Origin of the sequence: Methylobacterium sp. WL1 (genome assembly GCF_008000895.1) — a bacterium.
GTDB lineage: Bacteria > Pseudomonadota > Alphaproteobacteria > Rhizobiales > Beijerinckiaceae > Methylobacterium.
In genome coordinates this window covers 2,962,258-3,075,010 of the sequence record NZ_CP042823.1, presented here as the reverse complement: position 1 = coordinate 3,075,010, position 112,753 = coordinate 2,962,258, and the positions used below count along the sequence as shown (strand labels likewise).

The following is a 112,753-nucleotide window of genomic DNA, read 5'->3' as shown; positions in this document are numbered from 1 at the left end:
ACGGCGGCGATCATCGCCGGTGCGTCCGGGACCGTGGGGTTCCACGGGATCCGGGCGGCCGGCATGATCGAGCCGACCCAGGCCGACACGCCCATGGCCCGGGCCTCGTCGAGCATGCCGGCCAGCGTCCGGGCGATCTCGTCGGCGGGAACGAAGAACCCCTCGTTGCGCCCGATATCGTTGACGCCGCAGAGGAGGTGGACGCCCCGGGCGCCGGTCTCCTCCAGGTCGCGGCGGAACCGCATGGTGATCCAGCGCGCCGTCTGGCCGGACCCGCCCCGGGGAACCAGGTCGTGGGCCGCGAAGGTCTCGGCCCGGTGGAAGCCCCAGGCTTCGGTGATCGAGTCCCCGATGAATACGATCGGCGCGACCAACGCCTACGCCTCCACGGGGAGGCCGAGCACCTCCGCGACCTCGGCGGCCAGGCGGTCGGCGATCGCCTGCCGGCCCTCCGAGCCGACATGGACGATGTCGGTGAACAGGGCGCGCGTATCGGACTCGAAGATCCGGCTGAGGTCTCGGGTCGTGAACGGCCCTTGCGTGAGGCCATCGGCGTCGAGCCGGCCCAGAACCTGCTCGATCCGGGTGTATTGACGGTCGAGATATCCCAAGAACTCAGCCGACGCGGTGTTCTGCTCGTCGCCGACTCGCTCGGTCTTGCGCACGATCGCCGGCTGCAGGAGGAACCGCAACGGCGCGCCGATGCCCCCGGACAGCCGGGCGAGGCGCTTTAGCGCCAACTCGAACTGACGGACGACCTCCCATTCCCAAATGTCGGATTGCCAGTTGGTCAGCGCGCGAAGGTTGTCGAGCCGGCCGAAGATCAACGCCTGCAGGCTGTCGTAGCTCAGGTCCTCGGCGTCCGCGCCGGACTTCGTCGTGTTGAAGAAGTAGTCGTACAGGCACTCGTTGGCGAAGTGATTGTACGGGTAGCCGGCGCGCGGATCGAAGCTCCAGGGTTGGAAGACGTCGGTGGCGCCGCCGATCACGAAGATTACATCGGGCTGAAGGTCCATCAGCCGCGTCGTGATCAGTGCGATCATCTGATTCAGGCAGGCGGACGTCGCGCCGAAATTGTAGACCCGGGCCCCGTCGCCGTGCAGGCGCTTCAGCCCGGTCTCCAATCGGCCCGGGATGGTGTCGGCGAAGACCTGGCCGTCGATCAGGGTGCTGTCGCCGACCACGAACACGCGCAGCGTCTCCGTGGGCGAGCGTGGCTCCGCGTGCATGTCGTTCCGGTAGCCCAGCGCGTCGTAGCGCCAGTTCTGCCCCGCCGCGGCCGACAGTGGCTTGCCGGCGAACTGGGTATAGGGTGCCGGGAAACGGATATTCGAATCGAAGTTGTGGAAGTCACGGAGGAACGTGCGGCGCCGAGCCTGCTCGATGTCGTCGGGGGCCCGTTGGGCCATGCTGGTTCTCCCACCCGGTCGGATGCGGTTTCGTGATGCGTCCGCGCGTCAGCCGCGCAGCGTGGCGTGATTCTCCAGGAACCACCCGTAGGTCTGCTGGAGACCGCGTTCGAGATCGATCTCCGGCCGCCAGCCCATGGCGCGCAGGCGCGAGACATCCATGAGCTTGCGCGGCGTCCCGTCGGGCTTCGTCGCGTCGAATTCCAGGCGGCCCGCGTAGCCGATCACCCGGGCCAGCGCCTCGGCCAGTTCACGGATGGTGCAATCCGCGCCGGTGCCGACGTTGATGTGCGACAGGTCCGGCCGGGTGTTGGCGGCGTAGACCGCATCGTCCAGCTCCATCACGAACACGCTGGCGCGTGCCATGTCGTCCACGTGCAGGAACTCGCGCATCGCCCGGCCGGTGCCCCAGACGGTGACGGAGGCGCTGCCCGCCTGCTTGGCCTCGTGCAGGCGCCGCATCAGCGCCGGCAGCACGTGGGCGTTCTGCGGATGGAAGTTGTCGTTCGGCCCATACAGGTTGGTCGGCATCACGCTGCGGTAGCGGCGCCCGTACTGGCGGTTGTAGCTCTCGCACATCTTGATCCCGGCGATCTTGGCGATCGCGTAGGGCTCGTTGGTCGGCTCGAGGATCCCGGTCAGCAGCGCGTCCTCGCGCATCGGCTGCTCGGCGTGCTTCGGGTAGATGCAGGACGAGCCCAGGAACAGCAGCCGGTCGACGTCGGCCACGTGCGCGGCGTGGATCAGGTTCGCCTGGATCAGCAGGTTCTCGTGGATGAACTCGGCCGGGTAGGTGTTGTTGGCGTGGATGCCGCCGACCTTGGCGGCGGCGAGGTAGACCATGTCGATCCGGTTCTGGGCGAAGAAGGCCCGGACCGCGGCCTGGTCGAGCAGGTCGAGGGCCTGCCGGTCCGCCGTGAGGATGCGCCCGTAGCCCAGCTCCCGCAGCCGGCGCACGATCGCTGATCCCACCATCCCGCGGTGCCCCGCCACGAAGATGGTCCTGTCCCGCCCGTCCATCACGCGTCCAATCCCTGCGGCCAGCGCTCGCTTGGCCAGCATACCCCCGTCTGGGGCGGATATCGTCGCGGAAAGGCGGATTTTCTGAGGCGCGCGGCGTCTCAGCCGCCTCGAGACGGCGGATACCGCGTCAAACGCGAAGTGGCGAATACAAATACAACCGAAAGTTGGTGTTAAGCATTCTACCAGAAGGTGTGCCGGTACCAGCCTAGCGCCCACCGGACTTCAGGATCGGGGTGGAAGCGACCGGGCCGCGCAGCAATGGAGTCTGAGATGCGTAACTCGACCGACGTCCCGGCTGGGCCGCGGACATCGAATGCCGCCCTGCGCCGGACGTCCGGGCGCATCGCCCCCCTTCTGGCCGGCACCCTGCTCGCCCTCCCGGTCGTCGCCCCGGCGCAGGCGCAACTTCTCCGTGGGACCCTTGATACAACCGGAGGCGGTATCCTGGGAACCGGAATAACGGTCGGCACCACGAATCCCGGCACCGGCATCCTCGGCACCGGCCTGAATGTCGGCACCGCCGGCGGCGGTGTTCTCGGGACCGGCGTGACCGTCGGCACCACCAATCCGGGCACCGGCGTCCTCGGCACAGGCCTGAATGTCGGCAGCACCGGCGGCGGTGTTCTCGGGACCGGCGTGACCGTCGGCACAACCAACCCCGGAACCGGCGTCCTCGGCACGGGCCTGAATGTCGGCAGCACCAGCGGCGGCGTCCTCGGGACCGGCCTGCTGGTCGGGACCACCGGCCCCGGTCAGGGCCTGCTCGGGACCGGACTGTACCTCGGCACCGTCGGCGGAATCGCCGGCGGCGGCGGTACCGGCGGTGGCGGGACCGGTGGCGGTACCGGCGGAGCAGGCGGTGCTGGGGGTGCGGGCGGCGCCGGGGGCCGGTGGCGCGGGCGGGACCGCTGGCGGTGGCGGCGGCGGCAGCGGACAGGGCATCTACATCGTGACCGGCAACGTCACGCAGTCCCAGGGCCAGACCTTCATCGCCGACCTGCGGCTCTCGCAGCTGTCGAGCGCCACGGGGATCGCGGCCAACAACACCAGCGCCCTCGCGGCCCCCGTCGCCGTGGGCGGCGATGCCATCGCGGTGGGCTTCGGATCGAGCGCGGCCGGGACGGCGTCGACCGCGGTCGGAACCGGGGCATCCGCAGTCAACACCGGCAGCGTCGCCGTCGGCTACGCGGCGAGCGCACAGGGGTTGGGCGGCACGGCGGTCGGCACCGCATCCGCGGCGTCCGGAGCGGGCAGCACGGCGCTCGGCTTCGTCGCCGGCGCGACCGGCACGGGATCCACCGCGATCGGCGCGGCGGCCTCGGCTGCGGGCAACAACAGCGTCGCGTTGGGCAACGGCGCGGCCGCCAACCAGGCGAACACCATCGCCATCGGGGCCAACGTCAAGACCACCCAGGCCAACCAGGTGGCGATCGGCAACGCGGCCAACACCTACACCCTGGCGGGCGTCGCCTCGCAGGCGAGTGCGGCGGCGCAGAGCGGGGCGACGGCCTTCGTGACCACGGACGCCAGCGGCAACCTCGCGGCCTCGGCCTACGGCCCCTCGACCATCGCCGGGCTGGGCAACCGGATCGATTCGGTTCAGTCCCAGGTCAACAACTTGGAGGCCAAGACCGACACGATGCAGCGCTACGCGGTCCAGACCCGCAAGGAGTCGCGGCAGGGCGTGGCCATGGCGATCGCGATGGCGACCGCACCCATGCCCTCGGCTCCCGGCAAGACCACCTGGGCCACCAACGGCGCGACCTATCGCGGCGAATGGGCAGGCGGCGTCGCCGTGGCGCACCGGCTGCCGACCTGCTGCGTGCCGATCGCGGTCACGGCCGGCGTCGCCTACGCGGGCGAGAGCAACGTCGGTGTCCGCGCCGGTCTGGCCGGCGAGTTCTGACGGCGATACGACGCCGCGGGGCCGGAACGACGTTTCGGCCTTGCGCCCGGGAAATTCCCCGGCATAGTGTCAAGTTATGTTGACACTCGCGGTCGAGCAGTCGGGGCGGCACGAGACGGATCGGCGACCGCACGCGGTCGTCGTCGGCTCAGGCTTCGGCGGTCTCGCCGCGGCCGTCCGGCTCGGCGCGCGGGGCTACCGGGTCACCGTGCTGGAACGCCTGGAGCAGCCGGGCGGCCGCGCCCGGGTCCACCGGCAGGACGGCTTCACCTTCGATGCCGGGCCGACCATCGTCACCGCGCCGCAGCTGTTCGAGGAGCTGTGGCAGCTCGCCGGCCGGCGCCTCTCCGACGATGTCGCCCTGGTGCCGATCGACCCGTTCTACCGGATCCGCTTCGCCGACGGTGAAACCTTCGAATACAGCGGCGATCCCGAGCGAATGCGGGCCGAGGTGGCGCGCTTCGCCCCGGACGACGTCGCCGGCTACGAACGCTTCATGGCGCACAGCCGCTCGGTCTGCCGCATCGGCTTCGAGCAGCTCGGGCACGTCCCGTTCGGCAGCATCGGGTCGATGCTCAAGATCGCCCCGGACCTTCTGCGCCTGTCGGGCCACCGCTCGGTCCACGACGTGGTGGCGCGCTTCGTCCGCGACGAGCGGCTGCGCACCGTGTTCAGCTTCCACCCGCTGCTGATCGGCGGCAATCCGTTCCGGGCCAGCGCGATCTACTGCCTGATCGCCGACCTCGAGCGGCGCTGGGGCGTGCACTTCGCCATGGGCGGCACCGGCAAGCTGGTCGATGGGCTCGTCCGGTTGATTCGCGGCCAGAACGGGCGGGTCCGGCTCGGCGTCGACGTCGCCCGCATCCGCGTGGAGAACGGGACCGCCACCGGGGTCGAGCTTGCGGGCGGCGAGACGATCGCGGCCGACCTCGTGGTCTCGAACGCCGATTCGGCGGTGACGCATGCGCGGCTGCTGCCGAAGCCCCGGCGCTGGAGCCCCGGGCGGCTGCAGCGGGCGCGTTCCTCCATGGGCCTGTTCGTCTGGTATTTCGGCACCAAGCGTCGCTATCCGGACGTCGCCCACCACACGATCCTGCTCGGTCCGCGCTATCGCGGGCTGCTCTCCGACATCTTCGACCGCAAGGTGCTGGCCGACGATGCGAGCCTCTACTTGCACCGGCCCACCGCCACGGATCCGAGCCTCGCGCCGCCCGGCTGCGACGCCTTCTACGTGCTGGCCCCCGTGCCGAACCTGGCCGGCGGCCAGGATTGGCGTGCGTTGGCCGAGCCGTACCGGCGCCGGATCGCCGAGATGCTCGAATCCAGCGTGATGCCGGGCCTTTCGGAGGCCATCGTCACCTCGAAGGTGACGACGCCGATGGAATTCCAGGACGACTTCCAGAGCTATCGGGGATCCGGCTTCGGCCTGGAGCCGGTGCTGACGCAATCCGCGTGGTTCCGCCCGCACAACCGGTCGAGCGACGTGCGCAACCTCTACCTGGTCGGCGCCGGTACCCATCCGGGCGCCGGCCTGCCCGGCGTGCTCTCCTCTGCCCGAATCCTCGATCTTGTGGTCCCGGATGCCCGCGTTTCCGCCTGAATTCGCCGCGGCCGCCGACCGCACAGCCTGTCGGCAGGCGATCCGCGCCGGCTCGAAGAGCTTCTTCGCGGCCGGCCGGCTGCTGCCCGGCGAGGTCCGCGAGGCGGCCAACGGGCTCTACGCCTTCTGCCGGCTGTCGGACGACCTCGTCGACGAGGCCGCCGACCCGTCCGCTCGCCGCGACGCCGTGGTGCGCCTCGGCGACCGGGTCGCACGGGCCTACGCCGGCAACCCCGCCGACGCGCCCGCCGACCGGGCGTTTTCGGAGATCGTCGGCGCCTACGCGATCCCCGAGGCGCTGCCCTACGCGCTGATCGAGGGCTTCGCCTGGGACGCCGAGGGCCGGCGCTACGCCGACATCGCGGCGCTCCATGCCTACGCGGCCCGGGTCGCGGGCTCGGTCGGGGCCATGATGGCGCTGATCATGGGCGCGCGCTCCCCCGACGCGCTCGCCCGCGCCTGCGATCTCGGCGCCGCCATGCAACTCACCAACATCGCCCGCGATGTCGGCGAGGATGCCCGGATGGGCCGGCTCTACCTGCCGCTCGACTGGATGAACGAGGCGGGGCTCGACCCGGACGCCTTCCTGGCCGATCCGCAGCCCAGCCCGGCGCTCGCCGGCATCGTGGCCCGATTGCTCACCGAGGCCGATGGCCTGTACCGGCGAGCCGGGGCCGGCATCGCGGCGCTGCCATCCCCCTGCCGCCCCGCGATCCGCTCCGCTGCCCTGATCTATGCCGAGATCGGCCGGGTCGTGGCGCTGCAAGGCTACGATTCCGTCCGCACCCGGGCCCGGGTCGGGACGCCCCGCAAGCTCGCCCTGATCGCCCGCGCCCTGCGCTCCGGTCCGGCGACACCCAGCCTCGCGGCGCCACCATTGCCGCAGGTGGCGTTCCTGATCGACGCCGTGCTGAATCAGCCCCCGATGCCGGATCGCAGGCACTCCGTGCTGCGGCCCTGGTGGGATGTCGGCGGCCGGGTCGCGCACGTGCTGGAACTGATCGAGCGGATGCGCGAGCGCGAGGCCTTCGGCCGCTCCGCGCCGTCGTGAGGCGTGCCGATGAGCGACGGCCTGTTCGCGGCCTTCGATATCGGGCTGGTCTTCGCGCTCGCCTTCGGGATCGGCCTCTGGCAGCTCATCGCCGTCCGCCGCAGCATCCGCAGGGATCGCGAGCGGGGTGACGAGCCAGAGTAATCCTGCTCCTCTCGCGTGGCTTGTCCCGCGCCCCTGCAGATCCGCGATGTGGCTCCCTGCCTATTGCAGGTGGTGCGTGTAGGTGTCCCCGGCGGCCTCCTTCAGCACGGCGCCGGCCTCGCGGCCGATCCGCTCGGCCTCCGTGGCCGGGCCCTGCCGGGAGACCGACCAGTGCCGGCTGCCGTCGGGCAGGAACAGCAGACCGTCGAGCGTGAGGGTATCGCCTTCGATCTGCGCCAGTGCGGCGATCGGCGTCCGGCATGAGCCGTCGAGTTCGGCGAGCAGCGCCCGCTCGGCCGCGATCACGGTGGTGGTGCGGGCGCAGGCGATCGGCGCCAGCAGGGCGCGAACCGCCGCGTCGTCGGCCCGGCACTCGATCCCGAGGGCGCCCTGCGCCACCGCGGGCAGCATCTCCTCGACCGAGAGGACGCTGCGCGCCATGTCCTGAAGGCCGAGGCGCTGCAGCCCGGCGAGCGCCAGCAGCGTCGCGTCGCATTCGCCGGATTCCAGCTTGCGCATCCGGGTGTTGGCGTTGCCGCGCAGCGGCACGACCTTCAGGTCCGGCCGGTGTATCAGCACCTGCGCGCCCCGCCGCAGCGACGAGGTGCCGACCCGTGCGCCGTGCGGAAGGCCCGCGAGCCCGTCCGCATGCGGTGACAGGAACGCGTCGCGCGGGTCGTCGCGCTCCAGGATGCAGGCGATCACCAGCCCGTCCGGCAGCCAGGTCTCCACGTCCTTCATGGAGTGGACCGCGACATCGACCTCATCGGCGAACAGGGCCTGCTCGAGTTCCTTGGTGAACAACCCCTTGCCGCCGATCTCGGAGAGCGGGCGATCCAGGATCTTGTCGGCCACCGTGGTGACCACCACGAGTTCGGTCTCCAGCCCGGGATTGGCCGCCACGATCTTGTCGCGCACCATCCCGGTCTGTGCGAGCGCCATCGGGCTGCCGCGGGTGCCGATGCGCAGGGGACGGTTCAACATTGGGATCCGGACGTTTCTTGGGGCGTATGCCAGATCTTATAGCCTGCCTGCGGCCGCAGGCCATTGCTCCGGGACAGGTTTTAGACTTGCTGAACCGGCTTCGTGCGAGGGTCCGCCCGGCGCGATACCGCCCCGGTTTCGCCGGACTGGACGCCTAGACGCGCTCCCGGTCCGGCGCGGGTGCCGGACCCTTCCACACCGACGGACATCTCCATGCTGATCGTGCCGAGCCGCCGGCAGTTCCTGACCGGGCTGGGCGCCGGCGCCGGCCTGCTCGCCGGGACGGGCGTCTACGCCTTCGACGTCGAGCCGCTGCACAGGCTGGTGGTGACGACCTACGCACCGGTCCTGCCGCGCTGGGACCCCGCCCTGCACCTGCGCGTGGCGGTGCTGGCGGATTTCCACATCTGCGAGCCGTACATGCCGTTCGATCGGGTGGCGGAGATCATCGATGCCACCAATGCCCTGAAGCCCGACCTCGTGCTGATGCTCGGCGACTACCCGGCCGGCAAGATCGCGTGGCGCAAGCTCCCACTCGCGCAATTCGCCCGGATGGTCGAGGGATTGAAGGCGCCGCTCGGCACCCACGCCATCCTGGGCAACCACGATTGGTGGGACGATCACGCCGTCCAGCGCTCCCGCCGCGGCTCGCCCGCGGTGAAGCATCTGCTGGAGGCCCGCGGCATCCCGGTGATGGAGAACGAGACGCTGCGGCTGGTGAAGGACGGGCGTCCGTTCTGGCTCGCCGGCCTCGCCGACCAGCAGCCGTTCTACAACAGCCAGGACGAGGGACTCGACGACCTGCCCGCCACCCTCGGGACGATCACCGACGACGCGCCGGTGATCCTCATGGCCCACGAGCCCAACATCTTCGCCGCCGTCCCCGACCGGGTCTCGCTGACGCTCTCCGGCCACACCCACGGCGGCCAGGTCCGGCTGTTCGGCCATTCCCCGGCGATCCGGCGGGTCCGGGGCCACGATTACGCCTATGGCCACGTCATCCAGGACGGGCGCCACCTGATCGTGTCCGGCGGCTTCGGCATGAGCCGGATCCCGGTGCGCTTCGGCGTGCCGCCGGAGATCGTTCTTCTCGAACTTGGCGGCGCCGCCGAGCCACCCCGCGCCTGAACGCCGCGCCACGCGTCTTTCGTGTTCGCGCTGCGCTAGCTATCGGCCATGCGCACGCTCCTTCCCGTCCTCGCCCTCACGATCCTCGCAGCCGGCTCCGGCACGGCTCGGGCCCAATCCTGCGACACCCTGATCGACAAGGTGACGGCGGCGACCGCCGCGAAGGTGACGGAGCGGCGCAGCGACTACGCCAGCTTCGCGGACGGCCCCGACATGACCCTGTCGCTCGCCTGCAGCAGCCCGGACCTGTCCTCGGTCGGCGCGCAGTATCGCGGGGCCAGTCCCCCGGAGGTGTATTTCGAGACCTTCGGACGGGCCGGCCACGCCGTGACCGGCATTGATGCCGCGACCATCACCGAGGCGGCGCACAAGGCCCAGGCCGCGTCCGTCCGCCTGCGCCACAGCAACGTCGACCTGGGCGGCGCCCGGATCACCTGCTCGGCCATGGTCTCGCCCGACAAGGGTTCGCTGACGCTGTGCGCGGTGATCGAGCACAGCGACCGGAGCTGAGGCGCGACACGTCTTCCACATCGGCTGGATCAGCCGCATCCGGTAAGGTGTCGGCCTGCACGACGTCAGGTCGGCGACCGGAGCCGCCGACCCGCTTCTCCGCCTCAGAGCGGGATGTTGTCGTGCTTCTTCCAGGGCTGCTCCATCTCCTTGGTGCGGAGCATTCCCAGCGCCCGGGCGATCCGCTTGCGGGTCGAGTGGGGCATGATCACCTCGTCGATGTAGCCGCGCTCTGCCGCCACGAACGGCGACAGGAAGCGGTCCTCGTATTCGCCGGTGCGGGCGGCGATCTTGTCCGGGTCGCCGAGCTCGCTGCGGAAGATGATCTCCACCGCGCCCTTGGCGCCCATCACGGCGATCTGCGCGGTGGGCCAGGCATAGTTCAGGTCGGCGCCGACGTGCTTGGAGGCCATCACGTCGTAGGCGCCGCCGAAGGCCTTGCGGGTGATGATCGTCACCAGCGGCACCGTCGCCTGGGAATAGGCGAACAGCAGCTTGGCGCCGTGCTTGATCAGCCCGCCATATTCCTGCGCGGTGCCCGGCAGGAAGCCCGGCACGTCCACGAAGGTGACGATCGGGATCGCGAAGGCGTCGCAGAAGCGCACGAACCGCGCGGCCTTGCGGGACGCATCCGAATCCAGAACCCCGGCCAGCACCATCGGCTGGTTGGCGACGAACCCGACGGTGCGGCCCTCGATCCGGCCGAACCCGGTCATGATGTTGCGGGCGTAGGCCGCCTGGATCTCGAAGAAGTCGCCCTCGTCGACGACCCGGCGGATCAGCTCGCCCATGTCGTAGGGCTTGTTCGGGTTGTCGGGGATCAGAGTGTCGAGCGACATGTCGAGCCGGTCGACGTCGTCGAAGCTCTCGAGTTCCGGCACGCCCTCGATGTTGTTGGCCGGCAGGAAGTCGAGCAGGCGGCGGATCTGCAGGATCGCCTCGACGTCGTTCTCGAAGGCGCCGTCCGCGATGGAGGACTTGCTGGTGTGGACCTTGGCGCCGCCGAGTTCCTCCGCGGTCACGACCTCGTTGGTGACGGTCTTTACCACGTCGGGGCCGGTCACGAACATGTAGCTCGTGTCGCGGACCATGAAGATGAAGTCGGTCATGGCCGGCGAGTAGACGTCGCCGCCCGCGCACGGGCCCATGATCACCGAGATCTGCGGGATCACGCCCGAGGCCATGACGTTCCGGCGGAACACCTCGCCGTAGCCGCCGAGCGCCGCGACGCCCTCCTGGATGCGGGCGCCGCCGGCGTCGAAGATGCCGATGATCGGGGCGCGCATCTTTAGCGCCATGTCCTGCACCTTCACGATCTTCTGCGCGTGCGCTTCCGACAGGGAGCCGCCGAACACCGTGAAGTCCTTCGAGAACAGGAAGACCGTGCGGCCGTTGATCGTGCCCCAGCCGGTGACCACGCCGTCGCCGGGCACCTTCTGCTTCTCCATGCCGAAATCGGTGGAGCGGTGCTGCACGAACATATCGAACTCCTCGAACGACCCGTGGTCGAGGAGGAGTTCGATCCGCTCGCGCGCCGTGAGCTTGCCGCGGTTGTGCTGGGCCTCGACGCGCTTCTCGCCGCCGCCCAGACGCGCCTGGGCCCGCCGCTCAGCGAGCTTGTCGAGGATGTCCTTCATGGCTGTTCCCGCCCTTACCCTGCTCGTGCCGCCTTGCCCGGTTGAGGCCGGGTCGAAGCTTGTGCGTTCACCGATCCAGCGGCCTTAGCACGGGCGTTTCAGGTGGCAAACCGACGCCCGCGTCCGGCGGGTCGGACCTTCGGGGAGGTGGGCAGCGGGGAGGGAAGAATGGTGGACGGTGCAGGGATCGAACCTGCGACCTTTCCCGTGTGAAGGGAACGCACTACCGCTGTGCTAACCGTCCGTGCCGGTGTGCCGCCCGGGGGCGGAACCACCGCGGTCGTACGTGCCTGAAGCAGGCCGCGACCGGATGCCGGGCCTTCTAGGGCGCGCCGACCCGAAACGTCAAGCGCCGCGCGCGCCGTTCCGGTGGGCGAGGTTGACAAGGACGGCGCCGCAATGCGCTGTGGCCGCATGCACGAGAAGCAAGCGGGCGATCCGTCCGACAGCGACGTGACCAGGGAGGACGGCCTGCGCCCGGCCGGGCCGCGCGTCGCGATCACCTATTGCACGCAGTGCAACTGGCTGCTGCGCTCCGCCTGGATGGCGCAGGAGCTGCTCTCGACATTCCGCGACGATCTCGGCGAGGTCGCCCTCGTGCCCGCCACGGGCGGTGCGTTCCGGATCGAGATCGCCGGGATCCTCCTATGGGAGCGGGTCCGCGACGGCGGGTTTCCGGACGTCAAAGCCCTCAAGCAACGGGTGCGCGACCACCTCGACCCGGGGCGCGATCTCGGCCATATCGACCGGTCATGAAGCGAGGGAACGGCGAGGAGCCCGCGGGGCACCGCGTGCCGGGGACGGGCGCCGCTTGAGCCCGGAACAGGACGCCGAGGGCGCGAACCTCCCGGCGGTCCTTCCCGCGCGCCGGTCGTGGCTGTCGCGCCGGATGCACCGGTTCGGGCGCAACGGGTTCTCCACGCAGGTCTACCTGATCGCACTGGTTGTGGCGCTGATCGGCCCCGGGCTGCTGTTCACCAGCATCCTGCTGATGCGCTACGCCTCGGCCGAGCGGGCGCGGTTCGAGCAGGACGCACGCGAGAACGTGCGCGGCATCGGCCTGTCGCTCGACCGCGACACCGCCGGCCTCGTCTCGGTGCTCCAGACGCTGGCGACCTCGCCGCGGATCCGGCAGGGCGACTTCGAGGCGTTCGACGCGCAGGCGCGCCTGGTGCGCGAGTCGATCGACCTCGACGTTCTGCTGCGGCGCCCGAACGGCCAGGAGGTCGTGAACACCGGCGTGCCGCGGGGCGCGCCGATGCCGATGATGCCGCTCCCGTTCGATCCGGAACTGGCGCAGGGCGCCCAGCGCGCCATGGTCAGCGGCTACGTCCCGGGCCCGACCCCGAACGAGGCCACCTACGCGGTCGGCGTGCCCGTCATGGTCGAGGGCGAGGTCGCCTACCTCCTGAGCTTCACGGTGCCGCTGTCGCGCCTCCAGGGCATTCTGTCCCGCGAGGTCGTACCCGGCTGGACCACCGGTATCTCGGACCGGGCCGGGACGGTCCTGGCCCGGTTGCCGGACCCGGATGCGGTTGTCGGCAAGCCCCGGCTCGCGAGCCTGCGCCAGGTCCAGACCGCGACGCCGGGGGTGTGGGAGGGCCAGGACCGCCAGCATAAGCCCGTTGTGGTGATCGAGGCGCGCTCGCGCCTGACCGGCTGGATGGTCGCCACCAGCATCCCGCAGGCGCTCGTCGACGCCCGGGTGCGCCGGTGGATCTGGGCGTTCGCGGGGTTCGGCCTCCTGGTGCTCGCCACGTCGTCGGTCCTGGCGGTCAACCTCTGGTCCCGGGTGTCGCGACCGCTGCGGCTGCTGGCGGCCTCGGGCCCGGCGCTCTCGCGGGGCGAGGCGATCCCCCGGGTGCCGTCGCCGGTCCACGAGATCCAGCGGCTCGGGGCGGTGCTGTCGGACGCGTCCCTGCGCCTGCGCACTCGCGAGGCGGAGCGCGACCGGGCGCTGGCCGATACCCGCCGCGGCCTCACCGCGCTGAGCGAGAGCGAGGCGCGGTTCCGCCACATGGCCGATTCAGCACCGGCGCTGATCTGGATGACCGACGAATCCGGCGGGGTCAGCTTCGCCAACCTGCATTTCGAGCACATGTTCGGGATCCCGGCGGCCGAGCTCACCAACGAGGGCTGGGAGCGGATCGTCTACGCGGACGACCTCGAGCATTTCCGCGCGGCGTTCGCAGAGGCCTTCGAGGCCCGCGCGCCGTTCCGCACCGAGGTGCGGGTCATCGACCGGGGCGGGGCCGTGCGTTGGCTCCGGTGCGAGGGCGTGCCGCGCCTCGACGACGACCAGAACTTCCTCGGCTACACCGGCTGCAACATCGACATCACCGACGCGAAGTTCGCCGAGGAGCACCTGCTGCTCCTGATCCACGAGCTGAACCACCGGGTGAAGAATACCCTGGCCACCGTCCAGTCCATCGCCGGCCAATCCTTACGCGGTCTGGAAGGCCCGGAGGCCGACGCCGCCCGGGCGGCATTCGAGGCGCGGCTTCTGGCGCTCGCCCGGGTCCACGACGTGCTCACCCGCGAGAGCTGGGAGGGCGCGGAGATGTCGGCCGTCGTGGCGGACGCGATCCGGCCGCTCGAATCCGGGGACGGACACGCGTCGCGCTTCGCCGTGATCGGCCCAGCCCTGCGCCTGCCGCCGCGGCTCGCGCTATCGATCGCCATGGCGCTGCACGAACTCGGCACCAACGCGGTCAAGTACGGCGCCCTCTCGGTCGAGGGGGGCACGGTCGAGATCTCCTGGACGGTGCGGCGCGAAGCGGAGATCCGCCTGTACCTGCGCTGGGCCGAGCGCGGCGGCCCGCCGGTGAAGAAGCCGACGCGCACCGGCTTCGGCTCCCGCCTGATCGAGCGCAGCCTAGCCCGCGAGCTGGCCGGCGAGGTGGCATTGACCTACGAGGAGACCGGCGTGATCTGCACGATCGACGCGCCGGTCCCACCGCCCGGGCTGCTGGAGCGCAAGAGCGCCGCGGCGCCGGCCCGGATCGCGCCGCTGCCGTTGGCGGGGTAGGGCGGTATCGGGATGGACCGGCCGGTCGATCAGTGCCGGTCAAACCGGCGGGCGCTCCGCGCGTCCCGCTGCGCGTTGACGAACACATTCTCCTCGCGCCGAGCGCGGTCCTTGTCCCGCCGGGCCTGCGCGCGGGCAAGCTCAAGCTGCTTCCGCTGGCTCGACTCGATGTCCTTCAGGATGTTGAGCTCGCGCTGCCTGTGGAAGTCCTGGGCCAGGGCTGGAAAAGCCGTTGAAACGACCAGGGCGGCGATACAGGCGACGGTTCGCATGGATGGTCCTTCCGAATATCAATGGTTCACGTCGCACTTCTGGTGATAACGAAGCATTCCTGCCGCGAAGCGACGAAGATTAGAGCATCCGCCGAGATTATGCTCGGCGAATTGGTCTCATCTAAGATTGTTTCGTACTGAGCACATGCTGAGAAATTTTTGGCAAACTTGCTCAACCAGCGACCCGATGGCGGTTCGATCCTCGGTATTGCTTCGCGAGGTCGACCGGTGGGACTCGACCGGTCACGCCATTCTTCCAAACGACAGGTTGGAAGAGTCACCTTCCTGTATGCCTGCGCTTCGTCGGGCCCATCGGCTTATTCCGGATGGCGCAGCGCGAAGACCGGTCCTCGAGAGGTCCCAGATTCCGGTACATTTTCGGCCGAGGGGATCATCCATGCCCCGGAACACCTCGGTCCGCGGCCCCGACCCACCCTCAATGATACGGATCGGCCGCATCCCGCAGCCCGTCGCCCATGAAGTTGAAGGCCAGCACCGTCACCAGCACCGGCAGGACCGGCAGCAGCAGCCAGGGATAGAGCTGCACCGCCGCCAGATTCTGCGCCTCGTTGAGCAGCACGCCCCAGCTCGTCACCGGCGGGCGCAGGCCCAGGCCCAGGAAGGAGAGGGCGGTCTCACCCAGGATCATGGTCGGGATCGACAGGGTCGCCGAGGCGATCAGGTGGCTCATGAAGTTCGGGATCAGGTGGCGGCCGATCACCCGGGCCGGCGAGGCGCCCATCAGCTCCGCGGCCTGGACGAAATCCTCCTCGCGCAGGGCCAGCAGCTTGCCGCGCACCGCCCGGGCGAGGCCCGGCCAGTCGAGCAAGCCGAGGATTACGGTGATGCCGAAGAAGACGAGCAGCGGGCTCCAGTTGGGCGGCAGCGCCGCCGACAGGGCGAGCCAGAGCGGCAGCTCGGGCAGCGAGCGCACCACCTCGATCAGGCGCTGCACCCCGGCATCGACCACCCCGCCGAAATAGCCCGCGATCCCGCCGAACAGCATGCCGAGCGTGAAGGAGATCGCAACGCCCACAAGCCCGATCGTGAGCGAGATCCGCGCCCCGTAGATCATGCGGGAGAACAGGTCGCGCCCGAGCCGGTCGGTGCCGAGCAGGAACAGGGTACCGGCCTCCGGCGGGCAGACGACGTGGATGTCGGTGGCGATCAGCCCGAGCCAGGCATAGCCATCGCCCCGGCAGAGGACGCGCAGGGGCTGCGGCTGGGACGCATCCACCACGTAGTCCCGCCGGAACGTGTCGAGGTCCAGATGCGCCCGGTAGGGATAGACGAACGGCCCGACGTATCGGCCGTCGTGGAACAGGTGCACGCCCTGCGGCGGTGCGTGCAGGAAGTCGCCGTTGCGCCGGGCCTGGCCGTAGGGCGCCAGCATCTCCACGAACGGCACCGTCGCGTAGAGCGCCAGCAGGATCAGCGCCGAGGCCACGGCGATCCGGTGGCGCAGGAACTTCCGGACGATCAGCCGCCAGGCCGAAGCGCCGCCGGCGGGGTTCTCGCCCACCGCCTGTGGCTCGAAAGGCGCCGGATCGACGAAGTGGCCTCGGGCCGTCTCTGGCATCACCGGTTCCGTCACCGCGCGCCCATCACCGCGCGCCCATGCGGATGCGCGGATCGAGCCAGACCAGGATCAGGTCGGAAATCAGCATGCCGACCAGCGTGAGTCCGGCGACGAACATCAGGATGAACCCGGCCATGAACTGGTCCTGGCTGCGGAGCGCGTCGAGGAGGAGCGGCCCGACCGTCGGCAGGCTCAGCACCAGCGAGACCAGCACCGAGCCCGAGACGAGGTGCGGCAGCAGGTTGCCGATATCGGCCACGAACGGGTTGAGCGACATCCGGAACGGATATTTCAGCAGCGCCCGCATCGGCGGCAGGCCCTTGGCCCGGGCGGTAACCGTGTAGGGCTTGGCCAGCTCGTCCAGCAGGTTCGCCCGCATCCGGCGGATCATCGCGGCGGTGCCGCCCAGCCCGATCACCAGGGTCGGCACCACCAGATGCGCCAGCAGCGAGCGGATCTTGGGCCAGTCCCAGGGCTGGTTGGTCAGCGCCGAATCGTAAAGGCCGCCGATCGACAGGCCGAACCAGCGGTTGGCGTAGAACAGCAGGATCAGCGCCAGCAGGAACCCCGGCACGGCGAGCCCGACATAGCCGAGCAGCGTCACCACCGCGTCCCCGACTGTGTGCCGGTGGGTGGCGGAATAGATCGCCGCCGGGATCGCGACCACGTGAACGAAGACCACCGCGGTCAGGTTGATCAGCAGGGTCAGCCACAGAGCGTCGCCGACCACGTCCGCCACCGGCTTGTCGTACTCGAACGACCAGCCCCAATCACCCTGGAGCAGCCCCGAGAACCCGACCGGTCCCGGCATCAGGCCGATCCACATCAGGTATTGCTCCCAGACCGGCCGATCGAGCCCGTATTGGCGGATCAGCAACTCGGCCTTGGCCACGGAGCCCGCTTCGCCGGTGGCGCGCAGCTCCATGATCCGGTTGGTCAGGTAGTCGCCCGGCGGCAGCTTGATGATGAGGAACACCAAGGCGGAGATGACGAGCAGCGTCACCGCCATGGTGACGATGCGGCGGAGGATCTGGATGATCACCGGACCTCCGCGCGCGTGTCGGCGCCCTTGTCCCAGAACACCTCGTCGAGGCGCTGCACGCCGATCAGGGCCGTGGGATCCCAGGCGTACAGGGCGCGCCCGGGCAGGTTGGCGAGGCGGTCGGCCGCGACCACGGGCTGGAGCGCGCCCGCCACCGTGCCGATCACCCAGGTGTTCTGCGCGTGGTTCATCAGCATCTCGCGCCAAATCGCGGCCTGCCGCTCGGCGTCGTCCGTGTGGCGCCATTCCCGGTCGAGGTCGAGCAGGTGCTGGACCTCGGGGACGTCGCAGGCCTCGCCGGACTTGCCCCGGCTCTCGACGTTGGCGCTCCAGAGCGGCCAGGCATAGTGCTCGGGCTGGGCCGGGCTCAGCTCGGTCGGCGGCATGATCGCGGTCGGCACCGCGAGGTCGAGGCCTTGAGCTGCGACCATCACGGTCATGCCGCCGATCGAGCGGCGGTGCAGGTTGGTCCGCTCCTGCGGCTTGGTCACGAGGCGGATGCCGACCTCGCGCCAGAACTCGGTGATGAGCAGGAGCGCGTCCAGCACCATCTCGGCCTCGCCGTCGCTGTCGACCACGACCTCCATGGCGCGCCCGTCCGGCATCAGGCGGATACCGGAGCCGTCGCGGCCGGTGAGCCCGATCGCGTCGAGCAGGCGTGCGGCCCCGGCCGGGTCGTAGCCGGCGTGGAGCGTGCGCAGCTCCGGCGTGTAGAGCGGGCTGTCGGCCACGATCGTGTCGTTGCCCTCGGTGCCCAGCCCGAACAGCAGCGTGTTGTTGAGCGTCCGCCGGTCGATGGCGAGCGACAGGGCCTGCCGGTAGCGCACGTCCCGGTTCAGCGCCCGCCAGCCGGGATCCCGGGTGGTGAGGTTCGGGTAGAGCGCGATCTCGGAGCCGCGGGCCACCGGCCACAGGTTGGTGCGGTAGCCGTGGGCCTTCTCACCCTCCTTGAGGCTCGGGATATCCGGCATCGACAGGCCGCGGAACATCAGGTCGGCCTCGCCGGCATTGGTCTTGGCGACCAGCAGTCCCTGCGAGGCGACGTCCATCACGATCGCGTCGACGTACGGAAGCTGGGTCCCCGCGGTGTCGACCCGGTGGTAGCTGCGGTTGCGCTCGAACCGGAAGCGCGTGGCCGGCGAGCGGGTCCGCGGCACCCAGCCCTGGAGGGTCGGGCAATCCGGGTTGTTCAGCTCGTAATTGTCGTCGAGGCGGTTGTGCAGGGCCGCCCAGCCGCGCAGCTTCAGCGCCTTGGCCTTCGCGTCGGCCGCCTCCTTGCCGAGGTAGCGGGCGTGGACGGTCTTGAGGTAGTGCGCCGGCCGGTAGATCAGCGGATCGCGCGGCGCCGCGAGCGCCGGCAGGAACATCGGGTTCGGCCGGTCCCAGCTGAAGCGGATCGTCACCGAGTCGAGGAATTCGACCTTCGGGAGCTTGCCGTCCACGAGGAAGAACACCGGCGGCCCCTCGGGGCTCAGGGCCTTCTCGTTGGCGACGTCCTCCCAGTAGTAGCGGAAATCCTCACTGGTGAACGGATGCCCGTCCGACCAGCGGTGGCCCTGGCGCAGCGTGAAGGTGAACACCCCGCCCTCCACGTCGATCCGCTCCAGCAGGTCGGGCCGCAGCTGCAGGGCGGCATCGTAGCCGACGAGCCGCGTGTAGCCGTAGACCGAGAGGTAGCGGACGTCCCGGGCCTTCGCGATCAGCGTCCGGATCGTCCCGCCGGCGGTGCCGGTGCGGCGGCCCCGGGCGGCGAGGTCGATCACGAAGGGTTTTTCGGGCGGGGCTGGGGCGTCGGCTGGCGGGCTTTCGGCGAATGCCTTGCCCGGGCGGTAGAGCAGGGCCGCGGCACCGAGACCGGCGATCAGCGCGCGGCGGGAGACGCCGGTTCCCCCCGCAAAGCCGCGATCGGTTTCGCGTGCCGGTTGGAGAAGGCCGCGACCGCCCTCCTCTCCCGTGCCGGAGAAGGGGCCCGCGCTCCGTTCGGACACGCCAGAGTTCAGTCGGCCAGGGAGGCCCCCGCGGGTCTCGAAAGCGCTCACAACCCGCCCCCCGCCACCGGATGCAGCGCCACGTAGGTCAGCCGCGCCGGCGAGTACCCCGTGGCCCGGTGCAGGTCGTCGAAGGCATGCGCGCGGGCGATCAGCCGGCCGGCCTTGCGCACCAGCGGATCGTTGGCCGGCTGCTCGAACGGGCGGCCGTTGCGGGTCCAGCGGATCGGCTCGGAGCCGGGGTCCGGGCTGGTGATCATCGCGATGGTCGGGTGCGCGGGGCCGCCATGAGCGTGGATCCGGTGGCCGGCGGCGTCGTCGTCGAACAACAGCCGGGTCAGGCCGCGGGATTGCGCCTCCACGACCCGGCGTCCCTGGGCGACGTGGTCGTCGAAGAACGCCACCGTGACGGCGGGATCGATGCCGGACCAGTCCACCGTGGACCAGTCGGCGGTGCTGTAGCGTGCCTGCGGATCGCGGTACTGCAGCCCGGACAGGTTCGGGTCGTGACAGAAGATCCGGGCACCGGGCCGCGCCATGCGGATGACCCAGGTGGTGAGCCCGCGGAACACCCCGGATTCGATGACGACATCCGGCTTCAGCGCCCGCATCGCCACGTAGAGCTGGAGCGCGCCGTTGAAGCCGCTGCCGCCCCGGCGCTGCCGGACGGGGGCGGTGGGGATCAGGCACCAGAACTCCCGGACCCAGTCCAGGAGATCGCCGTCCGACGCGAGGCCGGCGGCGGAAAAATCCCGCTCCAGGATCGCGGCGGCCGATTCGAGCAGGATCGTCACCTCGCGCGGCGAGGTCGGGCGGTGGCTCCAGTCGGGAGCGGCCGGGACGAGGTCGTAGCCGAGGCGGTCGAACAGGGGCGACAGCACCTTGCGGCGCAGCCGTTCGAGCATCACGGGCGGGCGGCCCTGCATCACGCGGCCTCCGCGTCCTGGGCGGCGCCGAACCGGACCCGGTGGCCTGCCTCGATCACCCGCATCGCGCCGGCCTCGTCGGGGCCGAGCCGGTAGGGTTCCGCCCAGCGGGTCGGGTCGTTCTGGTCGCCGGTGATCGCGGCGAAGTCGAGCGGGCGGTCGAGGCTCGGGTCGGGCACGGCGGCGAGCAGCGCCCGGGTGTAGGGATGGACCGGGCGGCGGAACAGGGCGGCGCGGGGCGCCTCCTCGACGATCCGGCCCCGGCACATCACGCTGATCGTATCCGCCATGTAGTCGATCACTGCCAGGTTGTGGGAGACGATCAGGTAGGACAGCCCGAGGGCCGCTTGCAAATCCTTGAGCAGGTTCAGGATCTGCGCCTGCACCGAGACGTCCAGCGCCGAGACCGGCTCGTCCAGCACCAGAAGGCTCGGCCGCGGCGCCAGGGCGCGGGCGATGCCGATCCGCTGGCGCTGCCCGCCCGAGAAGGCGTGCGGGTAGCGGCCCAGGCCGCTGGCCTCCAGGCCGACCATCGCCATCAGCTCCCGGCAGCGCGCGCGCCGCTCGGCGGCGGGCACGCCGTGGATCTCCATGGGCTCGGACAGGATCTGCCGCACGGTCATCCGCGGATCGAGCGACGCGTAGGGATCCTGGAACACGAACTGGACCGTGCGCCGGTAGGCGAACAGCGCGTCGCCGGACAGGGCATGGACGTCCCGCGGACCACCCCCGTCATCGAACAGGATCTTGCCGGAATCGGGCGGCAGCGCCCGCATGATCATCTTCGAGACCGTGGTCTTGCCGGACCCGGATTCACCGACCAGCCCCAGGGTCTCGCCGGCCGCGAGACACAGCGACACGTCGGAGACGGCGCGGACGATCCGGGGCTTCTGCCACAGGCGTCCGGCCCGCAGGGTGAAGCTCTTGCTGACGCCCTCGACCCGCAGTAGCGGCCCGGCGGGCTTCACCGGCGTCCGCACCGGCGGGATCTCGGCGCGTGCCGGGCGGATCGGGGTCAGGCGCTCGCCCGGCGCCATGTCGAACCGCGGCACGGCTTGGAGCAGCGCGCGAAGGTAGGCGTGACCGGGGTTGCGCATCACGGTCTCGCGCGGGCCGGCCTCGACCAGGCGGCCGCGGTACAGCACGGCGACGTCGTGGGCGATGTTGGCGACCACCCCGAGATCGTGGGTGATCAGCAGGATCGCCATGCCGGTCTCGTCCTGGAGCCGGGCGAGCAGGGCGAGGATCTGCGCCTGAGTGGTGACGTCGAGCGCCGTGGTCGGCTCGTCGGCGACCAGGAGGGCGGGCTTGAGGATCAGCGCCATGGCGATCATGGCGCGCTGGCGGAGGCCGCCGGACAGCTCGAACGGGTAGGTCCTCAAGGCGCGCTTCGGGTCCGGAAAGCCGACCCGGGCCAGGGCTTCCTGCGTGCGCGCATCGGCCTCCCGGCGGTCCGCACCGGTGTGGATGCGCAGGGCCTCGCCGATCTGGTCGCCGATCGTGTGGAGCGGCGACAGGCAGGTCATCGGCTCCTGGAAGATCATGGCGATCCGCTGCCCGCGGATCGCCCGCATCGCCGAGCCCTCGGTGTCCAGCCGGGCGATGTCGATCTCCGCCGGCCCGTCGCGGAACAGGATCTGTCCGCCGGTGATCGCCGCCGATCTCGGCAGGATGCCCATGATCGCCTGGGCGGTCACCGACTTGCCCGAGCCGGATTCGCCGACCAGCGCGAGGGTGCGCCCCCGCATCACGTCGAGCGACAGGCCGTGCAGCGCCGCGAACGGTCCCGTCTCCGTGCGGAAGGTGACCGCGAGGTCGCGGATGGACAACAGCGGGCTCAACCTGTCCTCGCAGCGGGTGAGACCGGAAGATTAGATGCCGCAGCGCCGGTTTCCACCATGGCACCGGAAAATAGGCTTTCGGGATCGAGACATGTCACGGCCGGATGGTCGCGGAGGACCGCGAGCAGGTCGGCCACGAAGGCCCAGATCGCCGCGTCGTGGACGCGGTGGTGGGTGAGCAGGCCGACCGGGCGGGACGGATCGCGGGTGATGCCGGCGGCGAGGTCGTGCAGCAGCGTGTCGGGGTCGCGCACCGAGCGGGTGCCGCGCCAATCGATGGGGTCGAGGGTGGCGTCGGCCCGGACGAGCCCCGGGATCGCCGGTCCGGGCACCGCCGATAGCCCGCGATAGCCGAGTCCCGGCAGGGCGGCGGCCAGGTCCGGGGCGAACCGGTTCCAGGGCGGCACGAAGACCGGCAGCAGCTGCGCCTCGGCCAGGCGCGCGCGGGCTATCCGCAACCCGGCCGCGGCATCCGCCACGAGCGCGTCGAGCGGACGGTGCGGGCCGAACTCGGCGGCCTTCTCACCCGGCGGGGCGTGATCGTGGTGGGCCAGTCCGTGCACGGCGACGCTCACGGACTTTGCCACGGCGAGCCGTTCTCCGAGGGACGGCTCGATGCCACTCGGGATCGCGGCGAGCAGGAGCGGCACGCCGTGCGCTTCGGCGAGGGCGATCAGCCGGTCCAGGGCAGGGGACGCCGCCACGGCATCGTCGTCCCGCCACCAGAACCGCACACCCCGGCCGCCTGCCGCGGCTTCGTCGAGGGCGTTTCGGAGGGCGACGAAGCCCAACCGGGCGCTCTCCCTCCCCCCATTGCGGGCTACGACGTTCAAACCTCGGCTCTCAAAGGGCGCGACGAAACCCTCCTCCCGTGCGGGAGGGGGGACCGGCGCCTGACCGAGCACCTCCGGCCGCCCGTGGAGCCTGAACAAATCTTCGACGATCGCGACCGTCCGCGCCGCCCCGCCGAGATCGATCCCGTGCGGCCCCGGCGGCGTGGCTCGGAGCTTTGCGTCCACCGCGTGCAGGAGCGATTCCGCGGTCAACTCGGACTCCGGCAGGACCCGGCCCAGCCCGCGCCCTGCCAGGCATTCCGCGCGCAGCCGCTGCTCGGTCTCGCCGCCGGCCTCGAACGGCACCAGCACCGCCGGGGTCGCGGTCGCCAGGAGGTCGAGGGCGGTGTTGTAGCCGCACTGGCTCACCGACAGGGCCGACCCGGCGAGCAGGCTCCGGTAATCGGGCCGGGCGCGCCCGATCGTGCCCTCGGGCAAGCCATGGGCGATCGCGGCGAGTTCGGGGTCCGGCACGCCGTTGCCCGCCAGGATCCGCCAGCCGAGCGACGGGCGCATCGGGCCGCGGCAACCGCGGCGCTCAACAGCCCGAAGACCCAGCCGGCCCGGACCCGGCCGCCACCAGCACGCCGGTGCGCGTCGCCGCCGGGACGGTTCGGGAGCCGTCATCGACGTAGCCCGTGTAGCGGATCTTGCCCGCGGTTCCGGCATCGAGCGGCCAGGAGGCGTCGAGCGGCACGATCGCCGGGTCGCCGTGGACCAGCACGGCATCGTAGAGCCGCGCGACCCTTTCATGCGCCTCGGCGATCCGTTCCGGCTTGGCGGAGGCGACCAGGATGTCGCGCAGGGAGGCCAGCACCCGTGGGCGCGGCCGAGGCGCCTGCGCCGCCTCGACCAGAGCCAGGAACTCGGCGGCGAGCGCCCGGCGGCCGAACGGGAACAGCTCGGTGATGACCGCGTCGGGGGCGAAATCCGCCAGCGCGTCCAGCATCAGGGCGCGGCGGCGCGCGAACAGGGCTGGATCGGCCGGGCTGCCGTCCGGTCCCAGGGGCCGGGCGAAGTCGGTGCCGGCGACGCGGAGCGGCGGCAGCTGCACCAGGCGGACATCGCTGAGCCGCACCATCGGGGCCGGGACGCCGCCCGAGACCAGCAGCGCGTCGTGGCCGGAGGCCACGAAGGCGCGCCCCAGCGCGGCGGCGCGGGTGAGATGCCCGGCGCCGAGGAGATGCGTGACCGCGATCAGGACCCGCACGCGGCCATATCCGGTTCGCGGACCTTCACCGGCGCGGCGAGGCCCGCGGAGGTGCACAGGGCCTCCGCGATCAGGTCGATGGCGGCGTCTTCGGAGAGTCCTGAACCAGCCCGGGCGGCGACGCCGAGCCAGAGCCGCAGGGCCGGGTCGGCGGAAAGCCGCGCCAGGGCCGCCGACAGCGCCGCCGGGTCGCCCGGGGACCAGGACGGCGTGGCTGCCGTCGGTCAGAAATTCCGCGCGTGCCCGCGAAGGCGGTGGCCAGGATCGGCAGCGCCTGGCTCGCGGCCTCCACCAGCACGTTCGGCAGCCCGTCCCGGTGCCGCCGGGGGCGAGCGGTCTGGCACGAACAGGTCGGCCGCGCATCGCCGCGATCACGGCGGGCTGCGCCTGGGCGCCCCGGAAGGTGACTCTGTCCGGGAGCCCGAGCGCGCGGATCCGGGCTTCGAGCGCGCCACGCAGGTCGCCGCCGCCGATCAGGTCGAGGTGCCAGTGCAGGCCCGGGGGCAGGGCCGCCAGCGCGTCGATCAGGTCGTCGTGGCCCTTCTTGGCGACCAGCCGGCCGACGCTGAGCAGCCCCAGGGTGCCGCCAGGTCGGTCCCGTCGCGGGGCTCCCCGCGCCGGCGGCGGGGCGGAAAGCGCGGCGAGGCCGTGATAGGCCAGCCGCGTCCGGCCCGGCGCCAGCGCGTCGAGGCGGCGAGCCCGTCGCGGGTGCAGGTCACCCCAGGCCGCGTCGGAGGTTTTCGGTGAGGTCCCAGGCCGGCGTGGTCCAGATGTCCTTGGCGTGGGCGGAGAAGCTCCAGCGCCGCCCGGTCAGCAGCGCGGCGTAGCGGGCGACGCTCGCCGGCGTGTGCAGGAAGTGCACGTGGATGTGGCCGACCTCGGCCGGCAGCTCCCGCGCGAGAACCAGCGCCTGCCCGAGCCGGCGCAGGCGCGAGGCCGATGGGTCGCGGACAAGGTCCCGGGCGAACAGGGCGAGCAGGGCCGGGAGGCGCCGCCGCGTCAGGGCCGAGCCGAGACCGCGCAACACCCGCAGGGGCGCGTCGCGCAGATATTCGGGCAGGTAGGTGGCCGGCGCCCGGATTGCCGCGTGCATCGGGTGGCGGGCCCGGTCGGTGGGCCGGCGCAGGGACCAGATCTCCAGGGACAGGCCACGCCGCTCCAGTGCCAGCAGCTCCTGGGCGATAAAGGTCTCGGAGAGCCGCGGGTAGCCCTTGAGCACCACCGCGATGCGCGTCTCGGTCACGAATAGGCCCGCGCGCGGGTCGCAGCGCCTGGCGCGGCCAGGGCCCGGACCCGGCGCGCGACCGCGTCGAGCCCGTCGAGCAGGCCCGGACCCAGCCCCGCGACGGCTCGCTCTGGTCCCGGCAGAGCGCGAACGCGGCGGCCATCCGCTCAGGGGCGCGGCCGTGGCCTCCAGCAGGACCCGGGCGGAGCCGAGCTGCTCGGCCGCCAGCGCGCGGATCGCCTGCTCCCGGCGAGGCTCGGTCCGGGGCACCAGGATCGCCCGCAGGTCGAAGGACAGGATCTCGCAGAAGGTGTTGTAGCCGCCCATCGCGACGACCCCGGCGGCCTTGCGCATCAGGAACTCGATCTGGCTGTCGAAGGTGATCGCCGCGATCCGGCCCCCGAGCCGGTCGATACGGGCCGTGAAGCCGTCCCGGGTGGAATCGTCGAGGAACGGACCGAACGCGATCAGCGAGGGCAGGGGGATGCCGGGATCGGCCTCGTAGGCCGCGATCACCCAGTCGATCAGCGCCGCGCCGTCGCCGCCGCCGCCGGGCGTGACCAGCACGAACGGCGCGCGGGCGACGGCCGGCTCCTCGCGGCCGGCCTGCATCGCAGGGACCTCCCGGCGGAGATAGCCGGTATAGATCAGCCGTTCGGCGATCCGCGCGGCCATCTCGGGGTCCATCGGCAGGGCCGCCAAGGGCTCGTGGATCCGGCTGAGGCCGTAGACCCAGATCTCGTCGTAGAACCGGGCCATGATCTCGGCGGCGCCCTTGCGCTCCCATTCGGGCACGAGGCGGTCGGCGTCGTCGAGCACGTCGCGCAGGCCGAGCACCAGGCGCGTGCCCCGGCCCGCGGCGCGCTCCAGCACCGGCATCAGTTCGCCGTGGAAGCCCGCGGGTTCCTTGTCCACCAGGATCAGGTCCGGCTCGAAGCTCGCGTCGGTCCGGCCGATGATCGCGGTGCGCTGCGCCACGGTGCTGGCGAGCGGCGTGGTGCCGTCGAGGCTCGCGTATCCGCCGTCGGAGAACTTCGTCACCGGGGGCAGCCGCACGGTGTAGACGCCGGGCGCGAACGCGTAGCAATCCACCACCGGGGAGCCTGAGATGATCATGGCCCGCGCACCGGGGCTGCTGGCCACGATGGCGTTGGCGATCGCCCGCGAGCGCCGCAGGTGGCCGAGCCCGAACGTGTCGTGGCTGTAGATCAGGATCCGGGGGGCGGGGGAGGCCTCGTCCGCTCGCATCGTCATCGCCGCCCCCGTTGACGGCGCGAATGTCGCAGCCGCGCTCGTCTCGCACAAGCCGCCGCGTTCGGCAAACCCCGCCGTTAACGGCGCCGGAACCGCCGTCGCCTAGAAGTGGCGGCCAGCACTCTGCCGAAGGTCGCCATGTCCGCGCCCATCCCGATCGAGGCGCCGGCGTCACGGTTCGCGGCGCTCCGGGCCGATCTCAAGGACCTCGTCGGCAGCGACGCGCGGCTCCTCGCCTTCGCCCAGCGGGCCGCCTGGGTGCTGGTGCCGCTGACGCTCCTCATCGTCGCGGTCGTGTTCGGCACCGGCCCGGAGCCGCGCCGCAACTGGTACGGCGACATGCTGGGCAACGATTTCAGCCAGATCTGGGTGGCCGGCCGGTCGGCGCTCGAGGGGCGGGGCGGCGAGCCCTACGATCTCCCGGTCCATCTTGAGAACCTCAAGGCCGCGTTCGGGCCGGATTGCCGGTACGCGTGGCACTACCCGCCGGTGTTCCTGATTCCCGCCGCCGCCTTCGCGACGCTGGAGCCGCAGCCGGCGTTCTGGCTCTGGACCGCCCTGTCGCTGGCGGTCTTCGCCGGGGCGATGCGGTTCGCCGCCGGCCGGCGCGACGCCGCCTGGATCGCGCTCGCCCATCCGCTGGTGTTCTGCAACCTCACCTACGGACAGAACGGCCTGTTCACGGCCTCGCTCATGACCGTCGGGGCCGTGCTGGTCGACCGCCGCCCCTGGCTCGCGGGCCTGTGCTTCGGCCTGCTGGCCTACAAGCCGCACTTCGCCGCCCTGGCGCCGCTGCTGCTGCTGATCACCGGCCGCGGCACCTGCCTGGCCGCCTGCCTGGGCACGGTACTGGCCCTGTGCCTGACCGCTTTGGCCCTGTTCGGCGCCGCGCCCTGGATCGGTTTCCTGGGGACCCTGTCGGAAACCAACCGCATCATCCTCCAGCAGGCGGCGGCCGGGCTCGAACTCAACGCCAGCGCGTTCGGGGCCGTCCGGCTGCTGGGCGGCCCGATCGCCGCCGCCTGGGCCCTGCAGGCGCTCGTCGCCACCCTGGCGCTCGCCCTCGCGATCCGCGCCTGGACGCTGCCGGCCACGCCCCGACCTCCGGGCCGCCGCCCTGCTCGCCGCCGCGCCGCTGCTCGCCCTACCTGCCGGTCTACGACCTCGTCCCGCTGGTCCCGGCGACGCTGCTGCTGGTGCTGGCCGCGCACCGCGCCGGCGGCCTGCGCCGCCACGAGCGCGCGCTCCTGCTGGCGACACCGCTGTTCGCGCTCCTGCGCGAATGCGCCGGGCTGACGGGATTCCCGCTCGGGCTCGCGCTGGGCCTTGCGACCCTGGCCTGCATCGCCGAACGGATCCGCCCGTGGGGATACCCGGGCGGACGGGGACGTGCCCTGGCCTGAGCGGACCGCCGTCAGCACCCGCGCCGTGACCCCGCGCTTGACAGCGACGCGACGTCGTGGCCGGATGTCTTGCGTTACAGAAACAAAGTCGAACGAAGTCCAAAATTTATCGAAGTCAAAGTTTCGACGGATTCGAGTTTATTTCAGCTCATCGATTTTCGGATCGGACTATTGATCTTGCGCTGAGCTCATAGGGCGAATCGCTATGTTCTCAGCCTTCTTTCGATCCGTAGCCAGTTCTTACCACTCCCACGCGGGGGCGGCGAAATCCGCCACGCCGACCAGCTCGGATCGATACGCCAGGGCGACAGCCACGCGTGCGTCCACCGCGGGGAACGCGGGCCAGACATCCGCCTCACAGGTCGCCGTCGACGCCCGGAAATTCCTGGATGCCGGCTATCTGAAACTTGGCAAGGTCGCCGATGCCGGCACCTCGGACCAGGATTGGCACGGCGCGATCCGCATCCAGGTTCTCGACCGCCGGGCCCTCTACGCCATCGCCACCGATCACGGCGGCCTATTCTCCGCCACGGAGGCGAAGGCGGCCAAAGACGAGGTAACGTCGATCGAGGCGCGTGCGTCCAAGGCTGCCAATCCCCGCGGTACCGATCAAATGGCTGCCGCCAGGGCGACGGTCACCGTCCTGGACGGAGCCGGCCCGGAGGAGATGGCCTCCCTCGACTGGGCGCAGAAGCGCGCTGCGGCGCATGTCCGGTATCAGGGCCTCGCGACGGCGCTGCACACGGGCCGCGCGGCGTCAGGCGTCGAGACCGGCAATCCCGTGGTCGATCACTTCGTCAAAGCCTGGGGCGAGTTCGAGAAGGCGAAGGCCTACGCACACGACGGCGCATCGGTCCATGTCGAGGACATGCCGTCCTGGTCGAAGGGCATCTCGCTCTGGACAAGCCTCCACGCGCCGCAGGCGAAGGCTTTGGGTCGGTTGTAGCGGGGGAACAACCGGCGAGACGGGTCGACCGTGCGGTTCTCATCGATGGGCCGGTCCAACGGAGAGAGATTCCGACCCTCTCCCGCAACCCTATAGGTTCGAGATTCTTACGGACGACGCGGCGCTCCCCGCAAGGTCCGTCCGGGGGCGAGCCGGGAGGGCACGTCCCCCGACGGTTCAGGGTCGATGCCGGAACGCGACGTAGCCGCTCTCCCATACGGGCTCCGGGACATACAGGTCGGACGACGCATCTCCCGAGGATCGATACCTGATACGGAATAACCCAGACCGTCATTCCACCTCGCCGCAGGCGAGCCCGGAATCCAGAATCACCTTTTGTGTAAGGGCTTGGCGCGTCGACGGTTCTGAGTCCCGGGCTTCGTTTGGCGGCTTCGGGATGACGTGCCCGTCGAGCCGGCGCCGATCCAGATCCGACGCCGTCCGATCCGGAAAACGTCACCCCTCATGCGGACGGGGCATCCGGAACGGCAGCATCAGCCGCACCAGCGGGTTGCGGAAGCGGTCGAGGGAGAGGCTCTCGTGCACCGCCCGCACGGGCTCGCCGCCGAGCGTGGAGGCCAGCAGGGAGCGGGAATAGAACGGCGTGTCCTCGAAGGTGGTGAGCACCCGGGACCGGCCGTCGTCGCTGCGGGTGTCCCGGGGCATCCGCCAGAACCCGGTAGCCGGAAGCGCCGCGGCGAGCGGCGGGCGGATCTCGCGGCGGCTGCCGTCATGGTCGAAGCGCAGCGACAGGTTCTGGCCGCCGCCGCCGCGGTGGCGCACGTCGTACAGGATCGCCGCCCCGTCCGGCAGGTCGGCCCGGCACCAGGTCCAGCGGGTGAAGGCCGATTCCAGGGGCTCGTCGCCATCGTTGGTGTCGAAATAGCCGCTGCCGGTCCAGCGCAGGCCCGGCCGGTCGAAGGCGACCTCGACCCGCGAGGACGGTGCCATCGGCCACCAGCGGTGGCGCCCGCCCGGATCGAGGTGGAACGGCCCGGGGGTGAAGCCCCGCGGCTCCAGGCGCACCGTGCCGCGGATGCGATGGGGCAGGGGAGCGCCGCGTTCGTCGATCCGGACCGTCAGGGCCGTGCCGTCCCATTCCATCGCGCTGGGGCCGATGGCGATGTGGTGGCGGCTGCGCGACAGGCTCCCGGCGCCGCGCTCGGTCATGGCGAAGCGGCTGCGGTCGCCGTACAGCACCACGTTCATGGCGCAATGCGCGAACGGGTTCTTGTCGGCACTCCAGGCGTAGTAGGGCGAGAACACGCTGCCGATGAACGCGATGATCGTCAGCCCCTGGCGGCCGTCGTCGCTCACCGCATCGACGTACCACCACGCGTAGCCGTTTTGCGTGACCGGGCCGTCGAATCGCGGTCCTGCAGGATCGCCGCCGCCGCCAGCCGGCCCGATTGCGCCGCCATCGGCACGCCCGGGCCGGGATGGATCGTGCCCCCCGCGAGGTACAGGCCCGGCAACGCCGTCCGGGCGCCCGCCCGCTTGAAGGTCGAGGCCCAGCCCTGCGGCGCCCGGCCGTAGAGCGCCCCCGCGCTCCCGGGAAACCGGCTCTCGAACCCGGCCGGGCTCGTCACCACCGGGGGCAGGGTGTCCGCGAAGGTCAGCCCGCAGGCCTCCAGCCGGCGGTTCAGATTCGTCTCGCATCGGGCGATCTCCGAGGGCGTCAGCGGGCGCTCGCGGCCGTCCGCCGGAGCGTTGACGAGCATCAGCAGGCGTTCCGGCCCGGCGGGCGCGGCGCCCGCCTCGGTCCGGTCCTGCGCGCAGATGTAGATGGTCGGGTCGTCGGGCAGGCGGCGCTGCCGCAGGATCGTGTCGAACTCGGCCCGGTAGTCGTCCGAGAAGAACACGTTGTGGTGGGCCAGCGGAAATCCCCGCGGGACCGCGGCCCGGCACAGGGTGACGGCGGAGAGCGAGCGCTCGGCCGGCGCCAGCCGCTCGCCCATCGGCGCGGCTTCCGGGCCGAACAGCCCGGCGCCGAGCGCCGCCGCGTCGGCGTTGCAGACGATGGTGTCCGCCGGGATCCGCTCGCCGTCGGACAGGACCACGCCGGAGACCCGGCCCCCCTCGGTGAGGATCCGGTCCACATGCGCGCCGAATCGGAACGAGGCGCCGCGCTGCGCGGCGAGGTCCGCCACCGCCCCGGCGAGCGCGCTCATGCCGCCGGCCACGGTCCAGACCCCCGCCTGCTCGACATGCGCCACCAGCATCAGGGTCGCGGGCGCGGTGAACGGCGAGGCACCGCAATAGGTGGCGTAGCGCCCGAACAGCTGCAGCATCCGCGGATCGCGGAAGAACGTCCCCAGCGCCGACCACAGCGTCGCGAACGGCTGGATCCGCCAGAGGTCGCCGAGACCCGAGATCCCGACCCTCTGCGCCAGGCCGGTCGGGCTGGTCCGGCCCTCGCGGATGAACGGCCCCTCCAGGGTCCGGTAGACCTCGGCCGAGCGGGCACAGAACCGGCGGTAGCCGTCGGCCTCCCGGGGGCCGGCGAACTCGGCGATCGCCGCCGCCGAGGCGTCCGGATCGGCGAACAGGTCTAGACGCGCGGTTCGCGACCAGGCGTGCCGAGCGAGGAGATGCGCGGGCGTTAACTGCGCGTAGTCCGCGAAGTCTGCGCCGGCTTCGGCGAACAGTTCTTCGAAGATCCACCGCATCGTGAACACGGTCGGACCGGTTTCCACGAAGAGTGGGCCCACTGGAACGTTGGCCATCTTGCCGCCGGGCCGTGCGGCGCGCTCAACCACCGTTACCGATAGGCCGGCATGCGCCAACCGTAAGGCGGCGGCCAGACCGCCGATCCCGGCCCCGATCACGACGACGCGTTCCTGCGCCACGTTCACCCTCGCGCTTACGCCACCGATTGGGATTGATCTCGGGTCATCGCAGTGTCAATAAGAAATGACACTTGTCGCTGACAACCGATCATAACACGGGAGGCGCGCCATGGAGTCGGGTCGGCGGATCGAACAGGCGCTGGATCGCGCCGTGGCTTATGCCGAGGCGCCGGGTGCGCCGCCCCTGTTGGCCGAGGCGTTGCGCTACGCCGTCTTTCCCGGTGGACACCGCATCCGGCCCCGCCTGTGCCTGTCGGTGGCCCGTGCCTGCGGCGACGACGATCCGTCCGCCTCGGAGGCCGCCGCCGCGGCGATCGAGCTGCTGCACTGCGCCTCGCTGGTCCACGACGACCTGCCCTGCTTCGACGACGCCCCCCTGCGCCGGCAGAAAGCCACCGTCCACATCGCCTTCGGCGAGCCGGTCGCGGTGCTGGCCGGCGATGCCCTGATCGTGCTCGCCTTCGAGACCCTGGCCCGGGCCGCCGGCCCCTATCCGGTGCGGCTCGCCCGCCTCGTCGGCCTCCTGGGGCGCGCCGCCGGCTCTCCCAGCGGCATCGCGGCCGGTCAGGCCTGGGAATCCGAAGCGCATATCAGCCTGAGCGACTACCAGCAGGCCAAGACCGGTGCCCTGTTCGCCGCCGCCACCGTGCTGGGCGCCGCCGCCGCGGGGGCCGATCCGGAACCCTGGCGGCGCCTCGGCGAATGCCTGGGCGAGGCCTACCAGGTCGCCGACGACCTGCGCGACGTCGCCTGCCGCCAGGAGGAGATCGGCAAGCCCGCCGGCCGCGACGCCACCCTCGGCCGTCCCAACGCCGCCGCCCTGCTGGGGACCGACGGCGCCTTGGACCGCCTGTCCCGGCTCACCCGGGAAGCGGTGGCGGCGATCCCGGCCTGCCCGGGCGTGGCCCAACTCACCGCCGAGATCGAGGCGCAGGCGCGGCTGTTCTTGCCCGCGAGCCTGCGCGCGGTGGCGGCCTGACCGCCGGCTCGGTCCCGCGCCCCGGCGCAGCCTTGGCGGCTGCGCCCACGCTCCGAGACCGCTGGCTCGGCATGCGCAACCGCTTGGTGGCGAGCCCACGCTTCCAACGCTGGGCAGCGGGCTTCCCGCTGACCCGGGGCATCGCCCGGAAGAACACACGGGCGCTGTTCGATCTCTGCGCCGGCTTCGTCTACGCCCAGGTGCTGACGGCCTGCGTCCGCCTCGACCTGTTCCGGATCCTGGCCGAGGGACCGCTGGCCCTCGACGTGCTGGCGCTCCGCCTCGATCTCCCGGTCGAGAACGCGCGTCGCCTGCTGCGCGCCGCCGTCTCCCTCGACCTCGTCCGGGCGCTCCCCGACGGGCGCTTCGGCCTCGCCGATCTCGGCGCCGCCCTGACCGGTAATCCCGGTATCGCCGCGATGATCGAGCACCACGCGCTGCTCTACGCCGACCTCGCGGATCCGGTAGCGCTCCTGCGTGGGACGGCGGAGCCGACGAAGCTTGCGCGCTATTGGCCCTACGCCGCCGGCAAGGCCGCCGACGCCGACGCGGTGGCGCCCTATGGCGGTCTGATGGGCTCCTCGCAGGCGCTGATCGCCGACGACGTGCTCGATGCCTGCGATCTGTCCGGGAGCCGGCACCTGATGGATGTCGGCGGCGGCGAGGGCGCTTTCCTGCAGGCCGTCGCGACCCGGCACCCCGGCCTGGCCCTGACCCTGTTCGACCTTCCGGCGGTGTCCAGCCGCGCCTACGATCGGCTCGCGCAGGCGGGCCTGGCCGAGCGGATCGCCTGCCGCGGCGGTAGCTTCCACGACGGCCTACCGTTGGGTGCCGACACGATCTCCCTGGTGCGGATCGTCCACGATCACGACGATGGCCCGGCCCTGGCGCTCCTCGCCGCGGCGCATGCGGCGCTTCCCCCCGGCGGGACCCTGATCCTGGCCGAGCCCATGGCCGGCACGCCCGGCGCCGAACCGGTAGGCGACGCGTATTTCGGCTTCTACCTCCTCGCCATGGGCTCGGGGCGGCCGCGCCGGGCCGAGGAACTCCGGGCGATGCTACGCACGGCTGGTTTCACGAGCTCACGGGAACTTCGGACGCGCCGTCCGCTGCTCACCCGCTTGATCGTCGGGCAGAAAGACGCGCGTTAAAGTAAGAATGACTTGACGCAGCAATGTGTCTATCTAGGATGACACATCGCGGTTCCGCATAAGCGAGAGTCGCACAAACAGCGGGCGGAATATTCCAGTTATGGACGCTCTCGCCGTGATCCTCGAACGTCCGGAGCGCTTGGCGGTCTCTCGCCTGCCCTTGACACCCGCCGGAGCGGCGGACGCGATCATCGCGGTTAGCTGGAGCGGCATCAGCACCGGTACCGAGCGCCTCCTGTGGTCGGGCCGCATGCCGCCGTTCCCCGGCATGGGCTACCCGCTGGTTCCGGGCTACGAGTCTGTCGGTACGGTGGTCGAAGCCGCCGCCGACGCGCCAGTCCGGGTCGGCCAAACCGTCTTCGTTCCGGGTGCCCGCTGCTTCGGCGCCGTCCGCGGCCTGTTCGGTGGCGCCGCCTCCCATCTCGTGGCCCCCGCCTCTCGTCTCGTGACGGTGGATCCGGCTTTGGGTGACCGGGCCTGCCTGATCGCGCTCGCCGCTACGGCCTACCGGGCGCTCGGCGGCCTCGTCGCCGGAGCCACACCGCTGATCGTCGGGCACGGCGTGCTCGGGCGGCTGCTGGCTCGCCTCACCGTCGCCGCCGGCGCGGAGCCGACCGTCTGGGAGATGGACCCGACGCGGCGGGACGGTGCCGCCGGCTACGCGGTTCTGGCGCCGGACGAGGATGCCCGGCGCGACTACGCTGTGATCACCGATGTCAGCGGTGACGCATCCGGCCTCGACGGGCTGATCGCCCGCCTCGCCCCCGGCGGCGAGATCGTGCTTGCCGGATTCTACGAGGCGCCGCTGTCCTTCGCGTTCCCGCCCGCTTTCATGCGGGAAGCACGGATCCGGATCTCGGCGGAGTTCCGCCCCGACGATCTCGCCTCGGTGACGGCGCTGATCGAGAGCGGCCGACTGTCCCTCGATGGGCTGATCACCCACCGCGCCCCGGCGGCCAAAGCCCAGGACGCCTACCGCACCGCCTTCGCCGATCCCGCCTGCCTCAAGATGATTCTCGACTGGAGGGACGCCGCGTGAACGTTCAGCTCAACAAGGCCGCCCTCGACCAGGCCACCCAACTCCGCGCCGAGGCGGCGATCGAGCCGGATGCGGTCTCCACCGCGCCGGTGAAGAAAGAGACGCAGATCATCGCGATCTACGGCAAGGGCGGGATTGGCAAGTCGTTCACCCTGGCCAACCTCAGCTACATGATGGCCAAGCAGGGCAAGAAGGTCCTGCTGATCGGCTGCGACCCGAAGAGCGACACCACCTCCCTGCTGTTCGGCGGCAAGGCCTGCCCGACCATCATCGAGACCTCGACGCGTAAGAAGCTGGCCGGCGAGCCGGTCGCTATCGGCGATGTCTGCTTCAAGCGCGACGGCGTCTACGCCATGGAACTCGGCGGCCCCGAGGTCGGGCGCGGCTGCGGTGGCCGGGGCATCATCCACGGCTTCGAACTGCTGGAGAAGCTCGGGTTCCACGAATGGGGCTTCGACTTCGTCCTGCTCGACTTCCTGGGCGACGTCGTCTGTGGCGGCTTCGGCCTGCCGATCGCCCGGGACATGTGCCAGAAGGTGATCGTCGTCGGCTCGAACGATCTGCAATCGCTCTACGTCGCCAACAACGTCTGCTCGGCCGTCGAGTATTTCCGCAAGCTCGGCGGCAATGTCGGCGTCGGCGGTCTGGTGATCAACAAGGACGACGGCACCGGCGAGGCCCAAGCCTTCGCGGACGCCGCCGGCATCCCGGTCCTGGCCTCGATCCCGGCCGACGACGACATCCGCCGCAAGAGCGCGAATTACGAGATCATCGGCCGGCCGGAAAGCCGCTGGGGCAACCTGTTCTCGGACCTGGCCGCCAACGTCGCGACGGCGGCGCCGCACCGGCCGACTCCGCTCACGCAGGATGGGCTGCTTGGCCTGTTCTCGAGCGACGTGACCGGCCGCGACGTGGTCCTGGTCCCGGCGACCCATGAGGACATGTGCGGCGTCGCCCACGTGACCAAGCCGTCCCTCGAAGTCGTCTACGACGAGGTCTAGGGCATGGCCGTCTCCCTCGACATCGCCGATCTGCGCGCCCGCAAGGCCTCCGCGCCCGTCGACCTCGCCGCCACCCAGGGCGATGGGCTCGGCTGCCACGCCGGCAAGGACGCGATGCGGGCGGCCGCCGAGGCGGCCGGCATGTCGGAGACGCTCGCGAAGCTGCGGGAGGATTATCCGCAGGGTCCGCACGACCAGCCGCAGAGTATGTGTCCCGCCTTCGGCTCGCTCCGGGTCGGCCTGCGCATGCGCCGCACCGCCACGATCCTGTCCGGGTCGGCCTGCTGCGTCTACGGATTGACCTTCACGTCGCACTTCTACGGTGCCCGGCGCAGCGTCGGCTACGTGCCGTTCAACTCGGAGACGCTGGTCACCGGCAAGCTGTTCGAGGACATCCGCGATGCGGTGTTCGCCACGGCCAAGCCCGCGGATTACGACGCCGTGGTCGTCATCAACCTCTGCGTGCCCACCGCCTCCGGCGTCCCCCTCCGCCTGTTGCCGAAGGAGATCGACGGCGTCCGGGTGATCGGCATCGACGTCCCGGGCTTCGGGGTTCCGACCCATGCCGAGGCCAAGGATGTGCTCGCGGGCGCGATGCTGAAGGTCGCCCGCACCGAGGCTGAGCAGGGTCCGGTCGCGACCCCGCGCGGCGGCCGGTCGGAGCGCCCGAGCGTGGCGCTGCTCGGCGAGATCTTCCCGGCCGACCCGGTGGTGATCGCCGGGCTATTGGAGCCTCTTGGCCTCGCGGCCGGGCCGGTGGTCCCCACCCGCGAATGGCGCGAACTCTACGCCGCCTTGGATTGCGCCGCGGTCGCCGCGATCCACCCGTTCTACACCGCCTCGATCCGGGAGTTCGAAGCGGCGGGCCGGCCGGTCATCGGCTCCGCGCCGGTCGGTGTCGACGGCACCGCCGACTGGCTCGACAGGATCGGCGAGGCCTGCGGCGTGGCCCGAGCCACCGTCGAGGCGGCCAAGAACCAGCTCCTGCCCGGCATCCGCGGCGCGCTTGCCGCCATGCCGATCAAGGGCCGGATCACGCTCTCGGGCTACGAGGGTTCGGAACTGCTGGTGGCACGGCTCCTCGTCGAGAGCGGGGCCGAGGTGCCGTATGTCGGCACCGCCTGTCCGCGCACGCCGTGGTCCGAGGCCGATCGCGACTGGCTGGAGGCCCGCGGCACCGAAATCCGCTATCGGGCCTCACTCGAGGACGACCTCTACGCCCTCGACGCGCTGAAGCCGGATCTGGCCATCGGCACGACGCCGGTGGTGCAGAAGGCCAAGGAGCGCGGCACGCCCGCCCTCTACTTCACCAACCTGATCTCGGCGCGCCCGCTCATGGGCGCGGCAGGAGCCGGCTCCCTGGCGCGGGTGATCAACGCCGCGCTGGCTAACAAGCCCCGCTTCGATGCCATGCGCGACTTCTTCGAGGGCGTCGGCACCGGCTTTTCCGCCGGCGTCTGGCAAGACACGCCGCAGCGGCGGCAGGGGCCGAAGATCGAAGGCCCGTTGAAGCCGATCGGGGAGATGGCGTGATGCTGATCCTCGATCACGACAGGGCCGGGGGCTACTGGGGCGCCGTCTATGTCTTCACGGCGATCAAGGGGCTGCAGGTCGTCATCGACGGCCCGGTCGGCTGCGAGAACCTGCCGGTGACCTCGGTGCTGCATTACACCGACGCGCTGCCGCCGCACGAGCTGCCGATCGTCGTCACGGGCCTCGCCGAGGAAGAGCTCGGGCGCCACGGCACGGAGGGCGCGATGAAGCGCGCCCACGCCACCCTCGATCCGGGCCAGCCCAGCGTGGTGGTCACCGGCTCGATCGCCGAGATGATCGGCGGCGGCGTGACTCCCGAGGGCACCGGCCTCCAGCGCTTCCTGCCGCGCACCATCGACGAGGACCAGTGGCAGGCGGCCGACCGCGCCATTCGCTGGCTCTGGCAGGAATACGGAGCGAAGAGATTCGCCAAAAAAGGCATTCCGGTGCGCCCCGAGAAGAAGCCCGGCGAGCGCCCGCGGGTGAACATCATCGGGCCGGCCTACGGCACCTTCAACATGCCCTCCGACCTCGCCGAGATCCGGCGCCTGGTGGAAGGGATCGGGGCCGACGTGAACCTGACCTTCCCGCTGGGTTCGCACCTCGCGGACGTGCCCAAGCTCGTCAACGCCGACGCCAATATCTGTCTTTACCGCGAGTTCGGCCGTCTCCTCTGCGAGGATCTGGAGCGGCCCTACCTGCAGGCACCCATCGGCATTCTATCGACCACAAAGTTCCTCCGCTCGCTCGGTGCGATCCTCGGGCTCGACCCGGAGCCATTCATCGAGCGCGAGCGCCACACCACGATCAAGCCGGTCTGGGATCTGTGGCGCTCGGTCACGCAGGATTTCTTCGGCACGGCCAGCTTCGGCATCGCCGCAACCGAGACCTACGCCCGCGGCGTCCGGCACTTCCTCGAAGACGAGATGGGCCTGCCCTGCAACTTCGCCTTCAGCCGGTCGGCAGGGCAGAAGCCCGACAACGAGGCCGTGCGAAAGGCCGTCGCGGAGAAGACGCCGCTCGTGCTGTTCGGCTCGTTCAACGAGCGGATGTACCTCGCCGAATGCGGCGCCCGGGCCACCTACATCCCGGCCTCGTTCCCCGGCGCCATCATCCGGCGGCATACCGGCACGCCGTTCATGGGCTACGCCGGGGCGACCTATCTGGTCCAGGAAGTCTGCAACGCGCTGTTCGATACCCTCTTCCACATCCTGCCGCTCGCCCGCGACATGGACAAGGTCGAAGCCACACCGGCCCGCATCCATCGCGAGCTGCCGTGGGACGAGGCGGCGCGCGCCGCCCTCGACGAGCTGGTCGAGGCGCAGCCCGTGCTGGCCCGTATCTCCGCCGCCAAACGCCTTCGCGACGCCGCCGAGCGCGCCGCACGCACCGCTGAATCCATCGCCGTCGCCCCCGCCCACGTGGCGCGCGCGCGCGCAGACCTTGCCGGGGGAATCCCCGCATGAGCCGCCTTTCCGTTCCCCTGAGAGGAGACCTGACGATGCGTACGATGGTCCCGACCGCGCGCCTGCACCAAGAGGCGCTGCAGTTCCGGCTGATCCTGGCCGTGACCTACCCGTGCTTCCTCGCCGCCGCTGCCTTCAACCGCGTCCGGCCGGCCCATGGGGCCTCGCGCCCCGCGTTCGCGCCCGCGCGCCGCTCCGTCTTCGGCGAGGCGCGCGCCATGGCCGTTCAGGCGATCCCCTTTGCCTTCATGGGCTGAACGCCCTGATCGAGACGCTTCCGTCCGGTGACGCGGGGGGAGGTCAAGCCGTGACCGCCTAGAGCACCACGGCAGCACCCGTCGCCCTTCGCAAGGAGTGCGGCCAACACACGGAGGTCTGAACGATGGCCGGTGGACCCGTTGCAACAGAAAGACCGAGCAGCCTGTCCGGGCTGACGGAACCGGAAGCCAAGGAGTTCCACGCGATCTTCCTGACGAGCTTCCTCATCTTCACGGCGATCGCCGTGGTCGCCCACATTCTCGTGTGGATGTGGCGTCCGTGGCTTCCCGGACCGCAAGGCTACGCCTCTCTCGAAGGCGTCACCGATGCGGCCCGCGCCTTCGTCACGATGATCGGCTGAGGAGGATCGCATGCATAAGGTTTGGTTGCTGTTCGATCCGCGGCGCACGCTGGTGGCTCTGTTCACCTTCCTCTTCATCCTGGCGCTGCTGATCCACTTCATCCTGCTCTCGACCGACCGGTTCAACTGGCTGGAAGGTCCGCGGCAGAACAAGGCGGCGAGCAACATCACGCTCGTGCTGCCCAGCATGCCCGCCTGACCCAGGCTGGCCGGGACCGCGGCTCCAAGGGGCCGCGGTCCAAAAAATCCCAAAAAATTGCGGCCGGGCTGAGGAGTGTCCGCCATGGCGATGCTGAGCTTTGAGCGAAAGTACAGGATCCGGGGCGGTACGCTGCTCGGTGGCGACCTGTTCGACTTCTGGGTCGGGCCGTTCTTCGTCGGATTCTTCGGCGTCACCGGGCTGTTCTTCACGGTGCTCGGCACCGCGCTGGTGATCTACGGCGCCGCGATCGGGCCGACCTGGAACGTCTGGCAGATCAACATCGCGCCGCCCGACATCAGTTACGGGCTGAAGCTCGCGCCGCTGAAAGAGGGAGGCCTCTGGCAGATCATCACGTTCTGCGCGCTCGGGTCGTTCGTCTCCTGGATGATGCGCGAGGTCGAGATCTGCCGGAAGCTCGGCATCGGCTACCACGTGCCGGCGGCCTTCGGCATGGCGATCTTCGCCTACTTCACCCTCGTCGTGGTCCGGCCGTTCCTGATGGGCGCCTGGGGCTATGGGTTCCCGTACGGCATCCTCAGTCACCTCGATTGGGTGTCGAACACCGGATATCAGTACCTACACTTCCATTATAATCCCGCGCATATGCTGGCCGTGACCTTCTTCTTCACGACCACCTTGGCGCTCGCCATGCACGGCGGCCTCATCCTCTCGGCGACCAACCCGAAGAAGGGCGAGACCGTGAAGACCCCCGAGCATGAGGACACGTTCTTCCGCGACACGATCGGCTACTCGATCGGCACGCTGGGCATCCACCGCCTCGGCCTGTTCCTGGCGTTGTCCGCTGGCTTCTGGAGCGCGGTCTGCATCGTGATCAGCGGGCCGTTCTGGACGCAGGGCTGGCCGCAATGGTGGGGCTGGTGGCTCAACCTGCCGGTCTGGCGCTGAGATTCCCGTCGCCCGCCGAGAATCGGGCGAACCGATACCAATGATCCAGGCCGGCTCCGCATGAACCATGCGGCCCACCGGGGGGAGGGCGGGCGATGACCTATTACCAAAATATCTTCACACAGGTTCAGGTGCGCCCGCTGGAGCCGGAGAACGGCGTCCCGGTGAGTTCGAACGAGCGGGTCGGCAAGCCGTTCAACAGCTACCTGTTCGGCTTGCTGGGCAACAGCCAGGTCGGTCCGATCTACATCGGCTACGTCGCTGCGCTGTCGATGGTCTGCGGGCTGATCGCCTTTGAGATCATCGGGCTGAACATGTGGGCCTCGGTGAACTGGGATCCGGTTCAGTTCGTGCGGCAATTGCCCTGGCTCGCCCTGGAACCGCCACTGCCGAAATACGGGCTCAAGGTCCTGCCGCCGCTCAACGAGGGCGGCTGGTGGCTGATCGCCGGTTTCTTCCTCACCGCCTCGATCCTGCTGTGGTGGGTCCACCTCTACCGCCGGGCGCGGGCGCTCGGGCTGGGCACCCACGTGCCGTGGGCGTTCGCCTCGGCGATCTGGCTCTACCTCGTGCTCGGCTTCATCCGGCCGCTCTTGATGGGCTCCTGGTCCGAGGCGGTGCCGTTCGGGATCTTCCCCCACCTCGATTGGACAGCGGCATTCTCGCTCCGCTACGGCAACCTGTTCTACAACCCGTTCCACATGCTCTCGATCACGTTCCTGTACGGATCGACGCTGCTGTTCGCGATGCACGGGGGCACCATCCTGGCCTGCTCCCGCTACGGTGCCGACCGTGAGATCGACCAGATCGTCGATCGCGGCACCGCCACCGAGCGCGCCGCCCTGTTCTGGCGCTGGACTATGGGTTTCAACGCCACGATGGAATCGATCCACCGCTGGGCCTGGTGGTTCGCGGTGCTGACGACGCTGACCGGCGGGATCGGGATCCTGCTCACAGGCACCGTGGTCGACAACTGGTATCTCTGGGCCGTCAAGCACGGCGTCGCCCCGTCCTATCCGCAGGTCTACGGCCCGATCGTCGACCCCGCCCATCTCGCACCCGGCATGAAGCCGTGAGGAGGCCGTCATGAAGACGATTCTGGCGGTGGTCGGCGGGGCCCTCGCCCTGTTCCTCACCATCGCGATGTTCGGGGGCGCGGGCTGGACCCACCCCCCCATGGCGGCCAAGCAGACCGGCTTCCGCGGCACCGGCATGGACCTGATCCGCACCCGGGCCGGCAACGAGGCGCTCGCGGCGGCCAACGTCGCCCCGGCCCCCGCCGACCCGGCCGAGGCCGGCGGCGACAAGGCCTCGGCGGTCTACGAGAACGTGCAGGTTCTGGGCGATCTCTCGGCCGAGCAGTTCAACCGGCTGATGGTGTCGATCACCGAGTGGGTGGCGCCCCAGCAGGGCTGCACCTACTGCCACAGCACCGAGAACATGGCCTCCGACGAGTTGTACCAGAAGCGGGTCGCCCGTCGGATGCTGCAGATGACCCAGACGATCAATACGTCCTGGAAGGAGAACCACGTCCACGAGGCGGGCGTGACCTGCTATACCTGCCACCGGGGCAATCCGGTTCCGGCCAACATCTGGTTCGACCGTCCCGTCCAGGGCGAGGGCCGGTTCATCCCGCGCAACAACAGCCAGAACATGGCGTCCGCGGAGGTTGGCAACACTTCGCTGCCCTACGACGTCTACCAGGCGTTCTACCAGCACAAGGACACGTCCGAGGACGCGGTGCGGGTCAACGGCACCACGGTACTGCCCGTGACCAAAGGCAAGCCGATCCAGGACGCGGAGAAGACCTTCGCGATCATGATCAGCATGTCGCAATCGCTCGGGGTGAACTGCACCTTCTGCCACAACACCCGGTCGGTTGCGCAATGGGACACCAGTACGCCCAACCGGGTCCATGCCTGGTATGGCATCCGCATGGTGCGGGACCTGAACCAGGACTTCATGGAACCGCTGACCTCGACCTTCCCGCGCAACAGGCTCGGCGCCATGGGTGACGTGCCGAAAATCAACTGCGCCACCTGCCACAACGGCGCCAACAAGCCGCTGAACGGAGCCAACGTGATCGGCCCCTATCCGGAACTCTCGCATCCGACCATCGAGGCGAGCCTGCCCACCGGCGAGGCGAAGGATCCGATCCCGGGTACCAATACGCCGGCCCTGAAGCCGTCGAAGCCCTGACACGACCGCACGAGGCGCCGGAGACGATCCGGCGCTTCGTCGCGCTCCAGCTACAGGGAACCGCCGCGCTGTAGGGACGTCGATTGTGTACGGCCGAGCTCGGCCCCTGGAGGCGCCCGTGACCATCACCATCTCAAACCTTCAGCCGATCATCGCGATCCTGGCCGGCATCCTGATCCTGATCGCGCCGCGTCTGCTCAATTACATCGTGGCGATCTACCTGATCGTGGTCGGCGTGATTGGTCTCGGCCTGCTGCGCGGCTTCTCGTAAAGCCGGTCTGCACGCGCGATTCCTGACAGACTTCGCTGCGCGTCAGTCGTGCGCGCACAAGCCCGCAATGCGTTCATCTTGCGTTGCGTTGCGGGATGGTCCAACCCGCGCCCATCAGCTCGGCCTGTGCCGGGCATCAGACACGGACGGGTTCGACATGGCGACCGGCAGCGCGAAGTGGGTCTACGCCTTCGGCGACGGCAAGGCGGAGGGCAAGTCGCAGATGCGCGACCTCCTCGGCGGCAAGGGCGCCAACCTGGCCGAGATGTGCAACCTCGGCCTGCCCGTCCCCCCCGGCTTCACCATCACGACCGAGGTCTGCACGTCCTACTACGACAACGGCAAGGCCTATCCGCCGGAGCTGAAGGAGCAGGTCGCCGCCGCGCTGAACCAGATCGGCACCCTCACCGGGCGTAAGTTCGGCGACGCAGCGAACCCCCTGTTGGTCTCGGTCCGCTCCGGCGCCCGCGCTTCGATGCCGGGCATGATGGATACGGTGCTGAACCTCGGCCTCAACGACCAGACCGTGCTGGCGCTGGCCAAGGAGGCCGACGACGAGCGCTTTGCCTACGATTCCTACCGCCGCTTCATCACTATGTACTCGAACGTCGTGCTCGGCGTTGAGCATCACGCCTTCGAGGAGGCGCTGGAGCACTACAAGGAAGGCAAGGGCTACGACCTCGACACGGAGCTCGGCGCCGAGGACTGGAAGACACTGATCCAGACCTACAAGAAGATCGTCCGCGACGAGCACGGCTCCGACTTCCCGCAGGTCGCCGAGGATCAGCTCTGGGGTGCGATCAGTGCGGTGTTCAACTCCTGGATGATTCCGCGGGCTAAGAAGTACCGCGAGCTGAACAGCATCCCGGAGAGCTGGGGCACGGCCGTCAACGTCCAGGCCATGGTGTTCGGCAACATGGGCGACACCTCGGCCACCGGCGTCGCCTTCACGCGCAATCCCTCCACCGGCGAGAAGGCGCTCTACGGCGAGTTCCTGATCAACGCCCAGGGTGAAGACGTGGTCGCGGGCATCCGCACCCCGCAGAATATCACGGAAAAGGCCCGGATCGAGGCCGAGAGCGACAAGCCTTCCATGGAGAAGGCCATGCCCGAGAGCTACGCGGAGCTGACCCGGATCTACGGGATCCTGGAAGCGCATTACCGCGACATGCAGGACATGGAGTTCACCATCGAGAAGGGTAAGCTCTGGATGCTCCAGACCCGCAACGGCAAGCGCACGGCCAAGGCGGCCCTGCGCATCGCCGTGGATCTGGCCGGCGAGGGGCTGATCTCCCGCGAGGAGGCGATCGGCCGGGTCGAGCCCTCCGCCCTCGACCAGCTGCTGCACCCGACGATCGACCCCAAGGCGGACCGCAAGGTCATCGCCTCCGGCCTGCCGGCTTCCCCCGGGGCGGCCACCGGCGAGATCGTGTTCAACTCCGAGGACGCCGAGGCCCTGCGCAAGGCCGAGCGCAAGTGCATCCTCGTGCGCATCGAGACCTCGCCCGAGGACATCCACGGCATGCACGCCGCCGAGGGTATCCTGACCACCCGCGGCGGCATGACCAGCCACGCGGCGGTGGTCGCCCGCGGCATGGGCAAGCCCTGCGTCTCCGGCGTCGGCTCGATCCGGATCGACTACAAGGCCCAGACCATGAAGGTCGGCGACGCCACCCTCAAGGCCGGCGACCGGATCACCATCGATGGCTCCACCGGCCAGGTGATCCAGGGTGAGGTGAAGATGCTGGAGCCCGAGCTGTCGGGCGACTTCGCGACCCTGATGGAATGGGCCGACCAGTTCCGCGGCATGAAGGTGCGGGCCAACGCCGACACGCCGACCGACGCCCGCACCGCGCGGAATTTCGGCGCGGAAGGAATCGGCCTGTGCCGCACCGAGCACATGTTCTTCGAGGGCGACCGCATCATCGCGGTCCGCGAGATGATCCTGGCCGACGACGCCGAGGGCCGCCGGACGGCGCTCGCGAAGATCCTGCCCTATCAGCGCCAGGACTTCGTCGAGCTGTTCACAATCATGTCCGGCCTGCCGGTGACAATCCGCCTGCTTGATCCGCCGCTGCACGAATTCCTGCCGCATACCGATGCCGAGGTCGCCGAGGTCGTGAAGGCGACCGGCGTATCGGAGGGCAAGATCCGCCACAGGATGCGGGAATTGTCCGAGCACAACCCGATGCTCGGCTTCCGCGGCTGCCGCCTGGCGATCGCCTTCCCGGAGATCGCGGAGATGCAGGCCCGTGCGATCTTCGAGGCCGCCGTGCAGGCCGCCGCCGATACCGGCAGCCCCGTCACCCCCGAGGTGATGGTGCCGCTGGTGTTCACCCGCATGGAGTTCGACATCGTGAAGGCGCGGATCGACGCCATGGCCAAGGCGGTGTCCGAGGAGAAGGGCGCCACCCTGGACTACCAGGTCGGCACCATGATCGAGCTGCCGCGGGCGGCACTCAAGGCCGGTGAGATCGCCCAGACCGCCGAGTTCTTCTCGTTCGGCACCAACGACCTGACCCAGACGGCGCTCGGCATCTCCCGCGACGACGCGGCGACCTTCCTGGGCCCCTACACACAAAAGGGCATCCTGGCGGCCGACCCGTTCATCACCATCGACCAGGAGGGCGTGGGCGAGCTGGTCCGCATCGGCGTCGAGCGCGGCCGGGCCACACGTCCGGACATCAAGCTCGGGATCTGCGGCGAGCATGGCGGCGACCCGGCGTCGATCGGCTTCTGCCAGGAGGTCGGGCTCGATTACGTCTCCTGCTCGCCCTACCGGGTGCCGATCGCCCGCCTCGCGGCGGCCCAGGCAGCCCTCGGCAAGGTGCAAGGCAAGGAAGGCTGAGCCGGCTATCCGCGGCCGGTATCGGGGGCGGGTCGCCGCCGTCGATACCGGCCGTCAACCAGGACCGATGAAACACTGTTGAAAAAGCGTTTGCGGCTGTTGAACCGGGCCTAGAACGGCACGTTTACCAATTGATCCGGCCGGTCGCGCGTGATGCACATCGCTCCGTGCCGGGCCCAGTGTCAGGCGCCAGAATCACCAGCCATGATTCCCCGCAGCCCACCTTCGCTCTACGTCGACGCCGGCCAGGCGGCTCCCGTCCCGCGGGCGGCCGTGCGGGCCTACGTCGCGACGGTCGCCGGCCTCGGGGCGATCACCACCGCCGTGATGCTGATGATGTCGGTCGCGGCCAATAGCGGCGGCGAGGCCGAGCGTATCGCCGACACGCAGGACGACGGCTACGCCGCGACCCTGGTCTCCGCCCTGGCGATCAACCTCTCGAAGCCGTTGCGCTGAGCGGAGGCTTTTCTACCCATCCCGGTCTCAGCGCGTTCCGGCCGTCGTGCGCGTAGCCGAGCCGGTGAACCGCGCCGCCGTGAGTTCGTCGCCGGGGCTCTTCGCGCTGAATTTGGTCGCCACCGGTCCCGGCCTTGCCGCCACGACTGCATCCGGAGCGGCCTCGCGTAGACGCGTGGCTGCGACGCGAACCGGGGCGTTGCGGCTTGCCGGCGCGGTGACCGGACCGGTGGACGCCGCCTCGAACAGGGAGCGCAACTGCGCCTTCGCGTCTGCATCGGCCGCCACCAGGGGGCGCCGCGGGGCCGGCTCGACGGCAGCATCCTTTGCCAGAGCCCGCGTTGCGGTCGGAGCCGACAGGTTGGCCATGCCGCCCGCGAGCGAGGCGAACTGAATAGGACGCGGCGGCGGCAACGGCATGGTGATGGCGGCCGCGGCCACGACGGCGAACCCGGAGGGCCGGCGCGGCGGCAGGGGTGCGAGAATCCCCGCCACGGCCTCGTCGGCGCCCGTAGACGGCTTCTCCACGGTGAGCAGGGCCCGGGCATCGACCGGCGGGCTTACAGCGGTCCTGGCCTGGTCCTGGCGGGTGAGCGTGTTGCGAAGCGTGTCGTCTGCGTTCGGTGCGGCGTAGGCGAGGGCGGCGCGGGTGCCGACCGGATCCTGCGGATCTGCGCTGGCCACCGCGACGACGGGGGCCTGGCGGCCTCTCTTCGCAACGGGTGCCGGCGGCGGTGGCGCGACTGGCTCCGGCGTGGAGGAGCCGCCACCGAACAGGCTCGCCAGGAAGCCGAACAGGCCCGGCCCGTCTTCCTCCTCGCCGCTCGCCATCTGGGTGGTGAGGCCGGCAACGGTGCCGCCGCGCGCCAGGATCTCGGCTTTCGCCTCCTCGTAGCGTGGGAACGGGCGGTTGTCGCTCGCGAGGTGGACGGTCTTGCCGTCCGGGAACAGACGGGCGAGCTGGTCGTGGGTCATGCGCGGCCACATCCGCACGGAGCCGACGTCGAGATGGACGAAGGGCGTGCCGGCATGCGGATACCAGCCGACGCCGCCGCGCTGCATCTGCAATCCGACTTCTCGAATCCGGTCGATCGAGACTTCAGGCAGGTAGAAGTCCATCGCCTTGCCGAGCATGTGCTGGCTGAACTCGGCGACCATCCGGGAGCGGCGGCGCAGCATCGCGTTGGTGCCGGGCGAGCGATAGGCCGAGACGACGTGGATCGGCTGGGTCGCGCCGACCTGCCGGTAGGCCTCCCAGACCGTGTCGAACAGGCGCGGGTCCATCTTGATCGGTTCGTTGACGCGCCAATCGCGCAGGAGCCAGTTCATTTGCTCAAGGGCCGCGCGGTCGTACCGGCCATCGCGCTTGAACGTGATGGTCGCGCTCTCATTGGTATGCGTGTGGTAGATCGTGAGCGTGCGGGTATCGCCGTTGGCCACCGCGTTCTCGGTCTCGACCGTTCCGGCGATCAAGCCGAGGGCCGTGCCGCACAAGGCGAGGACGAGGTGTCGGGCGGTTCTGCGAAGGCTCGGCACGGTGGTCCTGATCCTCTCCCGAACCCGCATAGGGTGCTCGGCGGATGTCTGGTCGCGGCGGTTGGCCGGTGACGGCCGACATCGCTTCCCTTCGCCGAGTCTGCGATGGGAACGGCTAAGGCTGGACCGTGGCGAAATCGTGCCCGGCTGTGCGGCCGCGCACCTGTGAGTTGAAGGCGCGGTCCGGTGGCGCGCCTACCACCAGCCCCGCGACACAGGCGCGGGGGCGGGCGTCCACAGCCCGGGCTCCCCGTATTCCGGCGCACCGTCCGCGCGGGCGGCCCGGCGCACGCTCCGACGCGGCGAATCATAGTCGTCGTAACGGTCGCTGGGCTGAACGTCGGAGTAGCGGCGGGCGCGCGCGGCCTCGCGGCGCGGGGCCGGATGGGCCTGGGCCACCGGCGCGGCCTCGGGCTTCCTGCGCGCCTTCTCCTCCGGGAGCTTGGCGATCGCCGGTCCGCCGCCACCGGGCAGGCCGAGCGCGGCGCGCATCGGCGCGTCGTACCCGTAGAGATCGGGGAGGGTGCGGAACGTGCCGCCGTCGTCCACGTAGGCGGTGAAGTAGGCCAGATGCACCGGCAGCTTCGCGGGCAGCCGGATCGTGCGCTCGCCCTTGCCGATCAGCTTCTTGAGCCGCGCCTCGGACCAGTCCGGCAGCACGGCGTCGGCCAAGCGGAAGGGGTCGTCGACGCGGACGCAGCCATGGCTGAAATCACGCTTCGCCGCGGAGAATAGCGACCGGTTCGGCGTGTCGTGCAGGTAGACCGCGTGCTGGTTCGGGAACATGAACTTGATGAAGCCGAGCGCGTTGCGCTCGCCCGGGGGCTGACGCAGCGAGATGTGTCCGCCGTGGCGCACCACCTCGTATCCGCCCCAGGTCTTGCCGCCGTAGCCCGCGAGCTTCGGCGCCATGGTCTTCAGGATCGAGGGCGGCACGTACCACGACGGGTTCACCACCGCGTATTCCATCAATCCGGAAAAGAGCGGCGTGCGCGATTCCGGCTTGCCCACGATCACGCGGGCCTCGTCGCGCAGGCTGCCGCCCCGATAGGCACGCAGGCGATATTCGGGGATGTTGACCAGGATGTAATCGGGGCCGAGATCGCCCGGCAGCCAGCGCCAACGCTCCATGTTGACGATCACCTCGGCCTCGCTGCCGCTCGCGCGAGCAGGCCGGCCGACATCGGCGAGCGCCAGGACGGTCTGCACGTCCAGCACGCCGTTCCCCGGCAGGCCGCGGCCGCGCTGGAACTTCGCCACCGCATCGGCCACCGCGGCATCATACTCCTCCGGCTCGCCCGGCGCCCGGTCGAGCGTCCCGGGCGGGCGCGTATCGAGACCGAAATAGGTACGCAGCAGCGGCACGCGTGGATCCCGCATGCCGGTTTTGAGGGCCGGGCCCGGGGGCAGGCGCAACGGCTTCACAGCCGTGGGGGCCGGCCCGCGCAGCGTGGCGAGTCGTGTCTTGAGAGCCTGATAGCCGGCCGTGGAGGGATTGTACGCCTCAAGGGCCTCGCCAGCCTTGGAGCCCGCCTCGGACAGCTTGGTCAGCACCGCGCTGGCGTCGGGCAGATCGAGCTGTGGGGTGATGAGACGAGAGATCGAGGCGAGGTTGATGCGGCCGCCCCGGGCGTCCTTGGCGTAAAGCAGAACCGCTGCCGAAAGCCGGAGATCGGCATCGGCCACCGCCTTCGCGTCGGGCGTTCCGGCAAGGGTGGGGACCGTGTAGGCCCTGGCGTCGAGCCCGTCCTCAGCGGCAGCGGCAAGGCGCGCCGAAACCAATTTGGCCGCCTCGGTCCAGCCCCCGTCGGCGATCCAGAGCGGCTTGTCGGCCCGCGCCTCGTAGAACGCGCGAATCCCCTCACGGTCCTTGCCGGTGAGGCGAAGCAGCAGCGGTGCGGTGTCGGCGAACCGTGCGTAGATCGCGGCGCCGAGCGGATCGGCCGGCGCGACGGGCGCCGTCACCACCGGCGCCGGAGCCGGTTCGGGCTTCGGCGCCTCGGGCTTGTAGTCGGGCAGGGCGGTCGACACTGGATCGGAGCCGGTCGGTGCCGCTTGCGCGGGCTCGACCGGGTGCGCAGGCGTGCCGAGGACTGCCGGGTCCAGCGCAACCGTCTCGGCGCCGAGCGCGCCAGCCGATGCCAGCGATCCGGTCAGTAGGGCGGCCAGCGCGACGAGGCTGGAGCGCGGGACGCGCATCGTGATCTCCCGGGACGCGGCGGCAGGGCCGCACGCTCAGATTGTGATTATCCGCTCAAGCGTGGCGTTGAGCAACTGCAGTCTTCGTCGTCTAGTCTTCAGTTTCTGCGTCGTGACATCTGGTCGGAATAGCAAACGACATGGTGTCGCTTGGTCACGCTCATGGGCTCGACAGAGCCGGGAAGTCGTTCGTCCGGCCGTCGCTCCAGGAACCGCGCAGTGCGCTAGCGCACCCAGCGCGGGTCAGGCGGCGTCCTCGGTCTTCTCGTCGCCTTCCAGACCGAGGTCCTTCAGCTTGCGGTAGAGGGTGGATCGGCCAATTCCGAGGCGGCGGGACACTTCGGACATGCGCTGCCGATAGAATTGCAGCGCGAAGCGGATGATCTCGGCCTCCAGCACATCCATGGTCTTCATCTCGCCGGTCTCTTCGGTGACCAGCGACATGGCATGCGGGTCGCGGACCTCGACCCGGACGATCTCGCGCACCGGCTCGGGGGCGTAGGCCGGCATCTGCGGCTGGGTGGGCGCTGCCGGGATGCGGACGTCGAAACCTTCGACCTGCGCGGCGATCTGCGGGAACTCGGCCACAGTCAGTTCGTCGCAATCGGCAAGCACCACGGCGCGGAACAGGGCGTTCTCCAACTGGCGGACGTTGCCGGGCCAAGGATAGCGGGTGAGCAGCGCCATCGCCTCCGGGGTGACCGCACGGACCCGCTTGCCCTCCTCGGCTGAGAACCGGGCGCAGAACGAGCGCACCAGATCCGGGATGTCCTCACGTCGGGCGCGCAGGGGCGGCAGCGTCATGGGGAATACGTTGAGGCGGTAATAGAGGTCTTCGCGGAACTTGCCCTGCTTCACGAGATCGAGCAGCGAGCGGTTCGTGGCGGAGACGAGGCGGATGTCGACGCGCACGGAGCGCTTGCCGCCCACCGGGTCGACCTCGCCTTCCTGAAGCGCGCGCAGCAGCTTGACCTGTGCGTCGAGGGGCAATTCGCCGATCTCGTCGAGGAACAGGGTCCCCCCCGACGCCTCGACGAACTTGCCGGCATGCTTTTCGGTGGCGCCCGTGAAGGCGCCTTTCTCGTGCCCGAACAAGGTCGACTCGACGAGGTTTTCCGGGATGGCACCGCAATTGACGGTGACGAACGCCTTGCCGCGCCGGTCGCCCGACCCCTGGATCGCCCGCGCCAGTACCTCCTTGCCGACGCCGGACTCGCCTTCGATCAGAACCGGGATGTTCGATTTGGCCGCGCGCTCGGCGAGGCGGATGACCCGCTCCATGTCGGGGCTCTTGGATGTCAGGTCCTTGAAGGTAAGCGCCCCGGAGGCGCGGCGGCGCATGCGGCGCACCTCCTCCTCCAGCACGTCCACCCGCAGGGCGTTCTTGATCGAGACCTGGAGGCGCTCGGCCCCGGCTGGCTTGACCACGAAGTCGACGGCGCCCGCCCGCATGGCGTTGACCACGGCGTCGATCGAGCCGTTCGAGGTCTGCACGATGACGGGCGTGTCGAGCCCGCTGCTGCGCATCTCGGCGAGCACGCCGAGCCCGTCGAGACCCGGCATCACCAGGTCGAGGAGGACCACGTCCGCACCTTCGGTCTTCAGCACGGTCAGCGCGTCGGCACCGGTCTCGACCACGCGCGCGTTGAAACCGAACCGGCGCACCGCCGCCTCGGCGAGGCGCCGCTGAACCGGATCGTCGTCCACGATGAGAACGGTGGTGGACATGGCGGCTCCCTGATCGGCGAGTCAGGCCTGGACACGGCTCGGGACAAGCCCGCACCGCACCGCCCGAGTCGGCGACTGTTTCGTTTCGAACCGTAGGGTGCCGGAGAGACGTAAAGTGGCGCTTAACGACGTTTGCATTCGGTCGTTATCGCGTCGGGGCGACCCGTGCCGTTGAACGCGTGGCCGCGCGCTCGATATCACGGTACGAGGCTGAGCCCCCAAGAGGATCGCGAGATATGATGCCGAGCACCACCGCTTCGCCGGTGAACGTCCGTCTGCCGGAGGGCGTGAGCGCCGCACGCGCCGCCGCCAAGGCCGTCGACCTCGGCCATCTCCCGGAATGGGACCTGTCGGACCTCTATTCCGGTCTCGATACCCCGGAATTCGCAGCCGACATGGCCCGAGCCGAGGAGATGTGCCGCGGATTTTCAGAGCGCTATGCCGGCCGGATCGCCGAGCTGGCCGCTGCGCCGAATGCGTCCGACCGCCTCGTCGAGGCGGTTCAGGCGTACGAGGGTATCGAGGATCTGCTCGGCAAGCTGATGTCGTTCGCCGGCCTGATCTATTCCGGGGATACGACCGACGAGGCGCGGGCCAAGTTCTACGGCGACACCCGCGAGCGCCTGACCGATGCCTCAGCCGACCTGCTGTTCTTCGCCCTCGAACTGAACCGGGTCGACGATGTGCTGATGGACACCGCGATGTTCCAGGGACTGCTGGCGCACTACGCGCCCTGGATCGAGGATCTGCGGCGCGAGAAGCCGCACCAGCTCGACGACCGAACCGAGAAACTGTTCCTCGAGAAGTCGGTCACGGCCAACGCCGCCTGGGACCGGTTGTTCAACGAGACGATCGCGGCCTTGCGCTTCACCGTCCAGGGCGAGCAGATGCCGCTCGAACCGACGCTCAACAGGCTGCAGGATCCGGATGGCGCCGTCCGCCGCGAGGCTGCGGGCGCGATCAGCGAGGTTCTGCGTGGCAATCTCCGTGTCTTCACGCTGATCACCAACACCCTCGCGAAGGATAAGGAGATCTCCGACCGCTGGCGCGGGTTCAAGGACGTCGCCGATGCGCGCCACCTCGCCAACCGGGTGGAGCCCGAGGTGGTCGCCGCCCTGGTCGACGCCGTGCAGGCGGCCTATCCGCGCCTCTCGCACCGCTACTATCGGCTCAAGGCCAAGTGGTTCGGCCAGGATGCGCTGCCCTACTGGGACCGCAACGCGCCGCTCCCGAAGGTCGAGCAGCGTACGATTCCCTGGACGGAGGCGCGCGACACCGTGCTGTCGGCCTACGACGCGTTCTCGCCGAAGATGGCCGGGATCGCGAAGCGGTTCTTCGACGAGCGCTGGATCGACGCGCCGACGCGGCCCGGCAAGGCGCCGGGCGCCTTCGCGCACCCGACCGTGCCCTCGGTGCACCCCTACGTCCTCGTGAACTATCAGGGAAAACCGCGGGACGTGATGACGCTCGCCCACGAACTCGGTCACGGCGTCCATCAGGTGCTGGCCGGTCCGAACGGCGCCCTGATGGCACCAACGCCCTTGACCCTCGCCGAGACGGCCAGCGTGTTCGGCGAGATGCTGACCTTCCGTAAGCTGCTGGCCGAGACCACCGACACGACGCAGCGCCGGGCCATGCTCGCCGCGAAGGTCGAGGACATGATCAACACGGTCGTGCGCCAGATCGCGTTCTATTCGTTCGAGCGGAAGGTCCACCTCGCCCGCGCCAAGGGGGAATTGACCAGCGACCAGATCAACGCCCTCTGGCTCTCGGTCCAGGCGGAGTCGCTAGGACCGGCCATCACCCTGGATTCCGGCTACGAGCCGTTCTGGGCCTACATCCCCCATTTCATCCACTCGCCGTTCTACGTCTACGCCTATGCGTTCGGCGACTGCCTTGTGAACTCGCTCTACGGAGTCTACGCCGAAGCTGAAGCCGGCTTCGTGGACCGCTACTTCGCGTTGCTCGCAGCCGGCGGCTCGAAGCCCTATGGCGAGTTGCTCGCACCATTCGGCCTGGACGCCCGGGACCCGGGTTTCTGGCAGATCGGGCTCGGGATGATCGAAGGGATGATCGTCGAGCTGGAAGGGATGGACTGATTGCCTAGCGGCGTCAGTCAACGTCGCGCTGCGCAACGTTGACTGACGCCGCTAAGCCGTTACATGAGTCTGTAGGAGATTCTCATGAACGCAAGTCATGCCGCCTTCTTCGACCGTCCCGAAGCCGCCGCCATCAGGAGGATCCTGACCGGTCCCGAAAAAATCCCGCAATACGAACTGCTGAGCCGCCTGGAGATCCCGGCCGTGCAGGCGGTGGTTTGGGACATCGAGCCGATCATCGAAAGTTTTGATCCGGCGACACGTAATCACGCGATCCAATCGACCGGCGCATTGATCGGCGATCTACTAACGGCACGAGGATTCCGCATCGCCCGGGACGCGCGTGGCGAAAAGCGCCGTGGCCGCGTCCGGAAAGCGAAATTCGTCAAGTCCGGCACGATCTGGGAGATGCCCGCTGAGCCAAACGGAAGCCACGCCGAGAAGGTGGCAGCGATCATGGATGACATCATGGATCGCTACCGGAACACTCTCGCCGAGTTGGCGAAATGATCGAGAATCGGACCGATGACGAACCGGAATGGTTGACGACCGCTGACGTCATCAACGCACACGCGAAACAGCTCCGCATCTTCGGCGGGGCGTCCGGGATCCGGGATCCAGGCGCACTCGAATCTGCATTGGGCCGACCGATCAACCGGTGGCGCTACGAAGGTACGAAGCTTCCAGAACTTGCTGCAGCCTATGCTTTCGACATCGTCCGCAATCATCCGTTCGTCGATGGTAACAAGCGCGCCGGGTTCTTGGCGATGCTCGGCTTCTTACTGCTGAACAATGTGCGGTTTGCTCCGGACCAAGCGGAAGCGACCGCCATTATCCTCGGCCTCGCGGCGGGCGAGATCGACGAATCCGGCCTGACCCGTTGGATCCGAGACAACTGGCCGGCCGGCTGAGACGCCGCGGCGCAGCGACCCGGCGCTCTGGTGCGCCGCCGGCGAAGGCTTATGTCCAGGTCTGCACCGAGGAAGATCCTGGACAATGGCCGAGACCGACCGCGAAGCCAATCGCTTTTCCGCCCGCGCCGGGCGCTACGCCAGCGTCGGCGCCAATGTCGGTGGCGTCGCCGCCCGGATGGCGATGTCCCGGCTGTTCGGCAAGGAGGGGACGACCAGCGCAGCGGCCCTGGCGCAGGCTCTCGGCGGGCTGAAGGGCCCGATCATGAAGGTGGCGCAGCTTCTGGCCACCATTCCCGACCTGCTGCCGCCCGAATACGCGGTGGAGCTTCAAAAGCTGCAGGCCGACGCGCCGCCCATGGGCGCTGCGTTCGTAAAGCGCCGGATGCAATCCGAGCTGGGCATCGCCTGGCAGGGTCGTTTCGGCAGCTTCGACCTGAAGCCCGCAGCCGCCGCCTCGCTGGGTCAGGTCCACCGGGCGACGACGACGGACGGCGAGCTGCTGGCCTGCAAGCTCCAGTATCCCGACATGCAATCGGCCGTGGAGGCCGATCTGAAGCAACTCGAGATCGCTTTCGCGCTCCACCGGCGCATGAACAGCTGGCTCGATACCCGCGAGATCGCCAAGGAAATCGGCGCCCGGGTCCGCGAGGAACTCGATTACGAGCACGAGGCGAAGCACGCCAGCCTCTACGGCGAGATCCTCAAGGATATCGACGCGGTGCGCGTACCGCGGGTCTATCCGGACCTGTCGACCAAGCGCCTGCTCACCCTCAGCTGGCTCGACGGCAATAAGATCCTGAGCTTTGCCGAGGAGCCCGTCGAGGTCCGCAATCGCATCGCGCAGTCGATGTTCAAGGCGTGGTGGCATCCGTTCAGCCGCGCGGCCGTCATCCACGGCGACCCGCATCTCGGCAACTACACCGTCTTCTCCGAGGGCGGTGAGGCGGCCGGCATCAACCTGCTGGATTACGGCTGCGTGCGGATCTTCCATCCCCGCTTCGTCGGCGGCGTCGTCGATCTGTATCGGGGCCTGTTGGAGGATGACGCCGCCCGAATCGTCCACGCCTACGAGGTTTGGGGCTTCAAGAACCTCGACAAGGAAAAAATCGAGATCCTGAACATCTGGGCGCGGTTCATCTACGGCCCGCTCCTGGAGGATCGCACCCGCACCGTGGCCGATGGGGTCAAGCCGGGTGAGTACGGCCGGCGCCAGGCGTTCCAGGTCCACCAGGCGCTGAAGGAGCGGGGTCCGGTGACGGTGCCGCAGGAATTCGTGTTCATGGACCGCGCCGCCGTGGGCCTCGGCGCGGTGTTCCTCCATCTTCGCTCGGAGCTGAACTATCACCAGCTGTTCGAGGCCGAGATCGAGCACTTCTCGCTGGAGGAGCTGGGGCAGCGGCAGGCTCAGATCCTGACCCAGGCCGGATTGCCGATGCCGGCCTAGTTGGCTCTACGGGAGTCCACCGAGGGGGCAATCAACTTGCGTGCGTCCGATTGCGGCAGGAAAACGCTTGAGCTACATCCCAATGCGACCACAAGAAGTCGCATCCAAGGGAAACGAGCGCACGATGGCCGAGAGTGAGACGGTGGGCGGGCACACCTACAGCCCGGCGATGGACGCAAGCACCCACGAGCAGACCTATCGCGGTTTCGTTCGCTTCGTCGAGATCGGTACCGGGGTGGTGATCTGCTGGGTGCTGGCCCTTGCAGTGGGCGGTATCCGCGAAGCCTGGCTGCTGGCGATTCTCAGCGTGATCGTGTCGGGCGTGGCCGGCGCCGTTGGGGCGCTTGCCCCCGCGATCGGCTGGCGCGGCCCCCTCGTGGTGGCGATTCTCCTGTTCCTCTACCTGGCCTTCGCCTGAGTTCGCGAAGATAACGGCTCGCCCCATCGGACGAGCTGTCTGATGACGCGTTGAAGCGCGGCCGTCTTGTCGGCAGGCCGCGGGTTACATTCCCACTTATTCCATCAGCGCAATCTTCTTTCGCGTCTCGAAAAGCCGTGCCGGTTCGCGCATTCGGGAGGCCAAGCTTATCCAGGGGAAGCCTCGCATGCGCATCGCTGTGCTGTCTGAGACGGACTCTGCGGAGCCGCGGGTGGCCGCGGTCCCGGAGACCGTCAAAAAGTTCAAGGCGCTCGGTGTAGACATCACCGTGCAGGCGGGGGCCGGGCAGAAGGCCGGAGTCCTGGATTCCGAGTACGAGGCGGCCGGGGCCGAGATCGCCGGCAGCGCCGCAGACGCGGCACGGGATGCCGACCTCGTCCTGAAGGTTCGGCGACCGGCCGAAGACGAGCTTTCGCTGCTCAAGCGCGGCGCCACCGTAGTCGCGATCATGGATCCCTACGGCAACGAGGCCGCGCTGAAGGCGATGGCCGATGCAGGCGTCTCGGGATTCGCCATGGAGCTGATGCCCCGCATCACCCGCGCGCAGGTGATGGACGTACTGTCCTCGCAGGCGAACCTTGCCGGTTATCGCGCAGTCGTCGACGGCGCCGCCGAATACGGCCGCGCCATGCCGATGATGATGACCGCGGCCGGCACCGTGCCTGCGGCCCGCGTGTTCATCATGGGCGTCGGCGTCGCCGGCCTCCAGGCGATCGCCACGGCCCGGCGCCTGGGCGCGGTGGTGACCGCCACCGACGTGCGCCCCGCCACCAAGGAACAGGTCGAGTCGCTCGGAGCCAAGTTCGTCGCGGTCGAGGACGACGAGTTCAAGCAGGCCGAGACCGCGGGCGGCTACGCCAAGGAGATGTCGGCGGGCTACCAGGCCAAGCAGGCCGAGCTGGTGAAAGGCCACATCGCCAAGCAGGATATCGTCATCACCACCGCGCTGATCCCGGGCCGTCCGGCCCCGAAGCTGGTCTCCGAGGACATGGTCGCCTCGATGAAGCCGGGCTCGGTCCTCATCGATCTGGCGGTCGAACGCGGCGGCAACGTAGCGGGCGCCAAACCGGGCGAGGTCGTGGTGACCGATCGCGGCGTGAAGATCGTCGGCCACACCAACGTGCCGGGGCGCCTCGCCGCCACGGCGTCGAGTCTCTACGCACGCAACCTCTACGCCTTCGTCGAGACCTTGATCGACAAGGAGTCGAAGGCTCTGGCGATCAACTGGGACGACGAGTTGGTGAAGGCCACCAACCTGACGCGTGACGGTTCCGTGGTCCACGCCTCGTTCCAGGCCAAGACCGACGGACCGGCCTCGGAGGCTGCGGCCGTGGGTCTGGCCAAGTCGGAAACGGGTAAGGCCGAGCCTGCCCCGGCCCCATCCGACGCCCGCTGAAGACCGATCGCGAGGAGAAGCAGTATGGCAAACCTTGTTGTCCCTCCCGATCAGGCCGCTGATCAGACCCGCGTCCTGGCCGACGCGGCGCGTGCAGCCGCCGATGTCGCCCGCAACGCCGCTGACCAAGCCCAGGCCATCGCGGCCGGGATGGGCCACGGGATCAGCGCCGCCACCGGCGGCGCCGTGGACCCCTTCGTCTTCCAGTTCGCCATCTTCGTGCTGGCGATTCTCGTCGGCTACTACGTCGTCTGGTCGGTGACCCCGGCGCTGCACACCCCGCTGATGTCGGTCACCAACGCGATCTCGTCGGTGATCATCGTCGGTGCGCTGTTGGCGGCGGGCGTGCCGCTCCTGGAGAAAGGCACCGGCTGGGCCCGTGCCTTCGGATTCATCGGCATCGTGCTGGCCAGCGTGAATATCTTCGGTGGCTTCCTCGTGACCCAGCGCATGCTCGGCATGTACAAGAAGAAGGCCTGAGACGATGTCCCAGAACGTCTCCGCCCTTCTCTACATCGTCTCCGGCGTCCTGTTCATCATGGCGTTGCGGGGGCTCTCGCACCCAACCACGTCCCGGCAGGGTAACCTCTACGGCATGATCGGCATGGCGCTCGCCGTGCTCACCACGCTGATCGGCCATCCGCCCGCCGGCTTCGGCGCCTGGATCCTCGTGATCCTCGGCATTGGCATCGGCGGCGGCGCGGGCGCGGTCATCGCCAAGCGCGTCCCGATGACGGCGATGCCGCAGCTCGTGGCGGCGTTCCACTCGCTGGTCGGCCTTGCCGCCGTCGCGGGCGCTGCGGCGACGCTCTACGCGCCTCAGGCGGTCGGCATCCTCGAGAACGGCCACATCCACAAGCAGTCGCTGTTTGAGATGGCGCTCGGCGCCGCGATCGGAGCGATCACCTTCACCGGCTCGGTCATCGCTTTCGCCAAGCTCGACGGGCGGATGTCAGGCAAGCCGATCATGCTGCCCCAGCGGCACCTGATCAACATCGGCATCGCGGTGGCGCTGGTGGTGCTGATCGCCCTGTTCATCGGCAACGAGAGCAAGGCGGTGTTCTGGCTGATCGTGCTGCTGTCCTTCGCGTTGGGCGGCCTGCTGATCATCCCGATCGGCGGCGCGGACATGCCGGTCGTCGTGTCGATGCTCAATTCCTACTCGGGTTGGGCCGCGGCCGGCATCGGCTTCACCCTCGGCAACCTCGCGCTGATCATCACCGGCGCCCTGGTCGGCTCCTCGGGCGCGATCCTGTCGTACATCATGTGCCACGCGATGAACCGGTCGTTCATCTCGGTCATCCTGGGCGGGTTCGGCGGCGATACCGCCGCAGCCGGTCCGGGCCAGGTCGAGACCCGCCCGGTCAAGCAGGGCTCGGCCGACGACGCTGCCTACATCATGAAGAACGCCGAGCGCGTCATCATCGTCCCGGGATACGGGATGGCGGTCGCGCAAGCGCAGCACAGCTTGCGCGAGATGGCCGACCTCCTGAAGAAGGAGGGCGTCGATGTGAAATACGCCATCCACCCGGTGGCGGGCCGTATGCCGGGCCACATGAACGTGCTGCTCGCCGAGGCGAACGTGCCCTACGACGAGGTGTTCGAGCTGGAAGATATCAATGGCGAGTTCCCGCAGGCGGATGTGGCCTTCGTGATCGGCGCCAACGACGTCACCAACCCGGCCGCGAAGACCGACAAAGCCTCGCCGATCTACGGCATGCCCATCCTCGACGTGGAGCGGGCCAAGACGGTGCTGTTCATCAAGCGCGGCATGGGCTCGGGCTATGCTGGCGTCGAGAACGAGGTGTTCTTCCGCGACAACACCATGATGCTGTTCGGCGACGCCAAGAAGGTGGTCGACAACATCCTCAAGGCGTTCTGAGGCCCTCTACAGGGTGGTTTCGGCGAGGGGCGGGCAGTGATGCGCGCCCCTTTGTCGTACCGGCTCGCCGTTCGATCGCGGCCGCTGTTGCTGATACGCCGCGCGTCCGGGGCCGACACGGTGTAGGGTGCCATCCGTGTCCGCCGCCACCGCCTCGCTGATCTCCGAACCGCCGCCGTTCCTGGGGGTATCCGCATCTGTGACAGGGCGGCGCTGGCAGGAGCGCTGTGCCGGCTCGGCAGTGCAGAACCAGATCGCCAAGATGGTCCAGGCACACGGCCTGCCCGAGTTGCTGGCCCGTGTTCTGGCCGGTCGGCAGGTGGCCCCGGACGGGGCCGCTCGGCATCTGGCGCCGCGCCTGCGCGACCTGATGCCGGATCCGGACACGCTTCTCGACATGGATGTGGCCGTGCGCCGGCTGGTCCGCGCGATCCGGTGCGGTGAGATCGTCGCCGTGTTCGGCGATTACGATGTCGACGGCGCAGCCAGCGCAGCGATGCTCGCCGGCTACCTGCGCCAGCTCGGCCTTCGGGCCCTGATCCACATTCCCGACCGGATCACAGAGGGCTACGGACCCAACGTCGCGGCGATCACCGCGCTCGCAGCCGAGGGGGCGACCCTGCTGGTCTGCGTCGATTGCGGCACCAGCGGCCACGGGCCTCTGGAGGAGGCCGAAAAGTCCGGTCTCGACGTCATCGTCCTGGATCACCACGCCGCCGCCGAGGTGTTGCCGCCAGCCCGGGCCATCGTGAACCCGAACCGCCTCGACGACCTCTCCGGGCTCGGCCATCTCTGCGCCGCCGGCGTGGTGTTCCTGACGCTTGCCGCCCTAAACCGCGCCCTGCGCCGGGACGGCTTCTTCGGGCCGCATCGCCCCGAGCCGGCGCTCACAGACGCCCTCGACCTCGTGGCGCTGGCGACCGTTGCCGACGTCGTCCCGTTGGTCGGCCTGAACCGCGCCTTCGTCACCCAGGGATTGACGGTGATGCGCCACCGGGGCCGGACCGGTCTGGCGGCTCTGCTCGACGCCGCCTCGCTCAGTGAGCCCCCGGAAGCGTGGCATCTCGGCTTCGTGCTCGGGCCGCGGATCAATGCCGGCGGTCGCATCGGGGATTCGGCGCTGGGCGCGCGCCTGCTCACCACCGCGGATCCCGCCGAGGCCGCCCGCATCGCCGCGGACCTCGACCGGCTCAACCGCGAGCGTCAGGCCATCGAGGCCCATGCCGTGGCCGAGGCCGAAGCCGAAATGGACCGCGCCCTGACCCACGATCCCGCGCGCGCCGTCCTGGTGACCGGGGACGCCGCGTGGCATCCGGGCATCGTCGGGTTGATCGCGGCGCGGCTGAAGGAGCGCTTCAACCGACCGGCCTTCGCGTTCGCGATCAGGCCCGACGGCAGCGCCACCGGTTCCGGGCGCTCGATCCCAGGGGCCGATCTCGGCTTGGCCGTCCGGGCCTGCGTCGAGGCTGGGCTCGCGAGCAAGGGGGGCGGTCACGCCATGGCGGCGGGCGTCACTCTTCGGGCCGACGACATCCCCCGCTTCGAGACACATCTGGCCGCGTTGCTCGGCGCCAGCGTCGCCGTCTCGCGGGCCGCCGACGCATTGCTGATCGACGGCGGATTGAGCGCCGGCGGCGCCACCGCCGAGACCGTCCGGTTGCTCCAGCGCGCCGGACCGTTCGGTCAGGGCGCCCCGGAGCCGGTCTTCGCGCTCGGCCGTCACCGCCTGGTCGACGCCGCCGTGGTCGGCACCGGGCACGTCCGGGCGCGCCTGCGCAGTCGCGACGGACAGGCTGTGGGTGCGATCTGCTTCCGGGCCGCCGAGCGGCCGCTGGGCCAGGCCCTGCTGAGGGGCATCGGCCAGGAGATGCACGTCGCCGGTACCCTGTCCTGCGACCGCTGGCGCGGTGCCGAGCGGGCGCAAGTACGGATCGTCGATCTGGCTCCGGCCGAAGCCTGACGCATCGATCCTAAGGTGGCCGCCGGCTTACCGACAATGACGATGCGCTGATCGTTCAGCTTCCTGCCATCACCAGTGCCCAGAACCGCTTGTAGCGGGTGTTGGGCGCATCGACCCAGGCGATGCCGATCCTGCGGATCTGCGGGAGCAGCATGTTCTTGTTGTGCTCGGAGCTGGCCTTCCAGCGCGCCAGCACCTGTTCGAAGGTCTCCGAGCCGGCGCTGAGATTCTCCGCCGCGTAGGACTTCGCCAGACCGGCCGAGGCCATCCGCGATGTGAAGCTGCCGCCGACATCGTGGCTGAGCTGGCCGTTGCGCGCGTTGTTGCCGGCCTGGAACGCGGCCGCCTTCACCAGGCCGCCGTCAACGACGACCGGGCTCAATCCGTGCTGGACCCGATAGGCCGAGATCGCGGCCGCCGCCGCGACCTCGTCGAGGATCGCGGTATGGGTCGCGTTCTCGACATTGGGCTCGGGCGTGAAGGACAGGCCGCCGCAGCCGGCAAGTGCCAGCGCCAGGGCCGCGGCGAGAGGAAGGAGAGCTTTGGACACGGTCGATCGCAGTTCCGGGAGGGATGCGTCTCCCTCGGGACCGGTTGCGGCGAAAGCGCGGCGCTGGGAGACGCCCGCAGGCGCAACAACCCGACCGTGGCACGACGGCCACGGGTCTTATGCCGCGAGTGCGTCACCCCCGAGCATGACCGGTGCGAACACGCGCAGGAGATCGGGATCCAGATGGCCAATCCCGTCGACCATGATCGCCAGCGCCTCGGCGGGGCTGGCGGGTTGGCGATAGGCGCGCCGTTCGGTCAGCGCCGAGAACACGTCGCAGATCGCCACGATCCGCACGAGATCGGAGATCGCCCGGCCGGAGAGCCGGTCCGGGTAGCCGTTGCCGTCCAGCCGTTCGTGATGATGCAGGACGACATCGATCACCTCGGCCTCGAAGCCGCCCTGAGCCCGCAGCAGGTCGGCGCCGATCACGGGATGCCGCTGCATCAGCCGCAGCTCTTCCGGATCCAGATGGCCCGGTTTGTTCAGGATCTCCGTCGGGATCCGCGATTTGCCGATGTCGTGGAGCAGGGCGGATCGCACGAGGCGGGCGAGATCGATCCGGCTCAAGCCGATCTGCGCCCCGAAACTGGCAGCGTGTCCCGCGACCCCGAGGGTGTGCTGGTAGACGCCGACATCATGGCGCCAGACTTCGGCGAGCCAGGCCGTGATCCCGGCCTCCGAGACGGCAGCCAGAACCAGTTCGATGCCGCGCTCGACATCGGCGCGCTGCAGGCCCGCCCCGAGCGCCGCACTGTCGAACAGCTCGGCCACGATCCCGGTGGCATCCGTGACGCGGCCGACGAGGCGCTGCATGCGGGTTTCCACCGAGCGCGTCACCGCCTCGATCATGGCGAAGACGTTGGCCAGCACGAGCTGGCGCGGTGCGGCGGCGGGCAACTGCCGAAGATGCGGCGCCGGGCTGAGCGGCTCGCCGCGGACCAGGACCAGGCGCGGGATCGGACGGCCGCGATGGGTCAGGGCCGGCTCGAAAGCCGCGGCCTGCGCCGGATGCAAATCCAGGATGATGAGGTGCGGGCGCCCCGCCGGGATCGCCGAGCCGGCGGCAACCGCCCGGCAATCCATGACCAGCGCGATGGCGCGCTCCAGGGCCGCCCGCTCGGTCGGGCGATCGGAAATCAACAGCACGAACGGGTTGTTTGCGGTCTGCGCTTGTATGCCGAGGGCCAACGCGGTTGCTCCCCGGTCCGCATGGTCAACGATATGTTGACGCTAACGGAAACCTTTCAGCAAAGTGTTAACCCTACGCAATCTGCCGGCGTATAGGCGCCGAAAAACAGTGTTTACGCGAGGCTGACGGCGCCGTCCTGTCGGGTCTGCTGCGCGACGGGCTTGCCGGCATCGGACGCCGGGCTCAGTACGTCGGCGAGCTTGACGGCCAGGAGGGCTTGGCAGGCGGCGAAGGCGGTGAATACGACGACGAAGTTGGCGATCATCGGAAGGCTCCGGTACGGCTCGGCTGGACGCTGAATGGTGCGATGCAAGAAATGCCATGCCGCAACGCAAACTGGTATGCCAAATACCGAATGCCAAATATGTCGAGAGCGCATGCCCTCGCCGATGCGGTGAAACCGACCGGCCGACGCATTTCCGAAGGGGATCGCCACTTTCTAAGCGACAGCCTCGTGCGATCCGCGAGCGACGTGTTGCACCGCAAGCGCAACTGCAATCACAGGCACGGCTGAGGATTGAGGTCGCTTGTAGCGTGCCGTGGCGTTGAACGAACCGCTGAGCGTTGTCGCGCCAATCCCCGCTTGGGACGGACGGTCAGTCCAGATAATCGCCGTAGGTGTCGACGTGTTGCGCCAGCCCAAGACCGTGCTCGCGCACGAGCCGCTCGGCCGTGTCGGCGTTCCGGGCCTCCAGCGCGGCGATGATAGCCACGTGCTCGCGGATCGAATGCTGCGCGCGGTCGCCCTGCCGCAACGCGGTGCTGCGAATCCCCCGCACATGCATCAGCAGATTGCTGGTGAGCTCCGCAATCGGCTCGCAATGTCCGAGCGCGATGATCCGCTGGTGGAAGCGGATGTTGGCATCCGAATATTCGTCGATGTGCTCGGACGGCTGTCCTTCGTAGAATTCCGGGAATGATTCACGCAGGGCACGTAGCTGCGCGTCGGTGGCCCGGGTGCAGGCGAGCCGGGCCGCCATGCTCTCCAGCGCCGTCCAGGCGTGGATCATGCCGACGATTTCGCCCTTGTTCTTCTTGATGACGAACACGCCGCGGCGCGCCTCGGACCGGACGAACCCCTCCTGCTCCAGCACGGTGAGCGCCTCGCGAACGGGTGTGCGACTGACCCCGAGATCCTGCGACAGTTTCCGCTCATCGAGCCGCACCTCATCGGGCCGCCCGTAGATATCCATGTTAGTTATAGCAGTTTTGAGCGCTTCATAAGCCAAGGTCCGTAGACTGGAGCTGGCGACGATCGGTTTAACGCTCAACGGTTCTGAGTTCGACATGCCTCGTCCAGCCGGCCCACGCCCATATTGTCTCGCACGTGTTCTCTATCGTGCGCTCGTAAAACGAACTAACGCAAACCTTTTCCCGATCCTAGTCAATTACGAGCCGACCCACAGACCCTTGGGCCTGAGCGCAGTCCGGCCTGTGCGCCGTCGAGGAGCACTATCTGGAACGGTAGTTCCGGATTTGGCCCGTACGAATGACGGCGAGCATTAATCCAGCGGCATATTCGTGTATTTTTATGCAGGATCGATTGACAGAATCTCCCGCCGCCAGCACCATCCTTCTGGCATACCGTACACCAGCATGTATTCGGTGACGGGGTGCGACGGTCAGTGATAACACCGGCAGAGTTTTCGTTTGTCTGTCGGTCAAGAATTTTTCAAAGCATGCCGTTCGCTTTGTTCTGACAAGGGCGGCCGTGTCCGGGCATAAACACCGCCGGGATTAGATACAGAATAATAAATCCAGCGAGGAGGGAAGCGTATGTCCGAGATTCGCAAACCGGTTGGGGCGGGCCGATGGCTGCAGCTCGCATTCGGCGTCGTCTGCATGTGCATGATCGCCAACATGCAGTACGGCTGGACCTTCTTCGTGAATCCGATGCAGGAGCGTCACGGCTGGGATCGCGCCGCGATCCAGATCGCGTTCACGCTGTTCGTCGTCACCGAGACCTGGCTGGTCCCGATCGAAGGCTGGTTCGTGGACAAGTACGGTCCGCGGATCGTCACCTTGTTCGGCGGCCTGCTGTGCGGCATCGCCTGGGTGATGAATTCCTACGCCGAAACGCTGACGATGCTCTACGTCGCCGCCGCGATCGGCGGCACCGGCGCCGGAGCGGTCTACGGCACCTGCGTCGGCAATTCGCTCAAGTGGTTCCCGGACCGCCGCGGTCTCGCCGCCGGCATCACCGCGATGGGTTTCGGCGCCGGTTCGGCACTGACCGTCGTGCCGATCCAGGCGATGATCAAGTCGCAGGGCTACGAGGCCGCGTTCTTCTACTTCGGCATCGGCCAGGGCGTGATCGTGATGCTGATCGCCCTGTTCCTGCGGTCGCCGGCCAAGGGCCAGGTCCCGGACGTCGCCCGGGTCAGCCAGTCCAAGCGCGACTTCAAGCCCGGCGAGATGGTGCGCACCCCGATCTTCTGGGTGATGTACGCGATGTTCGTCATGATGGCCGCCGGCGGCCTGATGGCCACCGCGCAGCTCGGCCCGATCGCCAAGGACTTCAAGATCGCCGACGTCCCGGTCTCGCTGCTGGGGATCACGCTGCCTGCGCTTACCTTCGCGGCGACCCTCGACCGCGTGCTCAACGGCGTGACGCGGCCGTTCTTCGGCTGGGTCTCGGACCATATCGGCCGCGAGAACACGATGTTCATCTCCTTCGCCATCGAAGGTCTGGGCATCTACGCGCTGAGCCAGTTCGGTGAGAACCCGATCGCCTTCGTGCTGCTCACCGGCCTGGTGTTCTTCGCCTGGGGCGAGATCTACTCGTTGTTCCCTGCGACCTGCGGCGACACGTTCGGGTCGAAATACGCGGCGACCAATGCCGGCCTGCTCTACACGGCCAAAGGCACCGCGGCCCTGATCGTGCCCTATACCAGCGTGCTCACGACCATGACCGGAAGCTGGCACACGGTGTTCCTGGTGGCGGCCGGTCTCAACATCCTGGCGGCGCTCCTGGCCCTGTTCGTTCTCAAGCCGATGCGCGCAGCCTACACCAAGGCCCCGCAGACGAGCCTGGCACCAGTTCTGGCCCAGTAACGGCAGGACCCATCCGCTCAGAGGCCCGGCGCCGCTTTACGGCGCCGGGCCTTCATGCGTACCGGATGCCGGCTGCAACCGGAGACCGGGCATGGACAAGGACGAACGGATCGCGCGCGAAGGCGTCGTCGCGGCGGCGCGGGATCTCGACGCGCAGGGTCTGAACCGGGGCACCTCGGGCAACGTCTCGGTGCGGTTCCGCGACGGCCTGCTGATCACCCCCTCGGGGGTGCCGACGGCGCGCATGGGCCCGGACGACATCGTGCCGATGGCCCTCGACGGGACCTACCCGGCGGGGCTCAAGCCGTCCTCGGAATGGCGCTTCCACCGGGATATCCTGGCGGCGCGGCCCGAGGTGGGCGCCGTCGTCCACGCCCACCCGATCCACTGCACCGCCTTCGCCCTCTGCGGGCGGCAGATCCCGGCGGTCCACTACATGATCGCAGCCTTCGGCGGCCCCAACGTGCGCTGCGCACCCTACGCGCCCTACGGCACCGCGGAGCTGTCGGAACTGGCGCTCGCCGCCCTCGAAGGCCGAAACGTCTGCCTGTTGGCCAATCACGGCATGATCGCCGCCGGCGGCAGCCTAGAGAAGGCCGTGTGGCTGGCCGTCGAGTTGGAGACCCTGTGCTGGCAATATGCCGTGGCGCTTCAGGTCGGGGCTCCGAACGTCCTGTCCGACCACGAGATCGCCAACACCGTCGAGCGCTTCCGCGGCTACGGGCTCAATGCCACCGACTGATATCGGCGCTCGGTCGGCAGTCAGCGCCCGAGAAACTGCCCGACCGCGATGCCGCCGGACGCGGCGAACTCGGCGGCCGAGACCTTCTTGCCGTCCTCCGGCTTGACCTTCCGGACCTCGATCCGGCCGCCCTGCGCGCAGACGCTGAACCCGTCGTCGTCCACGGCGATGACCTCGCCCGGCTTGCCCTTCACGTCGCCCAGGCGGCGGACCGGGTGCAGGCGCGCATCGAAGATCTGCAGCTTCTTGCCGGCCAGGGTGGTCCAGGCGCCCGGAGCCGGGTTCGCGGCGCGGATCAGGTTGTAGATCTGCTCGGCATGGGCGGACCAGCGAATCTCGGCCTCCGCGGTACGGAACCAGCCTTCGTAACTCGCCGCGTCCTCGTCCTGGTCGATCTCGATATGCTGGCCGGCCGCCACGAGGTCAGCCGCCTCCAGCATGGCGTCCACGCCCATCGGGAACAGGTTGTTGAAGTAGATGTCTCCGAGGGTCGCATCCCCGCCGATCTCGCAGACCTTCTGCAGGATCACCGGGCCCTCATCGAGGCCGTCAGTGGGGCGGAAGATCGTCAGCCCGGTCTGGAGGTCGCCCTTGGCGATCGGCCAGTTGATCGAGGACGGACCGCGATAACGCGGCAGCAGGCTCGGGTGGTATTGGATGGTGCCGTGCTTCGGGATGGTGACGAAGCTCTGCGGCGCGAATTGCAGCACGTACGCCATGATGCCGATATCGGCCTCGAGGCCGCGCATCGCCGCCTCGGCCTCCGGGCTCTTCAGGCTTGGGAATTGGAAGACCGGCAGCCCGTGCTCCTCCGCCGCGGTCTTCAGCACGTCGGGCTTGGCACCGGGCTTCTCCGGCGCGCAGAACACGCCCGCCACGGTATCCCCGCGCTTCAGAAATGCCTCCAGGACGGCCTTGCCGAAGTCCTGCTGACCGATGACGGCGATGCGCATGGGCGATCCCTGGCGTCGTCCGGCCCCGAAGCGAGGCGGGATTTCTTGAGTTGGACTACGACGTTAAGCGGGCAGTCGGCGGCGATCCCGGACGCTCGGCCCGGAATCGCCTGAGGGCCTTACTCGGCCGCGATCTTCTGTACGCCCCCGATGGCGCCGGAGCCGGAGATCTCGCCGACCTCCTCCTCCGAGTACTTGAGCACGTCGCGCAGGATCTCCTGGGTGTGCTCACCCAGGAGCGGCGAGCGCACGACCTCGGTCGGGCTCGCCGAGAGCTTGATCGGGTTGCCGACCGAGAGGTAGCGGCCGCGCGTCGGGTGATCGACCTCCACGATAGTACCGGTCGCCCGCAGCGCCTCGTCGGCGGCGATCTCCTTCATCGATAGGATCGGGCCGCACGGGATGTCGTGCCCGTTCAGGATGTCCATGGCCTCGAACTTGGACATCTTCATCGTCCAGGCCTCGATGCGCGTGAAGATCTCATTGAGGTGCGGCAGGCGCGCCTTCGGGGAGGCATAGTTCGGGTCGGTCTTCCAATCGGGCTCGCCGATGATGTCGCAGATCGGATCCCAGACCGCTGCCTGGGTGATGACGTAGATGTAGGCGTTCGGGTCCTGCTCCCAGCCCTTGCAGCGCAGGATCCGGCCCGGCTGGCCGCCGCCGGAATCGTTGCCGGCCCGCGGGGTCGCCTCGCCGAACGGGATGCCTTCGCCGAACTGGCTGTATTCCTGGAGCGGGCCGTGCTCGAGGCGCTGCTGGTCGCGCAGCTTGACCCGACAGAGGTTCAGCACGCCGTCCTGCATGGCGCAGTCGACCTTCTGGCCGAGGCCGGTCTGGGTGCGGTGGTAGAGCGCCGTGACGATGCCCAACGCCAGGTGCAGACCGGTGCCGGAATCGCCGATCTGGGCGCCGGTCACCATCGGGATGCCGTCCCGGAACCCGGTGGTGGAGGCCGAGCCGCCGGCGCATTGCGCGACATTCTCGTAGACCTTGCAATCCTCGTAGCGGCCGGGGCCGAAGCCCTTCACGGATGCCAAGATCATGCGCGGGTTCTTCGCGTGGATCTTCTCCCAGGTCAGACCCATCCGGGCCAACGCGCCGGGGGCGAAATTCTCCACGAGGACGTCGCATTCCTCGATGAGGCGCCAGAGCACCTCCTTGCCCTTCGGGTTCTTGGAATCGAGAGTGAGGGAGCGCTTGTTGTGGTTCAGCATCGTGAAATACAGGCTGTCCACATCCGGGATGTCCTGCAACTGCTGGCGGGTGGCGTCGCCGACTCCCGGCCGCTCGACCTTGATCACGTCAGCGCCGAACCAGGCCAGAAGCTGGGTGCAGGTCGGGCCGGATTGCACATGGGTGAAGTCCAGGATGCGGACGCCTTCAAGGGCCTTGGTCATGGTCGGTCTCGGATCGGGTTTCGGGAAGCGGCGGGCTGTGTCTCAGGTCGGGTCCGTGATCGGCCTGGCGCCGACGGACGGTGACGGGCTGCAGCGGTGAGGTCTCGCGCGCCGCGCCGTCGCGACGGCTGCGTAACGATCGTGGAGACCCGCGTCCCCGCGTCTCGGACGGATCATGCCGAAACTCCCTCCCGATGCGCGGTCCCGTCGATTCGCGGACCCGTCACGCCGGCCCCATCGAGAGGGCCGTCACGCTTGTATACCACATGCCATTCGCGGGAGGCGAGTAGAAAGAAGCACTCGCGAAGGTTGTAGGCATCGCCGTAGCATAGACCCAAGAGTTCTGCGTCTCAACGCTGCGGGCTCCGTGCACTGGGGGAACTGATCCGGTCCCTCTTGGCATACGTCTTAAGGCGGTCCATCATTCCGCCAAAATACACCGTTCGCCAAACGGACGGTCCCGCGACAACGCTGAACGAGGAACGCCCATGCTCGCCAGCACCAGCTTGATCAAGTCTTCCTGGATTGCCGTCGATGTCGACCGCGACAGGGCGGAACGCGTGCTCGTCGTCGAGACCTACATCGCCGTGAGCCCGCTGGAACCGAATTTCGATGCCGCGCAATATGACCGCGTATTGTGCTGCGTGCAGAAGGTGTTGAAGGCGCATCCCGACATCGACCGCGCCTCGATCCTCAGCATGCACCGCGGCTCCGGCTGCACCGCCCTGTTCCGCGAGCCGCCCGCGGATCTCGCGAGGCCCGCGGCCGCCTGAAGTCCGCACCACGCTGGCGGCTTGCATTGCCCGCCCTGTGGGCGTGGTCCGGTTTACGGCGTGCTCGGCTCCGGGCCAGGCTGTGGCTCGTGTGAGTCGAGGGCGACCCGGGCGGCATGAAACCACCAGAGCGGGATGTCCCGGTTGGCGGTGGCCAGGTCCGACGCCCAGCCCTCCTTCGGCATGACCTCGGCCCTGTCGGCGAACAGGCGGAGCGCGCTCTCGGCCCGCTCACGTCGGCATCGTTCGCGGATCGCGACGCGCTCGGCTTCCGCCCGGGCGTGGGTCTGCTCGATCAGGCGGCGGGTCGCCAATTCGTCGGCATCGAAGGCGAAGCGTTGCCAGAACGCTTCGGCCTCCCGGGCGACGTCCCTTTCCCGCAATGCCGTCGTCAGTTCGGCGTCGGCGGCCACGCGCTCGGCTTCCGCCGCGTTGGCCCGCGCGAGCACCCGGTTGTTGGCCTCGAGCAACTCGCGTTCGCGCTCCGGCGCCATGCGCTGACGCCGCAGGACGCGCAATTCCTCGTCGCGCGCGGTGACATCGGTTCGATCCGTGATCAGGGCGGCGAGGGGACCTTCGGCCAGGGCGTCGGCGCGTTCGAGATAGCGCTCGCGCAGCCCGGGGTGATGCGTATCGAGGGCGTCATCGTCCCACGCCGGGTAATCGGCGATCCCGCTGCCGTCATGCTCGTAGAGGGTGCGCGCCAGGGCACGGCGCAGGTCGTCGGGCGGCGAGATCGCGACGTGTTCGTTCATGACGCTACGCTGGCGGCGAGTAACGGGACGGCAGTCAACGCGCTCGTTCAGCCGACGGACTAAGGGGCGCACGACGAACACACGTCATCGCACGGAAAATCGCGACCCGCACGCAAAGCCCTTGTCAGCCACGGGCGTGACAGTGCTGAGAGTCTTCTGACGGCTTCGGTCCAGCGATACAGGAATGAAGCAGCCGCGCGCTTTACAGGCTCGATGACCGCGGCTCAGCGCGTAGATCTTTCCGGGCGCCGTGACCATCGCGGCGCCGTGCGATCCGCATTGCAAGGTCCGTCACCTGCACACACGTCCGGTTTGCGTCGGCCTCAATCCGAAGGCCGGCGGCCGGCTTTCGGTAGGATGCTCTCGATCTGCCTCCGCCAGGGGGGCGGCCATCGCGAAGCGCCGTCCACAACCAAAGGCCCGGGTGCGCGGCGAGCCTACGCGTCCGATTTGCGGGCGATGCGTTCCAGGGCGTCGAACATCGGCTTCAACTCGTCCAGGTCGAGCTGATGGAATCCCAGGGTCCGGCCCATGATCACCCCGAGGATCGCGAAGAACAGCACCGAGCCCTCGCCGGGGCACGTGCTGTTCATCCCGCCGAGCCGGTCGAGTTGATCGGCCACGAAGGCCCGGTAATCGTTCAGAGCTTCGGGATACTCGATCGACGCCAGGAGCAGCGCCCGCGATGACTCGTCGTCGTCGCAGTAATGCGAGCGGACATGCGCCACCATCGCCATCGGCAATTGCGACGGCCCGGGCGGAACTTCACCCTCGCAGGCGACGATTTCCTCACGCAGCTCGGTGAGCTTGCGGGCCACCAGGGCCAGGATCAGCGCATCCTTCGATGCGTAGTGGTGCAGGACGCCGCCCTTGCTGAGACCGGCCTCGACCGCGACCGCATCGATGGTCAAGGCCCGTGCGCCGCCCTTGCGCAACACGGCGTCGGCCGCCTCCAGGATGATTTCCGGCCGTTCCGCCAGCCGCTGCCGTTTCGCACGCATAGGTCACCATTTTAGAAACCGACTGGACGGTATGTAAGCGATGGAGTAGGACCGCGTCACGCCGTTGGGCGCCCTTCGTCTGCAACGGCCGCCGACAAGATCCGCATGTTCGCTCAACGATACACAGCTCTCGTGCTCGCGACGATTGCGCTGGCACCAGCGGCCCGGGCGGCCGAACCGGCGGCGGAGCCCGATTCGGCGCTCGTGCGGGTCCGGATCGTCGAGGTGCGGCGTACGCCGGTCGCCTCGGAAGTCGTGCTCACCGGCGACATCCAGGCCCAGGCGCAGGTCAATGTCTCGTTCCGGACGAACGGCAAGGTCGCCGAGCGTCGGGTCGAGGTCGGCGACCACGTCGAGCCCGATCAGGTCCTCGCGGTGCTGGAGCCGCTGACCCAGCGGGCGAACCTCGACAACGCCAAGGCCGCCGTGGCCTCGGCCGAAGCGTTGCTGACCCAGGCCAAGATGGCGTTCGAGCGTCAGAAGCAGCTCCTGGCCGGCGGGTACACGACGCGGCCGAGCTACGACAATGCCGAGCAGGAGCTGCGGACCACGCAGGCGGCGCTCGATTCGGCCAAAGCCGCGCTGGGGACCGCGCAGGAGCAGTTCTCCTACACCGAGTTGCGCGCCGGCATCTCCGGGATCGTCACGAGCCGCAGCGTCGAGGTCGGCCAGGTGGTCCAGTCCGGTCAGACCGTCCTGGTGCTGGCGCAGGACGGCCCCCGGGATGCGGTGTTCAACGTCTACGAATCGCTGACCGCCCGGCCGCCGGGCGACAAGACCATCACGGTCACGCTGCAGACGAACCCGTCGATCTCGGTGAACGGCACGGTCCGCGAGATCTCGCCGACGGTCGATGCGTCGAGCGGCACGGTACGGGTCAAGATAGGCCTGGAACAGACGCCACCGGCCATGGGGCTCGGCGCGGTTGTCATCGGCCACGGGCGGTTTGCGCCACACGATGCGGTCATCCTGCCCTGGTCCGCGCTCTACCGCTACGGCGGACGCCCCGCGGTCTGGGTCTACGATCCCGGCAACCGAACCGTGTCGGTCCGCGCCGTCGAGATCGATAAATACGGGCCGGATGTCATCGCCCTGAAGGGCGGGATCGAGCCGGGCGAGCGCGTCGTGATCGCAGGTATTCAATTTCTGCGCCCCGGACAGGAGGTTGCTGCCAACCTCGTCGAGAGCAACCCATGAGCACGCGTGCGGTTCTGACTCTCACCGCCTGTGCGGTGATTCTCGGCGGATGCGGCGGACACGATGACCAGAACGCTGAGGCCGCGCCTGCACCCGTGCGGCCGGTCCTCACGCAGGTCGCCGTGCCGAAGGACGCCGTCATGTTCGGCCCCTTCGCGGGGACGGTCGAGCCGCGCTACCAGTCCCAGCTCGGCTTCCAGATCCCCGGCCGGATGATCGCGCGCGACGTGACCGTCGGCGACATCGTCACCAAAGGGCAGCGGCTGGCCGCCCTCGACACCGTGGTCACGCGGTTCGACCTCACCCGCGCCGAGGCCGATCTCGCGGATGCCCGGGGGCAGGCCGAGAATGCCGACGCCGCCGAGGCGCGCGCCCGGCGGCTCATGTCGGGCAACAACGTTTCGCAGGCGACCCTCGATCAGGCCGTGGCCAAGCGCGACACTGCGAAGGCGCGGCTCGATCAGGCGGCAGCGAGCCTTCAGAAGGCCCGGGACCAGATGGGCTACACCGAGCTCAAGGCGGAGTTCGACGGCGTCGTCACCCAGCGCCTCGCCGAGATCGGGCAGGTGTTGAGCGCCGGACAGGGCGTCGTCACCGTCGCCCGGCCGGAGATCCGCGAGGCGGTCGTCGACATTCCGGAGCAATATGTCGGCGCGCTTCCGGCGGATGGGGTGTTCACGGTGTCGCTCCAGAGCGCGCCCGAGCTGACGGCCCGGGGGCGCATCCGGGAGATCGCGCCGCTCGCCGAGGCCGGGACACGGTCCCGGCGCATCCGCATCACGCTCGACGATCCCGGCCCGGCCTTCCGCCTGGGTGCGACGATCGACGTGGCGCTCTCCCGCACGGTGCCGCGCCACGTCCTCCTGCCCGCCGCAGCGCTGCTGGAAGACGGCCCGCGCCGCTCGGTCTGGGTCGTCGATGCGGCCGGAACATCGGTGGCGCGCCGGGATGTGACCCTGGCCTCTAACCCGGAGACGGTCGAGGCCGGACGCGTCGCCATCCGTGACGGTGTCGAACCGGGCGAGCGGGTCGTCGTCGCCGGCGTCCACGCCCTGCAGCAAGGCCAAGCCGTCCGCCTGACCGACGACGCCCGTTGATCCGGTCGGACGAGGGTTTTCCGTGAAGGCTTTCAATCTCTCCGACTGGGCGCTCGGGCACCGCTCGTTCGTCTGGTTCCTGATGGCGGTCTCGCTCGTGGCGGGCGTGATGGCCTATAGCCGCCTGGGCCGCGAGGAGGACCCACCCTTCACGATCAAGACCATGGTCGTGCAGACGACGTGGCCCGGCGCCACCATCAAGGACACCCTCGATCAGGTCACCGACCGCATCGAGAAGGAGCTGCAGCAGCTCAACGCCCTGGATTACGTCCGCAGCTACACGACGCCGGGCTCGTCGACGGTGTTCGTGCAGTTCCGCGACACGCTGAAGAAGTCCGAAGTTCAGCCGGCTTTCTACCAGGTCCGCAAGCGCCTTGGTGACATCAAGGGGCAGTTCCCGGACGGCGTGCAGGGCCCGTTCTTCAACGACGAGTTCGGCGATGTCTACGGCAACATCTACGCCTTCACGGCTGACGGGCTGACCTACCGCCAGCTGCGCGACTACGTCGAGGGCATCCGAACCGAAGTGCTCAGGGTCCCCGACATCGGCAAGACCCAGCTGATCGGAACCCAGGCCGAGACCATCTATCTCGACTTCTCGACCCGCAAGCTCGCCGGCTACGGCATCGACTTCCAGGCGCTGATCAAGGCGCTTCAGGCCCAGAACGCGGTGTCGGCCTCCGGCGTGGTGCAGGCCGGGCCGGAACGCGTCTCGCTGCGGGTCAGCGGCTCCTTCACCTCGGAGGCCTCGCTGCAGGACGTGAACCTGCGGGTCAACGACCGGTTCTTCCGGTTGGCCGACATCGCCGAGATCAGCCGCGGCTACGAGGATCCGCCCGCCCCGATGTTCCGGGTCGACGGCAAGGCCGCCATCGGCCTCGCCATCGCCATGCGGCCCGGCGCCAACCTGCTGCATTTCGGCGAGGCCCTGAAGGCGCAGATGCGGCGGATCGAGGCGACGCTGCCCGTGGGCGTGGGCGTCCACTTGGTGTCGGATCAACCCAAGCAGGTCGAGCACGCGGTCGGTGGCTTCACCGAGGCGCTGGTCGAGGCCGTGGTGATCGTGCTCGCGGTCAGCTTCGTCAGTCTTGGCGTGCGCGCCGGACTCGTGGTCTCGGTGTCGATCCCGCTGGTGCTGGCGATCGTCTTCGTGGTCATGCAGATGATGGACGTGACGCTCCAGCGCATCTCGCTCGGCGCGCTGATCATCGCGCTGGGCCTCCTTGTCGACGACGCCATGATCACGGTCGAGATGATGGTCGCCCGGCTGGAGCAGGGCGACACGCTCCGCAAGGCGGCGACCTTCGCCTACACCTCGACGGCCTTCCCGATGCTGACCGGCACGCTCGTGACGGTGGCGGGCTTCCTGCCGATCGGCTTCAACGGCTCGGGCGCGGGTGAATACACCTACTCGCTGTTCGTGGTGCTGGCCGCCGCGCTGCTGGTCTCCTGGGTGGTGGCCGTGCTGTTCGCCCCGCTGATCGGCGTGACGCTGCTGCCCAAGACCGTGAAGCACCATGCCGAGAAGCGCGGGTTGTTCACCCGCCTGTTCCTGGCGATGCTCAAGCTCGCGATGGCCTGGCGCTGGACCACGGTTGCCCTTTGCCTGGCGCTGATGGCGCTGGCCATCGTCGGGATGGGCCATGTCCAGCAGCAGTTCTTCCCGTCCTCGGATCGCTCAGAAGTGCTGGTCGACCTGACGCTGCCGCAGAACGCCACCATCGCCGAGACCAAGGCGCAGATGGACCGGTTCGAGGCGAAGCTGAAGGACGATCCGGACGTGACGAGCTGGTCGTCCTATGTCGGCCAGGGCGCCGTGCGCTTTTATCTGCCCCTCGACCAGCAGCTCTCCAACGCGTTCTACGGCCAGATCGTGGTCGTGACGAAATCCCTCGAGATCCGCGATCAGGTCATGACGCGGCTGCAGGCGATCGGCCGGCGCGACTTCGTGGGCACCGATGTTCTGATCCAGCCCCTGAGCCTCGGCCCGCCGGTCGGGCGCCCGGTCCAGTACCGCCTCAGCGGCCCGGACATGGAGACGGTGCGCCGCCTCTCCCTCGACCTCGGCAACGTGGTCGCCGCCGACAAACGTCTCGACGTGCCGACCTTCGACTGGAACGAGCCCGGCAAGGTCCTGCGGGTCGAGATCCTCCAGGACAAGGCGCGCCAGCTCGGGGTCACCAGCCAGGACATCGCCGGTATCCTCAACGGCATCGAGGGTGGCCAAGCGATCACCCAGGTGCGCGATTCGATCTATCTCGTGAACGTCGTCGGGCGGGCGCGGGCGATCGAGCGATCCTCGCTCGATACTCTCCAATCGCTGCAGGTCGGCCTCGCGAACGGCTCCGTCGTGCCGCTGCTGTCCTTCGCGCGGATCGGCTACGACCTGGAACAGCCGATCGTCTGGCGCCGGAACCGGCTGGCGACCGTGACGGTGCGGGCCACGATCCGCGACACCACGCAGCCGGCCACCATCGTGACCGCCCTCCAACCCGGCATCGACGCCTACGCGAAGGCGCTGCCCGAGGGCTACGCGCTGGAGACGGGCGGCGCCGTGGAAGAATCAGCCAAGGGCCAGGGTCCGATCGCCGCCGTCGTCCCAGTGATGCTGCTCACCATGGCGCTGCTGCTGATGGTGCAGCTCCAGAGCGTCGGCCGGATGCTGCTGGTCTTCGCCGTGGCGCCCCTCGGGCTGATCGGCGTGGTCCCGGCGCTGCTGCTGTTCGACAAGCCGATGGGCTTCGTGGCGATCCTCGGGATTTTGGCGCTGATCGGCATCATCATCCGCAACGCCGTGATCCTGGTGAGCCAGATCGAGGAGTTCCGGGACGAGGGCATGGCACCCTGGGATGCGGTCTACGAGGCGACCCACCATCGGATGCGGCCGATCCTGCTCACTGCTGCCGCGGCCAGCCTGGGCCTGATCCCGATTGCCCGGGAAGTGTTCTGGGGACCGATGGCATTCGCCATGATCGGCGGTATCCTGGCGGCGACCGTCCTGACACTCCTGTTCCTGCCCGCCCTTTATGTCGGCTGCTACCGGATCCGGCCTGAGAGCCGCGACCGGCACGCGGTGCAGAGTGCCTGAGCATCCGACATCACGGATCGCAGCGTGGCCTACGCTGCGATGAGCGGTCGGCCCGCCCCTCCGCCCCCTCAGGGCGGGCCGACCGTGAATCTTTCCCCCCGCATGCCTGCCGCGCAGTGGCTGGAAACTCCCGGCTGTTCCGACGCGTAAGGCGCCTGGAGCCGAGGAGCACCGCCCGCATGAACGCCTTCATCGCCGTCGTCCTGGTCTGCGCGAACGGGATCGCCCAGGAGGCCTGCACCGATGCCGAAGCGCTGGAGGTGCGCAAGGTCCGCGTCGCCAACGAGCTCGGTTGCGCCACCGGCTGGCAGGAGATCATCGCCCGCACCGAGCGGCGCGACGAGATCGGCAAGTCCGCCTACCTCAAGACCGAGTGCCGCCGGGTGAAGGAGCCGCAGTGACCGGATGCGGCCCCGCTACTTGTCGTACTTGATGTAGGCGAAGCGCGGATCCGACGGCGTGCCCTCCAGACCCTGCCCCTCCAGCGCCGGCTGCCAGGACACGACATCTTCGATCTTCTTGGCCAGGGCGAAATCCTTTTCGGTGATGCCCTTGGCCGCATGGTTCATCAGCCGAACCTCGACCCAGGCGTAGGACGCCGTGATGTCGGGGTGGTGCCAGGCGGCCTCGGCGAGGTGGCCCACCGTGTTGATCACCATGAGCGTGCCCTTCCACCCCGCCGTCTTGTAGGTGCGGCGGATCCAGCCGTCCTCCAGCCGCCAGTCCGGTAGCTCCGCCTTGAGCCGCGCTTCCACGGCCGCCTCGTCCAGAACGCCTTCGCGCCGTTCGGTCATTCGCCTCGTCCTTTTCGTTCCGTCGGAGGCCGAGGGTGCCCGCGCCGTCGGCGGCGCGCAAGCGCGCAGGGGCGCCGGCCCCGGTGGACGGAGCGCCATGCGGGCCCTATGACCATTTTCCAACGGCGTCAGGACAAGTCCACGCCCAAGTCTGCGATCGTCCAAGACCGCACAATACGATGGGAGAAATCGTGATGCTGTCACGGCGCGCAATGCTCGCCGGCGGCCTGCTCGGCGGCCTCGGCCTGCGGGCGGCGCGGGCGGACGTGCCGGCGATCCGCCTGGGGAGCCTACCGTTCGGCACCTCGACCTGGGAGGCGGCGGTGATCAAGGCCCGCGGCCTGGATACCGCCAACGGTTTCCAGCTCGACGCGGTCAAGCTCGCCGGCAACGACGCGGCGCGGATCAGCTTCATCGGCGGACAGGTCGACACGATCATCGGCGACCTGCTCTGGGCGGCCCGCCTCGGCAACGACGGCCAGGCCGTGCGCTTCATCCCGTACTCGACCTCGGAGGGCGCCGTGATGGTGCCGGCCGACAGCCCGATCAAGAGCCTCAAGGACCTCGACGGCAAGCGTTTCGGCGTCGCCGGCGGCCCCCTCGACAAGAACTGGCTGCTGCTGAGGGCGCAGGCCCGGGATGCCGCCGGCATCGATCTCGAGCGCGCCACCGAGATCGCGTACGGCGCACCGCCGCTGATCACGCTGAAGCTGGAACAGGGCGCCCTCGACGCGGCGCTGACCTACTGGACCTATTGCGCCCGGCTCGAGGCCAAGGGCTTCCGCCGGCTCGTCGGCGCCGAGGACATCATGCACGCTCTCGGTGTCGCCGGCGACGTCTCCCTGATCGGCTACCTGTTCCAGGATGCCATCGTGAAGGAGAAGCCCGAGGCCGTGGCGGGCTTCGCCCGGGCATCCCGGTCCGCCAAGGATATGCTGGCCTCCGACCCGAGCACCTGGGAGATCGTGCGCCCGCTGATGGCAGCCGAGAACGAAGCGACGTTCGAGGCTCTCAAGCGCGACTTCCTGGCCGGCATCCCGCGCCGGACGGTGGCGGCGGAGCGAACCGACGCCGAGAAGCTCTACGCCGTCATGTCCCGGCTCGGCGGTGCCCGCCTCGTCGGCAAGGGCGCCGGGCTGCCGCCGGACCTCTATTACGACAACGGACGCGATGGCTGAGCTGCCCGCCAGGCCGGCGTTCAGGGCGGGAATCCGGATCGCCGGAACCGCATGGGCGCGCTGACCCGCATCGCGTCCCTCATCGTCCTCCTCGCCGCCTGGCAATTCGCCGCGCTGGAGGCTGGCTCGCGCCTGTTGCCGGCTCCGATGGCGGTGCTGCGCTTCATCCTGCAGGAGGCCGAGCGCGGCGACCTGTTCCACAATGTCGGGATGACGCTACTGCGGGTCGCGATCTCCTTCGCGGTGGCGATGGTGCTGGGGATCCTGCTGGGGGTGGCGCTCGGCCGCTCAAAGGCCGCCGACCTGACCCTCGACACGCCGCTCCTCGTCCTCCTCAACACACCGGCGCTGGTGATCACCGTGCTGGCCTACGTCTGGGTCGGGTTGACCGAGACCGCCGCGATCCTGGCCGTGGTGCTCAACAAGCTGCCGAACGTCGCGGTGATCGTGCGCGAGGGCGCCCGCAACCTCGATCCCGGCCTGGACGAGATGGCCCGGGCCTACCGGTTCGACCGGCGCACCTGGGCGCTGGACGTGCTGGTGCCGCAGCTCCAGCCCTACGTGGTCACGGCGGCCCGTTCCGGCCTGTCGCTCGCCTGGAAGATCGTCCTGGTGGTCGAGCTGCTGGGGCGGCCCGACGGGGTCGGCTTCGCGATCAACTACTACTTCGTGCAGAGCACCGACGTGGCCGCGATCATCGGCTACAGCCTCGTCTTCATGACCGTGATGATCGGCATCGACGTCCTCCTCCTCCAGCGGCTCGAAGCGCATGTCCGCCGCTGGCGCTGAACCCGTCCTGCAGGTCGCGATCGACGCGAAGCGCTACCGCTCGAAGGGCGCCGAGCCGGTGGAAGCCGTCCGCGACCTTTCGTTCGCGGTCGGAGCCGGCGAGATCGTCTGCCTGATCGGGCCGTCCGGCGCCGGAAAGACCACGACGCTGCGGATCCTGCTCGGCCTCGACACCGATTTCGAGGGCCGCGTCTCCGGGGCCGATCACGCCGGCATGGTTTTTCAGGAGCCGCGCCTGCTTCCCTGGCGCAGCGTCGAGCACAATGTCCGGCTGGGCCTGCCGCGGACTCGGCGCGGACGCGACCTCGACGCCCTGTTCGCCAAGCTGGGCCTGACGCCCTGGCGCGGCAGCTACCCGAAGGCCCTGTCGCTCGGGATGCAGCGGCGCGTCGCGCTGGCCCGGGCGCTCGCCGACGCGCCGCGCGTTCTGGTACTCGACGAGCCGTTCGTCTCCCTGGACGATGCCGCGGCGGCCGAGCTGCGCGGGTTGGTGGTCGATACCGTGGATTCGGCCGGCATGAGCGTCCTGATGGTGACGCACAACGTCGCCGAGGCGATCGGGATCGCGGACCGGCTGCTGCTCGTCTCGAAGCGGCCGGCGACGCTCATGGCGAACGTCACGCTCGACCGCCCGCGCAAACAGCGCGACCGTGCCTGGGCCGAAACCACCCGGGCCGCCCTGGCGGCACAACATCCGGGGATCATCGCGGAGTAGCCTGCACGCCGTGCGGACGGTGCGCTTACGGTGCGCGGACACTTGGACCGAGGGGTCAGTTCGCCTTGGCGTCCACGTCCATCCGGTCGAGCAGGGCTGCCGGCGAGCGCGCCGCGCCGATATCGATGAAGCCGATGCCGGCGGGCTCCTTCGACTTGGCGTGCAGAACGAGCTTACCCGGCTTCATCACGAACTGGCCCATCGCCGCCCCGATGCCCTTGGCCGCCGCCGTGTTGCCGAGGATCACCGGCACGCCGAGCAGGCTGGCGGTGACGTATTCCTTGCGCAGCTCGTCCGGTCGCAGGCTGAGATCCTTCGATTGCGCGGCGAGGAACCGCTCGAACAGGCCGGCATTCTCGACCGTGAGATCGAGGCTCTTGGCGCTCCCCGTGAACATCAGCATCGTGGCGGCGGGCAGGCTTCCGTTGAACAGCTCCGGTCCGATGCCGCCGAGGGTTCCGGACAGCCGGACGGTCCCGATCTCGCGCCCCGAAATCGTGACTTCGCGCAGAGACAGGTCGCGGGCTTTGCCGTCGAGGGCCGCGTCGGCCACGAGATCGAGGTCGAGATCCCGATAGCCGTAGGCCGGTAGCGCGCCGATGATCGGCGCGCCGGCCACGAACTCCGCCGGGAGGCTCAGGCCGGTGAGGGTCAGCCGTCCGGCATTCGGCACGCCGTCCTGCGGCGGGCCGAAGGACAGCTTGGCTTCCCGCAGGGCCACCCGGCGTGTCGGCGCCGGTGTGATCGTGACGGAAAGCGGGTCGCCGGGCGGCACGGTCGCGGTTTTGGGCTCCGAAAGCCTTCCGTCGGTGGGCCGACCCGTCGTCGGCTTCCCCGGCGCGGAGGCGCGGGGGGGCGCGCGGGGATCCGGCGGGACGGCCTTGGGAAACTCTGCGTCGAGCGGTAGGTCGATGCTCAGATCGGTCAGGGTCAGGCCGCCCAGTGCCGGCGTCAGCCGATGCATCTCGGCATCGCTGAATCCGGACCGGCTGGCGGGATCGGCCGCGGCGTTGCGCAAAGCCGCGATCGTCGGTGCAAGCGAGACGTCCGCCAGCGCGAGGCGGGCGAGATGCGCGCGCAGGCTACCGCGCGCCAGCGTGATGTTCTCCAGGACCGTGCCCGCATCCGACCCGGCGGCGTAGGTCGCCCGAGCGATCTCGAACAGGACCGGTCCCTGCGGATCGGTGTTGCTGACGCTCAAGCCCTGCATGTCGAGGCTGCCCAACGTGGTGGCCTCGATCAGGTCGGCGGCGGAGGCCGCGAAGGTCCGACGGTCGTTGGGCCCCTGGAAGCCGGCGGCCACGATCTCGAACGCGCCGTTCCAGCCGTCCGGCACCTGTCGGCCGCCGAGGTCGCGCCCGTTCAGGCGCACGATCTTCACGGTGGTGCCGCGCGCGTCGGAATAGGTCACGTCCGAGACCTGGATCGTGCCGTAGACCTTCTGCACAGGGCCCTTGCCGTCGCCTGGAACGGTGTAGAGCCGATTCAGCGCCGCGAGGTCGAGGTCGGTCGCCCGGACTTGGCCGTAGGTGCCGTCGCCACGGTTCGGACCCGTGACGGCGCTGACCGTCGCACCCGCCGCCGTGAGTTCGCCCACGCGTCCGGCCTTCACGTCGCGGAGGACCACGTCGCGGTAGGTCACGGTCTGGCGGTCGTTGCCGGGGCCGGCATGCTCGGAGCTCAGCACCGGGATCGTCAGGCTGCCCGCGTCGAGCCGTGCCAGCCGGGATTCCCAGGGCTCGGCCGAATCGGGCTTGAGGATCGCCGCGAGCTCATCCTTGGACAGGCGCGTGCCGCTGGCCGTCAACTTCGGCGCCCGGAGCATCGTCCCGCCGAGCGGCAGCATGACGTCGGTGATCGTCACGTCTTGGACCGCGGCGGCGCCTTCCTGAGCCGCCAGGGGGGGCGGTGCCGCCGCCCCGACGAGGCAGGCGAAGGCGCAGGTCGCGGCCAACGCCGACCGGAGGCGGGATCGGACCTTCGGATGGATCATGGGAGGGTCCGGATCACAGCTCGGCGGGGGTGCCGCATGGGTGCCGCGTTTTACCCGCCGAGGCAATCGGACACCGGGGGCGCGGGCCCTAAGCCGGCTCCAGTGTCGTAGGCGCGCAACGGCCTTCCCCAAGGAGGACCGTTGCGACCGTTCAGAGCGAGAACGAGGTGCCGCACCCGCAGGATGCGGTCGCCAGCGGGTTCTCGATCTTGAAGGACTGGCCGATCAGGTCGTTCACGAAGTCGATGGTCGAGCCCGACATGTATTCCAGCGACACGGGATCGACGATCACGGTGGCGCCGTCGCGCTCGATCGCCACGTCCTGCGCCTCCCGGGACCGGGCGATGTCGAACGCGTAGGAGAATCCGGAGCAGCCGCCGCCGTTGACGCTGATGCGCAGAGACGCGCCCGGGGGCTCCGCCCCCATAATCTCGTTGATGCGCTTGGCGGCGCGGGGGGTCAGGGTGATCTCAGCCATCTTTAGCTCTGGCCACGCAGCTGTTCGGTGGACGGCGTCGCCCGGCTGTTGCCGAGCACGCCTAAGCCTACAAGATATGGGTTCGAGGCCCGCGCCGCAACGCGCCGGGCGGGGAGGGGTCATGATCAGGCTGCGCGAGATCGAGGATGGACGCCGTGCGGCCGAACGGTGAGCGCTGGCGGGCGGCCTACGCCACGGATCCTGCGCGGACGCGCGGACGGCTGATCGCCGAGGATTCCTCGCCGACCCGTAGCGATTTCCAGCGCGACCGGGACCGGATCATCCACTCCACGGCGTTCCGCCGCCTGAAGCACAAGACCCAGGTCTTCGTGCACCACGAGGGCGATCATTATCGCACCCGCCTGACACACACCCTGGAGGTCAGCCAGATCGCGCGGGCGCTCGCCCGGGCCCTCGGTCTCGACGAGGATCTGGCGGAGGCTCTGGCGCTGAGTCACGACCTCGGCCACACCTGCTTCGGCCACACCGGCGAGGATGCGCTGGAGGCCTGCATGGCGGCCCATGGCGGGTTCGATCACAACGCGCAGGCGCTTCGCATCGTCACGCGGCTCGAACGGCGCTACGCAGGTTTCGACGGGCTGAACCTGGCCTGGGAGACCCTGGAAGGGCTGGTCAAGCACAACGGCCCGCTGCTCACAGAGGACGGTAAGCCGACGGCACGCTACGTCGAGCGCGGCATCCCGGCCGCGATCCTCGAATACGACGTCCTGAACCCGCTGGACCTGTGGAGCCAGGCCGGACCGGAGGCGCAGGCGGCGTCCCTGGCGGACGACATCGCCTACGCGGCGCACGACCTCGACGACGGTCTGCGCGCCGGCCTGTTCGAGATCCCGGAGCTGCGCGCGGTGCCGTTCCTGGCCGACATCCTCGACGAGATCGATCGCCTGCATCCGGGCCTTGACCCGTCCCGCGTCATTCATGAGCTGGCCCGGCGCGTGATCACCCGCTTCGTGGAGGATGTGATCCGAGAGGGCGGCCGCCGGATCGCCGCACTGGATCCCGGACGCGTGGAGGACATCCGACACGCGTCCGAGCCGGTCATCGTGTTCTCGCCGGCCATCGCGGAAGCGGATGCCGACATCATGCGGTTCCTCTGGACCCGGATGTACCGTCATCCCGGTGTCGTGGCGGTGCGCAAGAAGGCCGACGCCATCGTGAACGACCTGTTCGCGGCATTCACGATGGCTCCGGCCCGGATGCCCGAAGAGTGGAGCGCCGGCCTGGCGGATGCACCGGAAGGGCGCATCGCCCGGCGAGTCGCCGACTACATCGCCGGGATGACCGACACCTACGCGGTGCTGGCCCATCGCAAGCTCTATCCGACGACGCCCGACTTGTACTGGGAGTTGCCGAGCCGGGGCCTGCCCCTCGCCGAACCGTGAGATCCGGCGGGGCATTGAACGCGATCAGCAGCCGCAGCCGCAGGTGAAGCTGCCATAGCAGCCCCCGGAACCGTATCCGCCGTACCCGCCATAGGCGGCCGGGTAGGCGTAGTCGTAGCCTCCATAGGCCGCGGGATAGCCATAGCCGCCGCCATAGCCGCCACCGTACCCGTAGGCGCCGTACGCGCTGCCGGCGGCGAGCCCGAGCCCCAGGCCGATGCCCGCGCCGGCCAACCCGTAACCGAGGCCGCGTCCGTAGCCGCCGCGATACCCGTAGCCACGGCCATAGCCGAAGCCGCGGCCGTAACCGCCGCGCCCGGCGAAACCGCCGTGATAGCCGCCATAGCCGCCGTGGAATCCTCCGCCCCGGAAGCCCCTGGCCTCGGCGCTCGGTGCCGCCAGGGCTACCGCGCAGAGGGCTGCGCCCGCCAACATCAAGGTCTTCATGAAGATCTCCAAGATCCAGAATTTTGCGATCCTGTCGATCACATAGACTCATGGGACCCAAGACAAGATGGTCCGGGGGGCGTCGGTAGTCATCGCGTGGGGATAAACTGCGCTGGTCCGGCCGAATGCCCGATCGTTCCAGCGGCGCGGTTAACGCCGGCTTGCTCCGCGGACCGGCCGGCCCGTACCGCCGCCGTGACACTATCCCGCCCCCTTGCTAGACGGCTCCCGGCGGGCGCGGGCCGAGACGGCCCCGCGGCAGCATCCCCGCGCGAGCGAGACCGAGACCGATGAACATCTTCGCCCTGTTCGAGGCGCGTGTGCGCGAGGCCGTGGAGGCGCTGACCCGCGCCGGCCAGCTGCCCCAGGGCCTCGACCTCGGCCGCGTCGTCGTCGAGCCGCCGCGCGACACGACGCACGGCGATCTGGCCACGAACGCCGCGCTGGTCCTGGCCAAGGAGGCCCGCACCAATCCGAAGGCCCTCGGGGAGGCCCTGGCCACGGAACTGCGCGCCGACCCGCGCATCCTGGAGGCCAGCGTCGCCGGCCCGGGCTTCATCAACCTGCGGCTGGTGCCCGGACTCTTCCAGGATGTGATCCGCAGCGCGCTCTCCGATCCGGACCAATTCGGCCGCGCGCAGCTTCCCGGGGGGCCGATCAACGTCGAGTACGTCTCGGCCAACCCAACCGGGCCGATGCATGTCGGCCACGGCCGCGGCGCAGTCTTCGGCGACGCCCTGTGCAACCTCCTGGTCGCAGCCGGCCGCAAAGTGACGCGCGAATACTACATCAACGACGCCGGGGCTCAGGTCGACGTCCTGGCCCGATCCGCCTACCAGCGGTACCGCGAGGCTCTGGGCGAGCCGTTCGCGATCGCCGAAGGGCTCTATCCGGGCGATTACCTCAAGCCCGTGGGCGCACATCTCGCCGAGACCCACGGCCGCGCACTCCTCGATCAGCCGGAAGCGCACTGGCTCCCCGCCGTGCGCGAGACGGCCCTCGCCATGATGATGGACATGATCCGGGCCGACCTCGCGGCGATCGGCATCCGGCACGACAAGTTCTTCTCCGAGCGGACCCTCCAGCAGAGCGGCGCCGTGAAGGCGCTGCTCGAGGAGCTGCGCAAGCGTGGGCTGGTCTACGAGGGCCGCCTCCCGCCGCCCAAGGGCCAGTTGCCCGAGGATTGGGAGGATCGCGAGCAGACGCTGTTCCGTACCAAGGACTTCGGTGACGACAACGACCGTCCGCTGCTGAAGTCGGACGGATCCTACACCTACTTCGCCTCCGACATCGCCTACCACCGCGCGAAGTACCTGGCGGGCGCCACCGAGCTGATCGACGTGCTCGGCGCCGACCACGGCGGCTACGTCAAGCGCATGCAGGCGGCCGTGAAGGCGGTCAGCGACGGCAAGGCGACGCTGGACGTGAAGCTGTGCCAGCTGGTGCGGCTGTTGCGCGCGGGCGAGCCCGTGAAGATGTCGAAGCGGGCCGGCGAGTTCGTGACCCTGCGCGACGTGATCGACGAGGTCGGCCGCGACGCGATCCGGTTCATGATGCTCTATCGGAAAAACGACGCGACCCTCGATTTCGACCTCGCCAAGGTGGTCGAGCAGTCGAAGGACAACCCGGTCTTCTACGTCCAATACGCCCATGCCCGCGTCCGCTCGGTGCAGCGGCAGGCGCGCGAGGCTTTCCCGGGCGCGGACCTGTCCGTGGCGGCGTTGCTGCGCGAGGCCGATTTCAGCCTCCTGACCGATCCCGGCGAGGTCGAGGTGATGCGGCTGATCGCCCAATATCCCCGCGTGCTCGAATCGGCGGCCATGGCGCACGAGCCGCATCGGATCGCGTTCCACCTCTACGAGACGGCGGCCGCGCTCCATACTTTATGGAACAAGGGCAAAGACTTGCCGCAATTACGGTTTGTTAATGCAACCGACCGAAAGTCGACCTGGGCGCGGCTGGCGCTCGTCGAGGCTCTACGGAGTACCCTCGCGGCCGGCCTCGCAGTGCTCGGTGTGACCGCGCCGGATGAGATGCGATAGGCTCGATATGCATCGGGCCGGTGACCGGCCGTGATGTGAGGATGCTGCCATGACGAACGCTTCGCGCGCTCAGGTCGATTTGGACGCCCTTGCGCGCGATCTGCGTCAGGAGCGGGGGCGTGTTCCCCCGGGGGGCGCCAAGCCCGATCCGCTGGCCGAGCTGGCGCGGATCGTCGGACAGGATGACCCGTTCCGTGCGCTCCTGGCGGCCCGCGACGAGATGCGCGGCGCGGCGCCCGCGCAGCCGCAGGCCAACTGGGACGGCCGGGTCGAGCCGAGCTTCGCTCCCGAGCCGCCCAAGCCGAACCCCGCCGACGCCTTCGACCAGTACTTGGCCTCAGTAGAGCGCGACACCCACGAGGAACCGGTCGCGTACGGCGCGGAAGCCGGGGATCCGCAGGAGGCCGCCGCCGCGGACTACGCGGAGGGTCGCTCGCTGCGCCGGGTGAACCCGCGCCGCCGTCTGGCGTCCGTCGGAGCCGGCATCGCCATCGTCGCCGTGGCGGTGACGGGAGCGCTCACCTACAAGGGCCTGCAGGGCTCGGGCAGCGCCGGCGGCGTACCCGTGGTCCAGGCGGATTCGACCCCGCTCAAGGTCGCCCCGAAGGTCGCCGACGGCGTCGAGATCCCGGACCAGAACCGGCAGATCTACGACACCAAAGGCAAGACCAAGGAAGGCCAGATCAAGATCGTCAACCGCGAGGAGCAGCCCATCGACGTGGCCGAGGCGGCCCGCGCGGCGCAGGGGACCGGTCCCGCCGGCGGTGCGCAGAGCGGCACCACGCCGGGCAACGGCCCGTTCGAGGCGTTCGGCGAGCCGCGCCGGGTACGCACCGTCGCGGTGAAGCCGGAGGCCCCTCCCGCGCCGGTCCAGCGCGAGGCCCAGGCCGACGCCGCGCCGGCCCCGATCCCGACCATGGTGCTGCCCACCGACGAGCCGCCCCAGACCAAGTCCAAGCCCGGCCGCCAGGCCGCCGCCTCCCTGGCGGCGCCGGATCCCGAGCCGGTCCAGGCCGCGCCGAATTCCATGGCGGCCGATGCCGCCCCGCCGAAGTCCGTCGCCGTCAAGCCGGCCCCGAAGGCCGCGCAGCGGGTCGCCACCGTGGCCACGCCGGCCCCGGACGCCCCGGATGCCGTCGACGACACCGTCAAGACGGGTTCGGTCGGCGGGTTCTCGGTCCAGCTCGGCGTCCGCAGCTCCGCCGCCGAGGCGAAGGCGGCGCTCAAGCAGATGCAGGCCAAGTACAGCGGCCTTGCCGGCAAGCCCGAGCTGATCCGCCAGGCAGAGGTCAACGGCAAGACGATCTTCCGCGTCCGCGTCGGGCCCCTGGCCAAGAACGAGGCAACCAGCCTGTGCAGCACCCTCCAGGGCGAGGGCGGGCAGTGCTTCGTCGCCAAGAACTGAGGCCGCGGTAGCGCCGGCCACCGGTCAGGCTCCGGATTTGGTGCACTACGAGGTCGACGCCTCGCCGCCGGACGTGAACGTCGGCTAGGGGCGGGCGTGTTGCGCCCCAGCCTGAGAGGGCAGGGGCTGATCTGAGGGGGGCGGTGCACGCGAGTCCCGCCCGCAACACTCGGTCTCGGACACGGGCTCCAATCTTTCAGGCCCCTCGTTTCGCCTTGCCGCCTCCCTGTTCCCGCCCGACTCTGCCGCCACCGATTCGCCGAACCCGACATATCCTCCGCCGCACCCAAGCGGCCACCGAGAACCCCGCATGACCGCCCGTGCCCTGATCCTCGGCTGCGCCGGCAAGACGCTCTCCGTCGAGGAGGCGGCCTTCTTCCGGGACGTGCGGCCCTGGGGCTTCATCCTGTTCAAGCGCAACATCGGCACGCCGGACGAGGTCCGGGCGTTGACGGCGGCGCTGCGGGACTGCCTTGGTTCCGACGCCGCCCCGATCCTGATCGATCAGGAGGGCGGCCGAGTCCAGCGCATGGGCCCGCCGCACTGGCCGGCCTACCCGGCGGGCGGCCGCTACGGACGCCTGAACGGGAGTGCCACCGCGATCGCGCGGCTCGGCGCCCGGCTGATGGCCCATGACCTGGCCGAGGTCGGCATCAACGTCGATTGCGCGCCTGTCCTGGACGTGCCGGCGCCGGGATCGCACGACATCATCGGCGACCGGGCCTACGGATCGTCCCCGGATCGGGTGGCCGAGATCGGCCGGGCCGTCGCGGAAGGCTTGATGGCCGGCGGCGTCCTACCGGTGATGAAGCACGTGCCCGGCCATGGCCGCGCCGCCTGCGACAGCCATCACGGCCTGCCGGTAGTGGAGGCGACCCTGGCGGCGCTGGCCGCTCAGGATTTCCGGCCGTTCCAGGCGCTCGCCGACCTACCGATGGCGATGAGCGCCCATGTCGTCTTCACGGCCATCGATCCCGACCGCCCGGCGACCCAGTCGGCGACCGTCATCCGCGACGTGATCCGCGGCGCCATCGGCTTCGACGGCCTGCTGATGACCGACGACCTGTCGATGCACGCGCTCACCGGCACGTTCCGCGACCGAACCGAAGCCGCCTTCACGGCGGGGATCGATGTCGGCCTGCATTGCAACGGCGCGATGGACGAGATGCGGGCCGTCGCTGAGGCGGCACCGACCCTCGACGGCGCCGCCGCGAGGCGGGCCACTGCAGCCCTGGCATGCCTGGACCGTGCCGGCGACGGGCTCGACGTTCCCGAAGCCCGGGCCCGGTTCGCGGCCGCGCTCGCGACCGCCGCCTGATCCGCGGCCTTCCACCGCGGGCATCCACTGTCCCTGATGCCGCCTCTGCTTGTGTTCGGGCGGTACGATCCCTAGGTTCGCCCGGAATTCTTCAACCGGCCGTGGCGTCCCGCCCCCATATGGGAGCGCAAGCAAGTGGGCGCGGCCAGGTGGGCGCACGCAGGAGGTTGCCATGGGCAGCATGAGTATCTGGCACTGGGTCATCGTTGCCGTCATCGTCATGCTGCTGTTCGGACGCGGCAAGGTCTCGGACCTGATGGGTGACGTCGCCAAGGGCATCAAAGCGTTCAAGAAGGGCATGGCCGAGGACGAGACGCCGCCGGTCAGCAGCCAGCCGGTCGCTCCGCCGAACGAGCCGGTCCGCACCATCCCCCACGCCGCCGAGACGAGCCCCGGGACCGCGGTTCCGGCGAGCCATCTGCCCGGCGGCGAGCGTAAGCCGGTCTGAGGACTGTCAGGGCGCGCGCTGTGGTGTAGAGCCTGACGGGGTTCGGATCGAGGTCCGGATCCCAGGGCAGCGGGACCGTCGACGACATGCTGGACATGAGCTGGGGCGAGGTGATGCTGATCGGCGGCGTCGCCCTCATCGTCATCGGGCCGAAGGACTTGCCGAAGGCGCTGCGCACCGTCGGACAGATCACCACGAAACTGCGCCGCATGGCCGGCGAGTTTCAGATGCAGTTCAACGAGGCGATCCGCGAAGCCGAACTCGACGAGGTCCGCAAGGAGGTCGACGGCATCCGCAACACGGTCCGTACCGCGAGTTCCGGCTTCAATCCGGTCCAGACGATCCGGGACGAATTGAAAGGCGCAGTCGAGGGCCGGGTCGCCGCCCGCCAGGGTTCCGAGCCCCTCGGCCCCGAGAAGCCGGTCGCGGACACGCGTTCCCTGGCCGACGCCACCGCTCAGCTCAAGGCCGAGCAGGACGCCGTCGCACCGGCCAATGCGGACCCCGGTGCCGTTGACGCTGCGCCGCATACCGACGCGGTGCCGCCTGAGGCCCCGCTTCCCGTCTCGGGCTCGGTCGACGATCCCTACGGACCGCCGCCCGAACCTCAGACCCCGCACGACGCTCCCCTGGACCCGAAGAACGGCGCCACTGCCCGATGATGAGCGACGCCGACGAGGCCGAGATCGAAGCGTCCCGGGCACCGCTGCTCGAACACCTGATCGAATTGCGCGCGCGGCTGATCAAGTCGCTGGCGGCCTTCGTGGTGATGTTCTTCGGCTGCTTCTTCTTCTCACGGGATATCTACAACATCCTGGTCTACCCCTACGTCTCGATCGTGGGGGTCCAGAACGCCGAACTGATCGCGACGCACTTCCTCGAGCAGGTGTTCACCAACATCAAGCTCAGCGTGTTCGGCGCCGCGTTCCTGGCCTTTCCGGTGATCGCCACGCAGATCTACGCGTTCGTGGCGCCGGGCCTGTACCGGAACGAGCGCAAGGCGTTCCTGCCCTACCTCGTGGCCACGCCGATCTTCTTCATCCTGGGCGCGCTGGTGGTCTTCTTCCTGGCGATGCCGCTGCTGATCAAGTTCTCGGTGTCGCTGCAGCAGGTCGGCGTGGCCGGCGAGCCGACGATCAAGCTGTTGCCCAAGGTCGACGAGTACCTTTCGCTGATCATGACGCTGATCTTCGCCTTCGGCATCGCGTTCCAGTTGCCTGTGATCCTCACGTTGCTCGGCCAGATCGGCATCATCGACGCGGCGTTCCTGCGCGAGAAGCGCCGCTACGCGATCGTTCTCGTCTTCGTCGTGGCCGCAGTGCTGACCCCGCCGGACGTCATCTCCCAGCTCTCGCTCGCGCTGCCGATGCTGATCCTCTACGAGGCCTCGGTGTTCTCCGTGTCGCGCGTGGAGAAGCTGCGCGCGGCGCGTCGGGCCGCGGAAGGGTTGGATCCGTAAGGATCGGCGTCGGCAGCGATCAACGGTTCGGAATGCGTTTCACCGCTGACCTGTGACCTCCGGCGTGCCGACGATGCCAAGACGGCAAGATCGATCGCCGTGTCATTCCGGGGCGCCGCAGGCGAGCCCGGAACCCATAATCGCCAACGGTGCAAGGCCTTGAGCTGTCGGCGTGTATGGATCCCGGGCTCCGCTTAGCGGCCCCGGGATGACAAGGAGGAGGCTTGTGCCGCTGCGCGCGTCCTGCCCCGCCCGTCCCAACCATTCAGCACACGGGCCGGGAGTCCAGTCGAGCGAACCGGCCCCAATCACTCTTGATACTTGAGGGATGCGAAACAGCCGCCTCGTCGGAGCCCTACGCCGTCCGCAGAAGCACGTGACGCTTCTTGCCGAAGGACAGCTTGATCACCCCATCCCGGGTCAGGTCCGCCGGCATCAGCACCGCCTTCTCGTCCGTCACGGCGGCATCGTTCACCCGCAAACCGCCGCCCTTGATCTGGCGGCGCGCCTCGCTGGTCGAGGGCACCAGCTTGGCGATGTCCGGCCCGAACGCGGTGAGCACGCCGAGTCCGGCTTCGAGGGTGGCGGCCGGAACGGTGACGCTGGGGAGATCCGCCGCGAGGGTGCCTTCGACGAACGTCTTCCGGGCGGTCTCGGCGGCGGCTTCCGCCACCTCGCGGCCGTGCATCAGCGCCGTGGCCTCGGTGGCGAGCACCGTCTTGGCCGCGTTGATCTCGGAGCCGGCCAGCGCCGCGAGCCGCGCGATATCTTCCATCGGCAGCAAAGTGAACAGCTTCAGGAAGCGGACCACGTCCGCGTCCTCGGTGTTCCGCCAGAACTGCCAGTAATCGTACGGCTTGAGCATGTCCGGGTTGAGCCAGACCGCGCCGGCGGCGGTCTTGCCCATCTTGGCGCCCGAGGCGGTGGTCAGCAGCGGGCAGGTCAGGGCGTAGAGCTGGGGCGTGCCCATGCGCCGGCCGAGATCGATGCCGTTGACGATGTTGCCCCACTGATCCGAACCGCCCATCTGCAGGGTGCAGCCGTAGCGGCGGTTCAGCTCCACGAAGTCGTAGGATTGCAGGATCATGTAGTTGAATTCCAGGAACGACAGTTCCTGGTCGCGCTCCAGGCGCATGCGGACGCTGTCCATCGACAGCATGCGGTTCACCGAGAAATGCCGGCCGATGTCGCGCAGCATCTCGATGTAGTTGAGCTTGGTCAGCCACTCGGCGTTGTCGACCATCACGGCGTCGCCGGCGCCCCCGCCGAATCTCAGGAACCGGTCGAAGGTCTTGCGGATCTCGGCCTTGTTGGCGTCGATCTGCTCGAGGGTCAGGATCTTCCGGCTCTCGTCGCGGCCTGACGGGTCGCCGACCCGGGTGGTGCCGCCGCCCATGAGGGCGATCGGCTTGCCCCCGGTGGCCTGCAGCCAGTGCAGCATCATGATCGACAGCAGGTGCCCGACATGGAGCGAGGGCGCCGTGCAATCGTAGCCGACGTAGGTCGTCAGCCGCCCTTCGAGCGCCGCGGTATCGATCCCGGCGAGATCGGAGGTCTGGTGAATATAGCCGCGCTCGGTGAGGATCCGCAGGAAGTCGGATTTCGGCGCGAAGCTCTCGGCATTCATGGCTGCGGTCTCGGGTCGCCAGCCGGCGCGACAGGCAAAGGCTCTGCGTGCTAGCTCGCGCTGGGGTTCAGGATACGGCGCGCTCTTAGCAGGGCGTTCGCCGAAAGGCACGGGGTCGAGCAAAATGGCGATGATGCGCGCGATCGGACTGATGAGCGGCACCTCGCTGGACGGCGTCGACATCGCGCTGATCGAGACCGACGGCGAGCGGGTCCACGTGGTGAGGGGCCACAACAACTTCCTCGAGCCGCTTGGGCCGACCGGCTATCGCGGCTACTCCGACGACGAGAAGGCGCTCCTGCGGGTGGCGACCAAGGATGCGGAATCGGTGCTCCATCCGGGCGACCGGCCCGGCCGGCTGCCCGAGGCGGAGGCCTTCGTCACCCAGGCCCATGCCGAGGCCGTCGAACGGTTTCTCGCCGAGAACGGCCTGGACGCGAGCACGGTCGACGTGATCGGCTTCCACGGCCAGACCGTGATTCATCGGCCGGACCAGCGCATCTCGATCCAGATCGGTGACGGGCAGGCGCTGGCGACCCGGCTCGGCATCCCGGTGGTCTCCGATCTGCGCCGGGCCGACATCGAGGCCGGCGGGCAGGGGGCGCCGCTGGTGCCGGTGTTCCACAAGGCGTTGGCGCAGGCCTCCGGATTCGACGGACCGTTCGGCATCCTCAACATCGGCGGCGTCGCCAACGCCACCCTGATCGATTCCAAGGGCGGCGTGATCGCCTTCGACACCGGCCCCGGCAACGCCCTGATCGACGAGTGGATGCAGGAGCGCGAGGGCAAGAACCTCGACGACGGCGGCCGTACCGCCGCCCGGGGCCGCGCCGACGAGCCGCTGCTCGCCTGGCTGCTGATGCATCCGTTCTTCTTCCGCCGCCCGCCGAAGTCCCTCGACCGCAACTGGTTCTCGCACAAGCTGGCCGGTCAGCTCTCCACGGAGGACGGCGCCGCGACGCTCACGGCCTTCACGGCGCGGGCGGTGGCCCGGGCCCTGGACCACGCCCCCGAGATCCCGACCCGCTGGATCGTGGCGGGCGGCGGCGCGCGCAACGGCGAGTTGGTGCGGCTCCTGAACTATCACCTGCGGTCCGAGATCACGACTGCAGACGCCATCGGATGGTCGTCGGCCTACCTAGAGGCGCAGGCCTTCGCGTATCTGGCGGTCCGCTCCCTCCGGGGCCTCCCGATCACGTTCCCCTCGACCACCGGAGTGAGCGAGCCGAAGACCGGCGGGGTGCTGGCGCGACCGATTGCCTGATCGCGAGGCCCGAACCCGACGAACGGCCCGTCTGTTGGACTTGGATCGAGGCGATCGGGATCCGAGACTTTGGCCGAGACCTACCTGCGCTATCACGACGGCATCGAGACGCCCGCGCCTGATGAGGCCGAAACGATCGATGCGATTATCGCGTCGATGACCCGCGAGAGCGAGACGACGGCCGCGCGCTACGGCCATGCGGTGCGGGCGTCGCACGCCAAGGTCAGCGGCGTGGTCACGGGCGAGCTTCAGGTGCCGGACGACCTCCCGCCCGAGCTGAAGCAGGGTCTGTTCGCCAAAGGCGGCACCTATCCGGTGATCGTGCGCTTCGCGCAGGGGCCGGGGGAATTGCTGAAGGACAGCGTCTCGACCCATCGGGGCATGGCGATCAAGGTCCTGGGCGTCCCGGGCGAGACGCTACCCGGCCACGGGGCCGCCACGCAGGATTTCGTGCTCGCCACGGGCCCGGTTTTCCCGAACCCGGACGCGAAGGGCTTCCTGGGCAGCATGAAGCAGCTGGAAGCCGGCACGAAGGCGCCGGAGGCCGTAAAGTCCGTTGTGTCTCACATCGCAAGGGCGGCCGACGCGGTGGTGAAGTCGGCGACCGGCGAGAGCTCGGCGCTGCTGGACTTCTTCGGACACCAGCCTCTGCACCCGCTGGCCGAGCCGTATTATTCCCAGGCCGCGCTCCGCTACGGCGATCATGTCGCGAAGATCGCGGCCTTCCCGGCCGGCGCGCGGCAGCAGGCCCTGGCGGACGAGGAGCTGCATCCGGGCCAGGACCCGGACGCGTTCCGGCACGCGGTCGGTGCCTTCTTCGCGGGCGATGCGGCCGTCTTCGAACTCCGCGTCCAACTCTGCACCAACCTCGACGACATGCCGGTCGAGGATGCATCGAAGCGCTGGAACGAGGCGGCCAGCCCCTACCGCACCGTGGCGCGACTCGTCCTGCCGGCCCAGGATGCCCGGTCCGAGGCGCGGACGCGCTACGCCGACGACGTGCTGTCCTTCCGGCCGGCCCACAGCCTGGCGGCGCATCGCCCCCTGGGCTCACTGATGCGGGCACGGCTCAAGACCTATCAGGCGCTCTCCAACTTCCGCCACGGCCGCAACCAGACGCCGGAGACGGAACCGACGTCCATCGAGCAGGTACCGGCGTGATGCCGGCGGGTGGGTGAGCCTCGGCCACGCCCTGGGCCGGATCGTCGAGGAATACCCGCTCGCCCGCCTCGATCCGCCGGCCAGGCATCCCCTCGCGGCGGTAATCCGACGCGGGGCGCCGGATGAGCTGCGGGCAGCCCTCGAACCGATCGATGGCCCGTTCCTCGTCAAGGGCAGTCCCGGCCGGGGCACCCGTTGGGCCGCCGTCCCGTGGCTGGCGGTGTTCGACCCGGCCGTCACGACCAGTGCGACGCGGGGCTACTATCTCGTCTACCTGTTCCCGGCGCACCGCCCGGTCGTCCACCTGTCGCTGGCGCAGGGGACCGTCGCCGCGATCCGCGAGCACGGGCCGCGCGCCGAGGCCTACCTGCGCGCCAGCGGGGATGCCCTGCGCGCACGCCTCGCCGACTTCGCCGAGCGCCTGCCGAACCGGTGCATCACCCTCGGCAGCGCCGGCGAGCTGCCGGAGGGCTACGAGGCCGCGCACATCCTCGGCCTGACCTACGCCCTCGACGACCTCGGCGACGAGCGGCGGCTGCGCGCGGATCTGGCGGCGGGCGTGGCGGCTTATCGGGCGCTCAAGGGGCGGGGTGGTCTCGAACGGGGAGAGGCCAAAGAAGGCCTTTCAATCGCATGAACTACCATTCGTATTGAATTATGGATAAATGCATGAAATAAACATTCGGTTGATAGCAAATCGATTGCCATCTAATAAACTCGGATTGACAGAGTGCGATCTAACGACGGGCAACGAATTCGTCTGAAATTCACCTTCCCACAGGGCTCTGGTGAGGTGAAAATGCCGAGCAAGAAGCTCGAGTCACGACAGATGGACAGATCGCTCTTCAAAAACAGACCCTCTCCGCGAAACATTCTTATTGTGAATGGGCGAACAAAGCTGACCGCAAATTATGTCAATGCAATCGCTGGATCGATCTTCGCCGTTGGTGGACTCCGTCAATCTTTGCAGTCTTGTACACATCGAGTCCGCCGAGCGTTCCGATCCCCGGGGTTGTTTGCATCGCGATTGTTTGCTGGATCGCGAGCGCGAGCCGACATTACGCTGTGCGGCGCTTCCTGAAGGAGTTGGTGTCATGAGCATCGTGAATCTCCTCGTCCTGCTGAGCGTTCCCGCGGCAGCGCTTATCCTCGGGTTTGGGGCGCTACATTTTGCGAAGCGGGCCAACGAGCGCTGAATGCGGCGAGCTTCCTCAGGCTCGTATCGAATGCCAGCCCGGCGGGTTGATCGCGAACTGAACGATCGCATGCATCACCTGCCGTTTGTGCCACCGGCGCTCCCGCGCTAGACGGGCCGCGTCATGTCTCACAACACCTTCGGCCACCTGTTCCGCGTCACAACCTTCGGCGAGAGCCACGGGGTCGCGCTCGGCTGCGTGGTGGATGGCTGTCCGCCCGGGCTGGCGCTGGAGGCCGACGAGATCCAGGTGGAACTCGACCGCCGCAAGCCCGGCCAGTCGCGCTTCACCACCCAGCGCCGCGAGCTCGACCAGGTGAAGATCCTGTCCGGCGTGTTCGCGGACGACCGCACCGGCGGGCGCCAGTTCACCACGGGCACGCCGATCGCGCTGATGATCGAGAACACCGACCAGCGCTCGAAGGACTATTCCGAGATCCGCGACAGCTACCGGCCCGGCCACGCCGACTACACCTACGATGCCAAGTACGGCATCCGCGACTATCGCGGCGGCGGCCGCTCCTCGGCCCGGGAGACCGCGGCCCGGGTCGCCGCGGGCGCGGTGGCGCGCAAGGTGATTCCGGGCATCACCATCCGGGCCGCCCTGGTGCAGATGGGACCGCACGCCATCGACCGGTCGCGCTGGGACTGGGAAGAGGTCGGCAACAACCCGTTCTTCTGCCCCGACCCCGAGACGGCCGCCCTGTACGAGACCTATCTGGACGGCATTCGCAAGGACGGCTCCTCGGTCGGCGCCGTGATCGAGGTCGTGGCCGAGGGCGTGCCCCCGGGCCTGGGCGCCCCGGTCTACGGCAAGCTCGACGCGGATCTCGCCGCCGCCATGATGTCGATCAACGCCGTGAAGGGCGTGGAGATCGGCGACGGGTTCGCGGCCGCCGCCCTGCGCGGCGAGGACAACGCCGACGAGATGCGCAGCGGCAACGGCGGGCGCCCGCGGTTCATGGCCAACCATGCGGGCGGCATCCTGGGCGGCATCTCCAACGGCGAGCCGGTGGTGGTGCGTTTCGCCGTGAAGCCGACCTCCTCGATCCTGACCCCGCGCCGCTCGGTGAACCGCGACGGCGGCGAGGTCGACCTGATTACCAAGGGCCGCCACGATCCGTGCGTCGGCATCCGCGCCGTCCCGGTGGCGGAGGCCATGATGGCCTGCGTGCTGGCCGATCACTATCTACGTCACCGCGGACAGGTGGGAGCCGCCTGACGCGCCGCAGCCGAGGCCGATCGCCCCGCGATCGACCGAGCGCTTCGGATCCACGATTTCACAGTCTCGCCCGCGCCGGACCCTTTTCCGGCGCGGGCGAGCCGGGCCTGTCCACCCCGCGCGGGGCGGAGAGATGCGAGACGAGAGAGCGATCCGTGCCCCATTGCACCGTTACCGAGGCCATCGCAGCCTTCGCCCGCGGCGAGATCGTGGTCGTCACCGACGATGACGACCGCGAGAACGAAGGCGATCTCGTCGTCGCCGCCTCGCTCTGCACGCCGGAGAAAATGGCGTTCATCATCCGCAACACCTGCGGAATCGTCTGCGCGCCGATCACCCAGGATGAGGCCCGCCGGCTGCATCTCGACCCGATGGTGGCCTCGAACGACGCGCCGCTGGGCACCGCGTTCACGGTCACGGTCGACACCAAGCACGGGCTGACCACCGGCATCTCCGCGGAGCAGCGCTGCAACACCGTGCGGGCGCTCGCCAACGGCAACATGGGCGCCGGCGACTTCGTCCGCCCCGGCCACGTCTTCCCGCTGATCGCCCGCAACGGCGGCGTGCTGATGCGCTCGGGCCATACCGAGGCCGCGGTCGACCTGTGCAAGCTCGCCGACCTGCCCCCGGTCGGGGTGATCTGCGAGCTCGCAAACGACGACGGCACGGTGATGAAGGGCCCGCAGATCGAGGCCTTTTCCGAGACGCACGGCCTCAAGCGCGTCTCGGTCGCCGACCTCATCGCCTACCGGCAGGCCCGGGACCGGCTGGTGGAGCGGGTCGGGCACTTCACGGTCCATTCCAACCACGGCGACGTGACGGCCTACGCGTTCTCCACGCCGTTCGAGACGATCCAGCAATTTGCCTTCGTGATGGGCGAGATCGGCAACGGCCAGGACGTGCTGGTGCGCCTGCACCGCTCCAACGTCGCCGCCGACGTGATCGGCGGCGGCAAGCAGATCGACGCCGTGCTCAAGCGCTTCGCGTCCGAGGGTCGTGGGGTGCTGGTCTACCTGCGCGACGGCACGGCGGGCGTTCCCATGAAGAGTGCCACCGAGGAGGGCACGGAGGCCTTGCGCGCCCGCCAGTGGCGCGAGGTCGGCCTCGGCGCCCAGATCCTGCGCGACCTCGGAATCGTGTCGATCCGCAACCTCGCGACCTCGGCGCGCTCGTATGTCGGCCTCTCGGGCTTCGGTATCGAACTCCTGGGCGACGAGCCGCTGGAGGGGTGATCCGAGGCCGGACGCGCCTCAGGCGCGGCGCGCGATGGTCCAGATTGCGGCGCCCGCCATGATGGCGGCGGCGCCCCTGTTCAGCCGGGCGCGGAAGGCAGGTTCGCTCAAGGTATCCCGCGCCCGTGCCGCGAGGGCGGCATAGGGCGTCATCACCACAGCGAGCACCGATCCGGTCAGGCCGATGAGTGTGGCGTAGTCCCCGGTCGTGATGGTGCGAAGGTCGATCAGCGTCGGCAGTACGGCGAGGTAGAAGACGATCGTCTTGGGGTTGGCCAGGGTGACGGTGAGCCCGGCGACGAAGCTCGCCAGCGGCCGGTCGGTCGGGCCGCCCTCCACCCGGTCGGTCCGGCCGGCCGAACGCCAGAGCCGGACCCCCAGGATGGCGAGATACAGGCCGGCGCAGAGCCGGACGACCAAGAACAGTTCGCCCAAAGTCTCCGCGATCAGGGCCAGCCCGAACACCGCCGCGGACAGGAACGTGAGGTCGCCCAGGACCAGCCCCACCGCGAAGGCCATGGCGGCCTTGAAGCCCGAAGAGAGAGCACGCGCGATCAGGGCGACGACGCCGGGGCCGGGCACCGCGGCGGCGACGCCGAGCGCCAGAGCGTAGGTGAGGAAGCCGGCCGACGTCATCGCGCAAAGCCCGGGTCTGACGGGCTTGCGGCGGCCGGGCGGGCCGCCTCCGGTTTCGCGCCGATCATTCTCTGTGACATCGCGCGATTCGCCTGCCCGTTGTTGGACCCGACTATGGCGTGCCGGATGCCGACGGCAACCGGACACGCGAGGGGCCTACCGGTCAGCCGTTTCGAGGTGTTTGGATCGCTCTGCACGCGAGGCGCTTCGGCCATGGGACCAAGCGTTTTGGAGGGCGCAGGCTAGGTCCGATGGCATGCGACCAGCTCTCGCCAAGGTGACCGCCGAGAAGTGGGCGGGGAAGGAACAGACCTGTCGCCGACGGTTATGCTTCCTCCGCGGATCCCAGGGTTCCGCGGACATTTCAGCCGCTGCCCTGTCATCCCGGGGCGCAGTAGGCGAGCCCGGGATCCAGAACCCCGTACGGCGCAAGTCACTGATCCGACACTGGTTCTAGATCCTAGACTCCGCTTCGCGGCCCCGGGATGACGAGGCAGTTTTCAGAACGCCGTCGGCAAAGACCAGGGGTCACTGGCCAAGCGGGACAGTCCTATGCCGACCTTTGCTCGAACATCTCGATAGGTCTGGGCCTACCGGCCCATGAGTGCGTCGACATGGGCGGACACGGATTTGGCGAGGCCTTCCAGGCTGTAGCCGCCCTCGAGCACCGAGACGATCCGGCCGCCGGCGGACCGCTCGGCCAAGTCCATCAACTTGCGGGTCGCCCACCCGAAATCCTCCGCTTCCAGCCGGAGATTGGCCAGCGGGTCGAGGCGGTGAGCATCGAAGCCCGCCGAGATCACGATCACGTCGGGCTGGAAGGTTTCCAGCCGCGAGAGGATGCCGGCCTCGAACGCCTCGCGGAACACCTCGCCGTCGTCGTTGGGCCGCAGCGGCACATTGACGATCGTGTCCTTCTCGCCGCGCTCCGAGGCGGCGCCGCTGCCCGGATACAACGGCATCTGGTGGGTCGAGCAGTAGAGCACGCTGCCATCGTCCCAGAAGATGTCCTGGCTGCCGTTGCCGTGATGCACATCCCAATCGACCAGCGCGACGCGCTCGGCACCATGCTTTTGCCGGGCGTAGCGGGCCGCGACGGCGGCGTGGTTGAACAGGCAAAAGCCCATCGAGCGGGTCCGCTCCGCATGGTGCCCGGGCGGGCGCATCGCCACGAAGGCGTTGCGGCATTCGCCGGCCATGACCGAATCCAGGGCATGGTTGGCGCCCCCGATCGCCCGCAGGGTCGCCTCCAGGCTACCGGCGGACAGGATGGTGTCGGCATCGATCCCGACCATCCCGTGCTCCGGGACCGCCGCCACCAATGCGTCCACGTACTCGCGCGGATGCGCCAGGGTGGCCACCTCGATCTCCGCCCTGGGCGCCGCGACCCGCACGAGGCCGGCGAAGCGCTCGTCCTCCAGGGCGCGCTCGATCGCACGCATCCGCGCCGGCCGCTCCGGATGGCCCTCCGGCACCTCGTGGTCGAAACTCGCGGGATGGCTGACGTACAGGGTGGTCACGACGGTCGCTCCCGGGTGCGGTCCTGTCGCGCGCCTGCAACAAGAGCCGGCAATGTGCCATGGGCGGAACGCGCGGACTACGGGTGCGTGCCCGCCCTGATTATAGTTGCTCGAATCTTCCGCGGGCGCATTGCGGCCGGGCCGCATGCCCGGCGGCGCGGAGGAGGTCCGAGAACAGCCGCATGCGTCTCATCCCGCGTCTCATCCCGCGTCTCATCCCGGCCATCGCCTGCGTCGTCCTGCTCGCGGGCTGCACGTTCAAGGCCGTGCCCGACCCGAAGGTTTCGGCCCGCGACGCCGAGTTCATGGCGCTCGTGCCCGACGCCGAGTTCGATCCGCACTTCGCGCGCTACCAGGTGAGCGATCCGACCGGACAGCCTCCGGGCACGATCGTCGTCGAGACCAGGGAGCGCCAGCTCTACCTCGTGCTGCCGGACGGCAAGGCGATCCGCTACGGCGTCACGGTGGGTGATGAGGCCTATGGCTGGACCGGGACAGCCACGGTCACCCGCAAGGCCGAGTGGCCGGCCTGGAACCCTCCGGCCGAGATGATCCGGCGCTGGCCGCACGTTCACGCGATGGAGGGCGGACCGATGAACCCGCTCGGCGCGCGCGCCCTCTACCTGTCCGATCACGGCAAGGACACGCTCTACCGGATCCACGGAACCAACGAGCCGGAGAAGATCGGCCAAGCGGTCTCGTCGGGCTGCATCCGCATGCGCAACATCGACGTGGTGGACCTGTTCGATCGTGCCCCGGTCGGAGCCACGGTCATCGTCCGGTAACGCAACTGGTCAACGTCCCAATAAGCCTGCTTGCTCGGTCCGTGTTTACCTGAACTTCCGTTCAGATCTTGCCGTTAACTTCCGGCAGGGGTGCCGTCCCGTAAGTTCAAATCACACCGGGACAAACACCGACCGCAGCAAAGGTCGGAGGAGCAGGCAGCCATGACCATGATCTCCGTTCAACAGTTCTGCAACCATGCCGTTTCCACTGGCGCGATCAGCGACGAGGACCTGCTGGTCCTCAAGCGCGAGGTTCTGCCGGAGGGGATCATGAGCCGCGACGAAGCCGACATGCTGATCGCCCTGGAGCGGGCCGTGATCGGCTCCGAGGCCTTCGCGGACTTTCTTGTGGCTTCGGTGGTCGACTTCGCCGTCTGGGGCCTGCGCCCGACCGGCTACATCGACCGGGATGTCGCCGCCTGGCTCGCCAGCTCGCTCAGCGGCCGGGACGGCCCGAGCCCGGTCGGCGCCCGGATCGCCATGGAGATCGTCCGTGAGGCGGAAGGCAGCGCCGAGACCTTGATGGCCTTCGCGCTGGACGCCAACCGCTGGACCCGTGAGGCGGCCCAGGCTCCGCGCCTCACCTTCGCGCTCGCCGCCTGAGCGACCCTTCGACCAAGGCGCAGCTTCCGTCCGCGGCGCAACTGATCTATCGGGACAGTCAAGCCGGTGTGCAATCCGGCGATCTCGAAAGTGATGCGCCAGCGATGTTCGATAAGATCCTGATCGCCAACCGGGGCGAAATCGCCTGCCGGGTCATCAAGACCGCCCGGAAGATGGGCATCAGGACGGTGGCAGTCTATTCGGACGCCGACCGCGATGCGGTGCACGTCGCGATGGCCGACGAAGCGGTCCATATCGGCCCCGCCGCCGCGGCGCAGTCCTACCTGGTCATCGAGAAGATCATCGAGGCCTGCCGGCAGACCGGCGCCCAGGCGGTCCATCCCGGCTACGGCTTCCTGTCCGAGCGCGAGGCCTTCCCGAAGGCCCTTGAGGCCGCCGGCATCGTGTTCATCGGCCCCAATCCCGGCGCCATCGCCGCCATGGGCGACAAGATCGAATCCAAGAAGGCGGCCGCCGCCGCCAACGTCTCAACCGTCCCGGGCTACCTCGGCGTGATCGAGAGCCCCGAGCACGCCGTCGAGATCGCCGACGGCATCGGCTACCCGGTGATGATCAAGGCCTCCGCGGGCGGCGGCGGCAAGGGCATGCGCATCGCCCATTCGTCGGGCGAAGTCGCCGAGGGATTCGCCCGCGCCAAGTCCGAGGCGTCCTCGTCCTTCGGCGACGACCGGGTGTTCGTGGAAAAGTTCATCACCGACCCGCGGCACATCGAGATCCAGGTGATCGGCGATAAGCACGGCAACGTGATCTATCTCGGCGAGCGCGAGTGCTCGATCCAGCGCCGCAATCAGAAGGTGATCGAAGAGGCGCCGTCGCCGCTGCTCGACGCCGAGACGCGCCGGAAGATGGGCGAGCAGGCCGTCGCCCTCGCCAAGGCCGTGAACTACGATTCCGCCGGCACGGTCGAGTTCGTCGCCGGCCAGGACAAGTCGTTCTACTTCCTCGAAATGAACACCCGCCTCCAGGTCGAGCATCCCGTGACCGAGATGATCACCGGCCTCGACCTCGTCGAGCTGATGATCCGGGTCGCGGCCGGCGAGAAGCTACCGCTGACGCAGGAGCAAGTGAAGCTGGACGGCTGGGCCGTCGAGAGCCGCGTCTACGCCGAGGATCCGACCCGCAACTTCCTGCCCTCGATCGGACGTCTGACCACCTACCGGCCGCCGGAGGAGGGCCGTCAGGGCACCGCGATCGTGCGCAACGACACCGGCGTGGAGGAGGGCGGCGAGATCGCGATCCACTACGATCCAATGATCGCCAAGCTGGTCACCTGGGCGCCGACCCGGGCCGAGGCGATCGCAGCGCAGGGCGACGCGCTCGACGCCTTCGCGATCGACGGCATCCGCCACAACATCCCGTTCCTCTCCGCACTGATGGCGCATCCGCGCTGGCAGGAGGGCGAGCTCTCCACCGGCTTCATCGCCGAGGAATTCCCGAACGGCTTCGTCGCCCCGGAGCCCGCGGGTGCGGTGGCGATCCGCATGATGGCCGCGGCGGCGGCGATCGACCACAAGCTGAACCAGCGCAAGCGCGGCATCTCCGGGCAGATGCGCGCGCCGGGCCTGTTCGCGTTCGAGCGGGACCGCGTCGTGATCCTGGCCGGCCAATCCTACGCGGTGACCATCGAGCCGGAGGGCGAGGACCTGATCGTCACCCGCGATGACGGCACGGCGCTGTCGGTGGCGAGTGCGTGGCGCCCGGGCGAGCCGGTCTGGATCGGAACGATCGGCTCCGAGCGCGTCGCCATCCAGGTGCGCGGCCTGCTGAACGGCGTGTTCCTGCAGCATGCCGGCGCAGCCGCCGAGGCGCGGGTCTACACCCGCCGGGAAGCCGAACTCGCCGCGCTGATGCCGGTGAAGGAGCAGGCCGGCTCGGGCAAGCAGGTGCTCTGCCCGATGCCGGGCCTCGTGAAGCAGATCCTGGTCACCGAGGGCCAGGAGGTGAAGAACGGCGAGCCGATCGCGGTGGTCGAGGCGATGAAGATGGAGAACATGCTCCGCGCCGAGCGCGACGCCACGGTCGCGAAGATCCACGCCAAGGAAGGCGACAGCCTCGCGGTCGACGCGGTGATCCTCGAATTCGCCTGATCGCAGCGCGCTCGTCGTGACTGCGGTTCACAACGAGCAGACGAAGCTCCTGGCCACCGCGCTGAACAACATCGCGGTGGCTTTCATGGTGATCGGGTTCGTAACGCCGATCACGGCCATGAGTTTTGGAGTCGCGAGCGCGCCGACCTTGCGTCCGGCCACCGCATTCTTCGCGGCGATCTGGCTTTCCGCAGGCATCGGCTTACATGCGATCGGCAGGCGCGTGCTGCGGAGCATCAAGCCATGAGCTCGGGCGAAATCTTCGTGACGTTCGCGATTCCCGCCGTCACCCTCGCCGTGGCCTACGCGGCGATGCGGGCGAACGAGTGGGCCGTGCAGCGCGACGAGCGCAAATCGGGGAAGTGACTCGACCGGTCGGCCGCTGATCGCTGCGGTATGCCCCTCTACTTCGCCTACGGCGCGAACATGGATGCCGCCGCGATGGCCCTGCGCTGCCCGGTCTCGCGGCTGATCGGCGGCGGCTGCCTGAAACGGCATCGCTTCATCGTCATGCGCGAGGGCTACGCCTCGGTGGTGCGCGATCCCGCCCGGGTGGTGCACGGAGTCCTGTGGGAGCTGGCGCTCGACGACATCCCGGCGCTGGACCGCTACGAGGGCGTCGCGGGCGGGCTCTACGCCAAGGCGACGCTGCCCGTGACCACGGCCGCCGGCACCAAGCGCGCCCTGATCTATCTCGGCCGCTCCACCGCACCGGGCCGGCCAAGACCCGGATACCTCGACGCCGTGCTGGCGGCCGCGCGTGCCGCCCAGCTTCCGCCGGCCTATATCCGCGAACTCAGTACCTGGATGCGCGGACCGCCCGCCTGAACGGGTGGCAGTTGGTACGCAACCTGCTTGCTCGCGATCGACCGGGGCAGCCACACCAGCCTTTCGCCCCGGAAAGCTGTCGTATTTGCGCAGCGCGCCCTTCGGTCAACGGCGATCGGCGGCCGCGTGCGCGGGAGAGGTTCGCATGTCCTATCTGGCGCCCGCCGATTTCGTGAAGAAGGCCGTCGATGCCGGTGAATCGAAGGTCTTCATGGCCACCAAAGACACCTTCATCCGGGCCTACATGGCCGGCGCGATCCTGGCGCTCGCGGCCGCCTTCGCGGTGACGATCAACCAGACCACCGGTCAGCCGCTGGTCGGCGCGCTGCTGTTCCCGGTCGGCTTCTCGATGCTGTACCTGCTCGGCTACGATCTGTTCACGGGCGTCTGCGTGCTCACGCCGCTCGCCTTGATCGATAAGCGCCCGGGCGTCACCGTGGCCGGCATCGCCCGGAACTGGACATTGGTGTTCTTCGGCAACTTCGCCGGCGCGCTCACCACCGCATTGATGATGGCCATCGTGTTCACCTTCGGCTTCGCCACCGAGCCGAACGCCGTCGGCAAGGCGATCGCCGGCATCGGCGAGGCGCGCACCCTCGGCTACGAGAAGTACGGCGCCGCCGGCATGCTGACGCTCTTCGTGCGCGCGATGATGTGCAACTGGATGGTCTCCACCGGCGTGATCGGGGCGATGCTGTCCACCTCGGTGCCCGGCAAGGTGATCGCCATGTGGATGCCGATCACGGTGTTCTTCTTCATGACCTTCGAACATTCGGTCGTGAACATGTTCCTGTTCCCATCGGCGATCCTCATGGGCGGCCACCTGACCGTCATGGATTACCTGCTGTGGAACGAGATCCCGACCCTGCTCGGGAACATCGTCGGCGGCCTCGCCTTCACCGGCCTGATGCTCTACTCGACCCACGTCCGTACGGGCGAGACGCGTTCAGGCCGGGTCGGCGCCGGCGTGCGTCGCCCAATGGCGGCCGAATAAGCTGTATGGCAGCCCGCGCCGTTCGCGCGGGCTTGTTGCGAGGCGGTGCCGATCCGATGAGCGTGACCTGCACCGTCTCAGTGATCGTCAAGGGACGCGTCCAGGGCGTCTCCTACCGAGCCTGGACCCAGGCCGAAGCACGTGCGCTGGATCTGACCGGCTTCGTCCGCAACCGCGCCGACGGCTCGGTCGAGGCCGTGTTCTGTGGCGCGCCGGATGCGGTGGACCGGATGATCGCATTATGCCGCTCCGGCCCGCCCCACGCCCGCGTCAGCGAGGTCATCGTGCAGGAAGGCGGCGATCCGCCCGAGACGCACGGCTTCGACATCCTGCGGGGTTGATCCGGGCGGGTTCTGCGCGGCGGGCCGGACTGGTATGGCCGTCAGGCCGTATCCGAATCCGCTTCCCTGGCGCTCCGAGATCATGACCGACCCGACCACCGGCAGCGCCGCCTTCTCGCCCCTCGATATCGGGGCCCTGGTGTACTTCATCCTCGCCTGGGTGGCGTACGGCCTGTCGGTCGGGCGCCTGCGCGGTCGGATGGTCTCCCTCAGCCAGATCATGAACGTCCACCGGTCCAACTGGGCCCGGCAGGTCATCGGCCGCGACAACCGGGTGGTCGACACGCAGATCAACGCCTCGCTGCAGAACGGGACCGCCTTCTTCGCCTCAACCTCGCTGATCGCGCTGGGCTCGGTGCTGACCCTGTCGCGCTCCGGCGACGACGTGCTCAACCTGTTCGCGACCCTGCCGTTCGGCACGGTGGCGAACCGGACCACCTGGGAGTTGAAGGTCGCCGGCCTCGCATTCGTGTTCGTCTACGCGTTCTTCAAGTTCGCCTGGGCCTACCGGCTGTTCAACTACGCGGCGATCCTGCTCGGGGCCGTGCCGTCGAAGGGGTCCGGCGCCAGCGACACCGAGATGCTGCGGGCCGTCCGCCGGGTGGCGGCGATGAACGTCAGCGCGGGGCGCCATTTCGCCCGGGGGCAGCGCGCGTTCTTCTTCGCGCTGGCCTATCTCGGCTGGTTCATCAGCCCATATGTGTTGCTCGCCTCGACAACCTCCGTGGTCATCATCATGTGGCGTCGACAGTTCGCCTCGGAGATCCGCAAGGCGTTGCTGGAGGCCGGTGAAGGGCCGCACGAGGGTCCGCTCCTGGCCCCCGCCGAAGAGGCACGGATATGACCACGACCAAAGCTGACGAGGCAACGATCGAGGAAACCCTGCTTGGCCTCGTGGCCGAGCGTGGGGCCGGCAAGACGATCTGCCCGTCGGAGGTGGCCAGGGCCCTGGGCGGTCCGCATCCGGACGGATGGGGCCCGCTGATGCAGCCGGTGCGCCGGGTGGCGGTGCGGCTCGCCCATGCGGGCCGGGTCGCGATCCTGCGCAAGGGTAAGCCGGTGGACCCGGACGACTTCCGGGGGATCTACCGGCTGGCGCTGCCGGGTGCGGCGACCGGCTCCGGCCCGGGCAGCCAATCCGGCGTGTAGCCGGCGAGGCGATAGACCGCGAGGCCGATCCACTCTTTCACGGCCAGATCGAGCTGGAGGAGCCCCTCCGAAGCGAAGCCGTGGAAATGGGCGACGTCGCCCCAGCCCCGGGTCCGGTAATCCACCGGGAAGGCATCGACCGTGAAACCCGCATTCCGGAAACACCCGATCGCCCGGGGCATGTGCCAGGCCGACGTCACGAGCAACCAGCGCTCGCCAGGCTTCGGTTGAACCAGCGCAGCGGAGAACATCGCGTTCTCGTAGGTGTTGCGCGATCGGTTCTCGAGGATCATGCGCGTCCGCGGCAGCCCGATGACATCCGCCTGGCGACTGACGATGTCGGCCTCCGAAATGCCGCCCCCGATGAAGCCACTGCCGCCGGAGAAGACCAGCCGGGCCCCGGGGAAACGGCGGGCCAGGTCGGCGAAGTAGATCTGCCGCTCGCCGGCATCATTGACGATGACCTGATCCCGCACCTCGGACGGACCCGCTTCGATGGCACCGCCGAGCACGACGATCCCGGTCGGCGCGGGCCCGTCGTCCGGGTACGGCGCGAAGCGCTGCTCCAGCGGCAACATCGCCATGTCCGACAGCGGTGACAAACCGCCCAGTATCAGGCCCAGCAGGCCGAGACCGGCGAGCCCCAGACCGGAGCGTCGCCGGCGCGTCACCGCCACCAGACCGAGGCCGATCAGGACGGCGAAGAGGCAGAAATTCGATGGGGTGATCAGAAAGTAGACGACCTTCGAAAGCGGGAAGAACATCGGTAGGCCTCAAGCCGGCTTCGTCTCGGCCTCGAACCGGGCCAGGGCCGCGGCGTCCGGCGGAAGCAGGCTGGCGAGGTTTTCGCCCCTCTCGGCCTCGCGCTGGATCCACAGGTCCAGGCGCTGTTGCTCGACGGCCTCCAGGGCGACCCGCTCGGCGAGGTCGGCCGGTAGCGCGACGATCCCGCCGGACCCGCAGACCACGATGTCGCCGGGATGGATGGCGGCCCCGCCGCATGAGACGCGTTCCTGCGCGCCGACCAGGGCGAGGGTCTCGCTGCCGGCCTCTTGCGCGGACCAGACCGGCAGACCGGTGGGATCCGGCAGGGCGCCGTCGGTGATCAAGCCGGCGACGCCGCGCTGGGCGAGCCGCGCCGCCACGATCGCTCCGAAGGGGAGGGCGAGGCCGGAACCCGCGGCATCGATGACCAGCACGGCACCCTCCGGAACGGCGTCGATCGCGGCAGCGAGGTCACCGGCGGCATCGTTCCGAGCGGGAATCATCCGGAGGGTATAGGCAGGGCCGATGGCACTGCCGCCCCGTGCCGTCAGGCCGCGCGGGCTGAACGCCTTGATCCCGGCGCGCGTCAATGCCCGCGCCAGGCTGGCCGGCGTTACGGCGGAGAGCGCATCGCGCAGGGTCGGGTCGATCGCCATCGGGATGTTCCGTGAGGGGCCGCCGGACGGATCGGCGCGTTGCCGTCAAGGTGGATCACGCGGGCGCGCCGACAAGGCCGCGCTTGATTCCTCGCTGCGCAACACGTCGGCCCGGTCTCCAAGAAATACCGGTGGGACAGACACTCCTGCCACCGTGACCGGATCGGCGGTGTCACGCCGGCCCGCGGCTCAGGCGATCGGCTCGCCGAGCGCCCGAGCCGCACCGGGCCTGCCGGCGAGCCGTTCGTACCAGCGGCGCAGGGCCGGGCGTTCGATGCGCTCGGCCGGCAGGTTCAGCCAGCGATGAGCGGCGCAGCCGAGCGCGATGTCGGCGATGCCGAAGCCGTCGCCCACCATGTAATCTCGGTCCGTCAGATGCGCGTCCAGCATGGCCGCCAGCGCCTCCGTCCGCGTCATCGAGGCGGCGACCACCGTCCGGTCGGGATTCTGCGAGCGGTAGAGCTGCCAGAACGCGTCGCGCATCGCGGGCGTGAAGGTGGTGGCCTGCCAGTCCAGCCATTGATCGACATGGGCGCGGGTCCGCGGATCGGCCGGCAGCGCCAGGGTCGGAGCGGTCGAGGCCACGTAGCGCAGGATGGCGTTCGACTCCCAGAGAACGAACCCATCCTCCTCGAGGGTCGGAACGAGCCCGTTCGGGTTCTTGCCGCGGTAGGCGCGATCGGCGACGATGCCATGCGCACCGCCGGCATCGATCCGCTCATAGGCGAGTCCGGCCTCGTCGAGTCCCCAAACGACCTTCTGCACGTTCACCGAGGTGAGCCGCCCCCAGAGCTTGCGCATCGTCACCAAGACCTCCCTCAGACTTTCGGCGGGTAGGCGTGCTCGCACCCGTTCGGATCGGTGACCCGCGTCCCGTCGCCTGCCTCGCGCAGGTACCCGGGGCCGACCGGCACCTTGCCGTGGCCGCCGGGAATGTCGAGCACGTAGGTCGGCTGGGCCAGACCCGAGAGGCGGCCGCGCAGGGCGCGCATCAGCGCCTGTCCCGCGTCGAGGCTGGTGCGCAGGTGGCCGGTGCCCGGAGCCAGGTCGCCGTGATGCAGGTAGTAGGGCTTGATCCGGTTCTCCACGAAGGTCCGCATCAGCGCCTCCAGGGTGGCGGGATCGTCGTTGACCCCGCGCAGCAGCACCGACTGGCTGACCATCGGGATCCCGGCATCGACCAGCCGGGCGCAGGCTTCTTGAGCCGCCGGGGTGAACTCGCGCGGGTGGTTGGCGTGGAGCGCCACGAACACCGCGCGCCCGAACCGCTTGAGCGACCGCACCAGATCGTCGCCGACGAGGTCGGGTTTCACAACCGGCACGCGGGTGTGGATCCGCATCACCCGGACATGCGCGATCACCGACAGCCGGTCGGCGATCGCGCCGAGCCGGCGGGGCGAGAGCGCGAACGGGTCGCCGCCGGTGACGACGACCTCCCAGATCCGCGGATCCTGCGCGATGTAGGCGAGGGCGCCATCGAGTTCCGCGTCGGTCAGGGAGCCGAGGCCGTCCGGCCCGACCATCTCCCGGCGGAAACAGAACCGGCAATAGACCGGGCAGATGTGCAGCGGCTTCAGCAGCACGCGGTCCGGATAGCGGTGGACGATGCCCACAACCGGAGCGTGCGCTTCGTCGCCGATCGGGTCGGCGCGCTCTTCCGGGGCGGCGACGGCCTCCTCGGCCCGCGGCACGAACTGACGGGCGATCGGATCCGCCGGATCGTCCCGGTCGATCAGTTCGGCCATGTCCGGGGTGACCGAGACGGCGTAGCGCGCCAGCACATCGTGCAGCGCCTCCGCCTCCGGGCCGGACAGCAGGCCGGCCTCGGCGAGGTCGGCGGCGCTGCGCAGCGTGCGGTTCACGGCAGGGTCTCCACGACCGGCGTCCAGATCACGTCGTCCACGCGATTCGCGCCGCAGGCCAGCATGGCCAAGCGGTCGAAGCCGAGGGCGATGCCGGACGCGTCGGGCATTACGGCCAATGCTTCGAAGAAGTCGGAGTCGATCGGATACGCTTCGTCGTAAACGCGCAGCTTCACCGCCATCTCCGCGTCGAAACGGCGGCGTAACGCGACCGGATCGGTCAATTCTCCGAAGGCATTCGCGAGTTCGACACCGCAGGCATAGAGCTCGAACCGTTCGGAGACCCGCGGATCGTCCGGCACCGGGCGGGCCAGGGCCGCCTCGCTGATCGGGTATTCGCACAGGATCGTCGGGCGCCCGATACCAAGATGCGGCTCGATCCGCGCAACCAGAACCCGCGAAAACAGATCCGCCCACGTGTCATCCGGGGCGACGCGCAGGTCCGCAGCCTCCACGGCGCCGGCAAGGGCGTCGCGGTCGGT

105 protein-coding genes, 1 tRNA gene and 1 pseudogene (2 of these 107 running past the window's edge) are annotated in these 112,753 nt (G+C 69.2%); 65 read left to right on the top strand and 42 right to left on the bottom strand.

Translation table 11 applies throughout. The annotated features are described in order from the left end of the window. The 3 genes in view from FVA80_RS15015 to FVA80_RS15005 are tightly spaced (at most 48 nt apart) and all read right to left on the bottom strand, a layout consistent with a single transcriptional unit that may run on beyond the window. Window positions 1-374: the 5' portion of a GDSL-type esterase/lipase family protein gene (locus tag FVA80_RS15015; RefSeq protein WP_147910631.1), read on the bottom strand. It extends 310 nt beyond the left edge of the window; 374 of the gene's 684 nt are visible here — the first part of the coding sequence; its start codon is at window positions 372-374; its stop codon lies off the left edge, out of view. A gap of 3 nt (window positions 375-377) precedes the next feature. After that, window positions 378-1,409, bottom strand: coding sequence for an SGNH/GDSL hydrolase family protein (locus FVA80_RS15010; RefSeq protein ID WP_147910632.1), 1,032 nt, complete (start codon window positions 1,407-1,409; stop codon window positions 378-380). 48 nt (window positions 1,410-1,457) lie between these two features. Continuing rightward, window positions 1,458-2,429, bottom strand: a complete 972-nt coding sequence (locus FVA80_RS15005; protein WP_147910633.1) for a GDP-L-fucose synthase — start codon at window positions 2,427-2,429, stop codon at window positions 1,458-1,460. Between the two features lie 838 nt (window positions 2,430-3,267). On the opposite strand from FVA80_RS15005, the gene FVA80_RS31285 reads away from it, so the two are divergent. The 4 genes from FVA80_RS31285 (at window position 3,268) to FVA80_RS31950 (ending at window position 7,133) form a co-directional block, all read left to right on the top strand. Further along, window positions 3,268-4,338 carry a hypothetical protein gene (locus tag FVA80_RS31285; RefSeq protein ID WP_281408718.1) on the top strand — a complete coding sequence of 357 codons (1,071 nt, stop codon included), beginning with the start codon at window positions 3,268-3,270 and terminating at the stop codon, window positions 4,336-4,338. 76 nt (window positions 4,339-4,414) lie between these two features. Beyond that, window positions 4,415-5,938 carry a phytoene desaturase gene (locus FVA80_RS14995; protein WP_147910614.1) on the top strand — a complete coding sequence of 508 codons (1,524 nt, stop codon included), beginning with the start codon at window positions 4,415-4,417 and terminating at the stop codon, window positions 5,936-5,938. Continuing rightward, the gene (locus tag FVA80_RS14990) at window positions 5,919-6,989 is read left to right on the top strand and encodes a phytoene/squalene synthase family protein (protein WP_147910615.1); all 1,071 of its coding nucleotides are present in this window, start codon (window positions 5,919-5,921) and stop codon (window positions 6,987-6,989) included. Before FVA80_RS14995 ends, FVA80_RS14990 begins: the two co-directional genes overlap by 20 nt. Window positions 6,990-6,998: 9 nt before the next feature. Further along, window positions 6,999-7,133, top strand: coding sequence for a hypothetical protein (locus tag FVA80_RS31950; RefSeq protein ID WP_281408717.1), 135 nt, complete (start codon window positions 6,999-7,001; stop codon window positions 7,131-7,133). 60 nt (window positions 7,134-7,193) lie between these two features. On the opposite strand, the gene hemC is transcribed toward FVA80_RS31950, so the two are convergent. After that, entirely contained in the window at window positions 7,194-8,117 is a 924-nt protein-coding gene (hemC, locus tag FVA80_RS14985) for a hydroxymethylbilane synthase (protein ID WP_147910616.1), read from the bottom strand. Between the two features lie 213 nt (window positions 8,118-8,330). On the opposite strand from hemC, the gene FVA80_RS14980 reads away from it, so the two are divergent. Both FVA80_RS14980 and FVA80_RS14975 read left to right on the top strand, forming a co-directional pair. After that, complete coding sequence (locus FVA80_RS14980) at window positions 8,331-9,245, top strand: metallophosphoesterase (RefSeq protein ID WP_147910617.1); 915 nt, start codon at window positions 8,331-8,333, stop codon at window positions 9,243-9,245. 48 nt (window positions 9,246-9,293) lie between these two features. Further along, on the top strand, window positions 9,294-9,755 hold the full coding sequence (locus FVA80_RS14975) for an ABC transporter ATPase (protein WP_147910618.1): 462 nt from the start codon (window positions 9,294-9,296) through the stop codon (window positions 9,753-9,755). Window positions 9,756-9,859: 104 nt separating this feature from the next. Here FVA80_RS14975 and FVA80_RS14970 read toward each other — a convergent pair whose 3' ends face one another. Next, a complete protein-coding gene (locus tag FVA80_RS14970) occupies window positions 9,860-11,392 on the bottom strand; it encodes an acyl-CoA carboxylase subunit beta (protein WP_147910619.1) in 1,533 nt (510 codons plus the stop codon). 169 nt (window positions 11,393-11,561) lie between these two features. Continuing rightward, window positions 11,562-11,636: transfer RNA gene (locus FVA80_RS14965), tRNA-Val, on the bottom strand. A gap of 170 nt (window positions 11,637-11,806) precedes the next feature. On the opposite strand from FVA80_RS14965, the gene FVA80_RS14960 reads away from it, so the two are divergent. Then, window positions 11,807-12,148, top strand: a complete 342-nt coding sequence (locus tag FVA80_RS14960) for a SelT/SelW/SelH family protein (protein WP_246692404.1) — start codon at window positions 11,807-11,809, stop codon at window positions 12,146-12,148. A gap of 55 nt (window positions 12,149-12,203) precedes the next feature. Then, entirely contained in the window at window positions 12,204-14,420 is a 2,217-nt protein-coding gene (locus tag FVA80_RS14955) for an HWE histidine kinase domain-containing protein (protein WP_147906664.1), read from the top strand. A gap of 29 nt (window positions 14,421-14,449) precedes the next feature. Here the strand turns inward: FVA80_RS14955 and FVA80_RS14950 are convergent, their stop codons facing one another. The 10 genes and pseudogenes from FVA80_RS14950 to FVA80_RS31940 form a co-directional block, all read right to left on the bottom strand. Further along, window positions 14,450-14,692, bottom strand: coding sequence for a hypothetical protein (locus FVA80_RS14950; protein WP_147906665.1), 243 nt, complete (start codon window positions 14,690-14,692; stop codon window positions 14,450-14,452). Window positions 14,693-15,128: 436 nt separating this feature from the next. Continuing rightward, entirely contained in the window at window positions 15,129-16,271 is a 1,143-nt protein-coding gene (locus FVA80_RS14945) for an ABC transporter permease (protein WP_147906666.1), read from the bottom strand. Window positions 16,272-16,296: 25 nt separating this feature from the next. Beyond that, window positions 16,297-17,313 (bottom strand): ABC transporter permease, encoded by a 1,017-nt coding sequence (locus tag FVA80_RS14940; RefSeq protein ID WP_147906667.1) that lies wholly within the window; start codon window positions 17,311-17,313, stop codon window positions 16,297-16,299. Then, on the bottom strand, window positions 17,310-19,301 hold the full coding sequence (locus FVA80_RS14935) for an ABC transporter substrate-binding protein (RefSeq protein ID WP_147906668.1): 1,992 nt from the start codon (window positions 19,299-19,301) through the stop codon (window positions 17,310-17,312). Before FVA80_RS14935 ends, FVA80_RS14940 begins: the two co-directional genes overlap by 4 nt. A 47-nt stretch (window positions 19,302-19,348) precedes the next feature. Continuing rightward, window positions 19,349-20,227, bottom strand: coding sequence for a hypothetical protein (locus FVA80_RS14930; RefSeq protein ID WP_147906669.1), 879 nt, complete (start codon window positions 20,225-20,227; stop codon window positions 19,349-19,351). Further along, window positions 20,227-22,068: an ABC transporter ATP-binding protein gene (locus FVA80_RS14925; RefSeq protein ID WP_147906670.1), complete on the bottom strand. Its 1,842-nt coding sequence runs from the start codon at window positions 22,066-22,068 to the stop codon at window positions 20,227-20,229. Before FVA80_RS14925 ends, FVA80_RS14930 begins: the two co-directional genes overlap by 1 nt. Further along, window positions 22,065-23,417 (bottom strand): glycosyltransferase, encoded by a 1,353-nt coding sequence (locus tag FVA80_RS14920; protein ID WP_246692403.1) that lies wholly within the window; start codon window positions 23,415-23,417, stop codon window positions 22,065-22,067. Before FVA80_RS14920 ends, FVA80_RS14925 begins: the two co-directional genes overlap by 4 nt. A gap of 22 nt (window positions 23,418-23,439) precedes the next feature. Continuing rightward, window positions 23,440-24,111 (bottom strand): hypothetical protein, encoded by a 672-nt coding sequence (locus FVA80_RS31280; protein WP_246692402.1) that lies wholly within the window; start codon window positions 24,109-24,111, stop codon window positions 23,440-23,442. Window positions 24,112-24,528: 417 nt separating this feature from the next. Then, window positions 24,529-24,627 (bottom strand): annotated as a pseudogene (locus tag FVA80_RS31945) (hypothetical protein); the annotation flags it as partial. Between the two features lie 199 nt (window positions 24,628-24,826). After that, window positions 24,827-26,590, bottom strand: a complete 1,764-nt coding sequence (locus FVA80_RS31940) for a glycosyltransferase (protein ID WP_281408716.1) — start codon at window positions 26,588-26,590, stop codon at window positions 24,827-24,829. Between the two features lie 138 nt (window positions 26,591-26,728). On the opposite strand from FVA80_RS31940, the gene FVA80_RS14905 reads away from it, so the two are divergent. Both FVA80_RS14905 and FVA80_RS14900 read left to right on the top strand, forming a co-directional pair. Continuing rightward, window positions 26,729-27,886 (top strand): glycosyltransferase family 87 protein, encoded by a 1,158-nt coding sequence (locus FVA80_RS14905; protein WP_246692401.1) that lies wholly within the window; start codon window positions 26,729-26,731, stop codon window positions 27,884-27,886. Window positions 27,887-28,198: 312 nt separating this feature from the next. Beyond that, entirely contained in the window at window positions 28,199-28,939 is a 741-nt protein-coding gene (locus FVA80_RS14900) for a hypothetical protein (protein ID WP_147906674.1), read from the top strand. Between the two features lie 456 nt (window positions 28,940-29,395). On the opposite strand, the gene FVA80_RS14895 is transcribed toward FVA80_RS14900, so the two are convergent. Next, on the bottom strand, window positions 29,396-30,256 hold the full coding sequence (locus FVA80_RS14895; protein ID WP_147906675.1) for a carotenoid 1,2-hydratase: 861 nt from the start codon (window positions 30,254-30,256) through the stop codon (window positions 29,396-29,398). Next, window positions 30,253-31,788, bottom strand: coding sequence for a 1-hydroxycarotenoid 3,4-desaturase CrtD (gene crtD, locus FVA80_RS14890; RefSeq protein ID WP_147906676.1), 1,536 nt, complete (start codon window positions 31,786-31,788; stop codon window positions 30,253-30,255). The genes FVA80_RS14895 and crtD overlap by 4 nt, the downstream gene beginning before the upstream one ends. 109 nt (window positions 31,789-31,897) lie before the next feature. On the opposite strand from crtD, the gene FVA80_RS14885 reads away from it, so the two are divergent. The 15 genes from FVA80_RS14885 (at window position 31,898) to FVA80_RS14815 (ending at window position 46,458) form a co-directional block, all read left to right on the top strand. Continuing rightward, a complete protein-coding gene (locus tag FVA80_RS14885) occupies window positions 31,898-32,767 on the top strand; it encodes a polyprenyl synthetase family protein (RefSeq protein ID WP_147906677.1) in 870 nt (289 codons plus the stop codon). A 71-nt stretch (window positions 32,768-32,838) separates the two neighbouring features. Continuing rightward, window positions 32,839-33,918 (top strand): methyltransferase, encoded by a 1,080-nt coding sequence (locus FVA80_RS14880; protein ID WP_147906678.1) that lies wholly within the window; start codon window positions 32,839-32,841, stop codon window positions 33,916-33,918. A 100-nt stretch (window positions 33,919-34,018) separates the two neighbouring features. Further along, a complete protein-coding gene (bchC, locus tag FVA80_RS14875; RefSeq protein ID WP_147906679.1) occupies window positions 34,019-34,957 on the top strand; it encodes a chlorophyll synthesis pathway protein BchC in 939 nt (312 codons plus the stop codon). Then, complete coding sequence (locus FVA80_RS14870; RefSeq protein WP_147906680.1) at window positions 34,954-35,958, top strand: chlorophyllide a reductase iron protein subunit X; 1,005 nt, start codon at window positions 34,954-34,956, stop codon at window positions 35,956-35,958. The genes bchC and FVA80_RS14870 overlap by 4 nt, the downstream gene beginning before the upstream one ends. A 3-nt stretch (window positions 35,959-35,961) precedes the next feature. Beyond that, window positions 35,962-37,491 carry a chlorophyllide a reductase subunit Y gene (gene bchY, locus FVA80_RS14865; protein ID WP_147906681.1) on the top strand — a complete coding sequence of 510 codons (1,530 nt, stop codon included), beginning with the start codon at window positions 35,962-35,964 and terminating at the stop codon, window positions 37,489-37,491. Then, window positions 37,491-38,957, top strand: a complete 1,467-nt coding sequence (gene bchZ, locus FVA80_RS14860) for a chlorophyllide a reductase subunit Z (RefSeq protein WP_147906682.1) — start codon at window positions 37,491-37,493, stop codon at window positions 38,955-38,957. Before bchY ends, bchZ begins: the two co-directional genes overlap by 1 nt. 35 nt (window positions 38,958-38,992) lie before the next feature. Beyond that, window positions 38,993-39,214, top strand: coding sequence for a hypothetical protein (locus FVA80_RS14855; protein WP_187193692.1), 222 nt, complete (start codon window positions 38,993-38,995; stop codon window positions 39,212-39,214). 125 nt (window positions 39,215-39,339) lie between these two features. Beyond that, window positions 39,340-39,576, top strand: coding sequence for a light-harvesting antenna LH1, beta subunit (gene pufB, locus FVA80_RS14850; protein ID WP_147906683.1), 237 nt, complete (start codon window positions 39,340-39,342; stop codon window positions 39,574-39,576). A gap of 10 nt (window positions 39,577-39,586) precedes the next feature. Beyond that, complete coding sequence (gene pufA, locus FVA80_RS14845; protein WP_147906684.1) at window positions 39,587-39,775, top strand: light-harvesting antenna LH1, alpha subunit; 189 nt, start codon at window positions 39,587-39,589, stop codon at window positions 39,773-39,775. Between the two features lie 84 nt (window positions 39,776-39,859). After that, window positions 39,860-40,684, top strand: coding sequence for a photosynthetic reaction center subunit L (gene pufL, locus FVA80_RS14840; protein WP_147855260.1), 825 nt, complete (start codon window positions 39,860-39,862; stop codon window positions 40,682-40,684). A gap of 95 nt (window positions 40,685-40,779) precedes the next feature. Further along, a complete protein-coding gene (gene pufM / locus FVA80_RS14835) occupies window positions 40,780-41,760 on the top strand; it encodes a photosynthetic reaction center subunit M (protein ID WP_147906685.1) in 981 nt (326 codons plus the stop codon). A gap of 10 nt (window positions 41,761-41,770) precedes the next feature. Further along, a complete protein-coding gene (gene pufC, locus FVA80_RS14830) occupies window positions 41,771-42,883 on the top strand; it encodes a photosynthetic reaction center cytochrome PufC (protein ID WP_147906686.1) in 1,113 nt (370 codons plus the stop codon). A 118-nt stretch (window positions 42,884-43,001) separates the two neighbouring features. Further along, the gene (locus FVA80_RS14825; protein ID WP_147855263.1) at window positions 43,002-43,154 is read left to right on the top strand and encodes a DUF3096 domain-containing protein; all 153 of its coding nucleotides are present in this window, start codon (window positions 43,002-43,004) and stop codon (window positions 43,152-43,154) included. Between the two features lie 157 nt (window positions 43,155-43,311). Continuing rightward, window positions 43,312-46,002 (top strand): pyruvate, phosphate dikinase, encoded by a 2,691-nt coding sequence (gene ppdK / locus FVA80_RS14820; RefSeq protein WP_147906687.1) that lies wholly within the window; start codon window positions 43,312-43,314, stop codon window positions 46,000-46,002. A gap of 204 nt (window positions 46,003-46,206) precedes the next feature. Then, the gene (locus tag FVA80_RS14815) at window positions 46,207-46,458 is read left to right on the top strand and encodes a hypothetical protein (protein WP_147855265.1); all 252 of its coding nucleotides are present in this window, start codon (window positions 46,207-46,209) and stop codon (window positions 46,456-46,458) included. Between the two features lie 27 nt (window positions 46,459-46,485). Here the strand turns inward: FVA80_RS14815 and FVA80_RS14810 are convergent, their stop codons facing one another. From FVA80_RS14810 to FVA80_RS14800, 3 genes are all read right to left on the bottom strand, one after another. Beyond that, window positions 46,486-47,994, bottom strand: a complete 1,509-nt coding sequence (locus FVA80_RS14810) for a DUF882 domain-containing protein (RefSeq protein WP_147906688.1) — start codon at window positions 47,992-47,994, stop codon at window positions 46,486-46,488. A gap of 195 nt (window positions 47,995-48,189) precedes the next feature. Then, window positions 48,190-50,193 carry a L,D-transpeptidase family protein gene (locus FVA80_RS14805; protein ID WP_147906689.1) on the bottom strand — a complete coding sequence of 668 codons (2,004 nt, stop codon included), beginning with the start codon at window positions 50,191-50,193 and terminating at the stop codon, window positions 48,190-48,192. A 243-nt stretch (window positions 50,194-50,436) separates the two neighbouring features. After that, the gene (locus FVA80_RS14800) at window positions 50,437-51,921 is read right to left on the bottom strand and encodes a sigma-54 dependent transcriptional regulator (RefSeq protein WP_147906690.1); all 1,485 of its coding nucleotides are present in this window, start codon (window positions 51,919-51,921) and stop codon (window positions 50,437-50,439) included. Between the two features lie 236 nt (window positions 51,922-52,157). Here FVA80_RS14800 and FVA80_RS14795 point away from each other — a divergent pair, with 236 nt between their 5' ends. The 9 genes from FVA80_RS14795 (at window position 52,158) to recJ (ending at window position 62,055) form a co-directional block, all read left to right on the top strand. Next, entirely contained in the window at window positions 52,158-54,020 is a 1,863-nt protein-coding gene (locus tag FVA80_RS14795) for a M3 family oligoendopeptidase (RefSeq protein WP_147906691.1), read from the top strand. 84 nt (window positions 54,021-54,104) lie between these two features. Further along, the gene (locus FVA80_RS14790) at window positions 54,105-54,530 is read left to right on the top strand and encodes a hypothetical protein (RefSeq protein ID WP_147855379.1); all 426 of its coding nucleotides are present in this window, start codon (window positions 54,105-54,107) and stop codon (window positions 54,528-54,530) included. Then, window positions 54,527-54,931 carry a type II toxin-antitoxin system death-on-curing family toxin gene (locus tag FVA80_RS14785; protein WP_147906692.1) on the top strand — a complete coding sequence of 135 codons (405 nt, stop codon included), beginning with the start codon at window positions 54,527-54,529 and terminating at the stop codon, window positions 54,929-54,931. Before FVA80_RS14790 ends, FVA80_RS14785 begins: the two co-directional genes overlap by 4 nt. A gap of 85 nt (window positions 54,932-55,016) precedes the next feature. Beyond that, window positions 55,017-56,378, top strand: coding sequence for an AarF/ABC1/UbiB kinase family protein (locus tag FVA80_RS14780; RefSeq protein WP_147906693.1), 1,362 nt, complete (start codon window positions 55,017-55,019; stop codon window positions 56,376-56,378). A gap of 124 nt (window positions 56,379-56,502) precedes the next feature. Beyond that, a complete protein-coding gene (locus FVA80_RS14775; protein WP_147906694.1) occupies window positions 56,503-56,796 on the top strand; it encodes an aa3-type cytochrome c oxidase subunit IV in 294 nt (97 codons plus the stop codon). 187 nt (window positions 56,797-56,983) lie between these two features. Next, window positions 56,984-58,213: a Re/Si-specific NAD(P)(+) transhydrogenase subunit alpha gene (locus FVA80_RS14770; RefSeq protein WP_147906695.1), complete on the top strand. Its 1,230-nt coding sequence runs from the start codon at window positions 56,984-56,986 to the stop codon at window positions 58,211-58,213. Window positions 58,214-58,237: 24 nt separating this feature from the next. Beyond that, window positions 58,238-58,693 carry a proton-translocating transhydrogenase family protein gene (locus FVA80_RS14765; protein ID WP_147906696.1) on the top strand — a complete coding sequence of 152 codons (456 nt, stop codon included), beginning with the start codon at window positions 58,238-58,240 and terminating at the stop codon, window positions 58,691-58,693. A gap of 4 nt (window positions 58,694-58,697) precedes the next feature. Next, window positions 58,698-60,095: an NAD(P)(+) transhydrogenase (Re/Si-specific) subunit beta gene (locus FVA80_RS14760; protein WP_147906697.1), complete on the top strand. Its 1,398-nt coding sequence runs from the start codon at window positions 58,698-58,700 to the stop codon at window positions 60,093-60,095. A 136-nt stretch (window positions 60,096-60,231) separates the two neighbouring features. Continuing rightward, on the top strand, window positions 60,232-62,055 hold the full coding sequence (recJ, locus tag FVA80_RS14755; protein ID WP_147906698.1) for a single-stranded-DNA-specific exonuclease RecJ: 1,824 nt from the start codon (window positions 60,232-60,234) through the stop codon (window positions 62,053-62,055). Window positions 62,056-62,110: 55 nt separating this feature from the next. Here recJ and FVA80_RS14750 read toward each other — a convergent pair whose 3' ends face one another. From FVA80_RS14750 to FVA80_RS14740, 4 genes are all read right to left on the bottom strand, one after another. After that, the gene (locus FVA80_RS14750; RefSeq protein WP_147906699.1) at window positions 62,111-62,605 is read right to left on the bottom strand and encodes a CAP domain-containing protein; all 495 of its coding nucleotides are present in this window, start codon (window positions 62,603-62,605) and stop codon (window positions 62,111-62,113) included. A 117-nt stretch (window positions 62,606-62,722) separates the two neighbouring features. Further along, on the bottom strand, window positions 62,723-63,796 hold the full coding sequence (locus tag FVA80_RS14745) for an HD domain-containing phosphohydrolase (protein WP_147906700.1): 1,074 nt from the start codon (window positions 63,794-63,796) through the stop codon (window positions 62,723-62,725). A 113-nt stretch (window positions 63,797-63,909) separates the two neighbouring features. Next, window positions 63,910-64,062 (bottom strand): hypothetical protein, encoded by a 153-nt coding sequence (locus FVA80_RS30565; RefSeq protein WP_187193691.1) that lies wholly within the window; start codon window positions 64,060-64,062, stop codon window positions 63,910-63,912. 331 nt (window positions 64,063-64,393) lie between these two features. Further along, window positions 64,394-65,086, bottom strand: coding sequence for a GntR family transcriptional regulator (locus FVA80_RS14740; protein WP_147906701.1), 693 nt, complete (start codon window positions 65,084-65,086; stop codon window positions 64,394-64,396). A 487-nt stretch (window positions 65,087-65,573) separates the two neighbouring features. Here FVA80_RS14740 and oxlT point away from each other — a divergent pair, with 487 nt between their 5' ends. Next, window positions 65,574-66,851, top strand: coding sequence for an oxalate/formate MFS antiporter (gene oxlT, locus FVA80_RS14735; RefSeq protein ID WP_147906702.1), 1,278 nt, complete (start codon window positions 65,574-65,576; stop codon window positions 66,849-66,851). Window positions 66,852-66,942: 91 nt separating this feature from the next. Further along, complete coding sequence (locus FVA80_RS14730) at window positions 66,943-67,593, top strand: class II aldolase/adducin family protein (RefSeq protein ID WP_147906703.1); 651 nt, start codon at window positions 66,943-66,945, stop codon at window positions 67,591-67,593. Between the two features lie 20 nt (window positions 67,594-67,613). Here FVA80_RS14730 and FVA80_RS14725 read toward each other — a convergent pair whose 3' ends face one another. Together FVA80_RS14725 and frc are read right to left on the bottom strand one after the other, a co-directional pair. Then, window positions 67,614-68,546 (bottom strand): methionyl-tRNA formyltransferase, encoded by a 933-nt coding sequence (locus FVA80_RS14725; RefSeq protein WP_147906704.1) that lies wholly within the window; start codon window positions 68,544-68,546, stop codon window positions 67,614-67,616. Between the two features lie 119 nt (window positions 68,547-68,665). Further along, window positions 68,666-69,943, bottom strand: a complete 1,278-nt coding sequence (gene frc, locus FVA80_RS14720) for a formyl-CoA transferase (protein WP_147906705.1) — start codon at window positions 69,941-69,943, stop codon at window positions 68,666-68,668. A gap of 488 nt (window positions 69,944-70,431) precedes the next feature. On the opposite strand from frc, the gene FVA80_RS14715 reads away from it, so the two are divergent. Next, the gene (locus tag FVA80_RS14715; RefSeq protein ID WP_147906706.1) at window positions 70,432-70,716 is read left to right on the top strand and encodes a hypothetical protein; all 285 of its coding nucleotides are present in this window, start codon (window positions 70,432-70,434) and stop codon (window positions 70,714-70,716) included. 53 nt (window positions 70,717-70,769) lie between these two features. On the opposite strand, the gene FVA80_RS14710 is transcribed toward FVA80_RS14715, so the two are convergent. After that, window positions 70,770-71,552: a hypothetical protein gene (locus FVA80_RS14710; protein WP_246692400.1), complete on the bottom strand. Its 783-nt coding sequence runs from the start codon at window positions 71,550-71,552 to the stop codon at window positions 70,770-70,772. 356 nt (window positions 71,553-71,908) lie between these two features. Next, window positions 71,909-72,472, bottom strand: a complete 564-nt coding sequence (locus FVA80_RS14705) for a TetR/AcrR family transcriptional regulator (protein WP_147906708.1) — start codon at window positions 72,470-72,472, stop codon at window positions 71,909-71,911. Between the two features lie 105 nt (window positions 72,473-72,577). On the opposite strand from FVA80_RS14705, the gene FVA80_RS14700 reads away from it, so the two are divergent. From FVA80_RS14700 to FVA80_RS14685, 4 genes are all read left to right on the top strand, one after another. Next, window positions 72,578-73,669, top strand: coding sequence for an efflux RND transporter periplasmic adaptor subunit (locus FVA80_RS14700; RefSeq protein WP_147906709.1), 1,092 nt, complete (start codon window positions 72,578-72,580; stop codon window positions 73,667-73,669). Beyond that, complete coding sequence (locus tag FVA80_RS14695; RefSeq protein ID WP_147906710.1) at window positions 73,666-74,766, top strand: efflux RND transporter periplasmic adaptor subunit; 1,101 nt, start codon at window positions 73,666-73,668, stop codon at window positions 74,764-74,766. Before FVA80_RS14700 ends, FVA80_RS14695 begins: the two co-directional genes overlap by 4 nt. A 22-nt stretch (window positions 74,767-74,788) precedes the next feature. After that, complete coding sequence (locus FVA80_RS14690; RefSeq protein WP_147906711.1) at window positions 74,789-77,854, top strand: efflux RND transporter permease subunit; 3,066 nt, start codon at window positions 74,789-74,791, stop codon at window positions 77,852-77,854. Between the two features lie 179 nt (window positions 77,855-78,033). Then, a complete protein-coding gene (locus FVA80_RS14685; RefSeq protein ID WP_147906712.1) occupies window positions 78,034-78,255 on the top strand; it encodes a hypothetical protein in 222 nt (73 codons plus the stop codon). A 15-nt stretch (window positions 78,256-78,270) separates the two neighbouring features. On the opposite strand, the gene FVA80_RS14680 is transcribed toward FVA80_RS14685, so the two are convergent. Continuing rightward, window positions 78,271-78,648, bottom strand: coding sequence for a 4a-hydroxytetrahydrobiopterin dehydratase (locus FVA80_RS14680; protein WP_147906713.1), 378 nt, complete (start codon window positions 78,646-78,648; stop codon window positions 78,271-78,273). 194 nt (window positions 78,649-78,842) lie between these two features. Between FVA80_RS14680 and FVA80_RS14675 the strand changes: the two genes are divergently transcribed. The 3 genes from FVA80_RS14675 to FVA80_RS14665 are packed head-to-tail and all read left to right on the top strand — an operon-like array spanning window position 78,843 to window position 81,330. Continuing rightward, on the top strand, window positions 78,843-79,826 hold the full coding sequence (locus tag FVA80_RS14675; RefSeq protein WP_147906714.1) for an ABC transporter substrate-binding protein: 984 nt from the start codon (window positions 78,843-78,845) through the stop codon (window positions 79,824-79,826). Window positions 79,827-79,877: 51 nt separating this feature from the next. Further along, the gene (locus FVA80_RS14670) at window positions 79,878-80,615 is read left to right on the top strand and encodes an ABC transporter permease subunit (RefSeq protein WP_147906715.1); all 738 of its coding nucleotides are present in this window, start codon (window positions 79,878-79,880) and stop codon (window positions 80,613-80,615) included. After that, window positions 80,596-81,330, top strand: coding sequence for an ATP-binding cassette domain-containing protein (locus FVA80_RS14665; protein WP_147906716.1), 735 nt, complete (start codon window positions 80,596-80,598; stop codon window positions 81,328-81,330). Before FVA80_RS14670 ends, FVA80_RS14665 begins: the two co-directional genes overlap by 20 nt. Window positions 81,331-81,385: 55 nt before the next feature. Here the strand turns inward: FVA80_RS14665 and FVA80_RS14660 are convergent, their stop codons facing one another. After that, on the bottom strand, window positions 81,386-83,323 hold the full coding sequence (locus tag FVA80_RS14660) for a hypothetical protein (RefSeq protein ID WP_147906717.1): 1,938 nt from the start codon (window positions 83,321-83,323) through the stop codon (window positions 81,386-81,388). Between the two features lie 151 nt (window positions 83,324-83,474). After that, a complete protein-coding gene (locus FVA80_RS14655) occupies window positions 83,475-83,801 on the bottom strand; it encodes an iron-sulfur cluster assembly accessory protein (RefSeq protein ID WP_147856233.1) in 327 nt (108 codons plus the stop codon). 146 nt (window positions 83,802-83,947) lie between these two features. On the opposite strand from FVA80_RS14655, the gene FVA80_RS14650 reads away from it, so the two are divergent. After that, window positions 83,948-85,204 carry a deoxyguanosinetriphosphate triphosphohydrolase gene (locus tag FVA80_RS14650; protein WP_147906718.1) on the top strand — a complete coding sequence of 419 codons (1,257 nt, stop codon included), beginning with the start codon at window positions 83,948-83,950 and terminating at the stop codon, window positions 85,202-85,204. 24 nt (window positions 85,205-85,228) lie between these two features. Here the strand turns inward: FVA80_RS14650 and FVA80_RS14645 are convergent, their stop codons facing one another. After that, complete coding sequence (locus FVA80_RS14645) at window positions 85,229-85,651, bottom strand: hypothetical protein (RefSeq protein WP_147906719.1); 423 nt, start codon at window positions 85,649-85,651, stop codon at window positions 85,229-85,231. A gap of 290 nt (window positions 85,652-85,941) precedes the next feature. Between FVA80_RS14645 and argS the strand changes: the two genes are divergently transcribed. The 6 genes from argS to tatC all read left to right on the top strand — a co-directional run bounded on the left by argS (window position 85,942) and on the right by tatC (window position 92,323). After that, window positions 85,942-87,693: an arginine--tRNA ligase gene (gene argS / locus FVA80_RS14640; RefSeq protein WP_147906720.1), complete on the top strand. Its 1,752-nt coding sequence runs from the start codon at window positions 85,942-85,944 to the stop codon at window positions 87,691-87,693. Window positions 87,694-87,742: 49 nt separating this feature from the next. Next, a complete protein-coding gene (locus tag FVA80_RS14635; RefSeq protein ID WP_147906721.1) occupies window positions 87,743-89,098 on the top strand; it encodes an SPOR domain-containing protein in 1,356 nt (451 codons plus the stop codon). Window positions 89,099-89,408: 310 nt separating this feature from the next. Continuing rightward, complete coding sequence (nagZ, locus tag FVA80_RS14630) at window positions 89,409-90,416, top strand: beta-N-acetylhexosaminidase (protein ID WP_147906722.1); 1,008 nt, start codon at window positions 89,409-89,411, stop codon at window positions 90,414-90,416. A gap of 172 nt (window positions 90,417-90,588) precedes the next feature. Next, window positions 90,589-90,864, top strand: coding sequence for a twin-arginine translocase TatA/TatE family subunit (locus FVA80_RS14625; protein ID WP_147906723.1), 276 nt, complete (start codon window positions 90,589-90,591; stop codon window positions 90,862-90,864). Window positions 90,865-90,950: 86 nt separating this feature from the next. Then, on the top strand, window positions 90,951-91,526 hold the full coding sequence (gene tatB, locus FVA80_RS14620) for a Sec-independent protein translocase protein TatB (protein WP_147906724.1): 576 nt from the start codon (window positions 90,951-90,953) through the stop codon (window positions 91,524-91,526). Beyond that, window positions 91,523-92,323, top strand: coding sequence for a twin-arginine translocase subunit TatC (gene tatC / locus FVA80_RS14615; RefSeq protein WP_147906725.1), 801 nt, complete (start codon window positions 91,523-91,525; stop codon window positions 92,321-92,323). Before tatB ends, tatC begins: the two co-directional genes overlap by 4 nt. 355 nt (window positions 92,324-92,678) lie before the next feature. Here tatC and tyrS read toward each other — a convergent pair whose 3' ends face one another. Further along, window positions 92,679-93,950, bottom strand: a complete 1,272-nt coding sequence (tyrS, locus tag FVA80_RS14610; protein ID WP_147906726.1) for a tyrosine--tRNA ligase — start codon at window positions 93,948-93,950, stop codon at window positions 92,679-92,681. Between the two features lie 124 nt (window positions 93,951-94,074). Here tyrS and FVA80_RS14605 point away from each other — a divergent pair, with 124 nt between their 5' ends. The 5 genes from FVA80_RS14605 to ribB all read left to right on the top strand — a co-directional run bounded on the left by FVA80_RS14605 (window position 94,075) and on the right by ribB (window position 100,024). After that, window positions 94,075-95,214, top strand: a complete 1,140-nt coding sequence (locus FVA80_RS14605) for an anhydro-N-acetylmuramic acid kinase (RefSeq protein WP_147906727.1) — start codon at window positions 94,075-94,077, stop codon at window positions 95,212-95,214. Window positions 95,215-95,283: 69 nt separating this feature from the next. Next, window positions 95,284-96,375, top strand: coding sequence for a catalase family protein (locus tag FVA80_RS14600; protein ID WP_147906728.1), 1,092 nt, complete (start codon window positions 95,284-95,286; stop codon window positions 96,373-96,375). 13 nt (window positions 96,376-96,388) lie between these two features. Next, entirely contained in the window at window positions 96,389-97,012 is a 624-nt protein-coding gene (locus FVA80_RS14595; protein WP_147906729.1) for a DUF3578 domain-containing protein, read from the top strand. 682 nt (window positions 97,013-97,694) lie between these two features. Beyond that, window positions 97,695-98,792: a chorismate synthase gene (gene aroC, locus FVA80_RS14590; protein WP_147906730.1), complete on the top strand. Its 1,098-nt coding sequence runs from the start codon at window positions 97,695-97,697 to the stop codon at window positions 98,790-98,792. Window positions 98,793-98,947: 155 nt separating this feature from the next. After that, window positions 98,948-100,024, top strand: a complete 1,077-nt coding sequence (gene ribB, locus FVA80_RS14585) for a 3,4-dihydroxy-2-butanone-4-phosphate synthase (protein WP_147906731.1) — start codon at window positions 98,948-98,950, stop codon at window positions 100,022-100,024. A gap of 18 nt (window positions 100,025-100,042) precedes the next feature. Here ribB and FVA80_RS14580 read toward each other — a convergent pair whose 3' ends face one another. Both FVA80_RS14580 and FVA80_RS14575 read right to left on the bottom strand, forming a co-directional pair. Continuing rightward, complete coding sequence (locus FVA80_RS14580; RefSeq protein ID WP_147906732.1) at window positions 100,043-100,660, bottom strand: LysE family translocator; 618 nt, start codon at window positions 100,658-100,660, stop codon at window positions 100,043-100,045. Between the two features lie 590 nt (window positions 100,661-101,250). Next, the gene (locus tag FVA80_RS14575) at window positions 101,251-102,180 is read right to left on the bottom strand and encodes a histone deacetylase family protein (protein ID WP_147906733.1); all 930 of its coding nucleotides are present in this window, start codon (window positions 102,178-102,180) and stop codon (window positions 101,251-101,253) included. A 182-nt stretch (window positions 102,181-102,362) separates the two neighbouring features. On the opposite strand from FVA80_RS14575, the gene FVA80_RS14570 reads away from it, so the two are divergent. From FVA80_RS14570 to FVA80_RS14560, 3 genes are all read left to right on the top strand, one after another. Next, window positions 102,363-102,965 (top strand): L,D-transpeptidase, encoded by a 603-nt coding sequence (locus tag FVA80_RS14570; RefSeq protein WP_147906734.1) that lies wholly within the window; start codon window positions 102,363-102,365, stop codon window positions 102,963-102,965. Between the two features lie 162 nt (window positions 102,966-103,127). Continuing rightward, the gene (locus tag FVA80_RS14565) at window positions 103,128-103,568 is read left to right on the top strand and encodes a hypothetical protein (protein WP_147854217.1); all 441 of its coding nucleotides are present in this window, start codon (window positions 103,128-103,130) and stop codon (window positions 103,566-103,568) included. 104 nt (window positions 103,569-103,672) lie between these two features. Next, the gene (locus FVA80_RS14560) at window positions 103,673-105,676 is read left to right on the top strand and encodes an acetyl/propionyl/methylcrotonyl-CoA carboxylase subunit alpha (protein WP_147906735.1); all 2,004 of its coding nucleotides are present in this window, start codon (window positions 103,673-103,675) and stop codon (window positions 105,674-105,676) included. 27 nt (window positions 105,677-105,703) lie between these two features. Here FVA80_RS14560 and FVA80_RS30560 read toward each other — a convergent pair whose 3' ends face one another. Continuing rightward, window positions 105,704-105,913, bottom strand: coding sequence for a hypothetical protein (locus FVA80_RS30560; protein WP_187193690.1), 210 nt, complete (start codon window positions 105,911-105,913; stop codon window positions 105,704-105,706). A 6-nt stretch (window positions 105,914-105,919) separates the two neighbouring features. Between FVA80_RS30560 and FVA80_RS31935 the strand changes: the two genes are divergently transcribed. The 6 genes from FVA80_RS31935 (at window position 105,920) to FVA80_RS14530 (ending at window position 108,988) form a co-directional block, all read left to right on the top strand. Further along, window positions 105,920-106,042 carry a hypothetical protein gene (locus FVA80_RS31935; protein ID WP_281408715.1) on the top strand — a complete coding sequence of 41 codons (123 nt, stop codon included), beginning with the start codon at window positions 105,920-105,922 and terminating at the stop codon, window positions 106,040-106,042. Between the two features lie 30 nt (window positions 106,043-106,072). Beyond that, a complete protein-coding gene (locus tag FVA80_RS14550) occupies window positions 106,073-106,504 on the top strand; it encodes a gamma-glutamylcyclotransferase family protein (protein ID WP_147906737.1) in 432 nt (143 codons plus the stop codon). A gap of 145 nt (window positions 106,505-106,649) precedes the next feature. After that, window positions 106,650-107,498 (top strand): formate/nitrite transporter family protein, encoded by an 849-nt coding sequence (locus FVA80_RS14545; protein WP_147906738.1) that lies wholly within the window; start codon window positions 106,650-106,652, stop codon window positions 107,496-107,498. Window positions 107,499-107,554: 56 nt separating this feature from the next. Then, complete coding sequence (locus tag FVA80_RS14540) at window positions 107,555-107,839, top strand: acylphosphatase (protein ID WP_147906768.1); 285 nt, start codon at window positions 107,555-107,557, stop codon at window positions 107,837-107,839. 82 nt (window positions 107,840-107,921) lie between these two features. Beyond that, window positions 107,922-108,683 carry a DUF599 family protein gene (locus FVA80_RS14535; protein ID WP_147906739.1) on the top strand — a complete coding sequence of 254 codons (762 nt, stop codon included), beginning with the start codon at window positions 107,922-107,924 and terminating at the stop codon, window positions 108,681-108,683. After that, window positions 108,680-108,988 (top strand): DUF3253 domain-containing protein, encoded by a 309-nt coding sequence (locus FVA80_RS14530; RefSeq protein ID WP_147906740.1) that lies wholly within the window; start codon window positions 108,680-108,682, stop codon window positions 108,986-108,988. Before FVA80_RS14535 ends, FVA80_RS14530 begins: the two co-directional genes overlap by 4 nt. Here the strand turns inward: FVA80_RS14530 and FVA80_RS14525 are convergent. From FVA80_RS14525 to epmA, 5 genes are all read right to left on the bottom strand, one after another. Continuing rightward, complete coding sequence (locus tag FVA80_RS14525; RefSeq protein ID WP_147906741.1) at window positions 108,925-109,752, bottom strand: YdcF family protein; 828 nt, start codon at window positions 109,750-109,752, stop codon at window positions 108,925-108,927. The genes FVA80_RS14530 and FVA80_RS14525 overlap by 64 nt on opposite strands. 9 nt (window positions 109,753-109,761) lie before the next feature. Next, window positions 109,762-110,409: a dimethylmenaquinone methyltransferase gene (locus tag FVA80_RS14520; RefSeq protein ID WP_147906742.1), complete on the bottom strand. Its 648-nt coding sequence runs from the start codon at window positions 110,407-110,409 to the stop codon at window positions 109,762-109,764. Between the two features lie 189 nt (window positions 110,410-110,598). Continuing rightward, a complete protein-coding gene (locus FVA80_RS14515) occupies window positions 110,599-111,210 on the bottom strand; it encodes a glutathione S-transferase family protein (protein WP_147906769.1) in 612 nt (203 codons plus the stop codon). A gap of 17 nt (window positions 111,211-111,227) precedes the next feature. After that, on the bottom strand, window positions 111,228-112,271 hold the full coding sequence (locus FVA80_RS14510) for a lysine-2,3-aminomutase-like protein (RefSeq protein WP_147906743.1): 1,044 nt from the start codon (window positions 112,269-112,271) through the stop codon (window positions 111,228-111,230). Beyond that, window positions 112,268-112,753 carry the end of an EF-P lysine aminoacylase EpmA gene (gene epmA / locus FVA80_RS14505; RefSeq protein WP_147906744.1) on the bottom strand. Its footprint extends 570 nt past the window's final position, so only the last 486 of its 1,056 coding nucleotides appear in the window; the start codon falls outside the window, past its right edge; its stop codon occupies window positions 112,268-112,270. The genes FVA80_RS14510 and epmA overlap by 4 nt, the downstream gene beginning before the upstream one ends.

What these genes read in the sequence shown, in the direction of transcription:
- FVA80_RS15010 (WP_147910632.1), bottom strand. Translation starts at nt 1,409, where the DNA reads ATGGCCCAACGGGCCCCCGACGACATCGAGCAGGCTCGGCGCCGCACG.
- FVA80_RS15005 (WP_147910633.1), bottom strand. Translation starts at nt 2,429, where the DNA reads ATGGACGGGCGGGACAGGACCATCTTCGTGGCGGGGCACCGCGGGATG.
- FVA80_RS14995 (WP_147910614.1), top strand. Translation starts at nt 4,415, where the DNA reads ATGTTGACACTCGCGGTCGAGCAGTCGGGGCGGCACGAGACGGATCGG.
- FVA80_RS14990 (WP_147910615.1), top strand. Translation starts at nt 5,919, where the DNA reads ATGCCCGCGTTTCCGCCTGAATTCGCCGCGGCCGCCGACCGCACAGCC.
- FVA80_RS31950 (WP_281408717.1), top strand. Translation starts at nt 6,999, where the DNA reads ATGAGCGACGGCCTGTTCGCGGCCTTCGATATCGGGCTGGTCTTCGCG.
- hemC (WP_147910616.1), bottom strand. Translation starts at nt 8,117, where the DNA reads ATGTTGAACCGTCCCCTGCGCATCGGCACCCGCGGCAGCCCGATGGCG.
- FVA80_RS14980 (WP_147910617.1), top strand. Translation starts at nt 8,331, where the DNA reads ATGCTGATCGTGCCGAGCCGCCGGCAGTTCCTGACCGGGCTGGGCGCC.
- FVA80_RS14975 (WP_147910618.1), top strand. Translation starts at nt 9,294, where the DNA reads ATGCGCACGCTCCTTCCCGTCCTCGCCCTCACGATCCTCGCAGCCGGC.
- FVA80_RS14970 (WP_147910619.1), bottom strand. Translation starts at nt 11,392, where the DNA reads ATGAAGGACATCCTCGACAAGCTCGCTGAGCGGCGGGCCCAGGCGCGT.
- FVA80_RS14960 (WP_246692404.1), top strand. Translation starts at nt 11,807, where the DNA reads ATGCACGAGAAGCAAGCGGGCGATCCGTCCGACAGCGACGTGACCAGG.
- FVA80_RS14950 (WP_147906665.1), bottom strand. Translation starts at nt 14,692, where the DNA reads ATGCGAACCGTCGCCTGTATCGCCGCCCTGGTCGTTTCAACGGCTTTT.
- FVA80_RS14945 (WP_147906666.1), bottom strand. Translation starts at nt 16,271, where the DNA reads ATGCCAGAGACGGCCCGAGGCCACTTCGTCGATCCGGCGCCTTTCGAG.
- FVA80_RS14930 (WP_147906669.1), bottom strand. Translation starts at nt 20,227, where the DNA reads ATGCAGGGCCGCCCGCCCGTGATGCTCGAACGGCTGCGCCGCAAGGTG.
- FVA80_RS14920 (WP_246692403.1), bottom strand. Translation starts at nt 23,417, where the DNA reads ATGCGCCCGTCGCTCGGCTGGCGGATCCTGGCGGGCAACGGCGTGCCG.
- FVA80_RS31940 (WP_281408716.1), bottom strand. Translation starts at nt 26,590, where the DNA reads ATGACGATGCGAGCGGACGAGGCCTCCCCCGCCCCCCGGATCCTGATC.
- FVA80_RS14905 (WP_246692401.1), top strand. Translation starts at nt 26,729, where the DNA reads ATGTCCGCGCCCATCCCGATCGAGGCGCCGGCGTCACGGTTCGCGGCG.
- FVA80_RS14900 (WP_147906674.1), top strand. Translation starts at nt 28,199, where the DNA reads ATGTTCTCAGCCTTCTTTCGATCCGTAGCCAGTTCTTACCACTCCCAC.
- FVA80_RS14885 (WP_147906677.1), top strand. Translation starts at nt 31,898, where the DNA reads ATGGAGTCGGGTCGGCGGATCGAACAGGCGCTGGATCGCGCCGTGGCT.
- FVA80_RS14880 (WP_147906678.1), top strand. Translation starts at nt 32,839, where the DNA reads ATGCGCAACCGCTTGGTGGCGAGCCCACGCTTCCAACGCTGGGCAGCG.
- bchC (WP_147906679.1), top strand. Translation starts at nt 34,019, where the DNA reads ATGGACGCTCTCGCCGTGATCCTCGAACGTCCGGAGCGCTTGGCGGTC.
- bchY (WP_147906681.1), top strand. Translation starts at nt 35,962, where the DNA reads ATGGCCGTCTCCCTCGACATCGCCGATCTGCGCGCCCGCAAGGCCTCC.
- bchZ (WP_147906682.1), top strand. Translation starts at nt 37,491, where the DNA reads ATGCTGATCCTCGATCACGACAGGGCCGGGGGCTACTGGGGCGCCGTC.
- FVA80_RS14855 (WP_187193692.1), top strand. Translation starts at nt 38,993, where the DNA reads ATGCGTACGATGGTCCCGACCGCGCGCCTGCACCAAGAGGCGCTGCAG.
- pufB (WP_147906683.1), top strand. Translation starts at nt 39,340, where the DNA reads ATGGCCGGTGGACCCGTTGCAACAGAAAGACCGAGCAGCCTGTCCGGG.
- pufA (WP_147906684.1), top strand. Translation starts at nt 39,587, where the DNA reads ATGCATAAGGTTTGGTTGCTGTTCGATCCGCGGCGCACGCTGGTGGCT.
- pufL (WP_147855260.1), top strand. Translation starts at nt 39,860, where the DNA reads ATGGCGATGCTGAGCTTTGAGCGAAAGTACAGGATCCGGGGCGGTACG.
- pufM (WP_147906685.1), top strand. Translation starts at nt 40,780, where the DNA reads ATGACCTATTACCAAAATATCTTCACACAGGTTCAGGTGCGCCCGCTG.
- pufC (WP_147906686.1), top strand. Translation starts at nt 41,771, where the DNA reads ATGAAGACGATTCTGGCGGTGGTCGGCGGGGCCCTCGCCCTGTTCCTC.
- ppdK (WP_147906687.1), top strand. Translation starts at nt 43,312, where the DNA reads ATGGCGACCGGCAGCGCGAAGTGGGTCTACGCCTTCGGCGACGGCAAG.
- FVA80_RS14815 (WP_147855265.1), top strand. Translation starts at nt 46,207, where the DNA reads ATGATTCCCCGCAGCCCACCTTCGCTCTACGTCGACGCCGGCCAGGCG.
- FVA80_RS14805 (WP_147906689.1), bottom strand. Translation starts at nt 50,193, where the DNA reads ATGCGCGTCCCGCGCTCCAGCCTCGTCGCGCTGGCCGCCCTACTGACC.
- FVA80_RS14800 (WP_147906690.1), bottom strand. Translation starts at nt 51,921, where the DNA reads ATGTCCACCACCGTTCTCATCGTGGACGACGATCCGGTTCAGCGGCGC.
- FVA80_RS14795 (WP_147906691.1), top strand. Translation starts at nt 52,158, where the DNA reads ATGATGCCGAGCACCACCGCTTCGCCGGTGAACGTCCGTCTGCCGGAG.
- FVA80_RS14790 (WP_147855379.1), top strand. Translation starts at nt 54,105, where the DNA reads ATGAACGCAAGTCATGCCGCCTTCTTCGACCGTCCCGAAGCCGCCGCC.
- FVA80_RS14785 (WP_147906692.1), top strand. Translation starts at nt 54,527, where the DNA reads ATGATCGAGAATCGGACCGATGACGAACCGGAATGGTTGACGACCGCT.
- FVA80_RS14780 (WP_147906693.1), top strand. Translation starts at nt 55,017, where the DNA reads ATGGCCGAGACCGACCGCGAAGCCAATCGCTTTTCCGCCCGCGCCGGG.
- FVA80_RS14775 (WP_147906694.1), top strand. Translation starts at nt 56,503, where the DNA reads ATGGCCGAGAGTGAGACGGTGGGCGGGCACACCTACAGCCCGGCGATG.
- FVA80_RS14770 (WP_147906695.1), top strand. Translation starts at nt 56,984, where the DNA reads ATGCGCATCGCTGTGCTGTCTGAGACGGACTCTGCGGAGCCGCGGGTG.
- FVA80_RS14765 (WP_147906696.1), top strand. Translation starts at nt 58,238, where the DNA reads ATGGCAAACCTTGTTGTCCCTCCCGATCAGGCCGCTGATCAGACCCGC.
- FVA80_RS14760 (WP_147906697.1), top strand. Translation starts at nt 58,698, where the DNA reads ATGTCCCAGAACGTCTCCGCCCTTCTCTACATCGTCTCCGGCGTCCTG.
- FVA80_RS30565 (WP_187193691.1), bottom strand. Translation starts at nt 64,062, where the DNA reads ATGATCGCCAACTTCGTCGTCGTATTCACCGCCTTCGCCGCCTGCCAA.
- FVA80_RS14740 (WP_147906701.1), bottom strand. Translation starts at nt 65,086, where the DNA reads ATGTCGAACTCAGAACCGTTGAGCGTTAAACCGATCGTCGCCAGCTCC.
- oxlT (WP_147906702.1), top strand. Translation starts at nt 65,574, where the DNA reads ATGTCCGAGATTCGCAAACCGGTTGGGGCGGGCCGATGGCTGCAGCTC.
- FVA80_RS14730 (WP_147906703.1), top strand. Translation starts at nt 66,943, where the DNA reads ATGGACAAGGACGAACGGATCGCGCGCGAAGGCGTCGTCGCGGCGGCG.
- FVA80_RS14725 (WP_147906704.1), bottom strand. Translation starts at nt 68,546, where the DNA reads ATGCGCATCGCCGTCATCGGTCAGCAGGACTTCGGCAAGGCCGTCCTG.
- frc (WP_147906705.1), bottom strand. Translation starts at nt 69,943, where the DNA reads ATGACCAAGGCCCTTGAAGGCGTCCGCATCCTGGACTTCACCCATGTG.
- FVA80_RS14715 (WP_147906706.1), top strand. Translation starts at nt 70,432, where the DNA reads ATGCTCGCCAGCACCAGCTTGATCAAGTCTTCCTGGATTGCCGTCGAT.
- FVA80_RS14705 (WP_147906708.1), bottom strand. Translation starts at nt 72,472, where the DNA reads ATGCGTGCGAAACGGCAGCGGCTGGCGGAACGGCCGGAAATCATCCTG.
- FVA80_RS14700 (WP_147906709.1), top strand. Translation starts at nt 72,578, where the DNA reads ATGTTCGCTCAACGATACACAGCTCTCGTGCTCGCGACGATTGCGCTG.
- FVA80_RS14695 (WP_147906710.1), top strand. Translation starts at nt 73,666, where the DNA reads ATGAGCACGCGTGCGGTTCTGACTCTCACCGCCTGTGCGGTGATTCTC.
- FVA80_RS14685 (WP_147906712.1), top strand. Translation starts at nt 78,034, where the DNA reads ATGAACGCCTTCATCGCCGTCGTCCTGGTCTGCGCGAACGGGATCGCC.
- FVA80_RS14680 (WP_147906713.1), bottom strand. Translation starts at nt 78,648, where the DNA reads ATGACCGAACGGCGCGAAGGCGTTCTGGACGAGGCGGCCGTGGAAGCG.
- FVA80_RS14675 (WP_147906714.1), top strand. Translation starts at nt 78,843, where the DNA reads ATGCTGTCACGGCGCGCAATGCTCGCCGGCGGCCTGCTCGGCGGCCTC.
- FVA80_RS14670 (WP_147906715.1), top strand. Translation starts at nt 79,878, where the DNA reads ATGGGCGCGCTGACCCGCATCGCGTCCCTCATCGTCCTCCTCGCCGCC.
- FVA80_RS14665 (WP_147906716.1), top strand. Translation starts at nt 80,596, where the DNA reads ATGTCCGCCGCTGGCGCTGAACCCGTCCTGCAGGTCGCGATCGACGCG.
- FVA80_RS14660 (WP_147906717.1), bottom strand. Translation starts at nt 83,323, where the DNA reads ATGATCCATCCGAAGGTCCGATCCCGCCTCCGGTCGGCGTTGGCCGCG.
- FVA80_RS14655 (WP_147856233.1), bottom strand. Translation starts at nt 83,801, where the DNA reads ATGGCTGAGATCACCCTGACCCCCCGCGCCGCCAAGCGCATCAACGAG.
- FVA80_RS14650 (WP_147906718.1), top strand. Translation starts at nt 83,948, where the DNA reads ATGGACGCCGTGCGGCCGAACGGTGAGCGCTGGCGGGCGGCCTACGCC.
- FVA80_RS14645 (WP_147906719.1), bottom strand. Translation starts at nt 85,651, where the DNA reads ATGAAGACCTTGATGTTGGCGGGCGCAGCCCTCTGCGCGGTAGCCCTG.
- argS (WP_147906720.1), top strand. Translation starts at nt 85,942, where the DNA reads ATGAACATCTTCGCCCTGTTCGAGGCGCGTGTGCGCGAGGCCGTGGAG.
- FVA80_RS14635 (WP_147906721.1), top strand. Translation starts at nt 87,743, where the DNA reads ATGACGAACGCTTCGCGCGCTCAGGTCGATTTGGACGCCCTTGCGCGC.
- nagZ (WP_147906722.1), top strand. Translation starts at nt 89,409, where the DNA reads ATGACCGCCCGTGCCCTGATCCTCGGCTGCGCCGGCAAGACGCTCTCC.
- FVA80_RS14625 (WP_147906723.1), top strand. Translation starts at nt 90,589, where the DNA reads ATGGGCAGCATGAGTATCTGGCACTGGGTCATCGTTGCCGTCATCGTC.
- tatB (WP_147906724.1), top strand. Translation starts at nt 90,951, where the DNA reads ATGCTGGACATGAGCTGGGGCGAGGTGATGCTGATCGGCGGCGTCGCC.
- tatC (WP_147906725.1), top strand. Translation starts at nt 91,523, where the DNA reads ATGATGAGCGACGCCGACGAGGCCGAGATCGAAGCGTCCCGGGCACCG.
- tyrS (WP_147906726.1), bottom strand. Translation starts at nt 93,950, where the DNA reads ATGAATGCCGAGAGCTTCGCGCCGAAATCCGACTTCCTGCGGATCCTC.
- FVA80_RS14605 (WP_147906727.1), top strand. Translation starts at nt 94,075, where the DNA reads ATGGCGATGATGCGCGCGATCGGACTGATGAGCGGCACCTCGCTGGAC.
- aroC (WP_147906730.1), top strand. Translation starts at nt 97,695, where the DNA reads ATGTCTCACAACACCTTCGGCCACCTGTTCCGCGTCACAACCTTCGGC.
- FVA80_RS14580 (WP_147906732.1), bottom strand. Translation starts at nt 100,660, where the DNA reads ATGACGTCGGCCGGCTTCCTCACCTACGCTCTGGCGCTCGGCGTCGCC.
- FVA80_RS14570 (WP_147906734.1), top strand. Translation starts at nt 102,363, where the DNA reads ATGCGTCTCATCCCGCGTCTCATCCCGCGTCTCATCCCGGCCATCGCC.
- FVA80_RS14565 (WP_147854217.1), top strand. Translation starts at nt 103,128, where the DNA reads ATGACCATGATCTCCGTTCAACAGTTCTGCAACCATGCCGTTTCCACT.
- FVA80_RS14560 (WP_147906735.1), top strand. Translation starts at nt 103,673, where the DNA reads ATGTTCGATAAGATCCTGATCGCCAACCGGGGCGAAATCGCCTGCCGG.
- FVA80_RS30560 (WP_187193690.1), bottom strand. Translation starts at nt 105,913, where the DNA reads ATGCTCCGCAGCACGCGCCTGCCGATCGCATGTAAGCCGATGCCTGCG.
- FVA80_RS31935 (WP_281408715.1), top strand. Translation starts at nt 105,920, where the DNA reads ATGAGCTCGGGCGAAATCTTCGTGACGTTCGCGATTCCCGCCGTCACC.
- FVA80_RS14550 (WP_147906737.1), top strand. Translation starts at nt 106,073, where the DNA reads ATGCCCCTCTACTTCGCCTACGGCGCGAACATGGATGCCGCCGCGATG.
- FVA80_RS14545 (WP_147906738.1), top strand. Translation starts at nt 106,650, where the DNA reads ATGTCCTATCTGGCGCCCGCCGATTTCGTGAAGAAGGCCGTCGATGCC.
- FVA80_RS14540 (WP_147906768.1), top strand. Translation starts at nt 107,555, where the DNA reads ATGAGCGTGACCTGCACCGTCTCAGTGATCGTCAAGGGACGCGTCCAG.
- FVA80_RS14535 (WP_147906739.1), top strand. Translation starts at nt 107,922, where the DNA reads ATGACCGACCCGACCACCGGCAGCGCCGCCTTCTCGCCCCTCGATATC.
- FVA80_RS14530 (WP_147906740.1), top strand. Translation starts at nt 108,680, where the DNA reads ATGACCACGACCAAAGCTGACGAGGCAACGATCGAGGAAACCCTGCTT.
- FVA80_RS14525 (WP_147906741.1), bottom strand. Translation starts at nt 109,752, where the DNA reads ATGTTCTTCCCGCTTTCGAAGGTCGTCTACTTTCTGATCACCCCATCG.
- FVA80_RS14520 (WP_147906742.1), bottom strand. Translation starts at nt 110,409, where the DNA reads ATGGCGATCGACCCGACCCTGCGCGATGCGCTCTCCGCCGTAACGCCG.
- FVA80_RS14515 (WP_147906769.1), bottom strand. Translation starts at nt 111,210, where the DNA reads ATGCGCAAGCTCTGGGGGCGGCTCACCTCGGTGAACGTGCAGAAGGTC.